83 protein-coding genes and 6 pseudogenes are annotated in these 97,660 nt (G+C 64.8%); 37 read left to right on the top strand and 52 right to left on the bottom strand.

Translation table 11 applies throughout. The features are described from left to right. The coding region (locus tag IP65_RS16910; RefSeq protein WP_156306674.1) for an IS3 family transposase at positions 1-204 on the top strand (204 nt) is incomplete at its 5' end. Between the two features lie 1,249 nt (positions 205-1,453). Here the strand turns inward: IP65_RS16910 and IP65_RS16905 are convergent. The 4 genes from IP65_RS16905 to IP65_RS16890 all read right to left on the bottom strand — a co-directional run bounded on the left by IP65_RS16905 (position 1,454) and on the right by IP65_RS16890 (position 4,527). Further along, complete coding sequence (locus tag IP65_RS16905) at positions 1,454-2,476, bottom strand: NAD-dependent epimerase (RefSeq protein ID WP_082350214.1); 1,023 nt, start codon at positions 2,474-2,476, stop codon at positions 1,454-1,456. 100 nt (positions 2,477-2,576) lie between these two features. Then, positions 2,577-3,179 (bottom strand): LptA/OstA family protein, encoded by a 603-nt coding sequence (locus tag IP65_RS16900; RefSeq protein WP_022677454.1) that lies wholly within the window; start codon positions 3,177-3,179, stop codon positions 2,577-2,579. A 46-nt stretch (positions 3,180-3,225) separates the two neighbouring features. Then, positions 3,226-3,879: an LPS export ABC transporter periplasmic protein LptC gene (gene lptC, locus IP65_RS16895; RefSeq protein WP_054132388.1), complete on the bottom strand. Its 654-nt coding sequence runs from the start codon at positions 3,877-3,879 to the stop codon at positions 3,226-3,228. Positions 3,880-3,906: 27 nt separating this feature from the next. Beyond that, on the bottom strand, positions 3,907-4,527 hold the full coding sequence (locus tag IP65_RS16890; protein ID WP_054132387.1) for a ribonuclease D: 621 nt from the start codon (positions 4,525-4,527) through the stop codon (positions 3,907-3,909). Positions 4,528-4,831: 304 nt separating this feature from the next. On the opposite strand from IP65_RS16890, the gene IP65_RS16885 reads away from it, so the two are divergent. From IP65_RS16885 to IP65_RS16870, 4 genes are read left to right on the top strand one after another with little or no spacing between them, the layout of a single operon-like run. Next, positions 4,832-5,866, top strand: coding sequence for a mannose-1-phosphate guanylyltransferase (locus tag IP65_RS16885; protein WP_054132386.1), 1,035 nt, complete (start codon positions 4,832-4,834; stop codon positions 5,864-5,866). Continuing rightward, a complete protein-coding gene (locus IP65_RS16880) occupies positions 5,863-6,669 on the top strand; it encodes a class I mannose-6-phosphate isomerase (protein ID WP_054132385.1) in 807 nt (268 codons plus the stop codon). Before IP65_RS16885 ends, IP65_RS16880 begins: the two co-directional genes overlap by 4 nt. Positions 6,670-6,712: 43 nt before the next feature. Beyond that, on the top strand, positions 6,713-7,402 hold the full coding sequence (gene ung, locus IP65_RS16875) for a uracil-DNA glycosylase (protein ID WP_022677459.1): 690 nt from the start codon (positions 6,713-6,715) through the stop codon (positions 7,400-7,402). Beyond that, entirely contained in the window at positions 7,399-8,061 is a 663-nt protein-coding gene (locus IP65_RS16870; protein WP_054132384.1) for a M24 family metallopeptidase, read from the top strand. The genes ung and IP65_RS16870 overlap by 4 nt, the downstream gene beginning before the upstream one ends. A gap of 5 nt (positions 8,062-8,066) precedes the next feature. Here IP65_RS16870 and IP65_RS16865 read toward each other — a convergent pair whose 3' ends face one another. Then, positions 8,067-8,624 (bottom strand): TetR family transcriptional regulator, encoded by a 558-nt coding sequence (locus IP65_RS16865; protein ID WP_022677461.1) that lies wholly within the window; start codon positions 8,622-8,624, stop codon positions 8,067-8,069. 71 nt (positions 8,625-8,695) lie between these two features. On the opposite strand from IP65_RS16865, the gene IP65_RS16860 reads away from it, so the two are divergent. After that, positions 8,696-9,736 (top strand): aromatic ring-hydroxylating dioxygenase subunit alpha, encoded by a 1,041-nt coding sequence (locus IP65_RS16860; RefSeq protein WP_022677462.1) that lies wholly within the window; start codon positions 8,696-8,698, stop codon positions 9,734-9,736. Between the two features lie 55 nt (positions 9,737-9,791). Here IP65_RS16860 and IP65_RS16855 read toward each other — a convergent pair whose 3' ends face one another. The 4 genes from IP65_RS16855 to IP65_RS16840 form a co-directional block, all read right to left on the bottom strand. Beyond that, the gene (locus tag IP65_RS16855) at positions 9,792-11,225 is read right to left on the bottom strand and encodes a glutamate synthase subunit beta (protein ID WP_022677463.1); all 1,434 of its coding nucleotides are present in this window, start codon (positions 11,223-11,225) and stop codon (positions 9,792-9,794) included. Between the two features lie 13 nt (positions 11,226-11,238). Next, positions 11,239-15,879, bottom strand: coding sequence for a glutamate synthase large subunit (gene gltB, locus IP65_RS16850; RefSeq protein ID WP_054132383.1), 4,641 nt, complete (start codon positions 15,877-15,879; stop codon positions 11,239-11,241). 203 nt (positions 15,880-16,082) lie between these two features. Next, positions 16,083-17,498 carry a hypothetical protein gene (locus tag IP65_RS16845; RefSeq protein ID WP_054132382.1) on the bottom strand — a complete coding sequence of 472 codons (1,416 nt, stop codon included), beginning with the start codon at positions 17,496-17,498 and terminating at the stop codon, positions 16,083-16,085. 94 nt (positions 17,499-17,592) lie between these two features. Continuing rightward, positions 17,593-18,861: a TIGR04063 family PEP-CTERM/XrtA system glycosyltransferase gene (locus IP65_RS16840; RefSeq protein ID WP_054132381.1), complete on the bottom strand. Its 1,269-nt coding sequence runs from the start codon at positions 18,859-18,861 to the stop codon at positions 17,593-17,595. 107 nt (positions 18,862-18,968) lie between these two features. Here IP65_RS16840 and IP65_RS16835 point away from each other — a divergent pair, with 107 nt between their 5' ends. After that, the gene (locus IP65_RS16835; protein ID WP_022675637.1) at positions 18,969-19,175 is read left to right on the top strand and encodes a hypothetical protein; all 207 of its coding nucleotides are present in this window, start codon (positions 18,969-18,971) and stop codon (positions 19,173-19,175) included. Further along, positions 19,168-20,526, top strand: coding sequence for a putative O-glycosylation ligase, exosortase A system-associated (locus tag IP65_RS16830; protein WP_022675638.1), 1,359 nt, complete (start codon positions 19,168-19,170; stop codon positions 20,524-20,526). The genes IP65_RS16835 and IP65_RS16830 overlap by 8 nt, the downstream gene beginning before the upstream one ends. A gap of 63 nt (positions 20,527-20,589) precedes the next feature. Here the strand turns inward: IP65_RS16830 and IP65_RS16825 are convergent, their stop codons facing one another. Continuing rightward, positions 20,590-21,870, bottom strand: coding sequence for a polyhydroxyalkanoate depolymerase (locus tag IP65_RS16825; RefSeq protein WP_028657689.1), 1,281 nt, complete (start codon positions 21,868-21,870; stop codon positions 20,590-20,592). Between the two features lie 388 nt (positions 21,871-22,258). On the opposite strand from IP65_RS16825, the gene IP65_RS16820 reads away from it, so the two are divergent. The 8 genes from IP65_RS16820 (at position 22,259) to ribA (ending at position 29,080) form a co-directional block, all read left to right on the top strand. Continuing rightward, positions 22,259-23,980: an ABC transporter transmembrane domain-containing protein gene (locus IP65_RS16820; RefSeq protein ID WP_051146280.1), complete on the top strand. Its 1,722-nt coding sequence runs from the start codon at positions 22,259-22,261 to the stop codon at positions 23,978-23,980. A 116-nt stretch (positions 23,981-24,096) separates the two neighbouring features. Further along, positions 24,097-24,912: an undecaprenyl-diphosphate phosphatase gene (locus tag IP65_RS16815; RefSeq protein WP_054132380.1), complete on the top strand. Its 816-nt coding sequence runs from the start codon at positions 24,097-24,099 to the stop codon at positions 24,910-24,912. A gap of 188 nt (positions 24,913-25,100) precedes the next feature. Then, a complete protein-coding gene (locus tag IP65_RS16810; RefSeq protein WP_022675642.1) occupies positions 25,101-25,367 on the top strand; it encodes a GlsB/YeaQ/YmgE family stress response membrane protein in 267 nt (88 codons plus the stop codon). 38 nt (positions 25,368-25,405) lie between these two features. Next, positions 25,406-25,684, top strand: coding sequence for a hypothetical protein (locus IP65_RS16805; protein ID WP_022675643.1), 279 nt, complete (start codon positions 25,406-25,408; stop codon positions 25,682-25,684). A gap of 183 nt (positions 25,685-25,867) precedes the next feature. Beyond that, on the top strand, positions 25,868-26,035 hold the full coding sequence (gene rpmG / locus IP65_RS16800; RefSeq protein ID WP_054132393.1) for a 50S ribosomal protein L33: 168 nt from the start codon (positions 25,868-25,870) through the stop codon (positions 26,033-26,035). A gap of 135 nt (positions 26,036-26,170) precedes the next feature. Beyond that, on the top strand, positions 26,171-26,833 hold the full coding sequence (locus tag IP65_RS16795) for an outer membrane lipoprotein carrier protein LolA (protein ID WP_054132379.1): 663 nt from the start codon (positions 26,171-26,173) through the stop codon (positions 26,831-26,833). Between the two features lie 382 nt (positions 26,834-27,215). Next, positions 27,216-28,007: an exodeoxyribonuclease III gene (locus IP65_RS16790; protein WP_054132378.1), complete on the top strand. Its 792-nt coding sequence runs from the start codon at positions 27,216-27,218 to the stop codon at positions 28,005-28,007. Continuing rightward, positions 28,004-29,080 (top strand): GTP cyclohydrolase II, encoded by a 1,077-nt coding sequence (gene ribA / locus IP65_RS16785; protein WP_054132377.1) that lies wholly within the window; start codon positions 28,004-28,006, stop codon positions 29,078-29,080. Before IP65_RS16790 ends, ribA begins: the two co-directional genes overlap by 4 nt. Positions 29,081-29,150: 70 nt before the next feature. Here ribA and IP65_RS16780 read toward each other — a convergent pair whose 3' ends face one another. The 6 genes from IP65_RS16780 to IP65_RS16755 form a co-directional block, all read right to left on the bottom strand. Then, on the bottom strand, positions 29,151-29,450 hold the full coding sequence (locus IP65_RS16780) for a hypothetical protein (protein WP_054132376.1): 300 nt from the start codon (positions 29,448-29,450) through the stop codon (positions 29,151-29,153). A 69-nt stretch (positions 29,451-29,519) separates the two neighbouring features. Then, positions 29,520-29,879, bottom strand: a complete 360-nt coding sequence (locus tag IP65_RS16775) for a hypothetical protein (RefSeq protein WP_156306672.1) — start codon at positions 29,877-29,879, stop codon at positions 29,520-29,522. A 37-nt stretch (positions 29,880-29,916) separates the two neighbouring features. Further along, positions 29,917-30,855, bottom strand: a complete 939-nt coding sequence (locus IP65_RS16770; protein WP_054132392.1) for a hypothetical protein — start codon at positions 30,853-30,855, stop codon at positions 29,917-29,919. Between the two features lie 181 nt (positions 30,856-31,036). After that, positions 31,037-32,839, bottom strand: coding sequence for a DNA helicase RecQ (gene recQ / locus IP65_RS16765; protein WP_054132374.1), 1,803 nt, complete (start codon positions 32,837-32,839; stop codon positions 31,037-31,039). Positions 32,840-32,911: 72 nt separating this feature from the next. After that, complete coding sequence (locus IP65_RS16760; protein WP_022675186.1) at positions 32,912-33,391, bottom strand: DUF3592 domain-containing protein; 480 nt, start codon at positions 33,389-33,391, stop codon at positions 32,912-32,914. A gap of 24 nt (positions 33,392-33,415) precedes the next feature. Continuing rightward, positions 33,416-34,618: a cation:proton antiporter gene (locus IP65_RS16755; RefSeq protein WP_022675185.1), complete on the bottom strand. Its 1,203-nt coding sequence runs from the start codon at positions 34,616-34,618 to the stop codon at positions 33,416-33,418. A 105-nt stretch (positions 34,619-34,723) separates the two neighbouring features. Between IP65_RS16755 and IP65_RS16750 the strand changes: the two genes are divergently transcribed. From IP65_RS16750 to fumC, 3 genes are all read left to right on the top strand, one after another. Further along, positions 34,724-35,029 carry a hypothetical protein gene (locus IP65_RS16750; RefSeq protein WP_022675184.1) on the top strand — a complete coding sequence of 102 codons (306 nt, stop codon included), beginning with the start codon at positions 34,724-34,726 and terminating at the stop codon, positions 35,027-35,029. A 92-nt stretch (positions 35,030-35,121) separates the two neighbouring features. Beyond that, positions 35,122-35,382, top strand: coding sequence for a hypothetical protein (locus IP65_RS16745; protein WP_022675183.1), 261 nt, complete (start codon positions 35,122-35,124; stop codon positions 35,380-35,382). Positions 35,383-35,428: 46 nt separating this feature from the next. Beyond that, the gene (fumC, locus tag IP65_RS16740) at positions 35,429-36,808 is read left to right on the top strand and encodes a class II fumarate hydratase (protein ID WP_022675182.1); all 1,380 of its coding nucleotides are present in this window, start codon (positions 35,429-35,431) and stop codon (positions 36,806-36,808) included. Between the two features lie 13 nt (positions 36,809-36,821). Here the strand turns inward: fumC and arfB are convergent, their stop codons facing one another. From arfB to pabB, 4 genes are read right to left on the bottom strand one after another with little or no spacing between them, the layout of a single operon-like run. Continuing rightward, on the bottom strand, positions 36,822-37,205 hold the full coding sequence (arfB, locus tag IP65_RS16735) for an alternative ribosome rescue aminoacyl-tRNA hydrolase ArfB (RefSeq protein ID WP_043607770.1): 384 nt from the start codon (positions 37,203-37,205) through the stop codon (positions 36,822-36,824). Positions 37,206-37,237: 32 nt separating this feature from the next. After that, positions 37,238-37,891, bottom strand: coding sequence for an RluA family pseudouridine synthase (locus tag IP65_RS16730; RefSeq protein WP_022675180.1), 654 nt, complete (start codon positions 37,889-37,891; stop codon positions 37,238-37,240). A 54-nt stretch (positions 37,892-37,945) separates the two neighbouring features. After that, on the bottom strand, positions 37,946-39,121 hold the full coding sequence (locus IP65_RS16725) for a pyridoxal phosphate-dependent aminotransferase (protein ID WP_022675179.1): 1,176 nt from the start codon (positions 39,119-39,121) through the stop codon (positions 37,946-37,948). A 6-nt stretch (positions 39,122-39,127) separates the two neighbouring features. Beyond that, positions 39,128-40,969 carry an aminodeoxychorismate synthase component I gene (gene pabB / locus IP65_RS16720; protein ID WP_054132373.1) on the bottom strand — a complete coding sequence of 614 codons (1,842 nt, stop codon included), beginning with the start codon at positions 40,967-40,969 and terminating at the stop codon, positions 39,128-39,130. Positions 40,970-41,075: 106 nt separating this feature from the next. Here pabB and IP65_RS16715 point away from each other — a divergent pair, with 106 nt between their 5' ends. Then, complete coding sequence (locus tag IP65_RS16715) at positions 41,076-42,650, top strand: helicase HerA-like domain-containing protein (RefSeq protein ID WP_022674744.1); 1,575 nt, start codon at positions 41,076-41,078, stop codon at positions 42,648-42,650. A 238-nt stretch (positions 42,651-42,888) separates the two neighbouring features. On the opposite strand, the gene IP65_RS16710 is transcribed toward IP65_RS16715, so the two are convergent. Continuing rightward, positions 42,889-43,470 carry a hypothetical protein gene (locus IP65_RS16710; RefSeq protein ID WP_022674743.1) on the bottom strand — a complete coding sequence of 194 codons (582 nt, stop codon included), beginning with the start codon at positions 43,468-43,470 and terminating at the stop codon, positions 42,889-42,891. A gap of 202 nt (positions 43,471-43,672) precedes the next feature. On the opposite strand from IP65_RS16710, the gene IP65_RS16705 reads away from it, so the two are divergent. Then, the gene (locus IP65_RS16705; RefSeq protein ID WP_022674742.1) at positions 43,673-46,360 is read left to right on the top strand and encodes a M1 family metallopeptidase; all 2,688 of its coding nucleotides are present in this window, start codon (positions 43,673-43,675) and stop codon (positions 46,358-46,360) included. Positions 46,361-46,467: 107 nt separating this feature from the next. Here the strand turns inward: IP65_RS16705 and IP65_RS16700 are convergent, their stop codons facing one another. The 4 genes from IP65_RS16700 to IP65_RS16690 all read right to left on the bottom strand — a co-directional run bounded on the left by IP65_RS16700 (position 46,468) and on the right by IP65_RS16690 (position 49,101). Further along, on the bottom strand, positions 46,468-47,292 hold the full coding sequence (locus IP65_RS16700) for a cytochrome c oxidase subunit 3 (protein ID WP_022674741.1): 825 nt from the start codon (positions 47,290-47,292) through the stop codon (positions 46,468-46,470). Between the two features lie 107 nt (positions 47,293-47,399). Beyond that, complete coding sequence (locus IP65_RS16695; RefSeq protein WP_022674740.1) at positions 47,400-47,954, bottom strand: cytochrome c oxidase assembly protein; 555 nt, start codon at positions 47,952-47,954, stop codon at positions 47,400-47,402. 39 nt (positions 47,955-47,993) lie between these two features. Beyond that, entirely contained in the window at positions 47,994-48,167 is a 174-nt protein-coding gene (locus IP65_RS21750; RefSeq protein WP_166643350.1) for a hypothetical protein, read from the bottom strand. 16 nt (positions 48,168-48,183) lie between these two features. Beyond that, positions 48,184-49,101 carry a heme o synthase gene (locus tag IP65_RS16690; RefSeq protein WP_028657435.1) on the bottom strand — a complete coding sequence of 306 codons (918 nt, stop codon included), beginning with the start codon at positions 49,099-49,101 and terminating at the stop codon, positions 48,184-48,186. Positions 49,102-49,290: 189 nt separating this feature from the next. On the opposite strand from IP65_RS16690, the gene IP65_RS16685 reads away from it, so the two are divergent. After that, complete coding sequence (locus IP65_RS16685; protein WP_022674737.1) at positions 49,291-49,860, top strand: bacterioferritin; 570 nt, start codon at positions 49,291-49,293, stop codon at positions 49,858-49,860. Between the two features lie 28 nt (positions 49,861-49,888). Here the strand turns inward: IP65_RS16685 and IP65_RS16680 are convergent, their stop codons facing one another. Further along, a complete protein-coding gene (locus tag IP65_RS16680; RefSeq protein WP_022674736.1) occupies positions 49,889-50,509 on the bottom strand; it encodes a TetR/AcrR family transcriptional regulator in 621 nt (206 codons plus the stop codon). A gap of 100 nt (positions 50,510-50,609) precedes the next feature. On the opposite strand from IP65_RS16680, the gene IP65_RS16675 reads away from it, so the two are divergent. Next, positions 50,610-52,304 (top strand): acyl-CoA dehydrogenase family protein, encoded by a 1,695-nt coding sequence (locus IP65_RS16675; RefSeq protein WP_022674735.1) that lies wholly within the window; start codon positions 50,610-50,612, stop codon positions 52,302-52,304. 189 nt (positions 52,305-52,493) lie between these two features. Here the strand turns inward: IP65_RS16675 and IP65_RS16670 are convergent, their stop codons facing one another. Then, positions 52,494-52,703, bottom strand: a complete 210-nt coding sequence (locus tag IP65_RS16670) for a helix-turn-helix transcriptional regulator (RefSeq protein ID WP_210427002.1) — start codon at positions 52,701-52,703, stop codon at positions 52,494-52,496. A 334-nt stretch (positions 52,704-53,037) separates the two neighbouring features. On the opposite strand from IP65_RS16670, the gene IP65_RS16665 reads away from it, so the two are divergent. From IP65_RS16665 to IP65_RS16655, 3 genes are all read left to right on the top strand, one after another. Beyond that, a complete protein-coding gene (locus IP65_RS16665; RefSeq protein ID WP_054132372.1) occupies positions 53,038-54,381 on the top strand; it encodes a gluconate:H+ symporter in 1,344 nt (447 codons plus the stop codon). 14 nt (positions 54,382-54,395) lie between these two features. Further along, positions 54,396-55,073: a FadR/GntR family transcriptional regulator gene (locus IP65_RS16660; RefSeq protein ID WP_022678158.1), complete on the top strand. Its 678-nt coding sequence runs from the start codon at positions 54,396-54,398 to the stop codon at positions 55,071-55,073. A 114-nt stretch (positions 55,074-55,187) separates the two neighbouring features. Continuing rightward, a complete protein-coding gene (locus tag IP65_RS16655) occupies positions 55,188-58,214 on the top strand; it encodes a glycosyl hydrolase family 28-related protein (RefSeq protein WP_043610951.1) in 3,027 nt (1,008 codons plus the stop codon). Positions 58,215-58,244: 30 nt separating this feature from the next. Here the strand turns inward: IP65_RS16655 and IP65_RS16650 are convergent, their stop codons facing one another. Next, positions 58,245-58,739, bottom strand: a complete 495-nt coding sequence (locus IP65_RS16650; protein WP_082209292.1) for a gluconokinase — start codon at positions 58,737-58,739, stop codon at positions 58,245-58,247. A 317-nt stretch (positions 58,740-59,056) separates the two neighbouring features. Between IP65_RS16650 and IP65_RS16645 the strand changes: the two genes are divergently transcribed. After that, positions 59,057-62,056, top strand: coding sequence for a TonB-dependent siderophore receptor (locus IP65_RS16645; protein WP_022678161.1), 3,000 nt, complete (start codon positions 59,057-59,059; stop codon positions 62,054-62,056). A 124-nt stretch (positions 62,057-62,180) separates the two neighbouring features. Here IP65_RS16645 and IP65_RS16640 read toward each other — a convergent pair. Beyond that, positions 62,181-63,421, bottom strand: a pseudogene (locus IP65_RS16640) (IS66 family transposase); the annotation flags it as partial. A 262-nt stretch (positions 63,422-63,683) separates the two neighbouring features. Between IP65_RS16640 and IP65_RS16635 the strand changes: the two are divergent. Then, a complete protein-coding gene (locus IP65_RS16635) occupies positions 63,684-64,262 on the top strand; it encodes an ANTAR domain-containing response regulator (protein ID WP_022678162.1) in 579 nt (192 codons plus the stop codon). A 13-nt stretch (positions 64,263-64,275) separates the two neighbouring features. Then, positions 64,276-65,484 carry an ABC transporter substrate-binding protein gene (locus IP65_RS16630; protein ID WP_054132371.1) on the top strand — a complete coding sequence of 403 codons (1,209 nt, stop codon included), beginning with the start codon at positions 64,276-64,278 and terminating at the stop codon, positions 65,482-65,484. Between the two features lie 235 nt (positions 65,485-65,719). Here the strand turns inward: IP65_RS16630 and IP65_RS16625 are convergent, their stop codons facing one another. Continuing rightward, positions 65,720-67,411 carry a bifunctional protein-serine/threonine kinase/phosphatase gene (locus tag IP65_RS16625; RefSeq protein WP_022678163.1) on the bottom strand — a complete coding sequence of 564 codons (1,692 nt, stop codon included), beginning with the start codon at positions 67,409-67,411 and terminating at the stop codon, positions 65,720-65,722. Positions 67,412-67,502: 91 nt separating this feature from the next. Between IP65_RS16625 and IP65_RS16620 the strand changes: the two genes are divergently transcribed. The 6 genes from IP65_RS16620 (at position 67,503) to cobA (ending at position 76,498) form a co-directional block, all read left to right on the top strand. Beyond that, the gene (locus IP65_RS16620) at positions 67,503-68,759 is read left to right on the top strand and encodes a NarK/NasA family nitrate transporter (RefSeq protein ID WP_022678164.1); all 1,257 of its coding nucleotides are present in this window, start codon (positions 67,503-67,505) and stop codon (positions 68,757-68,759) included. 69 nt (positions 68,760-68,828) lie between these two features. Continuing rightward, positions 68,829-70,079, top strand: a complete 1,251-nt coding sequence (locus IP65_RS16615; RefSeq protein WP_022678165.1) for an alginate export family protein — start codon at positions 68,829-68,831, stop codon at positions 70,077-70,079. 221 nt (positions 70,080-70,300) lie between these two features. Then, a complete protein-coding gene (nirB, locus tag IP65_RS16610) occupies positions 70,301-72,871 on the top strand; it encodes a nitrite reductase large subunit NirB (RefSeq protein ID WP_022678166.1) in 2,571 nt (856 codons plus the stop codon). Next, complete coding sequence (nirD, locus tag IP65_RS16605; RefSeq protein ID WP_028658358.1) at positions 72,871-73,212, top strand: nitrite reductase small subunit NirD; 342 nt, start codon at positions 72,871-72,873, stop codon at positions 73,210-73,212. The genes nirB and nirD overlap by 1 nt, the downstream gene beginning before the upstream one ends. Continuing rightward, positions 73,209-75,728, top strand: coding sequence for a nitrate reductase (locus IP65_RS16600; RefSeq protein ID WP_054132370.1), 2,520 nt, complete (start codon positions 73,209-73,211; stop codon positions 75,726-75,728). Before nirD ends, IP65_RS16600 begins: the two co-directional genes overlap by 4 nt. Then, entirely contained in the window at positions 75,725-76,498 is a 774-nt protein-coding gene (gene cobA / locus IP65_RS16595; protein ID WP_054132369.1) for a uroporphyrinogen-III C-methyltransferase, read from the top strand. The genes IP65_RS16600 and cobA overlap by 4 nt, the downstream gene beginning before the upstream one ends. Before the next feature lie 599 nt (positions 76,499-77,097). On the opposite strand, the gene IP65_RS16590 is transcribed toward cobA, so the two are convergent. Together IP65_RS16590 and IP65_RS16585 are read right to left on the bottom strand one after the other, a co-directional pair. Continuing rightward, positions 77,098-78,291, bottom strand: coding sequence for an IS91 family transposase (locus IP65_RS16590; RefSeq protein WP_022678171.1), 1,194 nt, complete (start codon positions 78,289-78,291; stop codon positions 77,098-77,100). A gap of 4 nt (positions 78,292-78,295) precedes the next feature. Then, complete coding sequence (locus IP65_RS16585) at positions 78,296-79,204, bottom strand: tyrosine-type recombinase/integrase (protein WP_054132368.1); 909 nt, start codon at positions 79,202-79,204, stop codon at positions 78,296-78,298. 181 nt (positions 79,205-79,385) lie between these two features. On the opposite strand from IP65_RS16585, the pseudogene IP65_RS16580 reads away from it, so the two are divergent. Continuing rightward, positions 79,386-80,219 (top strand): annotated as a pseudogene (locus tag IP65_RS16580) (IS66 family transposase); the annotation flags it as partial. A 576-nt stretch (positions 80,220-80,795) separates the two neighbouring features. On the opposite strand, the gene IP65_RS16575 reads toward IP65_RS16580, so the two are convergent. The 4 genes from IP65_RS16575 to IP65_RS16555 form a co-directional block, all read right to left on the bottom strand. Continuing rightward, a protein-coding gene (locus tag IP65_RS16575; protein ID WP_156306670.1) for an IS3 family transposase occupies positions 80,796-81,910 on the bottom strand; the annotation gives its coding sequence in 2 pieces (ribosomal slippage) (positions 80,796-81,691 and positions 81,691-81,910; 1,116 coding nt in all). A gap of 48 nt (positions 81,911-81,958) precedes the next feature. After that, positions 81,959-83,497, bottom strand: coding sequence for an IS66 family transposase (locus tag IP65_RS16565; protein WP_054132365.1), 1,539 nt, complete (start codon positions 83,495-83,497; stop codon positions 81,959-81,961). Between the two features lie 31 nt (positions 83,498-83,528). Next, entirely contained in the window at positions 83,529-83,885 is a 357-nt protein-coding gene (gene tnpB, locus IP65_RS16560) for an IS66 family insertion sequence element accessory protein TnpB (RefSeq protein WP_054132364.1), read from the bottom strand. Continuing rightward, positions 83,882-84,328 carry a transposase gene (locus IP65_RS16555; RefSeq protein WP_054132363.1) on the bottom strand — a complete coding sequence of 149 codons (447 nt, stop codon included), beginning with the start codon at positions 84,326-84,328 and terminating at the stop codon, positions 83,882-83,884. Before IP65_RS16555 ends, tnpB begins: the two co-directional genes overlap by 4 nt. Positions 84,329-84,464: 136 nt before the next feature. Between IP65_RS16555 and IP65_RS16550 the strand changes: the two are divergent. Beyond that, a pseudogene (locus IP65_RS16550) lies at positions 84,465-84,644 on the top strand (transposase); the annotation flags it as partial. Positions 84,645-84,657: 13 nt separating this feature from the next. Here IP65_RS16550 and IP65_RS16545 read toward each other — a convergent pair. The 16 genes and pseudogenes from IP65_RS16545 to IP65_RS21425 all read right to left on the bottom strand — a co-directional run. Then, complete coding sequence (locus IP65_RS16545; RefSeq protein ID WP_054132361.1) at positions 84,658-85,125, bottom strand: GNAT family N-acetyltransferase; 468 nt, start codon at positions 85,123-85,125, stop codon at positions 84,658-84,660. 120 nt (positions 85,126-85,245) lie between these two features. Continuing rightward, positions 85,246-85,836, bottom strand: coding sequence for a hypothetical protein (locus IP65_RS21435; protein WP_156306668.1), 591 nt, complete (start codon positions 85,834-85,836; stop codon positions 85,246-85,248). 92 nt (positions 85,837-85,928) lie between these two features. Next, complete coding sequence (locus IP65_RS20985; protein WP_082350213.1) at positions 85,929-86,300, bottom strand: TrbC/VirB2 family protein; 372 nt, start codon at positions 86,298-86,300, stop codon at positions 85,929-85,931. Then, on the bottom strand, positions 86,297-87,265 hold the full coding sequence (gene virB11, locus IP65_RS16540) for a P-type DNA transfer ATPase VirB11 (protein WP_054132360.1): 969 nt from the start codon (positions 87,263-87,265) through the stop codon (positions 86,297-86,299). The genes IP65_RS20985 and virB11 overlap by 4 nt, the downstream gene beginning before the upstream one ends. A 1-nt stretch (position 87,266) precedes the next feature. Next, on the bottom strand, positions 87,267-88,334 hold the full coding sequence (locus tag IP65_RS16535) for a TrbI/VirB10 family protein (protein WP_054132359.1): 1,068 nt from the start codon (positions 88,332-88,334) through the stop codon (positions 87,267-87,269). After that, positions 88,324-89,103, bottom strand: a complete 780-nt coding sequence (locus IP65_RS16530; RefSeq protein ID WP_054132358.1) for a TrbG/VirB9 family P-type conjugative transfer protein — start codon at positions 89,101-89,103, stop codon at positions 88,324-88,326. The genes IP65_RS16535 and IP65_RS16530 overlap by 11 nt, the downstream gene beginning before the upstream one ends. Continuing rightward, positions 89,100-89,927 (bottom strand): virB8 family protein, encoded by an 828-nt coding sequence (locus IP65_RS16525; RefSeq protein WP_082350212.1) that lies wholly within the window; start codon positions 89,925-89,927, stop codon positions 89,100-89,102. The genes IP65_RS16530 and IP65_RS16525 overlap by 4 nt, the downstream gene beginning before the upstream one ends. Further along, positions 89,924-91,087, bottom strand: a complete 1,164-nt coding sequence (locus tag IP65_RS16520; protein WP_197279270.1) for a type IV secretion system protein — start codon at positions 91,085-91,087, stop codon at positions 89,924-89,926. Before IP65_RS16520 ends, IP65_RS16525 begins: the two co-directional genes overlap by 4 nt. Before the next feature lie 48 nt (positions 91,088-91,135). Continuing rightward, a complete protein-coding gene (locus IP65_RS16515; protein WP_054132356.1) occupies positions 91,136-93,517 on the bottom strand; it encodes a VirB4 family type IV secretion/conjugal transfer ATPase in 2,382 nt (793 codons plus the stop codon). After that, positions 93,496-93,729: a type IV secretion system protein VirB3 gene (locus IP65_RS16510; RefSeq protein ID WP_054132391.1), complete on the bottom strand. Its 234-nt coding sequence runs from the start codon at positions 93,727-93,729 to the stop codon at positions 93,496-93,498. Before IP65_RS16510 ends, IP65_RS16515 begins: the two co-directional genes overlap by 22 nt. A gap of 60 nt (positions 93,730-93,789) precedes the next feature. Then, on the bottom strand, positions 93,790-94,113 hold the full coding sequence (locus tag IP65_RS16505; protein WP_054132390.1) for a TrbC/VirB2 family protein: 324 nt from the start codon (positions 94,111-94,113) through the stop codon (positions 93,790-93,792). A 408-nt stretch (positions 94,114-94,521) separates the two neighbouring features. After that, a pseudogene (locus IP65_RS20980) lies at positions 94,522-94,629 on the bottom strand (recombinase family protein); the annotation flags it as partial. 191 nt (positions 94,630-94,820) lie between these two features. Next, positions 94,821-96,184, bottom strand: a pseudogene (locus IP65_RS16500) (IS66 family transposase). Then, the gene (locus tag IP65_RS21430; protein ID WP_156306664.1) at positions 96,181-96,510 is read right to left on the bottom strand and encodes a hypothetical protein; all 330 of its coding nucleotides are present in this window, start codon (positions 96,508-96,510) and stop codon (positions 96,181-96,183) included. The pseudogene IP65_RS16500 and the gene IP65_RS21430 overlap by 4 nt, the downstream one beginning before the upstream one ends. Before the next feature lie 87 nt (positions 96,511-96,597). Further along, a complete protein-coding gene (locus IP65_RS16495; protein WP_054132355.1) occupies positions 96,598-96,954 on the bottom strand; it encodes a hypothetical protein in 357 nt (118 codons plus the stop codon). Between the two features lies 1 nt (position 96,955). After that, positions 96,956-97,660 (bottom strand): annotated as a pseudogene (locus IP65_RS21425) (hypothetical protein); the annotation flags it as partial.

Raw genomic sequence — 97,660 nt, 5'->3', positions numbered from 1 at the left:
AATGCCGTGGCGGAGAGCTTCTTCTCTTCGCTCAAGCGCGAGCGCATCCGCAGGCGGACCTACAAAACCCGCGAGGAAGCCCGGCAGGATGTATTCGATTACACCGAGATGTTCTACAACCCGGTCCGCAAGCATGTCAGGAACGGGATGCTATCGCCCATCGAGTTCGAACGGCAGCAGATTTTGAATGCCCAAGGCGTCTAGAAAACTAGGGGCTACCCAAACCACGCACGCCGCCGCTGCGCGACAGCTTTCTCAAACGGACTCTCGGCACCAAGCCATTGCGGTTGGAAAAGAGACAGCGCATGATTTCAGTACGTTGTGCTCAGCACCGCCATCACCCTTCCCTCTCGTGCGGATATTCAGCGGCCCGATCAGCCGAACAGCATCAAGCGCCTTGTTTTTGCGTGTTGCCTCAATGCAAGCGAGTCACGATCGAAAAGTTGCAGGATGGACTCAAGTGCGCCCCGGCTTAGCCTGCGGTTTACGCGCCATCATCCATCGATAGGTTATGCAGCAACTGGTTTACCGGGCCACAATGCTTCGCATCGGACCGGCAATCGGGGCATACACCTCATGCGCGAAGGCATAGCAGCGTCCCACGGGTTCGGACGAATACTAGCCGCAATCATGGAAGCTGGGTGGCAGCGAAGCGGGCGTTTTTCTGCCTTTTCCAAGCTTGCGCTCCGCACTCTCATTTTACATGCGCTTGCTATTGAAAATCTCCGCCGCCTTGCAAAAGCGGAGTAGCGGCTCAAGCTCTGCACGAGCCTCGCATTCCTGGTCTTAGCGCGATCGGCGGGATGGATGGTCAAAGGATCGAGCGTGACTCTGGCCGGGACTCACCGCGTCGACTCATTTCGGCTCCAACCGGCCAGGCAGTCAATGGCGCATCTAACAGCGGCGCGATCAGAAACGCGGTCACACTGATGACGCTGATCTCAGCCCACGGACATTCACCGGCAGTTGATTGCCAAGCCTGATCAGCACACACCGGTGTGTGTCCTGGGCTGATGCAGAATGGCATCCATTTTGAGCATGGGCATGACGAAGGCGGCGGTATCACGGTTCTTTTCTGACCCTAGCTTGATCTGATGCCACCCACATACGCTCCAGCGTAGTCCATCCGGGTCAGGCGTCTTTCGGCGGCTGGCATGGGTAAGCTCCAGCTCGCGTACCAGGGCCTAGTGGATTGCCATGACAACATGGACCGTTTGGCACGGTCTGCTCCCCAACAGTTGAACTGCTCAAGCGGCCGCGCGTGGAGGCGGCGGTCAAGGCATAAGGGGCATACCTGCGTTTCCCGTCGCGAAAAATCGTGCTCGGCTTGCCGCCGCCGAGCCCACTGTTACCTTCATCCCCGGGGACCGCCCTCATCTTTGAGCAGAAGCATTTCAAGCGGGCGGAAGGCCTAACCGGCCGATATCACTCCACTCATTTTATGAACGCGCCATCACACCCCATGGTATTGGCGATACCAGTCGACGAAACGCGCCACGCCTTCGCGCACCGAGGTCGCAGGCTTATATCCCAGCTCGCGTTCGAGATCGGATACATCAGCAAAAGTGTCGGGTACGTCACCAGCCTGCAACGGTAACAGATTGCGCTCTGCCTTGCGCCCCAGCGCCTCTTCCAGCGCTTCGATATAGGCCGTGAGCTTGACGGGAGAGTTGTTGCCGATGTTGTAGATTCGATAGGGTGCGTTGGAGGTAGCCGGGTCGGGTTTGATCGCATCCCATGCCGGATCGGGCCTGGCGGGGCGATCCAGCGCGCGGATCACCCCGGCGACTATATCGTCCACATAGGTGAAATCGCGCGTGTGGTTGCCGTGGTTGAACACGTTGATCGGCGTGCCATCAAGAATGGCCCGCGCGAACAGGAACAGCGCCATGTCTGGCCGGCCCCACGGGCCGTAGACCGTGAAGAAGCGCAGGCCAGTGGTCGGCAGTCGATAGAGATGGCTGTAGCTGTGCGCCATCAGCTCGTTGGCCTTCTTGGTGGCCGCGTAGAACTGCAGGGGATGGTCCACGCCGACGTGCTCGCTGAACGGCATCGCCTTGTTGGCGCCATAGACCGAACTCGTCGAGGCATAGACGAGATGCTCGATCCCACCATGGCGGCAGGCCTCGAGGATATTGGTAAAGCCCACGATGTTGCTTTCAATATAGGCGTGGGGATTTTCGATCGAATAGCGCACGCCCGCCTGTGCCGCGAGATTGACCACGCGGCGCACACAGCCCTGGGCAAAGGCCTGCTCTACCGCGAGGCGATCTGCTAGGTTGGCGCGGAAAAACCGATAGGGCGCCCCCGTACGCGCGGCAGTTTCTTCCAGAACCCTGAGGCGTGCCTCCTTGATGGCGGGATCGTAGTAATCGTTGACCACGTCCAGACCAACCACGGCATCGCCGCGTTCCATCAGCGCCTTGGCCGTGTGAAAACCGATGAAGCCGGCATTGCCGGTAACCAGGGTAGCCAAGCCGCATCTCCATATTCGGGCAACAACGCCGCAGTTTCGCTCCTGCCATACCTGGCAGAAGCGAACAAAGTGTAACCCATTAGTGCGCTTGGAAAAGTGGTCAGCTGGCCTTCTTGGCCACGTTGAACGTGCCGGTCACGCGGCCGCTTGATGTTGTCGTAGTGCCACCCGTGCCGCTCGGCGCACCGCCGCTACGGCCATCGACGCTCGACAGCCCGGTGTTGAGGTCAATCACGAGACGACCACCATTGAGCGTGTCCTTGCCCCGGCGCAGCGCGACATTGCCCACCATGGTGATAATCTTGCGCGGAATATCGTAAACTGCGGTGTTGCCGCTGGCGCGCTGGTCGCCCCGCGTCACCACCACGCCGCCGGCAGCGTCGATGCGCTGGACCTGCACGGTCTGCGCATCAGTATAGGCCAGCGTGGTGCGCGCCGCTTGCAGCCGCAGGTCTTCCTGGGTGATGTCGACATTACCGGTCAGCACCACGCGCTTCTGCTTGTCCTGCAACTCCATGCGGTCTGCACCGAAATTCACCGGCGCGTTGGAGTTGTGCTTGCCAAAGGTCTGTGCATCGAGATGCGCAGACCCCGCCACCACCGCCGCCGACAGGGCAAAGCCGCAAGCCAGGGAACGCAGCGCCAGAACACGCGTGGACACGCGGTCGGTTGCGCGCGGCGAAGAAGGAAGCGGGTCGATCATCTTCAGCGTTGTCCTCGTCGAATCGCGCGTTACGGCCAGGATGGCCTCAAGGCTTGGCTGGCAGCGGCAGCTTACCTTGATCCATCCGCATGTGGGCATGCCCTTCCAGCGTCACAACCCGATCGTCAAGATTGGCCACGATGCGGTCTGCTGAAAAAGTGCCGGTGGGCAGGCGGCCATTGACGTGCCCATCGCTGACCAGTTGCCGCTTTGTCAGGTCGATCGAGGCACCGTCGGTGATCATGCGATAGCCGTCAGAGCTTTCGAAATTGACCACGCCCGGCACCTTGATGAACTGCTTGCCGAAATCATAGGCACCCTGCTGCGTCGTCAGGATCGCCGGCCCGTTCTTGAGCATGACTCGGGCAGTCACGTCTTTCAGCTGGACCACATCCTGCGCCGCGGAATGCTGCACGGCATTGCCAGCGGTCACCGAAAAGGTCCGCCCCTTATTGTCCGCGCCCCGATACATCGCGCTCACCACTTTGAGACGATCTTGCACGACCGCCACCTTGGTGCGGTCTAGCAAAAAGCTGATCTCTCCGCGGGGCGCTAAGGGGCTCAGTACCATCACTGCGAGCAATGCGCCGATCAGCCCAGGCAGCAGCACGGCCAGCAAGCGTACGGTGCGATCATGCCGCCCGCCCGGCGCCGCCTTATGGCGGCGGCGGCTGCGTATCTGTTCTGCCTGGATGGTCATGGCGTGAAGATCATGGCAGGTGCAGGCTTACTCGTGGCTGAAGATATCGCGATCGGCCCAGCCAGCGATGTCGAGAAGAGCTCGTGTCGGCAGAAAGTCGAAACAGGCCTGGGCGATCTCGGAACGCTTTTCGCGTGCGAGGCGTTCCACAAGAATGGTATGGGCCCCGTGAAGATAGCGCACATCGGATGCGGCATATTCGAGTTGGGCATCACTCAGCACCTCCCCGCCCCAATCGCTGGACTGCTGCTGCTTGGAAAGCTCCTTGCCGAGCAGTTCGCGCACCAGATCTTTCAAGCCATGCCGGTCTGTGTAAGTCCGTACCAGCTTGGATGCGATCTTGGTGCAGAACACGGGGGTAGCCATCACACCCAAGTAATGATGGATCGCCGCCAGATCGAATCGGGCGAAATGATAGAGCTTGAGCCGGGTCGGATCGGAAAGGATCGCACAAAGATTCGGCGCGGCGTAATCGCTGCCCACCTTGAAACGCACCAAGTGTTCGTCACCTTGTCCGTCGGAAATCTGCACCACGCACAGCCGGTCGCGCGGCGTGATCAAACCCATCGTCTCGGTGTCGACAGCTACGATGCCCGGCGCCAGCAAATCAGCGGAAGGCAGGTCTTGTTCATGCAGGTAAACGGCCATGTCCGCGTGCTTAGGCCGGTTCAGCGCGACCGGCAAGCCCAAGGGCTGCCACATGCTGCGCCAAGCGCGCATTCGCACCCAGGGCGAAAAACGCGGCGCAGCGCACAATCGCGATTCCGTGCTGCAACGTATTGGCGGTTGCAGCTCTCAACACCGTCCTCTAGAAATAGGCAGCGGTGCCGTATCACCCTACCGGAGTGTGCGGTATATCCACCGCAGCATGTAGCTGCTCAGACCAAGGCAAGTTATCGTAAAGGGCCAGAAAATGGCACTTGGGACCACGCAATCAGGAACGTCTAAGACCATGATCACACCGGTTATTCTGTGCGGCGGCAGTGGCACCCGTTTGTGGCCCCGTTCGCGCAAGGCAAAGCCCAAGCCGTTCTTGCCGCTGGTCGGTGATACGACCCTTTTCGAAGCTTCAGTGCTGCGCTGCAGCATCAAAGCTGGCTTTTCGCCGCCGATCGTGGTTACCGGCGCGCAACATCTCGATCATGTGGTCGACCAGTTGCCTGATCCGGCCGCCAGCCAGATCATCGTGGAACCGGAAGGCAAGAACACCGCAGCGGCCATCGCGCTCGCGGCGCTGCGCCTGCCGGGCGATGCGATCATGCTGGTCTGCCCAAGCGATCACCATATCGGCGATTGCGATGCCTTTCAGGCTTCAGCCAAAGCTGCGGCCAAGCTGGCCGCCGACGACTGGCTGGTATCCTTCGGCATTGCCGCCACCACCCCGGAAACGGGTTTTGGCTATCTCAAGCAAGGCGATCCGATCGAAGGCACTGGCGGCCGCAAAGTGGAACGCTTTGTCGAAAAGCCGGATCTTGAACGCGCTCAAGCCTTCCTCGCGGATGGTGGTTATGCCTGGAACGGTGGCATCTTTGCCTTCCGCGCCGGCCATTTCCTCGACGAACTCGACAAGCACCGCCCCGATATTGCCGGTGCGGTGCGCGCGGCGGTGGACAAGGGCCGTGCCGACGGCAACGCCTTCCATCCTGATCCGGCCGAGTTTGCCAAGATCGCGGGCGAATCGGTGGACTATGCCGTGATGGAAAAGACCGATCGCGCCGCCATGGTGCCGGCAACGATGGCTTGGTCCGATATCGGCAACTGGCAAGCACTGCACGAAGCGCTCGACAAGGACGACGTGGGCAATGCCACCAAGGGCCGGGTCGAACTGAAAAACTGCAGCAACGTGCTGGTCCATACCGATGGTCCGCGCGTGTCGGTGGTAGGCGCCAGCAATCTCATCGTAGTCGTCGATGGCGATGAAATCCTGGTGTGCACGCCCGAAGGGGCGCAACTTGTCGGCAAACTGCAAGGGGCCGCCAACCAATGAGCAAGCTGCCGATCCGCGAAGTTGAAAAGCCCTGGGGCAAGGATGTTCTTCCCGCCCCGTTCTCCGCGCCAGAAGGCAAGCGCATCGGCGAGATCTGGTTCGAGCCGCCCGCCGATGTTCCCAGCCTGCTGGTGAAGTACATCTTCACCAGCGAGAAGCTTTCGGTCCAGGTTCACCCGAGCGATGAGCAAGCGGCGGCTGCGGGCGAAAAGGACCGGGGCAAGGAAGAATGCTGGCTGGTCATCGCTGCTGAACCCGGGGCCACACTGGGCGTCGGCTTCAAGGACCATGTCGACCATGACACCATGCGTGCGGCAGCGCTCGATGGCAGCATCGAGGACATGCTGGTGTGGCATCCGGTCAAGCCGGGCGATTTCTTTTATATCCCGGCCAACACGGTGCACGCGATTGGCGCCGGCGTGAGCGTGATCGAGATCCAGCAGAACAGCGACATTACCTATCGCCTCTATGACTATGGCCGCCCGCGCGAATTGCATCTCGATGCCGGCATCGCTGTGTCGCGTGGCGAACCGCTCGATCCCGCGCTGCACCGGCACATTCCCGATACCGGCACTGTGGAACTAGCGCATGGCGCCTATTTCACCGCGCACCGGCTGCAGGGCGTACCCGACGCAGCGCTGCGTGCCGAATATGCCGGCCCATTGCTGGTCATCCCGCGCAGCGGCAGCGTCACGCTGGGCGACGACGTGCTGAACCCAGGCGACTGCGCTTCGGCAGCAAGCATCGATGCACTGACGTTCGATCCCCAGGGCCAGGCCATCATCGTGCGTCCCGCCACCTGATTGAAGATAGCGCGCATCGCCTTGTCCGTGATAGGCCCGGGGCATGAGCGCTTCTTCGGTTCCTGAAAGCTGGGCTGCTGCCCTTGATCCTGTCCTGGCCAGCCGCCCCTTACGGGCCCTCGGCGGTTTCCTGAAAGCAGAGGAAGCCGCAGGCAAGACAATCTATCCGCCACGAGGCGAACGGCTGGCTGCCCTGGAGTTGACGCCGCTTCCGGCCGTGAAAGTGGTGATCCTGGGGCAGGATCCTTACCATGGCCCGGGCCAGGCGATGGGGCTGGCCTTCTCGGTGCAGCGCGGGCTGAAAGTGCCGCCCAGCCTGGTCAACATCTACAAGGAACTGGAAAGCGATCTGGGCCTGCCGCGGCCGGCCCATGGCAATCTCACTCACTGGGCCCGGCAGGGTGTTCTACTGCTCAACAACGCATTGACGGTGGAGGCAGGCCAAGCCGGATCGCACCAGGGCAAGGGGTGGGAAGAATTCACCGATGCGGCGGTTGCCGCCGTGGCAGCGCGGCCTGATCCCATCGTGTTCCTGCTGTGGGGCAGCCACGCCCAGAAAAAGGCCGCGCGCGTGCCCGGCCTCGCCTCTGGTGCGCATCTCGTGCTCAAGGCGCCGCATCCCAGCCCGCTGTCGGCCCATGCCGGATTCTTCGGCTGCCGCCATTTCAGCAAGACCAACGCCTTCCTGGAGAGCCACGGACAGGCGCCGATCGACTGGCGGGTCGATCCATGAATGCCCCGACCGGCGCCGATTCGGTTGGGCCCAACTGGTCGCTGCCGGCAATGCGGCAGGCCCAGGCCCTGGCCTGGACCGCCGTGGAGCAGATTGCCGCAGCCATGCACCCCGGCCTGCGCGAAAGCGAGGCAAGAGCGATCGGCCAAGCCGTTCTTGGCGAACTGGGCATGGGCGAGGCCTGGCACCCGATGATGGTGCGTTTTGGTGCCAACACCTTGCGCGTCTTCAGCGACCGTGGCGGCGAAGACCTCGCACTTGGCCAGGACGACATCTTTTTCATCGACATCGGCCCCGTTCTCCTGGGCCATGAGGCCGATGTCGGCGCCAGCTATGCGGTGGGCGAAGACCCGGACATGCACGCCTGCGCCGCGGCCGCGCGCGACCTGTGGCACCGCGTGGCCGCCATCTGGAATCACGGCGCGATCCGCGGCACCGCGCTCTATGCACGGGCAGCGGAAGAAGCGGCGGCCATGGGGTGGCAGCTCAACCTCGATGTGCGCGGCCATCGCGCGGCCGATTACCCCCACCCCTCCCGCCAGGCGGGTAAGCTCGGCGATCTTGACAGCCTGCCCACCGCTGGCCTGTGGATCCTGGAAATCCAGATCCGCCACTCCACCCGGGCGTTCGGGGCGTTCTACGAAGACCTGTTGATCTAAAGGGCTCAACCCAGGCCGCGCACCAGGGCATCGAGCCCGGTCGTGAACGCAGCGGGAAAATCCATCATCGCGTGCAGATGATCGCGCATCGGACCATTGGCTTCGAAGGTCGCCCAGCCCAGCGTGAACGAAATCACCGCAGCCTGATAGGCCAGGGCCTGCTCCTGCGTGAGGCCCAGCGCCACCACTGGGGCGGCGATGCGGCGGGCCTGCTCCTCAACAGATCCATGCGCTACCGGATGCGCCCCGGCGCACAGGTGCACGCCATCGCGATGCGCCGCCAGGCTGCCGCGCAGTGCAGCCCCGAAAGCGCCTAGCCAGGCGCGCCAGTCTCCCTGCACATCGCCGACGCCGGCATAGGCGGCGGCATAGATCGCGCCCGCCATCAGCCCGAGCAGTTCGCCCTTGTCTCGCACATGCCAATAGAGCGCGGGCGCCTGAACGCCCAGTCGCGCCGCCAATCGCCGCATGCTCAGCCGATCCAGCCCCTCGTCCTCCAGGAGGACAAACGCCGTCGCCACGAGGTGGGCACGATCGAGGCTGCCTTGTGCTGGGGTCTTCATGCTTGCCGGGTTGACTCCTTAACACTGTTAAGTCAACCAAGATCAGACAGCAGAATCAAGGGGAGAGAGCCATGCCTTATGTGCGCAACGCCTGGTATGTCGCAGCGTGGAGCCAGGATATCGGCGTGCAGGTTCCGCAGGCCCTGACCATTCTGGACGAGCGGATCGTGCTGTGGCGCGATGCGACGGGGCAGCTCTTCGCCTTGGAGGACCGCTGCGTGCACCGTATGGCGCCGCTATCCCTCGGGCGCTGCGAAGGCGCCAATCTGCGCTGCATGTATCACGGCCTGCTGTTCAACGGCGCAGGGCAGGTCATCGCCATACCGGGCCAGGACGCGATACCGGCCCAGGCGCGGGTCAAGGCCTATCCCGTTGTCGAGCGCCATAGCTGGGTGTGGATCTGGCCAGGTGACCCGGTCCAGGCAGATCACACCTTGATTCCGCCGGCGGTCGGCCTCGATCATCCCGACTATGTGCTGGGCCATGGACAGTTGGACTATGCCGCGCCGGCCCGGCTCATCAACGACAATCTGCTCGATTTCAGCCACTTGTCGTTCGTGCATACGCAAAGTTTCGGCTCCGGACCCGAATTTGCCAACTCGCCTGCGCGCATTACCCCGATATCGCGCGGCGTACGCTACGAGCGCTGGATCGAAAACTCGTTGGGATCATCGGCGCGCAGTTCGGCAACGCCGATCGACAGCTACATGACCTATGATTTTCTGCTGCCGGGGGTGCTGCTGATGACCGGCGGAACCTTCCCACTGGGTACGGCAAAGGCCTGCGGCTACGGCCAACCCGACGATGCCCTGGCAACCGGCGGCATCACGTTCACCAGCCAGGCCGTGACACCGATGACCGAGACCACCGCCCGCTATTTCTTTTCCTGGGGTCCCCATCGCCGCTTTGGCGATGAAGCCTTGCGCGATCGGCTGATGGAAATGGCTGGCCAAGCCTTTGCCGAAGACAAGACCATGATCGAGGCGCAGCACCGGGTCATCGCGCAAACCGCGCATCCCCGGGTCATGCCCACCGTGCATGATCGCGGCATCACCTTGTTCAACCGCCTGGTCGAAAAGATGGCTGCCGCCGAACAAGCGGCTATCGCATAAGCAAAGGGCGCCCGTTGCGGGCGCCCTTCCTTTGGTTCGATGCTGCTGCGGCCGTTCAGCGCGGCAGCTCGGTCACGCCCATCAGCGCTTCGTCCACGGCGCGGGCGCACTGGCGACCTTCGCGGATCGCCCAGACCACCAGGCTCTGGCCACGGCGCATGTCGCCGCAAGCGAAGATGCCGTCCACGCTGGTCTTGTAATCGACCGTGTTGCCCTTGACGTTGCCGCGCGGATCAAGTTCCACGCCAGCCTGTTCGAGGAGGCCCTGCTTGCGCGGGCCGACAAAGCCCATGGCGAGCAGGATGAGATCGGCCTTGATCACGAATTCGCTGCCCGGCACTTCCTGCATCTTGCCGTCGACCCATTCGACGCGCACGCATTCCAGGCCGGTCACGTCATTCTGGCCCACCACGCGCTTGGTCAGCACGGCGAATTCGCGGGTCACGCCTTCTTCGTGGCTGGACGAGGTGCGCAGCTTGAGCGGCCAGTTCGGCCAGGTCAGCGCCTTGTCTTCCTTTTCGGGCGGACGCGGCATGATTTCGAGCTGGGTCACCGAGAGGGCGCCCTGGCGGTTCGACGTGCCAACGCAGTCAGAGCCGGTGTCACCGCCGCCGATCACCACAACGTGCTTGCCCGTGGCAGTGAGCGAACCACGCGGCGCGGCGCGGATTTCATCGTCACCGGCCACGCGCTTGTTCTGCTGCGTCAGGAATTCCATGGCAAAGCGCACGCCCGGCAGTTCGAAGCCGGGGATGCCGATCGGCCGGGGATCTTCGGCGCCACCAGACAGCACCACGGCATCGAAGTTTTCCTTGAGCGAGTCGACCGACACGGTCACGCCCACTTCCACCGAGGTGCGGAAATCCACGCCTTCGGCCATCATCTGTACGAGACGACGGTTGATCAGGTGCTTTTCCATCTTGAAGTCGGGAATGCCGTAGCGAAGCAGGCCGCCAACGCGATCCGACTTTTCGAACACGGTCACCGAATGGCCAGCGCGCGCCAACTGCTGCGCGGCGGCCATGCCGGCCGGGCCCGAGCCGACCACTGCCACCGACTTGCCGGTCTTCTTCGCCGGCACCTGCGGCTCGATCCAGCCTTCCTTCCAGCCCTTGTCGACGATGGCGCATTCGATCGACTTGATGGTGACCGGCTGGTCGACAATGTTGAGCGTGCAGGCGGCCTCGCACGGGGCGGGGCAGACGCGGCCGGTAAATTCGGGGAAATTGTTGGTCGAGTGCAGGTTGTCCAGCGCCTCGCGCCAGTCGCTTTCGTAGACCAGGTGGTTCCAGTCCGGGATCTGGTTGTTCACCGGACAGCCGTTGTGACAATAGGGAATGCCGCAGTTCATGCAGCGCGAGGCCTGGCCCTTGAGCGAGGCTTCGTCATGGGGAACGATGAACTCGCGATAGTGCTTGAGGCGCTCGGCCGGGGCGTCATAGCCCCGGTCCTTGCGATCGAGTTCGAGAAAGCCGGTTGCCTTACCCATTGTATTCTATTCCTTATTCCGCAGCGACCGACGCGGCTTCAAGGCGTTCAGCCTCAAGCTGGCGGAGCGCACGCGCATAGTCGCGCGGCATGACCTTGACGAAACGCACCACTTCCTGATCCCAGTTGTCGAGGATCGCGCGGGCCCGCTTGGACCCGGTATGAAGCAGGTGGCGCTCGATCAGCACGCGCAGACGATCGGCATCATGGCGCAGCATGTCACCCATGCCGAAGTCGTTGACGTCCACTCCACGCTGTTGCGGGCGGCCGGCACCGTCGTCTTCGTCGCGGTCAGCCGAAACCGGCAGCACGTCGACCATGGCACCGTTGACGAGCGAGGCAAAGTTACCGTCCATGTCATAGACATAGGCCACGCCGCCAGACATCCCGGCGGCAAAGTTGCGGCCGGTCTTGCCCAGCACGACGACGACGCCCCCGGTCATGTATTCGCAGCCATGGTCGCCTGTGCCTTCGACCACCGCGAGGGCGCCCGAATTGCGCACGGCAAAGCGTTCGCCGCCCACGCCGTTGAAGAACGCTTCCCCGGCAATCGCACCATAGAGCACGGTGTTGCCGACGATGATGTTCTCGGCTGCCTCGCGGTCGACATGCGCCGGCTGGCGCACGATCACCCGGCCACCCGACAGGCCCTTGCCGACATAGTCGTTGGCATCACCGACCAGATCGAGCGTGACACCATGGGCGAGGAATGCGGCGAACGACTGGCCCGCCACGCCCTTGAACGCGATGTTGATCGTGTTGTCGGGCAGGCCGGCGTGGCCATAGCGCCGCGCCACTTCGCCCGAGAGCATCGCGCCCACGGTGCGGTTGACGTTAATCACCGGGCGTTCGATGCGCACCGCCTCGCCCGCTTCCAGCGCCGGTGCGGCCGCCGCGATCAGATCGTTGTCGAGCGCGGCATCAAGGCCGTGATCCTGATGACCGGTCCAGTTGAGGCTGGTCCCTGCCACCGGCTCCACCTTGTGCAGCAGGCGCGTGAGATCGACGCCCTGGGCCTTCCAGTTGGCGACGACCTTGCGGGTATCGAGCCGGTCAACCCGGCCGACCATCTCGGCAATGGTGCGGAAGCCCATCTCGGCCATGATCGCGCGCAGCTCTTCGGCAACGAAGAAGAAGTAGTTGATCACGTGCTCGGGCTGGCCGGTGAAGCGCGCGCGCAGCACCGGGTCCTGCGTGGCCACGCCCACCGGGCAGGTGTTGAGGTGGCACTTGCGCATCATGATGCACCCGGCCGCGATCAGCGGCGCGGTGGCAAAGCCGAACTCGTCGGCGCCGAGCAACGCGGCGATCGCCACGTCGCGGCCCGTGCGCAGGCCGCCATCGGCCTGCACGCAGATGCGGCTGCGCAGGTTGTTGAGCAGCAGGGTCTGCTGGGTTTCCGCCAGGCCGATTTCCCACGGGCTGCCGGCATGCGTCAGCGAGGTCAGCGGCGAAGCGCCGGTCCCGCCTTCATAGCCCGAGATCGTGACATGGTCGGCACGCGCCTTGGACACGCCCGCAGCCACGGTGCCCACGCCCACTTCCGACACCAGCTTTACCGAGACGCGCGCCTTGGTGTTCACGTTCTTGAGATCGTGAATCAGCTGGGCAAGGTCTTCGATCGAATAGATGTCGTGGTGCGGCGGCGGCGAGATCAGGCCAACACCCGGCGTCGAGTGGCGGGTCTTGCCGATCACCTTGTCGACCTTGTCACCCGGCAGCTGGCCACCTTCACCGGGCTTGGCGCCCTGGGCCATCTTGATCTGGATGTCGTCGGCATTGACGAGGTATTCTGCGGTGACGCCAAAGCGGCCCGAAGCGACCTGCTTGATCGCCGAGCGCATCGAATCGCCGTTGGCCAGTGGCTTGAAGCGATCGGGTTCTTCCCCGCCCTCACCCGTGTTTGACTTGCCGCCGATGCGGTTCATCGCGATCGCCAGCGTGGTATGCGCCTCGCGGCTGATCGAGCCGAAGCTCATCGCGCCAGTGGCAAAGCGCTTGACGATCTCGCTGGCCGGCTCGACCTCATCGAGGCTGAGCGGCTTGTCGGCCGGCTTGAGCTCCATTAGGCCACGGATGGTGAGCATCCGTTCCGACTGGTCGTTGATCGTCTGGGCAAATTCCTTGTACTTTTCAGGAATGTTGCCGCGCACGGCGTGCTGCAGGCTGGCGATGTTGCCGGCCGTCCAGGCATGCTCTTCGCCGCGCAGGCGCAGCTGGTACATGCCGCCCACGTCGAGCATCTTCTTGTAGATCGGGTTGTCGCCATAGGCCGTGGCATGGCGGCGCACGGTTTCCTCGGCCACTTCCTTGAGACCGACGCCCTCGATCGAGGTGGCGGTGCCAGTGAAGTACTGGTCGATGAAGCCCGACGATAGGCCGACGGCGTCGAAGATCTGCGCGCCGCAATAGGACTGGTAGGTCGAGATGCCCATCTTGGACATGACCTTGAGGATGCCCTTGCCGATCGCCTTGATGTAGTTCTTCTGAACATCATAGGGCGTGAGCGGCAGGCCCTTGTCGACGCGGATCGCCTCGAGCGTTTCGAACGCCAGATAAGGGTTCACCGCCTCGGCGCCATAGCCGGCGAGCACGCAGAAGTGATGCACTTCGCGCGCTTCGCCGGTTTCCACGACCAGCCCGGTCTGCATGCGCAGGCCCTGGCGCACCAGGTGATGGTGCACGGCGGCGGTCGCAAGCAGGGCCGGCATGGCGATGCGATCAGCGCTTTGCGCGCGGTCCGACAGGATCAGGATGTTCTTGTCGGCCAGCACCGCTTCGGTCGCCGCCCAGCACATTTCCTTGATCGCCATGGCCAGGCCATCGGCGCCCGAGGCCGCGTCCCAGGTGGTGTCGATCGTGGCGGTGCGGAACGCGCCATCGAGCGCGGCTTCGACCGAGCGGATCTTGGCCACGTCCTCGTTGGTGAGGATCGGCTGATCCACTTCCAGGCGCTTGTGGCTGCCGGCATCGTGGCCGAGCAGATTGGGGCGCGGGCCGATCATCGAGACGAGGCTCATCACCAGCTCCTCGCGGATCGGGTCGATCGGCGGGTTGGTGACCTGGGCGAAGTTCTGCTTGAAATAGTCGTAAAGCAGGCGCGAGCGCTTGGACAGCACGGCAATCGGCGTGTCGGTGCCCATCGAACCGATCGGGTCTTCGCCCACGGCCGCCATAGGCTCCAGGAACTTGGTGACGTCTTCCTGGGTGTAGCCAAAGGCCTGCTGGCGATCGAGCAGGCTGTCGGTCGACGCGGGCAGCGCCACCACTTCCGGCTCGACCACTTCGAGTTCCTTGAGCTTGTACTGGGCCGCGCCCAGCCATTCCTCGTAGGGCTCGGCGGCAGACAGCTCGGCCTTGAGCTCGTCGTCCTCGACGATGCGGCCCTGCTCCAGATCGATCAGCAGCATGCGGCCGGGCTGGAGGCGCCACTTGCGCACGATATCTTCCTCGCGGAACGGCAGCACGCCGCTTTCCGAGGCCATGCAGACGAGATCGTCACGCGTGATCGAGAAGCGCGCGGGACGCAGGCCATTGCGATCGAGCGTGGCACCGATCTGGCGACCGTCGGTGAAAGCCACCGCCGCCGGGCCGTCCCACGGCTCCATCAGCGCAGCGTGGTATTCATAGAACGCGCGGCGCTTGGCATCCATCAGCGCATTGCCGGCCCAGGCTTCGGGCATCAGCATCATCATCGCATGGGCTATGCCATAGCCACCCGCGACCAGCAGCTCGAGCGCGTTGTCGAGGCTGGCGGTGTCGGACTGGCCATGCGGGATCAGCGGCCACATCTTGTCGAGATCCGGGCCGAGCAGCTCGGATTCCATGGTGCGGCGGCGGGCGTTCATCCAGTTGACGTTGCCGCGCACGGTGTTGATTTCACCGTTGTGCGCCACGAAGCGGAACGGATGCGCCAGCTTCCAGCTGGGGAAGGTGTTGGTGGAAAAGCGCTGGTGCACCAGGCCGAGTGCCGAAACGCAGTCCGGGTTGCGCAGATCGTCATAGAACGAGCCGACCTGGCCAGCGAGCAGCAGCCCCTTGTACACGATCGTACGCGAGGAGAAGCTGGGCATGTACAGCTCGGTCACGCCGGGCAGGCCATGCTTTTCGGCCATGGCCGCCAGCGGGTTCTGCGTCTGCTTGCGGATCGCCAGCAGCTTGCGTTCGAACGCGTCCTGGTCAGCGCAGTTTTCGCCGCGCTTGATGAAGCACTGGCGGATCACCGGCATCGAGGCGATCACGGTCTTGCCCAGGCCATCGAGCGTGGTCGGCACATCGCGCCAGCCGATCAGTTCCTGGCCTTCCTTGGCGATGAACTTCTCGAACTTTTCGATCACGAACGTGCGCGCGGCTTCATCCTGCGGCAGGAAGCACATCGCCACGGCATAGTCGCCCGGCTGCGGCAGTTCCTTGCCTTCGCCAGCCGCCCACTTGCGGAACAGCTGGTCGGGCAGCTGGATCAGCAGGCCGGCGCCATCGCCCAGCAGCGGATCGGCGCCCACGGCACCGCGGTGGTCGAGATTGCGGAGAATCTCCAGGGCTTGGCCAATAATCGCGTGGCTTTTGACGCCTTTGATGTGGGCAATAAAGCCCATGCCACATGCGTCATGCTCGTTACGCGGATCATACAGGCCCTGAACCGGCGGAAATCCCATCGCGTTGATCGTCCCTACACCCAAAAAAGACAGCTCGCACGAATCACGACGCCGGAATGCGTCAAAAATTGCGCGAGAGTCCCCCATGACTGTTGGAAAGTTATTTTGCAACCGGTCAGGACCACCCAAACGGGAAACCGTGCCGGGAAATACGGATGCGATGCCGAAATGTCGCAGCGCAGCAGGGCGATGCGATCACAGCATCAGCGTTGGGCAGTCATCCGTTGCAGCGTGGCGAGGGCATCGCGCAGGGCCTGTTCGGTGCTGGCGGCATCGCGCGGGGCATCCTCGGCCTCGTCCTCAACCGCTTGAAAACGGGTGGGAACGGCAGCCAGATAGGGCCGCTCGAACGGCGCCGGAGCAGCGCTCGCCACCTCATCACCGTCCGGACGCTGGGCGCGGCCCTGGCCGGGGAAGATCACAACCGGCTGCGGCGATGCAGCACCGCGGCCAGAGAGGAAATGGCGCGCCGGATCGCTCCGCCGCACGGCCGCGGCCATGTCGAGCAGCGAGGAATAGCGTTCTTCGCGCACCGCGCCTTCGGGCTGGCCCCGGTCGGTGCTGTCAGCATCTGCCGCACCGAGGCGCGACGGGCGCGGCATGGCGCGCACGTCGCGGCCGTCCAGCCCGGCCAGATCGTCGGCGACGCTGTCGAGCGCGCGGCGGTGGTCGGCAATCGCCAGCGCCAGCCGCTCGACCAGTTGCACCAGCCCCAGACCATCGAGATCGGCCTGGGCGACCGGCGAAGGCCCATTTTCCCCCATCGCGTCACGCGCCTTGGCAAAGAGCGACGGCGTCAGCGCGGGCGATGCCATCGCCACCGGGGCGGGATCGTGCGCTGCAACGTCCGCTTCTTTCACGACGTCCGGTTCGGCCTGCACTTCGGCTTCGGCTTCAGCTGCGGCTGCCGTTTCGACTTCAGGTTGTGCCGCCGGCACGGCGTCCGCCTCTGCCTCAGCGACGATCGGCATTTCAGTCGGCGCTTCCACGGCTTCTTCGCGGGGTGCTGCTTGCTCGCGGGCTACCGTCAGGAACGAGGGCGGCACGAACAGGTCGGCCGGTTCTTCCTCGTTCTCGTAGATCGCAAAGGGATCGAAGGCCGCCGGGGCCAGGTCGGCCGACAGCGCATCATCGGCCACCAGGGGGCGCAGGCGCGGCAGCGTGCTGGCGGGCTCATCGATCAGGATCGCGGTTTCGGATTCATCGATCATGTCCGCGCTAACCACCAGGGGGTGGCGCGGCGGGGCGTCGGGATGGGCATCGCGCGCGCGCACCCGGGGCGCAACCGGCGCTTCATCCTGCACTTCGGCCCAGGTGGCGGGATCGATCGCTGCGCGGTGGCGGGCGCCCAGGCGCAGGCCCAGCGCCAGGCCGATGACGCCGCCCAGCCCGGTCAGCAGCAGGGCAACCAGGGCGCGCGCGGTAAAGCCGAGCGGCGGCGCGGCAGCCGCCACAAGATGGGGCAGCCCGCTGGCAACGACCACGCGCTGCAGCAGTTCGACCGGAACGGCAAAGCTGGCCAAGCCGAACAGCGCGGCAAACCACAGCGCGGCAAGGGCAGGAAACAGGCGATGGGCGGTGATCGGCTTGGCCTTGGCCTTGCGCTTGGTCTTGGTCACCTGTGCTTACCCCCGTTTGTACAACCACCTGCGCATCGAACCGGCGCGAATCGGTCTTTGCCCAAGCCTGCGCCAAAGCCAATATCCTGACAATTCAGGCAGCCAGGCCAGGCGTGTCCAGCCCTTGGGCTATCAGGCCTTGGTAAACGGGAAGATAACGCGCCGCGTTGGCGGCCCAATCGTGCGCGGTTTCCACAAAGCGGCGGGCCACGGCGCGCTGCGCGTCCCATTGCGCGCGGCGGGCGAACAGCGCCACCATGGCCTGGGCCAGCGCGGCCGGATCGTCGGGCGCAAACAGCGTGCCGGTCTGCCCGTCAGCGATCAGTTCGCGATGCCCACCCACGTTGCTCGCCGCCACCAGCTTGCCCTGGGCCATCGCCTCCAGCGGCTTCAATGGCGTAACCAGGTCGGTCAGGCGCATGGCCTTGCGCGGATAGCACACCACGTCGGCCAGCGCGTAATAGCGGTCCACCTCGTGATGCGGCACGCGACCGACGAAATGGATGGCATGGGCAGCCGGGCTGGCCGCAGCCTGGGCGCGCAGGGCATCTGCCGCTGGCCCGCCGCCCACCAGCAACAGCCGCGCGCCGGGCACTGCGGCCACGATCGCCGGCATGGCGGCGATCATGTCGTCGAGACCCTCATAGGGGTAGAAGCTGCCAAGGAAGCCGATCACCGGCCCTTCCCCCAGCCCGAGCTGCGCGCGCAAGGCGGCATCGGGCGCGGGCGGGGTGCCGAACAGAGCAAGGTCGACGCCGTTTGGCATGATCGTGATCTTGGCCGGGGCCACGCCGCGTGCCACCAGATCATCCTTCAGGCCCTGGCAGATGGTGACGACGGCATCGGCGCCCGCCACGACGCGGTTTTCCAGTTGCCGGGTGAGCCAATAGCGCGCCGATCCCTCGCGGCCAGTGCCGTTGCCCACGGCAGCGTCTTCCCAGAACGCGCGGATTTCATAGACCACCGGCAGCCCCAGGCGGCAGCCGGCGCGCACCGCGGCCAGCCCGCACAGCGCCGGGCTGTGGGCATGCAACACGTCGGGCCGCCACTGGCGCGCCAGGTCGACGATGCGATCCGCCAGCGCCCCGGCCTCGCGCCATTCGCGCACCCCCGGCGGGCCAGAGGCCACGCCGGGGGTGCGGTGAAAGCGCAGGCCGTCATGGATTTCCAGGTCATCGCCCGGTGCGCTGCCCGGCGCAGGTTCGGGCCGGGGTTCAGTCGGGGAGACACCGTGGCGCAGGCCAGTCAGCCCGCGCACTTCCAGCCCATGGCCTTCCTGCGCCTTGAGGATCGCGCGCGTGCGAAAGGTATAGCCGCTGTGTAGCGGCAGGGAGTGATCGAGGACGTGGAGAATCCGGGCCATCCCCGATGCTTGGCACAGCAAGCCTTAACGCGCTGCAAATTCTTCGCTTAACGCGGCGTCAACCCTGCGGCACTATTCCCGGCGGCTATGGCAGGCGGCGCGCAACGATGATCGACAAGATTACCATCTTCGTGCCGCATATCCTGATGGCGCTGATGATCTGGAAGCTCGTCCACCGCGCCGATCTGGACGATGACCCCGCCCTGCCCAATCGCCGCCAGCCGCTGATGGGGCGGCGCCCCAGCCCACGCCCCGATAGCGACGGTGCCCAGGCCAACGCGAACAACCCCGACAGGACCGGGCGCGATGCTTGACCTGTTCTTCACGGCGTTCTGCCTGGCGTTCCTGGGCGCCGGGCTCAAGCGGCCGTTCCTGTTCGTGATGGCCTATGCCTATATCGATATCGTCGCGCCGCAGAAGGTCAGCTGGGGTTTCCTTACGCACATCCCGATCTCGCTGATCGCGTTTTCCTGCGCCCTGCTGGGCTGGATCGTGGCCGAAGACAAGAACGGCATACGCATCTCGCCACGCCAGTTCGTGCTGCTCCTGCTGCTAGTCTATTGCGGCCTCACCACCCGCACCGCCGATTTCCCGGTAGAGGCGGCGGCGAAGTGGGACTGGGTGTGGAAAGCGCTGATCTTCGCGCTGTTCCTGCCGCTGACCCTGCGCACCCGCCTGCGCATCGAGGCGCTGACGCTGACCATGGTGCTCTCGGTGGGGGTGATCGTCATCGGCGGGGGGATCAAGACGCTCAGCTCGGGCGGCGGCTATGGCGAACTGCGCCTGCTGGTGAACGACAATACCGGCCTCTATGAAGGCTCGATCATTTCCACCGTGGCGATGTGCGTCATTCCCCTGGCGCTATGGCTGGCCAATCACGGCACCATCTTCAAGCCGGACTGGAAGGCCAAGCTGTTTGCCGCCGGCATCTGCTTTTCCTGCCTGCTCATGCCGGTGGGCACCCAGGCGCGCACCGGGCTGATCTGCGCGGCAGTGCTGGCGGTGATGATGCTGCGCTCCACCCGGCGGCGCATGCTCTATATCAGCATCGTCTGTGCCGGGGCGCTGATCGCGGTGCCGCTGCTGCCGTCGAGCTTTACCGAGCGCATGGGCACGATCAAGAATCACCAGGCCGACCAATCTGCTTCCACCCGCGTGGCGGTGTGGAAATGGACCATCGAATTTGCCAAGACTCACCCGTTCGGCGGCGGCTTCGACGCCTTTCGCCAGAACAGCGTGAGCTATGACACGGTCAAGGCTGACTATGCCGGCGCCAACAACGCCGCGATCGAGACCGACCATATCGAGGAAAAGGGCCGCGCCTATCACTCGGCCTATTTCGAGATGCTGGGCGAGCAGGGCTACCCCGGCCTTGCCCTGTGGCTGCTGCTGCACCTGATGGGCGTGTTCCAGATGGAACTGATCCGGCGGCGCTATCGCAAGGACCCGCCCGAAGGATTTGCCTGGGTTTCGCCGCTGGCCGATGCGCTGCAACAGGCGCAGATCTGCTACCTCGTCGGCTCGACCTTCGTCGGCATCGCGTTCCAGCCGTTCTGCTACATGCTGGTGGGGCTGCAATGCGGGCTTTCGGCCTATATCGGCCGGGTGCGACGGGCCGCGCCGGTGCCGTTCGTACAGCGCCGGGCGATCCCTGCCCAGGCCTGAGGCCCAGCCCCACGAAAACACCGCCGACGCGACAGAAGCGCCGGCGGTGCAGAACGGCTCAGTTCAATTTACGGCGGCCAGCTTGCGCCCACGGCGCGGCTTGCCGTCGGCGGCATCGTCGCGCGTGGCAAAGCGGGCCATCCATGCCTCGATCACCGGGGCAATGCTCTTACGCCAGCGCGAGCCGTTGAAAATGCCATAGTGGCCCACTTCGGGCGCCAGCAGGTACTGCTTCATGTCGGCCGGCAGGTTGGGCGTGACGTTGAGCGCGGCGCGGGTCTGGCCGATGCCGGAAATATCGTCGCGCTCCCCCTCGATGCACAGGATCGCGGTATCGGTGATCGCGCCCAGGTCAACCGGCTGGCCGCGATGGATGAATTCGCCCTGCGGCAGCGCGTGGCGCTGAAACACCACGTCCACCGTCTGGAGATAGAATTCGGCCGGCAGATCGCAGACCGAGCGATATTCATCGTAGAACGTCTTGGTCGCCTCGGCGCTTTCTTCCGCGCCCTGCACCATGTGCTGGAACAGCTTGTAATGGCTCATCATGTGGCTGCCCAGGTTCATCGACATGAAGCTGGTGAGCTGGACGAAGCCGGGATAGACCTGCCGTCCGGCGCCGGGATAGTTTTCCGGCACGGTGGTGATGACGTTGTGCTTGAACCAGACGTAAGGCTTGGTCACGGCATGATCGTTGACCGCCGTGGGGCTCTCGCGCGTGTCGATCGGGCCGCCCATCATCGTCAGCGTCAGTGGGCGGCAGGGATGCTTCTGCGCGGCCAGCACCGCCGTGGCGGCAAAGGCCGGCACCGAAGGCTGGCACACTGCCATCATGTGCGTGCCCGGGCCGATATGCTCGAGAAAGCCGATAAGATAGTCGATGTAGTCGTCGAGATTGAAGTGTCCTTCGGCCAGCGGCACATATTTTGCGTCGGCCCAGTCGGTAATGTAGACCTCGGCCCGTTCCAGCAGGCGTTCCACCGTCCCGCGCAGCAGCGTGGCATAGTGCCCGCTCATCGGCGCCACCAGCAGCAAGCGCGGCGCATCGGCGCCGAGGCCATCATGGGTAAAGCGCTTGAGATCGCCGAACGGGCGATGCACCACGGTGGTTTCGTGCACCGCGTGCACCTGGCCATCGACCTGGATGGTGCGGATCCCGAACGCCGGCTTGCCCCGCGGCGCGGTGGCGTGAGCAAACACGTCGAGCGCGGAAGCCATGGTCTGGTTGGGGCCATAGGCGGAAAAGGGCAGCCGCGGATCATTGAGCAGGTCGGCCATCATCGAGGCCCAGGCACTGCTCGCATTCATCAGCGACCGCTGGATTTCATAAGCCTTGTACAGCACGTGGATACTTGCCTTTCTATCCGCTGCCCGCCGCGCGCGGCCCGCCGGCATGGCGTGGCGCAGCGCGGCAATCATGCGTCCCTTGCCGCGATAGTGCCTGCGAATCGCGCTGGCTGCAATGCAGCATCATGGACAGGGCGCGCGGTAATCAGTCCACAACAGATGGGAACATGGCCTGGTGCACGCAAGGCCCCTTCCGGTCTGGCGCGCCATCGGCTAGGTCCGCCCCATGGAAGAGGTTCCCCAGGAACGGCCCGCGCCGGACATGCCCGCCCCCGGCTCCAACCCTGCCGTTGGGCAGGCGCCCGCACCGGCCCTAGGCGCGCCGGCGGACGCGGATGAAACCCTCACCGTGCCGCCCGCGCCGCGCCGCCTCACCCCGCTGCGCATGATCTGGCGCGAGGCGATCAAATATCCTGGCCAGGTCGCCGCCGCGCTGATCGCGCTGGTCACCACCTCGACCGCGACCATTGCCATTCCCGCCCGCTTCAAGGGCATCGTCGACCAAGCCTTTGGCCCCCACGCCCAACCCGGCGTGATCGACCAGGCGTTCCACACCCTGCTGCTGATCGTGGTGGTGCTCGGTTTTGCCACCGCCATCCGCTTTTACTACGTATCGTGGCTGGGCGAGCGGGTCGTGGCCGATATCCGCGCCCGTGTGCAATCCAATCTGCTGCGCCTGCCGCCGGCCTTTTTCGAGACGAACAGCCCCAAGGAAATCTCTTCACGGATGACGTCGGACACGGCGATCATCGAGCAGGTTGTGGGCACTACCGTTTCAATCGCGCTGCGCAACACCATCACCGCGCTGGGCGGGCTGATCTACCTGTTCTTCCTGGCGCCCAAGCTGACCGCCGGGCTGGTCATCGGCATTCCGGTGGTGATCTTTCCGATCGCTTGGTTCGGCAGCCGCCTGCGCAAGGTTTCGCGATCGAGCCAGGATCGCGTCGCCGATATCGGCGCGATGACCGCCGAAGTGCTGGGCGCGATCCGCATCGTGCAATCGTTCGGCCAGGAAGGCCGCGAACGCGCGCGCTTTGCCGGCGCGGTGGAGCGCACGTTCGATACCGCGCGCCGCCGCATCCTGATCCGCGCAGTGATGACCGCGGTGGTGATTTTCCTGGTCATGGGAGGAATCACCGCCCTGATGTGGCAGGGCGCGCTGGGCGTATCCAACGGATCGCTGACCGGCGGCACGATCGCCGCCTTCGTGCTGACCGGCGGCATCGTCGCCGGATCGTGTGGCGCCCTGACCGAGGTCTATGGCGATCTGCTGCGCGGCGCGGGTGCGGCTGGCCGGCTCAACGAACTGCTGCTCGAACAGCCCGATATCGCCCCGCCGGCGCGACCGATCACGCTGCCGAGCCCGCCGCGCGGCGCGCTGGCGTTCCAGAACGTGGCCTTCCGCTATCCCAGCCGGCCCGAGATTTCCGCCTTGGCCGATTTCTCGCTGACGGTGGAGCCGGGTGAAACGGTGGCGATCGTCGGCCCCTCGGGCGCTGGCAAATCCACGCTGTTCCTGCTGGCGCAGCGGTTTTACGATCCGCAGGGCGGCGTGGTGCGCATCGATGGCGTGCCGCTGCCCCAGGCCGATCCTTCGGAAATCCGCGCACGTATGGCCCTGGTGCCGCAGGAAGCAGTGCTGTTTGCCGCCAGCGCGCGCGACAACCTGCGCTATGGCGCGTGGGACGCCACCGACGAGGCGATCTGGGCGGCGGCCCGCGCCGCCAATGCCGAGGAATTTCTGAAAGCCCTGCCCGAGGGGCTCGACACGTTCCTGGGCGAAAGCGGTGCGCGCCTGTCAGGCGGGCAGCGCCAGCGGATGGCCATTGCCCGCGCGCTGCTGCGCGATGCGCCGATCCTGCTGCTCGACGAAGCGACCAGCGCGCTTGACGCCGAAAGCGAACGCCTGGTGCAGGATGCGCTCGATCACCTGATGCAGGGGCGCACCACGCTGGTCATCGCCCACCGCCTTGCCACCGTGCGCGCGGCCGATCGCATCGTCGTGATGGATGGCGGCAGGATCGTGGAACAAGGCAACCACGCCAGCCTGATGGCCGCCGACGGGCTCTATGCCCGGCTTGCCCGCATGCAGTTCGAAGGGGCCTGAGCGCCAGCGCCACGGCTCTTTCGTACCGCTGCCGGCGCCAAGGTTACCGATTTGCCATGTGGGCAATGCATGGAACGGCTTGAAAGCAGTGCTGCACTGCGGCAAGTCGGGTGCCCATGGACAGCCACACCATTACTGCCGTCATTCTCGGCATCGTCGAAGGCCTCACCGAGTTCCTTCCCGTTTCCTCCACCGGGCACCTGATCCTCGCCACCGAACTCCTCGGCTTCAACGCCAAGGAATGGGAAGTGTTCAACGTGGTGATCCAGCTGCCGGCGATCCTGGCGGTGGTGGTGCTCTATTGGCGCACTTTCGTCGATGTCGCCAAGGGGGCGCTGCGGGCCGATCCCGATTCGCTGCACTTCGTGCGCAACGTGCTGGTGGCGTTCATTCCCTCGGCGATCCTGGGCGTTTTGCTCAAGAAAAAGATCGACATGCTGATGGAAACCCCGGCGGTGGTGGCCGCCGCGCTGGTCGTGGGTGGCGTGCTGATCCTGGTGATCGAGCGGCTCGCGCGGCAGGGCGAATACCAGCCGGTCAGCAAGCTGCCGCTACCCAAGGCGCTGGCCGTGGGGGTGATGCAGTGCCTGGCCATGATCCCGGGCATGTCGCGTTCGGCCTCCACCATCATGGGTGCCCTGTCCATGGGCATCAACCGCAAGACGGCGGCAGAATTCAGCTTCTTCCTGGCCGTTCCGACGATGTTCGGTGCCACGGCCAAGCAGCTGTGGGACAATCGCCACGAACTGACCAGCGGCGCGGCCAGCGTGGGCTGGGGCGATATCGCCGTGGGCGGCGTGGTCTCGTTCCTCGTCTCGCTGGTGGTGATCAAGTTCTTCGTCACCTATATCGGCCGCCACGGCTTTGCGCCCTTTGCCTGGTACCGCATCGTGATCGGTGCGGGCGCATTGGTGTGGTTGCTCGGCGTCTAAAAAAACGCGCATTTCTGCCCCTGCCGATGACATTGCCGATGCCCCCGCAGCCCACCCGGGCGGCGGGGTTTTTCACGGCCTGCAAGAGGGGCATGCAACGTTCTGTCGCAAATGCGGAACCAACCCCCCCGTGGCGAATTATCCCACCCAGACAGCCACTCGTGGCAACAACAAAGGGGTAAACCGTCATGGGCCTTATCGTTCTCTTGATCGTTGGCGGCGTTCTGGGCTGGCTTGCCAGCATCGTCATGCGCACTGACGCCCAGCAGGGTGTCTTCCTGAACATCGTCGTCGGCATCGTCGGCGCCATGCTCGGCGGCTTCCTGCTTGGCCCGCTGCTCGGCGGCGGCAGCATCACCAACGGCATCTCGGCCGGCAGCCTGGTGGTCTCGTTCCTCGGCGCGCTGATTCTTCTGGCCATTGTCAATCTCGTGCGCCGCGGTTCGGTGCGCTGAGCCGGCCATTCCGGCCAAACTAACAGGGAGAGCCCGTTATGAAGTTCGCCAAGTACGCCCTCGTTCTGCCCGTCGCCGCGCTCGGCCTCAGCCTCGCTGCGTGCGAAAGCAAGCAGGAAAAGGCTGCCGACAAGACGGCTGACGCCGTTGCTGCCCAGTCGGACGCTGCTGCCGACGCCATCGATTCGCAGGCCGCCGACGCTACCGGCGCTGCCGCTGACAAGATGAACAGCAAGGCCGATGCCGTCCGCGCCGAAGGCAAGGACGAAGCTTCGGCGATCAAGGAAAACGCGGAAAAGGCCGAAAAGGCCCACTGATCTCCCGCGGACAAAGGATTTCGGGGCGCCAGGCATCAGCCTTGGCGCCCTGTTTCCTTTCTACAAGGCTTGACTTTCACGGCCGCCTACCGCAATGGCGGCCACCTGTCAGGGCGGCGCGCGCCGCCCGTTTTGTTTGAGCAAGCGGCGCGCCGACGCCTAGAAGGAATTCAGGACAAGCCCATGGCAAAGCCAACTACCGTCAAGATTCGTCTGGTTTCGACCGCAGACACCGGCTTCTTCTATGTCACCAAGAAGAATCCGCGCAACACCACCGAAAAGATGTCGTTCCGCAAGTACGACCCGGTGGTGCGCAAGCACGTGGAATTCAAGGAAGCCAAGATCAAGTGATCTGAAGGCTTTCCTGCCAGAACATGCAAAAGGCCGGGGCTTGTCTCCGGCCTTTTGTGTTTTCGGCTGCCGCCGGGGCGATTCGGAACCGAAAGGTTCACGGGCAGTTCAATGCGACTGCCTCAAGGAGTGCCGATGAACAGCTTGACCAAGATCCTGCGCGCCGGGCCGATTGCCGGCCTGGCTGCCGCACTTTTCGTTTCGCCGGGCGTGCCCACCGCGCTGGCCGCCCCCGCTGCGCCGGCAGCAGCCCCTGCCAACGATGTCGACCGCGCTGTTGCCGCACTGCGCGCGATTTCGACGATGCGCGCCGATTTCGTGCAGACCGATCGCAACGGCCAGCGTTTAACCGGCACGGTCACGCTGCAACGCCCCGGCAAGATCCGCTTTCAGTACCAGCCGGGCGTGCCGCTGCTGATCGTATCCGATGGCGCGGCGCTGACCGTGATCGACTATGAAGTGCGGCAGGTGTCGCGCTGGCCGATTCGCAACAGCCCGCTGGGCGCGCTGCTCAACCCGGACAAGGACGTGGCGCGCTATGCCCGCCTGCTGCCCACCACCAGCCCCGACGTTGTCAGCCTGGAAATCAAGGATCCGCGCCATCCCGAATATGGCACGATGACCATGATCATGGTCCGCAAGCCCGGCGCGCCGGGCGGGCTGCAGCTCGATAGCTGGGTGGCGCTCGATTCGCAGAACCAGCGCACCACGATTCGCCTGTCGAACCAGCAATATGGCGTACCGGTCCCGGCCAACACCTTCCGCTTCAACGACCCGCGCCCGCAAATCCGCCATTGACGCACCCGCTGGCCGCAGCGGGCGAACGGTTCATCATCGTTACCAGACCCTCTGCGACACTTTGCGAACAACCAGACCCTTCCGTTCATCGGGCAGCAAGCGGCCCGCCCCTAGAACGGTTTCAGACGAGACGGACAAGACGGGTTTCCCCCCTGTTGCCCGGTCTGACTTCAACCTCTCGTCAACCGCGTGACGAACGCACATGGAACCCTCGGACCATTGCCCCCGGTCCGAGGGTTTTCTGTTTTGGCGTGTTGCCGGGCGTCGCACGGGCTGTGAACGGCGCCGGCCCGGCCAGCTCCGCAACGCCACAAGAAGCCCCTTGGACCAGGGGATGTTTATCCGCCTTGCCGGGGTGGGCGGGCGATCGTAAAGCGCTGCCATGGTTTCGATCGCCACCTGGAATATCAATTCCGTCCGCCTGCGCGCCGATCAGGTCGTGCGTTTTCTGGAAGCGGAACAGCCTGATGTGCTGTGCCTGCAAGAGATCAAGGTGGCAGAGCACCTGTTCCCGCACGAGGTGTTCGAAAGCCTGGGCTATACCCATCGCGCGATCCACGGACAGAAGGGCTATCACGGCGTGGCCACGGTCAGCCGCCTGCCGCTGCGCGAGTTCAGCCGGCACGATTGGCAGGACAATGGCGAGGCGCGCCATGTCGGCGTGGAACTGCTCGGCGCCGGCCAGGGCCTGATTCTGGAAAACGTCTATATCCCGGCCGGTGGCGATATCGCCGACCGCGCGCTCAATCCCAAGTTCGGCCAGAAGCTCGATTTCCTGGAGCGGATGACGCGCTGGGCCGACAAGATCGATCGCCCCACGCTGATCGTCGGTGATTTCAACATCGCCCCGCTGCCGCAGGATGTCTACGACCACAAGGCGCTGCTCAAGGTGGTGAGCCACACGCCGATCGAGGTGGAAACGCTGCAGCGCTTTGCCGATGCCCATGGCTGGGTAGACCTGGGCCGCAAGCATATTCCCGCGCCGGAACGCAACTATTCGTGGTGGTCCTATCGCTCCTATTGGCGGCAAAAGGACCAGGGCCGCCGGCTCGACCACATGTGGGCCTCGCCAGACCTGGCGCCGCAATCGCTCTCGCATCGCTTTGTCGAGGAAACCCGGCGCTGGGAGCAGCCTTCCGACCACGTGCCGCTGATCACCGAGTTTGCTCTTTGACCACGCCGGCGGCTGCGACGCGCCGGGTGGCACGGGCGCTTGATGCCCTGCGCCACGGCTGGGCGATCCGCGTAACGGATGCGGCCGGCGCGCTGGATCTGCTGCCGGCCGAAACCGGCTTTGCCCAGCCCGGGCTCTATGCCGCGCAGATGCTGATTTCGGCCGCACGCGCCGCCACGCTCAAGCTGGCGAACCAGCGCCACGCCGCCGTGCCCCATGCGCCGGTACTAATTCACGCAGCCGAACCGTTCACACTGGCGAAAGCACGCGATCTGGCCGATCCGGCACACGATCTCGCCAGCCCGTTGCGCGGGCCATTTCGCGCCAGCCCGATCGCGTCGCTGGCCGGCGCCGAAGCCGCGATGGAACTGGCGCGGCTCGCCGGCATCCTACCCGCATTCCTGGTCGGCAGCGGGATCGACGTGGCCGAAACCGTGGCCGCGGCCGATCTGGCGCAATTCAAGGACCCGCTCAATCTCACGATCCAGGCGCGCGCGCGCCTGCCGGTCGATGCTTGCGAAGAGGCAGAGATCATCGCCTTTCGCGCCCGTGACGATCTGCGCGAGCATGTCGCCTTGATCGTGGGGCAACAGGACAATGCCGTGCCGCCGCTGGTGCGGCTGCACAGCGAATGCCTGACCGGTGATATCCTTGGCAGTCTGAAATGCGATTGCGGCCCGCAGTTGCAGGCCGCCCTGGCACGGATGGCCGCCGAAACGACGCAGGGTGGCTGGGGCGTGCTGCTCTATCTGCGCCAGGAAGGCCGCGGCATCGGCCTGATCAACAAGCTGCGCGCCTATCAGTTGCAGGACCAGGGCTTTGACACGGTCGATGCCAACGAACGCCTGGGCCTGCCTTCTGAAGCACGCGATTTTCCGGTGGCGGCGCGGATGCTGGACCTGATCGGGGCACGGCAGATCCGCCTGATGACCAACAACCCGGCCAAGGTCGCGGCGCTTGAAGCGCTGGGCGTAACCGTGCTGGAACGGGTCGCCCACCAGTTGCCGGCCAACCCGCACAACGCGCGCTATCTCGAAACCAAGCGCGATCGCACCGGGCACTTGCTGAAGTAACGGCTCGGTGGGCTGGGTTTCCACCACCCCCAACCCCCTCCTCTAAAGAAGAGGGGGCTTTTCGTGTTGATCAGAACGCGCGGAACATCACCAGCCCAACGCACAACACAAACACCGCGGTACCGGCAATGCCCTTGGCCAGATCGGCCAGCGTAAAGCGATCGAGGTGATCGGCGCGAAAGCGGGCATAGCCGCGCCCGATCGTGTCGTTACTGGCGATCATCCCCACATCGAGGGCATTGGCCTCGCGCTTGAAGTAGTGGACGAGCATGCCGTGTTCCTCGGGCGTGACATCGGGATAGGCGGCAAGCAGGGCTTCGACATGCGCACGGCGGGCGAGCGCCGTGGCGCTCTGGGTCTGAATGGTCATTTCTCTGGTATCCTGGCAAAAACGGTACAGGCCCGCGCCACCGAGAGCGCAGGGCGATCATGGTTTTTGTCAGGCGTGCGGGGGGGCCCGCGGGGTTCCAGGCGCGCGCAGCGGCGCAGTGGGCAATGGCGGCCCGGTGGCAGGTGGCGTCGCCTGGGCTTGGCGGGCCAGAATCGGCACCACCAGCAGCGGCAGCACCACGGCGATCGCCAGCAGGAGCGGCACGGGTGGCAACGCCACCATGCGTGCCACGGCCACCTGCGGCCGGGCCGGGGCCACGGCCACTTCCACGGTATCGACCGAAAAGGCCGAACCACTGCGCAGCGCAACCGGCGCTGCCCCGGGCGCCAAGGCGCTCAGGGCAATCGTCAGGACCAGCAGTGCCGCCCACAGGCGGCCGGCCAGATGCAAGGGCAACCGGTTCAACACGCGGGCAACCTAGGGAACGTGACGCCGCAGGGCAAGGTCAGCGCCGCTCGAACCGGGCGATGCCGGGGTCAAGCGCATTGTTGCCCACGGTGATCCGGTCACCAGACCAGTCTGCCACAAACACTGTCGGGCGCGACAGGCCGGGCACCAACCGCGCGGTGTTGCCGGTGATAGTCAGGCCATCGGCGCTGTGCTCATGCCCTTCTGCGGCGTTGGCAATGAACGTGCTGTAGTTTTCCTTGTCGCGTCCCTGGACGAACCAGTTGCCTGAAATCAGGCCCGTGGCGCCGATCGACAGGTCGATCATGTAGTTGGTGGTGTGCCCGCGGCTATCGTCAAAGCTCGAATCGGTCACTTCGATGCGGCCGGCATGGCTTTTCACGTAATGGCCGCCGGTGCCCTGCTCGAAGCGGCTGCGGCGGATCACGACGCTGGCCTCGTCACCGAAATAGAGCGAATGCGCGCAGGACAGCCCACGATCGCAGCGGCCTAGCCGGGTAAAGGTCGATTGTTCGATCACCACGTGGCCAGCGGGGAAGTTGGCGGAAAGAATGCCTTGCTCGCTATCGCGGAACCAGGCCTCGCGCACGGTCAGGTCACCGCGTTCGAGCCGGATACCCGCGCCATTGGCATCAAACGCACGCATGTTCTGGAACACCAGTCCTTCCACGCGCATCGATTGCCCGCGCATGACGAGCGCGGCCTTTTCCTCGCACACCTTGCCATCGAAGATCGCCTGGCCGGGGACGGCCGCGACATACGTCACATTGCCATGGGGCTGCACGCCGCAATCGTGCCAGGTGCCGGGCGCGATGCGGATGGTGCCGTCGCCCTCGCCCAGCGAATTGATCGCATCCTGCAGATGGTCATACCCCTTGCCGGTTTCGACCACAGTGAATGGAGCGCCACCGGGCGCTGACTGCGCCAGCAGGGCACCAGCAGGGATCGCGGCGAGAACGGCCACGGACAGGAGCATCAGACGCTGCCGCAACGTGCGGTGCCGGCTCAGGCGGGTTTGTATTTCGGTCAGCATGGCGTTCACTCGGCTCCCCACCTATTGCAGGCAGCCTAGCGAAAAATGGTTGACCGTCCATTTAGGTTCCAGCGCCGGCTGTGCCACGCCGGGGCACACCCTGCCATCAGGCCGATGGTCGCAACTAGAGGTGCGCGCGGATCACGGCGAGGAAGCGATCACCATAGGCATCACGCTTGCGCGTGCCGACGCCGCCGATCGCCGCCATCTCAGCCAGCGACGTGGGCCGTGCCGCCGCCATCTCACGCAGCACTGCATCGTGAAACACCACATAGGGCGGCACATTGGCTTCCTGCGCGATTTCCCGGCGGAGTGCGCGCAGTGCATCGAACAGCGGATCACCCACGGGATTGAGCGCGGCACCACTGCCGGCCTTGCCCCGGCGCCGGCTGCCGCCACGTTCGCGCAGCGGCGGCAGGACGACGTCGACCCGCGCCTGCCCTTTGAGGATTTCACGCGCATCGCCGCCCAGCGCCAGGCCGCCATGTTCGGTCGGCAACAGGCTGCCGCGCGCCTGGAGTGCACGCGCCAGCGCCTTGAGCAAGGGCGCCTGATCGGCCGGAACGATGCCGAACACCGAAAGCTGATCGTGGCCGCGCGCGGTCACGCGTTCATCGGCCACGCCGGTAAGCACCTTTTCGAGGTGGCCCAGGCCATAGCTTTGCCCGGTGCGATAGACTGCCGACAGCAGCTTCTGCGCCAGTTCGGTGGCATCGGTCAGCCCTGGCGGATCGAGGCAATTGTCGCAATTGCCGCACGAGGCCGGCGGGTCTTCGCCAAAGTGACGCAACAGCACGGCGCGGCGGCAGGCCGGGGTTTCGACCAGGCCAGCCAGCGCATCCAGGCGGGTGCGCTCGCCCTGGCGGCGGGTCTCGTCCACTTCAGCCAGACGCTGGCGCGCGCGCGCGAAATCGTCCGCCCCCCACAGCAGCAGCGCCACCGAGGGATCGCCATCGCGCCCGGCACGGCCGGTTTCCTGGTAATAGCCCTCGATCGACTTGGGCAGGCCGGCATGGGCGACAAAGCGCACGTCGGGCTTGTCGATGCCCATGCCGAAGGCCACCGTTGCCACGATCACCATGTCTTCGCTGGTGACGAAAGCTTCCTGGTTGGCCGCGCGCGTTTCAGCCGGCAGCCCGGCGTGATAGGGCAGCACGCTGCGGCCGGTTTCGCCCAGTTGCTCGGCCAGCTTTTCCACCTGTGCGCGGGTGGGGGCATAGACCACACCGGGGCCGGGATTTTCGGCAATGAAGCGGGTCAACTGGCGTAGCGGATTGTCGCGCGGGGCGATGCGATACTGGATGTTGGGGCGATCGAACCCGGCCACGATCAGGCCATCGTGGGGAATGCCGAGTTGTTCGAGGATATCGGCGCGGGTGTGGCGATCGGCCGTGGCCGTCAGCGCCAGCCGCGGCACATCGGGAAACGCGTCCATCATCGGGCGCAGCAGGCGGTAATCGGGGCGAAAATCGTGGCCCCATTCCGAAACGCAGTGCGCCTCGTCTATCGCGAACAGCGCCAGCGGCGCCTTGCCCAGCAGCTCGCGGAAATGGGACTGGCTGGCGCGTTCCGGCGCGACATAGAGCAGGTCGAGCTCGCCATTGCGGAACCGCTCGATCGTCCATTCGCGGTCGGTGTCCACGCTGGTCAGCGCGGCGGCGCGGATGCCGTTGGCGGTGGCCGAGCGCAACTGGTCGTGCATCAGTGCGATCAGCGGCGAAACCACCACGCAGGTGCCCGGCAGCATCACCGCTGGCAATTGATAGGTAAGCGACTTGCCCGCCCCGGTGGGCATGACCGCCAGGGTGGATCGCCCGCCGAGCACGCGGCCCACCACCTGGTCCTGCACCCCGCGAAAGCCGGAAAAGCCGAAAACCTGCGCCAGGCGCTGGCGCGCGGCATCAAGATCGGGCGAAAGATCGGGCATAACGGCAGTCACGCCGCCGCCTATGGCAGATAGGGGCGCACCCGGCTAGCCCAAGCGCCTAACGCAGAAGGGCTAGCCCAACAGGCCCGCCAGCATCGGCGGCAGGCCGATCGTCCTGATCATCTGCACCACCACGAACAGCAGCACCAGCGAAAGCAGGCCCCAGGCGCCCCATGTGAACGGGCCGAGCACAGTGGCGCGCGTGGGATCGGCCGGATCATACCACACGGTATAGGCGCCCGCTGGCTTCCACCCGCGGTGGACCCAGCGATGCACCAGGGCGCGCCGCTCGATCCCGTCCTGGTCGCGAAAGCGGATTTCGTCCTCGATATAGCGGGTATCGTCGCCATCGCGCCAGTTCCATCCGCGCGAGGTGAACATCGTCATCCCCAAAGACCAGAAATCCTCGGACTGCTGGCCCTCGCTATAGTCGCTGCGCCAGACCATTGCCGGCGCAGGACACCAGGTGCCGAACAGGCACAGCGCCCGCCACACGCAGAATACGAAGAACAGCCAGCACGCCAGTGCCGCCAGGACAAGGAAATCGGCCATGGCCCCTGTCCTAGCGGCAATCCGTCAAGAATTTGCTGCCGCCAGCCCTTTGAGTTTGGGCCGGACGATCGGCATGGTCAGCATCGTGCTCAACACCGCCATCAGCAGCAGCGCCGTAAACGCTTCGGGCGTGATGATCTTCTTGTCGAGCAGGACGTTGACGAAGATGATCATGATCAGCGCCTTGGTCTGGAGCATCCAGCCGATCACGCTGGCCTCGCCCTTTTTCCAGCCCAGGATGCGGCCAGCGAGGTGCACGCCGATCAGCTTGCCGGCCACCGAAGCCACGAGCAGCAACACCGCCGCGCCCAGCACCGCGGCCAGGCCCAGCCCGCCGACCTGGCCCCATTGCGTGCGCAGGCCGGTGGACAGGAAGAACACCGGCATCACCGCCAGCAGCAGGAAATGGCGGAACGCGTCGCGCCGCCCCTGCTCGAACCAGCGCGCGTCAAGCACCGCACCGGCCAGGAACGCGCCCACCATGAAATGCAGCCCCGACCAATCGGCGGCAAAACCCACCGCCGCCAGCCAGACCAGTGCGATATGCCAGCGATCATCCTCACGCACACGGTCCATCAGCCGGCGCACGCCCCAGGCCGCCACGGCAAACACCACCAGGAACAGGCCCTGGCGCCCGATGCGCTGCCAATCCAGCAGGATCAGCGCCAGCACGCCCCAGATCGCCACATCGTCCATGCTGGCATAGCGCAGCAGGCGCTGGCCCAGCGCCGTGCGGAAGATGCCGAGCTTTTCCATCAGCAGCACCAGGATCGGCAGCGCAGTAACGGCACAGGCCATGCCGATGCCGGCAACACCCTGCCCCCAGGTGCCCTTGGGGCCAAGCCAGCCCGGCACGGTGAGCAGCGCGGCCGCCGCCACCGCGCCCAGCAGCAGCGGGGTAAGCAGCGCGCAACTGGCGGTGATCAGGGTTTCGCGGGCATTGCCCCAGGCATCGGCCAGATCGAGTTCCACCCCGGCGATGAACACGAACAGGCTGACCGCCCACCAGGCCACGCCGTTGAGAGCGCCGATCACCTGCGGATTGAACACGAACGCGTAATAGCCGGGATAAAGCGCGCCGAGCACGCCCGGCCCGAGCAGGATGCCGCCCACGATCTGCACCACCACCAGCGGCGCATGATCATCACGGTTGAACACGCGCCAGACCAGCCATGGCACCGCCAGGATGATCGTCAACGCGATCAGGAAGATTTCACTGGTGCCCATGGCTATGCCCCGCTCCTACCCCCAAAATGCCCCGGCACACTTGCCGTGGGTCAAGGCGGGCTCCATCTGGCACAGTATCGTGTGGGTGCAAGAGGAGCGACCGCCATGGCGTTTGATCTGCGAAACGCACTGCAGCGCAAGGAGGAATACGAATCCGCACGCCTCACCGCGTTCGAATTTGCCGAAACGGTGCGCGCGCTCAAGGCGATGGCGGCCGACCGCGCGCTGCATCCGCGCCCCTTGCTTGACGCCATGGTCGAGCAGGGTCTTGCCAGCGCACTAACCATGATCGCGCGGCAGGCGGGGCAGAGCGCCGACGCGGTGGAGGGCGCATTCCTGCGGGCCAGGGCCAGGGCACGCGCAGACCTGATCGCGCTCCATGGCGATCCCTCGCCCGTGCGGCTGGGTTAAGCCCCTCCGCATTATGCCTATGCCCTCCCTTAAAGCCCTGCCCGTCCGGCAACTGCTAGCCTCTGTCCGGCAACAACGGCAGGAGCAACGGCATGGATATGCACCACAGCTTTTCCCCTTCGGCGGAATGGCGCGCGGCACGCGAGAGCGAACTGGAATTCATCGAGATGGCACGCGCGATCCGCGATCTGGCGCGCGAGTTGGGCATTGCGCCCGACCAGGCGGTGGATCGCCTGGCCGAGCGCGGCCTGCATGCCGCGCTGTCCCTTCTGGCCGAACAGGCCGGCCCCACGGTCGAAGCCCGCTTTCTCCAGCGCCGCGCCCAGGCCGCCACAACCCACCGCCCACTTTGACACCACCGGGGTCCACGCCGCCCCGGCGCCGCGAAAGGACCCCGGCATGACCACCCGCATCGAAAGCGACAGCATCGGCACGATCCCGGTGCCCAATACCGCCTATTGGGGCGCGCAGACCCAGCGCTCGATCGAGAATTTCCCGTTCGGCGCGGGCGAGCGCATGCCGATCGGCATCGTCCACGCCCTGGCCCTGGTCAAGCAGGCTGCCGCCCGCGTCAACCGCGCCCATGGGCTCGATGCCCGGCTTGCCGATGCCATCGAAAAGGCCGCCGCCGAAGTGGTGGTCGGCCATCACGATGACCAGTTCCCGCTGGTGATCTGGCAGACCGGCAGTGGCACGCAGAGCAACATGAACGTCAACGAGGTGATTGCCGGCCGCGCCAACGAGGAACTGGCCGGCACGCGCGGCGGCAAGAGCCCGGTGCACCCCAACGACCATGTGAACCGCGGGCAATCGTCGAACGACAGCTTTCCCACCGCGCTACACGTGGCAGCGGTGGTTGCGCTCAACCGCGAACTGCTCCCGGCCCTCGACCTGCTGACCGGATCGCTCGACACGGCAGCGCGCGAATGGGCCGGGATCGTCAAGATCGGGCGCACCCATCTGCAGGATGCCACGCCGCTGACGCTGGGGCAGGAATTTTCCGGCTATGTCCAGCAATTGCGCGATGCCCATCAGCGCTTGCGCCATGCCGAGGAGCACCTGCTGCGCCTCGCCCAGGGCGGCACGGCGGTGGGCACCGGACTCAATGCGCCAGAGGGCTTTGCCGAGGCGATGGCCGCTCAGTTGGCCGACCTTACCGGCCATGCCTTTGTCCCGGCGCCAAACCGGTTCGAAGCGCTAGCCAGCAACGATGCCCTGGTGCAGTTTTCCGCCACCCTGGCGACGCTCGCCGTGGCGCTGACCAAGATTGCCAACGATATCCGGCTCTTGGGGTCAGGCCCGCGGTCTGGCCTGGGCGAGCTTGACCTGCCGGCCAACGAACCGGGCAGTTCGATCATGCCCGGCAAGGTCAATCCCACGCAGTGCGAGATGCTGACCATGGTGGCCGCGCAAGTGATCGGCAACCATCAGGCGGTGACGCTGGGCGGCCTGCAGGGGCATCTGGAACTTAACGTGTTCAAGCCGATGATCGGCGCGGCGGTGCTGCGCTCGGTTCACTTGCTTGCCGTGGGCATGGAAAGCTTTGCCGTGCGCTGTGTCGACGGGATCGAGCCCAACACGCGCCGCATTGCCGAACTGGTCGATCGCTCGCTGATGCTGGTAACGGCGCTGGCCCCCGAAATCGGCTATGACAATGCCGCCAAGATCGCCAAGCACGCCCATGCGGCGGGACTGACCTTGCGCGAGGCCGGGCTGGCGCTGGGCCTGGTGGACGCAGCCATGTTCGACCGCCTGGTACGGCCGCAGGACATGGTGTGAAGGATCGGTCCGCCTAATCCAGGCGGACTTTGCCGCGGCCGGCCTTGACCGCGCCGCGGATCTTCTTGCCTTGCAGGCGCTGCACCTTGCCTACGCGATTGAGGCGCGACTTGGCGCGCTTTTCCGGCAGCTTGCACGCGTCGCGCAGCAGGTCGGCCAGCCGGACGCGGGCATCTTCGCGGTTGGCTTCCTGCGTGCGAAAGCGGCGCGCGGTCAGCACGATCTCGCCGCCAGCGGTAAACTTGCTGCCGGCCAGTTCCTTGAGCCGGTGAAACACCGGCGGGGCCAGGCGCAAGGCGAACACGTTAATGCGCAGTTGCACCGCCGTGGCCACCTTGTTGACATTCTGTCCGCCCGGCCCGGCAGCCGCGATGAAGCTTTCCTCCACAAGGCCCATGGCACGGGCCACGATCGCCTCGGGAGTGTCGGTCACAGCGTGAAGCCCAAGCCCGCAATATCGGCCGGGATCGGCGCTTCGGCCACGATGGCCTCCTTGCCTTCACGCGGCATCACCAGCCGCGTGGCGTGGAGCAGAGTGCGGGCCGCGCCCTTGCCATCGCCATAGACCGGATCGCCCAGCAGCGGGGCACCCAGGCCAGTCAGCGCATGGACGCGGACCTGGTGGGTGCGGCCGGTTTCAAGGCGAAACTCCACCAGGGTGCGGCCCGGCAGCCGGGCCAGCACGCGCCAGTGGGTGACGGCGGGCTTGCCCTTCTTGGCCGCGATCATGCGCCAGCCGGCCGCCGCGCTGGAAATCTTGGACAGATTGAGCGCGATGGTGCCAGCCGTTCCTTCGACATCGCCAGCCACCACGCCCCAATAGACCTTTTCCACCTGGCGCGCTTCGAACGCGGCGGAAAAGCGCTTGAGCGCCTTGGGATTGCGCGCGAGCAACAGGCAGCCCGAGGTGTCGCGGTCGAGCCGGTGGACCGGCGCGGGCAGGCGCTGGAAGCCGAGCTTCAATTCATCGAGACGGTCTTCCAGCGAGATGCCGCCGGCACGCGGCCGGTCGAGCGGCAGGCCGGCCGGCTTGTCGATGACCAGCGCTTCGCCGTCTTCGAACAGGATGGGGATTTCGATCATGCCCACCCCTTGCGCGCGAAATCGCCGGCGGGCAAGCGCGGCGGGCGTAAATCCTCAGGCCAGCGCCGCCGCAATGCGCCGCAGCGCTTCATCCAGCACGGCATCATCGGCGGCAAACGAGATGCGGAAGCCCTGCGCACCGCCAAACGCCGAGGCCGCCACCACCGCCACGCCATGTTCCAGCAGATGCAGGGCCAGCGCCTCGTCATCACCAAAGCGCTCCATCAAGGGCGCGGCATCGATCATGCAGTAGAACGCGCCATCGGGCACTGGCGTCGACAGGCCGGGGATGGCGTTGATCGCGGCGACGACCTTGTCGCGCCGGGCGCGGAAACGCTCGCGCCAATCGGCCAGAAATTCTTGCGGGCCGGCCAATGCCGCCGTGGCGGCGGCCTGGGCGATCGAACAGGGATTGCCCGAATTGTGCGATTGCAGCTTGGCCATGGCCTTGATCAGCCATTCCGGCCCGGCCGAAACCCCGATGCGAAAGCCGGTCATCGCATGGCTTTTCGAAACGCCCGACACCGTCAACACGCGGTCGGCCAGATCGGGGCATTCCACTGCCAGCGTGGCATGCGCCCCGCCGCCATAGCGCAGCGGGGCATAGATATCGTCAGACAGCACCAGCACGCGCGGGAAACGGCGCAGCACGTCGCCCAGCGCGCGCAGTTCCGCCGCCGGATAGGTGGCCCCGGTGGGATTGCCCGGGCTGTTGAGCAGCAGCCAGCGTGTGGCGGGCGTGATCGCGCTGGCGAGTTGGTCGGGCGTGATGCGAAACCCGCTGCTGGCCTGCGTCGGCAGATCGACCACGCTGGCCCCGGCAAAGCGCACGATTTCGGGATAGCTGACCCACCAAGGCGAGGGAATCAGCACCTCATCACCCGGATTGAGCGTGGCAAGCAGCGCCTCGAAGATCGCCTGCTTGCCACCTGCCGTCACGATCACCTGGCTTGGTGGCACGGCAAGGCCAAGGTCGCGTTGGAAATGCAGAGCGGCTGCTTCACGCAAGGCCAGGGTGCCAGGCACGGCGGTATAGCGGGTCTGCCCGGTATCGAGCGCCGCCTTGGCCGCCGCGATCACATGGGGCGGCGTGGGGAAATCGGGTTCCCCCACCGACAGCGAGATGATGTCACGCCCGGCGGCGCGCAGTTCGATCGCGCGGTCGGTCATCGCATTGGTGCGCGAAGGCGCGATGCGGCCCAGCGCGGCGCTGGTGGCGTGGCTGTCCATGATGGCTCAGCCCTGGCCCAGGAGGCGCGCTGGCATCAGGCCGCGCAACGCATTGCCCAGGAAAAAGCCCTGCGCCAGGTCTTCCAGGCGAACCTCGCCCTCCACCGCGCGGCCTTCTTCCAGCAATTGCGCGCGCAGCACACCGGGCAGCAGGCCCAGATCGGCCGGCGGGGTGACGAGCACGCCGTCGCGCTCCACGAACACGGAGGTAAAGCAGCCTTCGGTGATCAGCCCATCGTCGCGGCGCAACAGGGCTTCCTTCGCGCCAACACCACGCGCCGCCTTGAGGCCGGCCTCGTAAAAGCCGCGATCGGTGGTCTTGTGGCGCAGGCGCCAGTCGCCGGTGCTGACCGGCAGGGGCAGCACGGCGCAGGTAACCGGCCCAGCAAAGGCAGGCGGCAGCGGCGCTGCCTCCAGCGCATGGGCGCCGCTGCGCGCCACCACCAGGCGCACCTTGGCCGGGGCATCGAGATCGAAACACAGCGCATGGATGGCGTTGCGCAAGGCATGGCGATCGAACGCAAAGCCCAATGCCTGCGCACTTTGCTTCATCCGCTCGAGATGCCGCTCCAGCAGCGGGATCCCCGCCGTCGGATCAAAGGCCATGGTCTCGATCAGATCGGCACTGCCGGCGTTCAGGCGCAAGAAATTCCCCTTTACCACGCATTCGCGCCATTCGCCCATCATGACGGAATCCGCGACCACGGCCGAGCCGACCCCCATGGTCGCCCGCCCGCCGGCCGCGCCGGGATGGTCTGGCACCAGGCGCACGGTGCGGATTGCCACATTGAACGCCGCGCTGCCAGCCCCCGGCGCATCACCGCGATCAGGCGCCGCAGTGTCGGGCACATCGACAAAGCCGATCGACCCGCAATAGAGTCCCCGCGCATCGCGTTCGGCTATGTCGATCCACTCCATCGCGCGAATCTTGGGCGCGCCGGTGATCGATCCGCAGGGAAAGATGGCGCGCAACACATCGGCCACGGCCACGCCGGGCTGCATCTGCGCGGTCACTGTGGTGACCATCTGGTGCACGGTGGGATAGCTTTCCACGGCAAAGGCATCGCGCACCTTGACCGTGCCGGGCACGGCCACGCGCGACAGATCGTTGCGCATCAGGTCAACGATCATCAGGTTTTCAGCGCGATCCTTGGGATTGGCAGCGAGCGCGGCCTTGAGCGCGGCATCTTCCTGCGGAGTGGCGCCGCGCGGCGCCGTGCCTTTCATCGGGCGCACGGTCACACGATCGCCGCGCCATTCGAAAAACAGCTCGGGCGAGACCGAGAGATGCCAGTGCGATCCATCCCACAAGACGGCGCCATGCCCGGCCAGCGCATCACCACGCAGCGCGGCATAGATCGCCAGCGGATCACCCTGCCAGGAACCGGCCAGCTGGAACGTCAGGTTGGCCTGATAGATATCGCCGCTGCGGATCGCTTCCTGCACCTGGGCAAAGGCGCGGGCATAGCCGCCGGTTGAATGCGTCGGGCCTAGCGGACCCAGCCGGCCGCCGCTGCCCTGCCCGGCGCTTTCGCGCGCCAGCCAGGCTGCCACGTCTGCGCTGGCCATCGGCGTCATCTGCGCAAAGCGGGCAAACCACACCAGCGGCCCGGCACTGCCGCTGCGCGCCGCCGCGCGCGGCAGCAGCCGCTCTTCCAGTGCCAGCCCGGCTTCATAGGCCAGCGCGCCGGCCCACCATCCCGGCGTTGCGCCGATCCGCGCCAGGGCCGCGTCCACCTCTTCGGGCCGGCGCGCCACCACGATCTCCAGCGGCGCTTCATAGAGGCGGGCCGAGCCGTGATCGCCTTGGCGGGCATCATCGAGCAAAAGAAAGGGGGCGCGTGTCATGACCCCACGCGCATAGCGACAAGCCGATGCGGATGCAAAAAGCCCTCGCGGGCAATCGCGGCTCATCCTACACAGCAAGGCAACAAATCGAGAGAGAGTGCGGCGGATGGACGAGATTTTCCTGGGCCTGGGCGCGAAGGGCGAACGCGAAGTGCTGTTGCTGGGCCGGGCCAACCGCCATGGCCTGGTCGCCGGGGCCACCGGCACCGGCAAAACTGTGACCTTGCAAGGCATGGCCGAACAATTCAGCCGCGCCGGGGTGCCGGTGTTCCTGGCCGACGTGAAAGGCGATCTTTCCGGCATCGCCATGCCTGGCAGCCCCACGTTCAAGCACGCCGCCTCGCTGGAACAGCGCGCCAAGGACCTGGGCATTGCCGACTATGCCTATGCCGACAATCCGGCGGTGTTCTGGGATCTGTATGGCGAGCAGGGCCACCCCATCCGCACCACGATTTCCGAAATGGGGCCGCTGCTGCTCGCACGATTGATGGGCCTTAATGAAACCCAGGAAGGCGTGCTGACCATCGCTTTCCGCTATGCCGACGACAACGGCCTGCTGCTGGTGGACCTGGCCGACCTGCAGGCCGTGCTGGCCGCCTGCGCCGAAAACGCTGGCGCGCTGGCCACCAAGTATGGCAACGTGACCAAGGCCAGCGTCGGGGCGATCCAGCGCCAGCTGCTCGGCCTGGAAAGCCAGGGTGCCGATCGCTTCTTTGGCGAGCCGGCCTTTGAGATCCACGATTTCCTGCAGGTGGACGAACAGGGCCGCGGCATGGTCAACGTGCTCGCCGCCGACAAGCTGATGCAGAGCCCCAAGCTCTATGCCACGTTCCTGCTGTGGCTACTGTCGGAACTGTTCGAGGCGCTGCCCGAAGTGGGCGACCCGGAAAAGCCGTGCCTGGTGTTCTTCTTCGATGAAGCCCACCTGTTGTTCGACGATGCACCCGATGCGCTGATGGACAAGGTGGAGCAGGTCGTCCGCCTCGTCCGCTCCAAGGGCGTGGGGGTCTATTTCGTCACGCAGAACCCGATCGATATTCCCGAAAAGGTGGCGGGCCAGTTGGGCAACCGCGTGCAGCATGCGCTGCGCGCGTTCACCCCGCGCGATCAGAAGGCGATCCGCGCCGCGGCTGAAACCTTTCGCATCAACCCCGATCTTGACGTGGGCCAGGCGATTACCGAGCTCAAAGTGGGTGAAGCGCTGGTCTCGATGCTCGACGCCGATGGCGCGCCGGGCATGGTCGCACGCACCCTGATCGCCCCGCCGCGCTCGCGCCTGGGGCCGGTCAGCCCGGCCGAGCGTGCTGCCATCCAGTCCGCCAGCCCGTTCGGCGGCAAGTACGATACCGCCGTCAACCGCGAGAGCGCGGCCGAAGTGCTGGCACAAAAAGCAGCAGACGCCGCCGCCGCGGCACAAACCGTGCAGGAACAGGGCGCAGACGCCCAGCGTGCCCAGCCGCGCCAGTCCCCCACACTGTGGGGCCGTGCGGGCAAGGCCGCGATGGGCGCTGTCGCCTCATCGGCCGGTGCGATGGTCGCCGCCCAGATCGCCGGCAAGAAATCCCGCGCCGCGCCGGTGGCCAGCGGGGTTACTGCAATGGTTGGCTCGATCGCGACGAGCCTGGGCGGCGAAGCCTTGGGCCGCTTCGCGCGCGGGCTTCTGGGTGGGTTGTTGCGGTAAGATGCCAGCAGCGGCTGGATCGCCACGGGTCTGAGCCAACATGCCAGCCGCTGCACTTGCCTGTCAGTAAACGTCATCCCAATAGACGTTCACCGCACGCAATCACCAATCTGCGCCTGTCTCGGCAATAGCATCGAGCAAGGCTTGCTTTGACGGCGTGCGCCGGTTGCCAGCGTTGCGCGGCACAGCGACATCACCGACAACACTCCGCCGTGCGGCTATACGTTCGCCCAGTGCGTCAAGACTGATCGTCCCGCGCGTCGGCTTTAAGGTCTTGAACGCCATATGTGTCGATCGTCTCTTCGCGAATTCGGCGCTCCATATAATCCGTGTCGAGCCCTTCAGAAAGGGTGAACAGCGCCTGAGCCTGACCAATCATATCGTGCGCAGCGCCGGAAGCATATTGGCCCATGCGATCGGCGATCAGGTCTTCAATGGAAATTACCGCAACAGTCCCGTGGGCTCCCACTTCGATTAACTGCAGCAGGCTGGTGTCGGCATGTCCGTCGAGCAAACGGCTTCCCACCACTTCAAATCCCAGTTTGAGAGAAGGATGGATCCACCCCCGCGTCAACCGACCGGCGCCTCGGGGCCGCACAAACCCATGTTCGACCATAACACTTTCAAGCGCGGATTGCTGGGAGGTGACGAGATCGAAATCACCAGTGTTGATGGCACCTTGAGTATAAAGCTCCACCGCACCGCCGCCCACAAGGATTGGCGGATTTAGTCCAAGCTCATCCATGGCCGAACTGATTTCTGCCAGCTTTTCAAGTGCTGCTTGGAACTGGGGCCGCCACTGCGTCATGTCTGCCGACATTCCGGATTTGAACCGGCCTGTCGATGGAAATCTCGCGGTGTAGATGGAATGGCTTTCAGCCAACGCAATGGAAAGCGTGCCATTGACTCAGACACCACCAAGCCGTTGGCAGATCATTCCCGGCGGTTCGTCGAAACCGGTTGCACGTGCAACGAGCCGGGCGCAAGCAGGCGCCCAGCCTCTTTTCGCGTGAAAGGATCCCATGCGCGCTCTGCTTCTTGCCGCCACGATGCTGGCCGGCACCCTTGCCGCCGCCCCGGCACTTGCCGCCCCCGCTGCTTCCGCCGATGCCAAGGCCGTGGCCATTCCCGCCGCCGCTGGCGTGATGCCCGTGGGCAAGCTCGGCAATGCCGTGGTGCCCCGCGCCTATCGCCTCGATTTCACGCTCGATCCGGCCCAGCCGCGCTTTACCGGCCATACCGAGATCGACGTGACCGTGAACCAGGGCGGCCGCTATGTGTGGATGCACGGGCTCGATCTCAAGGTGAAGCAGGTTGTCGCCAAGGTGGGTGGCAAGACGATTGCCGGCACGTTCCAGCAGGCCGATCCCACCGGCGTGGCGCTGGTCACCTTTGCCCAGCCGCTGCCCAAGGGCGCCGCGACGCTGGCGTTCGATTATGAAGCCGGCTTCAACGATGGCCCCACCGGGCTGTTCCGCGTGCACGTGGACAACCAGTGGTACAGCTGGAGCCAGTTCGAATCGATCGATGCGCGCGGCGCGTTCCCTTCGTTCGACCAGCCCGGCTTCAAGACGCCCTATACCGTCACCATCACCACGCCGGCGGGCCAGCGCGCGGTAAGCAACGCGCCCGAAGTGGCGACCGAAACGCACGGCACCCAGACCGTGCACCGCTTTGCCCCGACCCTGCCGCTGCCCAGCTACCTCGTGGCGGTGATGGCCGGTCCGTTCGTGAGCGTGGATGGCGCCGTGCCGGCCACGCCGCAGCGCGTCACCCCGCTGCCGCTGCGCGTGATTTCGACCAAGCCCAATGCCGACAAGCTGGCCTTTGCCCTCGATGGCACCAAGGGCATCGTCAGCCACCTGGAGAACTATTTCGGCCAGGCCTTCCCCTTCCCCAAGCTGGACCAGATCACCGCGCCGATCATGCCGGGCGCCATGGAAAATGCCGGGGCCGATCTTTACGAGGATTCGCTCCTCGTGCTCGATGACAAGGCCTCGACCGCGCAAAAGCGCAACTTCGGCATGGTCGTGGCGCACGAGCTGGCGCATCAGTGGTTTGGCGATATGGTCAGCCCGGCCTGGTGGGACGATATCTGGCTCAACGAAAGCTTTGCCAACTGGATGGGCTTCCGCATCGGCAACGAATGGCGCCCCGATCTCAACATCGGCGCCGGCGCGCTGGAAGAAGGCTTTGCCGCGATGAACACCGACGCGCTGATCGTCGGCCGGCCCATCCACCAGAAGATCGAGCGCAACAGCCAGATCGACGCAGCCTTTGACACCATCACCTATGGCAAGGGTGGCCACGTGGTATCGATGATCGCCGCGTTCATGGGCGATACCAAGTTCCGCGACGGCGTCCGCGGCTACATGGCCAAGCACAAGTACGGCAACGCCAGCACCGCCGATTTCTTTGGCGCCATGGCCGATGCCGCCGGTGATCCGCGCATTCTGCCGGCCATGCAAAGCTTTACCGACCAACAGGGCGTGCCGCTGGTGACGTTTGCCCCAGCCGGGCAAGGCAAATGGAACGTGACGCAAAGCCGCTATGTCAGGCTCGGCACCCAGGCCCCGGCGCAAGCCCTGGCCCAGACCTGGGGCGTGCCACTGTGCCTGCGCCAGGGCGATGCCCGCGTCTGCCAGCTGTTGGTGGACAAGAGCGGCACGGTTGCCATCGCCGGCAACGGCGCGCTGATGCCCAACGCGGGCGGCACCGGCTATTACCGTTTCGAGCTGCCCGCGGCGCAGTGGGACAGCCTAATCGCGCAGGGTTCCGCCCTGCCCGGCGGCGAAGCCCTGGCCGCGATCGACAGCCTGGAAGCCAGCTTCCTGGCGGGGCGTGCCACGCCAGCGCAACTGGTGGCGGCCGCGCGCAGCTTTGCCGCCAATCCCGACAGCTACGCCAGCGATGGTGCGACCGGCCAGCTTGAAGCATTCGACGATCGCGGCATGTTGTCCCCGGCTGCCCACGACGGCCTGCGCCGCCTGGTGGCCGAAGTGCGTGGTCCGCAGCTCGCCAAGCTGGGCTTCGATCCGCGCGCCGGCGCGCATGCGGGTGACGATCCCGATCAGCAGCAGCGCCGCGTTGCCCTGGTGGCGGAAATGTCGGGAGTGGCCGAGGATGCCGCGCTCAATGCCAAGCTGGCCAAGGCGGTCGACAGCCTGCTGGCCGGCGATGCCAGGGCGCTCGATCCCGCCTTCTACAACAGCGCGTTTAAGGCCTGGCTCAAGCCGCGCGGCCTGGAAGGCGCCAAGGTGCTGATGGAAAAGGCACTGTCGACGGAAGATCCTCTGCTGCGCCCGGCCGCCCTGCGCGCCGTGGGCCGCAGCAACGATCCGGCCGTGGCCAAGTGGCTGATCGAAGAGTTTTCCGACAAGCGCCTGCGCCTTTCGGAAAAGCTGACCGGCATTTCGCTGGCCATCGCCTCGCCCAAGACAGCTGACTATGCGTTTGCCTGGGCCAATGCCCACGTCGACACTCTGCTCTCCAGCGGCGGCGGCATCTTCCTGGCGCGCAGCCTGCCCCAGGCGGTGAGCGGATTCTGCTCGGTGGACAAGGCCAAGACCATTGCCGCCTGGCGCCCGCACTTTGCCAACAACTCCGGCGCGCTCGAACTCGACCGAGCGATCGAGCGGGTGCAGGATTGCGCCGTGCTCAAGGAGCAGCGCTCGGCCGCGCTCTCGGCCGAACTGGCCGCAGTGAAGTAACGCCGAGCCGCCACCCTGGGCTATCCCGGGGTGGCACCCACAAAAAAGGGGCGCCTTCCAGACCCGGAAGGCGCCCCTTTTTGTGGGCTATAGGCAGGCGTGGGCGGTTATTCGACCACCGCGCCCCAGTTGCCCCAGACGTAGATGGCCACGAACAGGAACAGCCAGACCACGTCGACGAAGTGCCAGTACCAGGCCGCCGCCTCCAGGCCGAAATGCTGGCGCGGCGTGAACTCGCCCCGCTCGGCGCGGATCCAGCACACGATCAGGAAGATCGTGCCGATGATCACGTGGAAGCCGTGGAAACCCGTCGCCATGAAGAAGGCAGAACCATAGGTGTTCTTGCCAAAGGCGAACGGGGCATGGACGTATTCATAGGCCTGGATCGAGGTGAACAGCAGGCCGAGCAGGATCGTGGCCGTCAGGCCCAGCTTGAGGCCCTTGCGATCGCCATGGATCAGCGCGTGATGGGCCCAGGTCAGCGTGGTGCCCGAGCACAGCAGGATCAGCGTGTTGAGCAGCGGCAGGTCGAACGCGTTGATGACCGCCTCGATCGCCTTGGGCGGCCACACGCCGCCGATCACGTCGGTGTTGAGCTTGCTGGGGAACAGCGAGAAATCGAAGAACGCCCAGAACCAGCCGACGAAGAACATCACTTCCGAAGCGATGAACAGGATCATGCCATAGCGCTGGTGCAACTGCACCACCGGGGTATGATCGCCGGCGTGGGCTTCCTTGATTACCTTGCCCCACCACGAAAACATGGTGAGCAAGACGCCCAGCAGGCCCAGCAGCATGATCTGCGTGCCGCCAGCCATCTTGTGCATGTAGAAAACGCCGCCGCTGGTCATCACCAGGGCTGACATAGCGCCCATGAACGGCCAGATATCGGGCGGCAGGATGTGATAATCGTGGTTCTTGGCGCCGGCCATGATCGTCTACTTCCCCCAAGGCTTAACCAGCATCCTCGTGCGCACAGCGACGGGAGCCATTTTTGTGGTGGCTGCAATGTCTATCGGGCACATCTGGCCCGGTCCAGTCAATTTGCGGCCTTGTTGAACGTATAGCTCAGCGTGATTTCCGGGATATCGCGCGTGTTGGCGTCATCCAACATAGCCGGATCCACATAGTAGACCACCGGCATGCGCACTTCCTGACCCGGCATAAGCTTTTGATAATTGAAGCAAAAGCACTGGATTTTGTGAAAGTAGGAGCCGGTCTGCTCGGGTGTCACGTTGAACACCGCGCGGCCCACGATGGGCTGGTCGGAATTGTTACGGGCGGTGAAGAAAGCGATCTTGCGTTCGCCGATTCGCCCATCCTGGGTCACCTGCTCGGGCTTGAACGTCCACGGCAGGCCGGGCGCGACATTGGCATCGAAACGTATCGTGATCGGGCGCAGCGTGGGCTTGACCTTGGCCGCCTGGGCCGCAGTGGCCCGCTGGGTCGTGCCGGCAAAGCCCGTGGCCTGGCAGAACATGCGATAGAGCGGCACGGCGGCATAGCCCATGCCCAGCATGCCCAAGGCCGCCGCGCCGGCGATGATCGCCACCTTGCGGTTGGCCCGGGTGGTTTTGTCGATTGCCGCTGCCACGCTATCTCTCCCTTATCCGCCCGCCCGGCATTGTCCGGGTCAGGCGTGCTGTGCGCTTTCGTTGCGGTGTGCGGCCTGCACACCCAGTTTCACGACGGTGATGGCAAAGAACAGCACCACCAAAGCCCCCAGCACCAGTCCCAAAGCGCGGTTGCGTGCTTTCTGTCGCGCACGAAAGGCTTTCAGGTCAATATTTTCCGGCTTGTCGCCCACGTTGTTTCCTCTCCGCTCAGGCCCACCCCTGGAGCCCGGCAAACCGATCCAGCACCAGCGCGGCGAACAATGCAAACAGATAGAGCACCGAATAGCCGAACAGCCGCTTTTCCGGCTTCATCTTGTCATTGGCCACGCTGTCGCGCAGGCCCACCCGCATGGCCAGCACCAGGAAACCCAGGCCGAGCAGCGCCGCCGCCACGCCATAGACCAGCCCGGCGCCACCCAGCGCCCATGGCACCAGGCTCACGGGCACGAGCACCAGGGTATAGAACAGGATCTGCCGGCGCGTCGCCTTTTCACCCGCCACCACCGGCAGCATCGGAATGCCGACCTTGGCGTAATCGGTCTGCACGAACAGGGCGAGTGCCCAGAAGTGCGGCGGCGTCCACAGGAAGATGATCAGGAACAGCACCACCGGCATCCAGGTGATGTGCCCGGTAACGGCCACCCACCCGATCAACGGCGGAAAGGCACCGGCCCCACCGCCGATCACGATGTTCTGCGGGGTGCGCGGCTTGAGCCACACGGTATAGACCCAGGCATAATAGAAGATCGAGATCGCCAGGATCGCGGCCGCCAGCCAACCGATCGCCAAGCCCATGACCACCACCGATCCGCCCGACAGCGCAAAGCCGAAATCGCGTGCCGATTCGCGGTCCATCCGCCCGGCCGGCACGGGCCGCCGCGCGGTGCGCTTCATGCCCGCGTCGAGGTCCGCCTCCCACCACTGGTTGAGCGCGGCAGCGCCCCCGGCACCCACGGCAATGCACAGAATCGCCGCAAACCCCAGCACCGGATGAATCTCTCCCGGCGCGGCGAGCAGGCCGCACAGCCCGGTAAAGATCACCAGCGTCATCACGCGCGGCTTGGTCAGCGCAAAGAAATCACGCCAATCGGCGGGCATGCGCAAGGGAGTCGTCACTAGGTCCATCGTGACGCGGCTATAGCAGCCCCGGCCATGAGGGAAAGTGTTCAAGGACAGCGAGCGGCACGCGCGATCATCCCCGGCGATCACACCCGCCCTGTCGGGCAATGGAACCGGAGGGCGGCCCGATCATTTGCCCGGTGTCACGGCATGGCCACCTCGATCCATGCCATCCCTTTTGCAGGAGCATGTTCCATGGCCACTGCCACCGCCGCCAAGCCGGCCAAGTCTGACGCCAGCTTTACCGACACCGCCACCCTGCGTGCCCAGGCCCGCAAGCATATCGACCAGGGCCCGGTCACCCAGTCCTTCCCCAAGGACCGCGAGGTGATCATCGCCCAGCTGAACAAGTCGCTGGCCACCGAATGGGTCTGCGTGCTGCGCTATATGCGGCACTATTACACTGCCGATGGCCTGGTTTCGGAACCGATCAAGGCGCATTTTCTCGAGCACGCCAACGAAGAGCGCGCCCATGCCGACAAGCTGGCCGAACGCATCGTCCAGCTGGGTGGCGAACCCGATCTCGATCCTGCCACGCTGACCCAGCGCAGCCATGCCGAATACCAGGTGGGCAAGACGCTCAAGGACATGGTCAAGGAAGACCTCATCGCCGAACGCATCGCGGTGGAAGCCTATCGCGAACTGATCGCCTATGTCGGCGATCGCGATCCCACCACGCGGATCATGCTGGAAGGTATTCTGGCGCAGGAAGAAAACCACGCCGACGAATTCCGCGATCTGCTCGAAGGCTGGCAGGGCGAATAACCCAGCCGCCTTGTCCTGAATGTGTCGATCAATGCCCGGCGGCGCAGTCCTGCGTCAGCCGGGCATGCAGTTTGGCAATCATCTGCTGCCGATCGGCAAGCGCAAGATCGGTGCGCTGCGCGACATAGCGCAAGAGGGCGTAGGCCTGGTGCGCGCGCCAGGCCGCATTGTCGGACGCGCACCCCAGTTCCACGAACTGTTCCGCCAAGTAGGCCGTACGCGCCGCATCCACCGCGCTAACTGCGGCCCGTGCCGCTTCCGATCGGCGCGCCCAGCCCATGATTGCCAGTTCCAGATCGGCCGCCAGCGCCGCCGCACCGGAATGAAACGGCAATTCCATCAATCGCTTGATCCGCAGCGCGACGTCGGGCTCGTCACGCATCAGCCGCTCTTGCACCATCAGCGTCGATCGTGCCTGCCATTCCTCCAGAACGGCGTCGAGCAAGGCATTGCGATCCTTGAAATGCCAGTAAAAGCTGCCCTTCGAAGCCTTGAGGTCGATCGCCAGCTTTTCCACGCGCACCTGCTCGACGCTGCTGTCGGCCATCACCCGGATCGCCGCCGCGATCCAGTCGGCGCGGCCCAGGCGCTTGCCGTTCGCTGGATAGGCCGGCGCTTCTTGGATGGGATCGGACGGGGACGGCGTCATGCCATGCGGCTTAGGCGCCTTGCCATGCCCCGTCCAGAACCGGCCTTGACCCAGGTCCGTCCTCAAACCATACGGTAGCGTATAGAGAGAGGAACCCAAGATGTCCTACGCCGATGCCGCCGGCACGATCGTCGCCCAAATCCTGGCCCTGCCCGAATTCGTGCGGGTGCAGGCGCTATTTCCCGATGCCGGGTTGGACGAAGCGATGCTGCTCGACATCATCGGCGCGGCCGGTGACCTTGCCGAAGGCGTGATCGAGCCGTTCAACGCCCAGGCCGATCAGGTTGGCTGCCGCCTGGAACAGGGCCGCGTGCGCTTGGCACCAGGCCATCATGACGCCTGGCAGGCCTTTGTTGCCGGTGGCTGGACCACGATAGAAGGCGCGCCACAGTGGGGCGGCGCGGGTCTGCCGATGCTTGTGCACAGTGCGTGCGAGGAACTGCTCAACCGCGCCTCACCCGCCTTCGGCATGCTGCCCACGCCGATGCGCTGCGCGACAAAGGTGATCGAACGCTATGCCGACCCGGCGCTGTGCGCCGAATGGGCGCCGCGCCTGATCGATGGCAGTTGGGCCGCGACGATCTGCATTTCCGAGCCCGATGCCGGGTCGGACGTGCCGCGACTGCGCACTGCCGCAGTGCCCCATGCCGATGGCACCTGGCGGATTACGGGTGAAAAGATCTGGATCAGCTTTGGCGATCACGACCTTACCCCGCGCATCGCCCACATGGTGCTGGCGCGCACGCCAGAGGGGGCGCATGGTCCGGCAGGCCTCAGCCTGTTTCTGGTGCCATCCGATATCGCGGGCCAACGCAATGCCGTGGTCGTGCGGCGCATCGAGGAAAAGCTTGGCCTGCACGGCTCGCCCACCTGCGCCCTGGGGTTCGAGGCGGCGACGGGCCACCTGATCGGCACGCCAGGGCGCGGTCTGGCGCAGCTTTTCACGATGATCATCGGCATGCGCCTCTCGGTGGGCAGCCAGGGTGCGGGCCTTGCCGGCGCAGCGGCCAGCCTCGCCTGGCGCTATGCCGCAGAGCGGCGCCAGGGCGGCAGGGCCGATGCCCCGCCTGTCACGATCGACCGGCACGGCGATGTGCAGCGCATGCTGCTGGGCCTTGCCGCGCGCGCCGAAGTCACCCGCGGATTGGTGCTGACCGCCGCGGCGCTGTCAGACCTCCAGGCGCGGGAAGAGGACGAGGCGGCCCGCACCGAAGCGGGACTGGTGCTGGCCTGGCTGCTGCCGATCACCAAGAATTTCGCGGCCGAGGCAGCGAGCCTGTGCGCCAACGACGCCATCCAGGTTCTCGGCGGCGCCGGCTATACCCGCGAATGGCCAGCCGAGCGCTATCTGCGCGATGCCCGCGTTCTGGCGATCTACGAAGGCACCAGCGGCATGCAGGCGCTCGACCTCGCCCTGCGCCGCGTGCTCGGCGATGAAGGCCGCGCCTATCGCGCCTTCCTGGCAAAGGCGCGCGGTGATGCGGACCGGCTCGGCAATGCCACCCTGGGGGCGCTGCTCGACATGCTCGAGCAGGCCGCATCGGGCCTCGACAAGCCGACGGCAACGGTCGTCGCTTATCCGTTCCTGCAACTGGCATCCCTGGCCACGACAGGATGGATCGCCGCCCGGCTGGCGGCACTGTCGGGCAGCCGGGTGCACGATCACCTCGCCGCGCTGGGCCGCCATTGGCTGCTGCTGGCGCGGGCGCAGGCATTGGCCGAAGCGGCGCTCACATCTCACGGGCAAGCCTTGGTGGCGGCGTTCGGTGAAGTCGATCGCGGCTATCTGGGCTGAACGTGAAAAAGCCCCACGCCGTTGTTCGGCTGGGGCTGTTGTGTCGTGATGTTGAGCGATGGTTGAGGGCAGGATTTGCCTGAGCGGCATCGACATACATCAGATGCGCTGCCGGCGATTTCGCCTTTTCCCGCTCCCTTGCTGCCGCACGCCCCGAAACCTGCTGCGGAAAACGTGTTGGGCGAAAACCTACTGGGCGAGGATCGACTGGGCGGCGATCGCCACCTGGGTGCGGTTGCGCACGTTGAGCTTGCGCATCAGCGCGGTCATATGGGCCTTCACGGTCTTTTCCGCGATGCCCAGGTCATAGGCGATCTGTTTGTTGAGCTGGCCCGAGCGCACGCCCTGCATCACTTTGAACTGGGTAGGGGTCAGGCGGACGGCGGGTGCCTCTGACAGGCGCTGCGCCGGCTGGTTCGGAACACTGGCAGGGGCAAAGTCGGTCACCGTTGTCTCTCCCTATCGCCTACCGTTGCGGCATCTACCGTGCGTCCATGCTCGGATCGGCATGGCGAAATCCAATATCAGTTAGACAGCTTTCTGATATTATGCCGGAGTTATCCCGTCAATACACGATTTATTGCTGAAATCGGCGCGCACCTGTTATACAACTTTTCGCAGAACAAGCGCAGGCAGGCAGCGCCATGGCGCGAGAGGAGAGCAGGATGGGCCATCACGGATCTGGGCAAGGCAGGTCGGGGCGAATCACCACCACCCGGACGGCGGCAGCGCGATGAGCGACGATCTGCGCCTGGTCCTGGCCGCACTGCTCGGCATTGGCCTCGCCATCGCCCTGATCGTGCGCGGGCGGTTCCATCCCTTTCTCGCCCTGCTCTGCGGCGCCTTTGCCGTGGGCATCGCGGTCGGCATGCCCGTCGCCGAAACCGCCAAGGCGGTGCAGAAAGGCGCCGGCGACGTGCTGGGCGGCACCGGCCTCGTCGTGGCGCTGGGCCTCTCGCTCGGTGCCATGCTACAACTGTCGGACGGGGCGGGCGTGCTGGCCCGCATGGCGCTGCACCATGGCCGGCCGGCAGCGGCCCCTTGGCTGAGCATGGCGGTCGCGCTGCTGATCGGCCTACCGCTGTTCTTCGAAACCGGCGTGGTGCTGCTGCTACCGATCGCGGCGGCGGCAGCCGCGGCGATGACCGGGCCGACTGATGCGGGCACCACACGCCTGCGCCTGCTCCTCCCGGCCTTGGCAGGCCTCTCCACCCTGCATGCCCTGGTGCCGCCCCATCCCGGCCCGCTGCTGGCCGTGGACGCACTGCACGCCAGCCTGCCGCGCACGATGCTCTATGGCCTGCTGATCGGCGTGCCCACGGCGATCGTGGCTGGCCCGCTGTTCGCGCTGTGGATCGCGCGCCGGGTTCGGCCCGATGCCCCGGTGATGACGCCGGCCGCGCCAATCGTCACCGCGCCCGGCGTGGGTCGCGCCCTCCTGTGCGTGCTGCTGCCAGTGGTGCTGATCGCCGCCGGGCAGATCGCCGCTGTGGCGCCGCCAGCCCTGGCCCCGCATCTTGCCTGGCTCGGCCTAGCGAGCAATCCGGTGCTCGCGCTGGTGCTCGCCAATCTCGTTGCGCTGCCGCTGTTGTTCGGCCGCGACTTCAGCGCCCCGGCGATCCAGAGCCCGATCTGGAAGGAAGCGATGGCCCCGGCCGGAGCGATCATCCTGGCGATCGGCGCGGGCGGCGCGCTCAAGCAGGTACTGGTCTCGGCCGGCCTGGCCGATTTCCTGGCCCACCTCGCCGCCCACGGCGGCATTCCCGCGCTGCCGATGGCCTGGGCAGTGGCGGTGTGCATCCGCCTGGCCACCGGATCGGCCACGGTCGCCACGATCACTGCCGCCGGCATCATGCCCGGCGTGGTCGCCGCCACCGGCGCCTCGCCGGAATTGACCGTGCTTGCCATCGGCGCTGGCTCGGTGTTCTTCTCCCACGTCAACGATCCGGGGTTCTGGCTGGTGCGCAGCTATCTCGGCACCAGCACGCCCGACACGTTCCGCACCTGGTCGGTGCTGGAAACGCTGATTTCGGTGGTAGGCCTGGTGCTGGTGCTGGCCGCCGGATGGCTCGTCTGAAGAAGGGGAGGACCATGCACGAGGAACGCCTGGCCGATCGCGCCTATGCCGGGATCGTCGAACTGATCAACACCGACGATCTCCAGATCGGCGACCGCCTGCCCTCCGAAACGCGCCTGGCGGAAATGTTCGGCATGTCGCGCACCGTGGTGCGCGAGGCGCTGGTCCGCCTCGCCTCCGACGGATTTACCGAAGCGCGGCGCGGCGCCGGCTCGTTCGTCAAGCGGCGTCCGTCCGAACGGCTGGGCAGCCATCTGCCGATGCAGAACCTTGCCGCCACCATGGGCAGCTATGAAGTGCGCCTGGTGCTCGAGGCAGAAGCGGCACGCCTGGCCGCGCAGCGCCGCTCGGCCGAACAGATGCTGGTGATCGAGCGCGCGATGGACGCGCTGCGCGCCGCCCTGCAAGCGAGTGGCCCGGCCCATGTGGAAGACATGGACCTGCACCGCGCCATTTTCGAAGCGACCGCCAACCCGATCTTCGTCTCCAGCTTCGATCACATGCATGACGAGATCGACCGCATCCTGCGCGCCGGGGTCGATATCTCGCGCTCCCGCCCCCCCGCCGCGATCAACGCCATGATTGAGGAACACGAACTGGTCGTCGACGCGATCCGCGCCCAGGATGGCGATGCCGCTGCGCTCGCGATGCGCTGGCACCTGTGGCAGGGGCGCAAGCGGCTGATGCCCTGAGCGCCTGAAATTCCACACAGTTAAGACTATGGTCGCGCCTGCCCCGGCGCGCGCCAGCCGCTATCCCGGCCGGATCGGGTGAGGAGAGGAAACGTGGTGCCACGGCAGGCCTGGATGATCGGATCAAGCATTCTGGCGGCCATCGCGCTCGCCCCAACCCTGGCACAGGCCAAGACGCCATCGGTGTTCGACCAGGTGCCCGGCGACACCCAGGCGATCACCGTGCGCGCGGTGGGCGATGGCAAGGCCGACGACAGCGCCGCGATCCAGCAGGCGCTGGACCAGGCCGGGGCGCGCGGCGAAGGCGTGGTGTTCCTGCCCAGCGGGCGCTATCGCATCACCCGCTCGCTGTTCCTCTGGCCAGGCCTGCGCCTGATCGGCACGGGCAAGACCCGGCCGGTGCTGATGCTCGGCGATGCCACACCGGGCTTCCAGCAGGGTGTGGCCACCATGGTGATCTTCACCGGGCGCGGTCCCAAGGGCAGCCCCACTGCCGGCGAGGGCAAAGTGCCGTTCCCCCCGCCCGACGCGGTGCCGTTTAATCCCGCGATCGCCGACGCCAATTCCGATGCGTTCTATTCGGCCATGGCCAATATCGACATTGCCATCGGCGCGGGCAATCCGGCGGCAGTGGGCGTGCGTTTCCACGCCGCGCAGCACGCCTATCTGCGGCATATGGACTTTCAGGTCGGTTCAGGCCTCGCCGGCGCCTATCAGGTGGGCAACATGGCGCAGGACGTGCATTTCCACGGCGGCCGCTATGGCATCCTCAGCGAAAAGACCTCCCCCGCCTGGCCGTTCACGCTGCTCGACGCCACATTCGACGGCCAGCGCGAGGCCGCCATTCGCGAGCACGAGGCCGGGCTCACCCTGGTCAACGTCGCGCTGCGCAACGTGCCGGTGGGGATCGCCATAGACGAAGGCTATGGCGACTGGCTGTGGGGCAAGGACGTGCGCTTTGAAAACGTCAGCCAGGCTGGCGTGGTCATCGCCAACGCCAACAACGCCTATACGCAGATCGGCTTCGACAACGCCGTGGCCAGCCGCACCCCGGTCTTCGCCCGCTTTCGCGAAAGCGGCAAGACCGTGGCCGGCGCCGCGCCGGTTTATCGGGTAAAGAGCTTCACCCACGGCATCACCATGCCCGGCCTGGGTGTGCCCGGCGCGGTTGAAACGCGCATGGACCAGGCCGCGCTCGCCGCCCTGCCCCGGCCGCGTGCCCCGGCGATCCGCGCGCTGCCCAGCCCGGCGCAATGGGCCAACGTGCGCGCACTGGGCGCCAACGGCGATGGCCGGACCGACGATACCGCCGCCCTGCAACGCGCGATCGCCACGCACCGCGTGCTCTATTTCCCGATCGGCCGCTATGTCGTCACCGATACGCTGACGCTACGGCCCGACAGCGTGCTGATCGGGCTCCACCCCGATCTCACCCAGATCGTGCTGCCCGATGGCACGCCCGCGTTCCAGGGCGTCGGCGCGCCGCGCGCGCTGGTCCTGGCTCCTGCCGGGGGAGAGGCCATTGTCACCGGGCTGGGCCTGTTCACCGGCGGCATCAACCCGCGCGCCACCGCGCTGTCGTGGCAATCGGGCGCCGGCTCGCTGGTCGAAGACGTGAAATTCCAGGGCGGCCACGGCACGCTGGCGGCCGATGGCACCCGTTTCGATCCCTACAACGACACCCATACCGCCGACAAAGATCCGCGCCGGCGCTGGGGTGGCCAATATCCCAGCCTGTGGGTGAACGCGGGCGGCGGCGGCACCTTTGCCAATATCTGGACGCCCAATACCTATGCCCAAGCCGGCATGGTCGTGTCCGACACGCAGACGCCCGGCCATGTCTACCAGATTTCAGCCGAGCACCATGTCCGCACTGAATTCGGCCTCACCCGCGTCGCCAACTGGGAATTCCTCGCGCCACAGACCGAGGAGGAAGCCGGCGAAAGCCCCGATGCCGTCTCGTTCGACATCCGCGAATCCCGCAATATCCTGATCGCCAATCTCCACGCCTATCGCGTCACCCGCTCGCGCCAGCCGGCCCGTGCCGCCGTGCGGATCGAGCGTTCGGCCGACATCCGCCTGCGCAACGTGCACGTGAACGCCGAAAGCGGCTTTGCCACCTGCGACGAAAACGGCTGCGCCACGTTCCTGCGCGCCAGCAAGTTTCCGTTCGAAAACGCGCTGCTCGACGTGACGCATGGCCTGGAAGTGCGCGAACGCGAATTTGCCGTGCTCGACGTGCCCGCCAATCCGGTTGCGCCGGCAGCGACCAGGGTGCCCGTGACCAAGCTCGCCGACGGATTTTTCTCCGCCAGCGGCGGCGTGGTCGACGCGCAGGGCAAGCTCTATTTCATCGATCATTTCCAGCAGCGCATTCACGGCTGGAGCGAGACCGAAGGGCTGACCACCGAACGCGACTCCCCGCTCGATCCGGTCAATCTGACCATGGACCGGGCGGGCAATCTGATCGTGCTCTCCGCGCTCGGCCGCAACGGCACGGTCTATGCGTTCAAACCCGGCACGTCGGCGCAGGCGCTGACGGTGATCCCGCCCACCGCCGCCGCCACGACACCGGCCCCCGACCGGCTCACCGTCCTGCCCGGCAACCTCTGGGTCAACGGTGAGTTTCGCAGCCAGCTCGATCCGGCAACCTACCGCTTCACCACCCTGGCAGAGATGTTCGCCCGCGATGTGGCGCTGCCCAAGGCGCAGGAATATGTCTCGCCCGATGGCAGCCTTGCCATCCCCGCCTATCGCGTGTTCCAGCAAGGCCCGGCCGACCATCTCGGCTGGCGCTTTTCCGATTCGCTCGATGCCTATGGCCTAGTCACCGCCAGACCCGACGCGCGGGTGTTCCTGAGCAACGAGTCAGAAGACCGGACCTATTCCGCCCGCCTGGGCGCCGGCGGCGCAGTGACAGACCTGCAACCCTTTGCCGATCGCGGCGGGGAAAGTGTGGCATCAGGGCCAGACGGACGCGTCTACATCGCCAATGGCCAAGTCTTCGTCTACGACGCAGCAGGCCGCCCGATCGACCGGATCGACGTGCCCGAACGTCCCCTGCAATTGCTGTTTGGCGGCAAGGACGGGCGCACGCTCTACATCCTCACCCACCACGCCCTCTTTGCCGCACGGCCCTGAGGGAACGGAACCTGCAAGCGCGCTGGAACGCTAAGCTGCGAGGCGCTGGGCGATCCAGGCCAGGATCGCATCGGCCAGCCGATCCTGGCCCTGCGTGGAATCGAGAGTAAGCGCCGGCTCATCCGCGCCCGGTCGCTCCAGCGTGTCCAACTGGCTATCGAGCAGGCTCGGTGGCATGTAGTGCCCTGGCCGGTTGCCCATGCGCCGGGCCAGTTCGGCCAAGGGCGCATCGAGCAGGGCAAAGGCGATCGGCTCGGCTGTCGCGGTAGCCAGCCGCTCGCGATAGGCACGCTTCAGCGCGGAACAGGCCGCGACCACGACGCCGCCTTGCCGCACCGCCTGGCCCATCGCCGCGCCCAGGTGATCGAGCCAGGGCCAGCGGTCTGCATCGGTCAGGGCGATGCCCTCGCGCATTTTGGCGACGTTCGCCGCCGAATGGAATCCATCGCCTTCCAGGAATGGGCAGTCCAGCCGCGCCGCCAGCGCCGCGCCCAGTGTCGATTTGCCGCTGCCGCTCACGCCCATCACCACGATGGCCAGCGGCGCCACGCTGTGGCCTGCAATCTTGCCCGACACGCTTCTGTCCTTCCTGCTTTGCCGTCCCCGCATGGCGTGCGCCGCGCGGGTTGCCTGACAGCCATGTCAACAGCGTCCTTAGCCGCGTCGCCGGCGCCCGCCCAATTAGGACCATGGTCGCGGCTGCGCCAGGCGCCCCGCGGTCCTATGCCCTCACCACGGAAACCGGGCTGCCAACGCCAGGACCACGCGCAAGATTGTTAGCGATACCAAGCCAGGCCGGGGCAGCGCCACCGGCCGAGGGACCAGCCATGGGGGAGATTTCGATGACCACCACGCCAACCGCCACGTCGAGCAGCAGGCCGCTGCGCACCGCCCTGGCCAAGGGCACCGCACTCGTGGCGCTGGCCTGGGCCTGCCCAGTGCTTGCGCAAGAGGCCGCACCGGCCGCCTTGCCCGAAACCCCTGCCCCAGCAGCGGCGCCCGCCCCCAGCACCGGGGAAATCGTCGTCACCGGTTCGCGCATCACCTCCAGCGGCTTCAGCGCGCCCACCCCCACGCAAGTGCTCAGCGCGGCGGTGATCGCCAAGAGCGCGCAGCCCAACATCTTCACCACCATCGCCCAGTTGCCTTCGCTTCAGGGCAGCACCGGCGCCACCTATGGCACCAACAGCACGTCCAGCGGCACCCAGGGGCTCAGCTCGTTCAGCCTGCGCGGCCTTGGGCCGATCCGCACGCTTACCCTGCTCGACGGCCAGCGCGTGGTCGGCGCCAATGTCACCGGCGTGCCTGATATCAGCCTGTTCCCGCAATTGCTGGTCGATCGGGTGGACGTGGTCACTGGCGGCGCATCGGCATCCTATGGATCGGACGCAGTAGGCGGCGTGGTGAACTTCGTCACCAACACGCACTTCGAAGGTTTCAAGGCCAACGCGCAGAACGGCATCACCACCTATGGTGATGATTACAACTACACGTTCCAGGCCGCAGCCGGGAAATCCTTCATGGATGGCCGCCTGCATGTGGTGGTCAGCGGCGAATACAGCCATGAAAACGGCGTTCCCGCCTATGGTTTCGGCGAAGGCCCCGGCCCCAATGGGCGCGACTGGTACGAGACCGAAACCTTGATCAACACCGGCCTGCACACCGATGGCAGGCCGCAATACCGCAACAGCAAGCATGCCCAGGCCTATCAATACACCAAGTATGGCCTGATCACGGCCGGCCCGCTCCAGGGCATCGCCTTCAACCAGAGCGGCAAGCCGTTCAATTTCGTCTATGGCTCCAATGGCGTGCCCGACAAGAACGCCGCCGGCACCGTGACCGGTTGCAACAACGGCTTCTGCGTGGGCGGCGATCTTTCCGGCAACGTCGGCAACGGCACCAGCCTGCAATCGGAAATCACCCGCACCAACGGCTATGGCCGCATCGGCTTCGATATTGATAATGACAACGAGGTCTATGCCACGGTCAATGTGGCGCGCGTCACCTCCAACAACACACCCAATCCGGGCGCGGCCAAGGCCAATTCGCTCACCCTGCAATGCTCCAACCCGTTCGTGCCCACCTCGATCCAGGATCTGTGCGCGGCCAACGGCATCACCAGCTTCAAGTATGGCGTCAGCAACGCGGTGCTGCCGAAGTTCATCAACGTCAATCCGGTGCGCGAGCAATATCGCTTCGTCGCCGGAGCCAAGGGCAAGATCCCGTTCCTGGGCAGCGACTTGCACTATGACGCCTATGTCGAGCATGGCGAGAACATCACCGACATCACGGTGAGCAACATCACGCTCAACGCCCGATACAACGCCGCGATCCAGGCGGTGCGCCTGAACGACGGCACCATCGCCTGCGCCGATCCGGCCGCACGCGCCAGTGGCTGCGTACCGCTCAACATCATTGGCGGCGCCACCCCCAGCGCGGCGACGCTTGCCTATATCACCCCTGCCCATGGCCCGCACCAGCACACCCGCCAGACCCAGGACGTGGCCAGCATCGCGTTCAACAACCAGCCGTTTTCCACCTGGGCCGGCCCGGTTTCGCTGGCATTCGGCGGCGAATGGCGCCACGAATACTACCGCGTGAAAGGCGATCCCTATGGCAACGGGGTCACCGCCAGCAATCCCAACACCGCCGATTACCCAGCCGATCCGCTGCTCAACACCGCTGGCAACAACTGGTACGCGGGCAACTATCACGACGGCAGCGGCAAGTATTCGGTCTATGAAGGCTTCCTCGAAGCGAACCTGCCGCTGGTCGACACGCCCAGCGCCGGCAAGGCCAATCTCAACCTGGCGGGTCGCGCCACGCACTACAGCACCTCGGGCACGGTCTACACGTGGAAGATCGGCGGCACCTGGCAAACGCCGGTGGACGGCATCCGCCTGCGCGCGGTGACCTCGCGCGATGTGCGCGCGCCCAACCTGAGCGAGCTCTATGCCGCGCCGATCACGGTTACCGTGCCGGGGCTGACCAATCCGTTCAACAACAACCAGCCTGTCACCGTGCAGCAGAACACGATCGGCAACACCGCACTCAAGCCGGAAATCGCGCGCAATACCGAGGCCGGGGTCGTGCTGTCGCGCCCAGGCTGGGCGCCAGGCCTCAACCTCTCGGTCGATTACTATCGCATCAAGGTGAAAGGCGTGGTGTCCTCACTCAGCGCGCAGCAGGAAGTGAACTACTGCTATGGCGGGGTGACGCAACTGTGCAGCGCCTTCGATCTCAATGCCGCCACGCCCTATGTCAACGTGCAGGCGTTCAACCTCGCCTCGATCTTCACCGACGGCTTCGATATCGAGGCAAGCTACCAGTTCCGGCTCGACAGCCTCAAGGTGCCTGGCAACCTGACCCTGCGCGCACTAGCCACCAACGTGCGCAACTATATCACCGATATCGGCCTGCCCAACACGATCCCCACGCAAGGCGCCGGGGTCAACGCCGGGGCCACGCCGAAGTGGAAAGTGCTCGCCACTGAAAGCTGGGATACCGACAACTTCAGCCTGACCTTCACCCAGCGCTGGTTCAGCGCGGGCAAGATCAGCAACGAATATATCGAATGCCAGACCAACTGTCCGGTGCAGACCGCACAGCAGGCCACGCTGCACCCCACGATCGACAACAATCGCATGCCCGGCGCGTTTTATTTCGACGTGGGCGCCACGTACAACGTGACCAAGGCGATCACGGCCTATGCCAAGGTGGACAATCTGTTCAACCACGATCCAGCCGCGTCGCCACAGACCAACACCGGGATCGACGTGAACCCGCTGCTCTACGACGTCATCGGCCGGATGTATCGTATCGGCGTGCGCGCCAGTTTCTGACCAGACCCTCCCTCGCCGCCGGTCCCGCTCCCAGGGACCGGCGGTTCTTTTTGTCCGGTGCTCCTACAGACCTAGGCAATCAGGAACGCGATAGCCGCGTCGTCGAGAGCGGTAAGCGACGTTCTCAGGCCACGGCGATCCAGGGCATGAGTTCGCCGACGGCGTTGGCTGGATGACTGCTGGCGAGCTTGGCGAGGGTCTGAGCCAACCAAGTGTGTGGGTTCACGCCCGAGATTTTGCAGTTCTCGATAAGCGTAGCAATCACCGCCCAATTGTCGCCGCCCTCATCCGAACCGGCGAAGAGCGCGTCCTTGCGATTCAGGGCCAAGGGCCGGATTGATCGCTCGACGGAGTTGGAATCCAGCTCGACGCGGCTATCGTCGAGGAACAGCGACAGCCCGGTCCAGCGGGTCAAGGCGTAGCGGATAGCGTCGGCGAGCTTGCTCTTGGCGCTGACCTGGAGGAGCCTTGCCTCGAGATAGAGGTGCAGGTCATCGACAATGACGCGGGCCTCTTCGGCGCGCATAGCGCGGCGATGTTCTGCCCAGGTGCCCCGGACCTGGTCTTCGATGGCATAGAGCATGGCGATGCGGCGCAGCACCTCTGCCGCGACCGGGGAGTTCCCTGCCAGTTCGTAGAATTTGCGCCGAACGTGCGACCAGCAGAACGCCAGGCTGAGCTGCTGGCCACGCTTGGCCAGCGCGGGATAACCGCTGTAGCCATCGGCCTGCAGGATACCGCAATAGTTCCCCAGGTGCGCTTGGGCGCTCTCACTCTTGCGACCGGGCGCGTAGACGTAGGCCACCAGTGGTGGATCATCGCCGCCCCATGGCCGATCGTCGCGGGCATAGGCCCAGAGCTGCCCTGTCTTCGTCCACCCGCGTCCGGGATCGAGTACGGGGGCGGTGGTCTCATCCGCAAACAGACGTTGGGATCGTCGCAGCTCTTCGATAATGCGATCTCGGAAGGGTCGCAGATACCGTGCCGCCCGGCCAACCCAGTCAGCCAAGGTCGAGCGATCGAGTTGGACGCCTTGCCGCGCGTAGATCTGGGCCTGTCGGTAAAGCGGGGCATGATCGGCGTACTTGGTGACCGCACATGCGCGATCAGCGCTTCGGTGGGAATGCCGCCCTCCACGATCCGCGCTGGTGCCGGTGCTTGCACGACTGCGCCTTCGCAGGAGCGGCAACCATAACGCGGGCGGCGCGTGACTAGCACGCGGAAGCTGGTCGGCACGACATCGAGACGCTCAGCCACGTCCTCGCCAATTTGGTGGAGCGCGCCACCACAGCAAGGACAAGCCGTCGCTTCAACATCGACAACCTGTTCGATCCGCTCGAGATGTGCGGGTAACAGCATCCGATTACGTGCCAACATACCCCGATTTACTGCTTGCATCCGAAGGGGCGCCCACAAATGCCATTGCAACATTGCAAAGCATTTTGTGGGGCAACCGCTTAAAATAGCTCAGCTAGATCCTCACGTGCCTCGCCTCGCGACTTCCTCATATTTGCTGAGGGCCTTTTTTGGTCACCTTCTGGGCCTCAGTCGCCAAGTCACTGCCTGGATCCACAAACGCGTTGTGTGAGAGATTGCCAACCACTCGTGATGCAGTGCAATAGGGGCCATGCGGATCGCCATCGTCGATGAAAGCGCCTCTCGCGCCGCCGTCATCGGCGAGGGCCTTGCCGCGCTCGACGATTGCGAGCTGTTCGTTGTTACCGAACGGCGTGGCCTGGTGGCCCGCATTGCGCATATCGATCCCGACATTGTGCTGATGGACTTGGGCAATCCCTCGCGCGACGTGCTCGAGGAATACTTTGCGGTGAGCCGCGCGCTGGCCCGCCCCATCGCAATGTTCGTGGACGAAAGCGACGACGAGGCGATCGCCGCCTCGATCGACGCAGGCGTTTCGTCCTACGTAGTCGACGGCCTTGCCCCGCATCGCATCCGTCCGATTCTTGACCTGGCGGTCCGCCGCTTCAACGCTTTTTCGCGGTTGCAGGCGGACCTTGCCGAAGCCAAGGGCCAGTTGGCCGAGCGCGCGGCGATCGACACGGCCAAGCGCATTCTGATGGACAGCCGCGGCCTGACCGAACCGCAGGCTTATGCCGAACTGCGCAAGACCGCGATGAACCAGGGCCGGCGGATCGCGGAGATCGCCGAAGCGGTGGTCACCGCGCACAAGCTGATGGGAGGCACATGATGGAAAGCCAGCAATGTCCAGCGAACTGACCGTCGGGTTCCTGCCGCTGGTCGATGCGTGCCTGCCGATCCTTGCCCGCGAGCATGGCTTTGCCGAAGCGGAAGGGCTGTCGCTGCGGCTGGTGCGGGACATGAGCTGGGCGACCGTTCTCGACCGCCTGCTCTATGGCCATAGCGATGCCGCGCACATGGTCGCCCCGCTGGCCATCGCCACGACGCTCGGCCGGGGGCGCCCCGCCCAGCCGCTGGCGGTGCCGTTCGTGCTCGGCCTTAACGGCAACGCGCTGACCATGCGGCCTGACCTTGCCCGCCGCCTGACAGCGCCCGGCCAGCTCGCCGATCCGGTTAGAGCTGGCGCCGCGCTCCGACTGGTGGCGCAAGAGCGCATCGCGGCGGGTGACCGCTTGCGCTTCGGCGTCGTGCACCGCCATTCGACACACAACCACATGCTGCGCTACTGGCTGGCAGCCAGCGGCATCCGCCCTGACCACGATGTCGAGATAACCACTGTGGCACCGCCCTTCTGTGCTGATGCGCTGGATGCCGGCGAAGTCGATGCGATCTGCGTGGGCGAACCCTGGAACAGCGTGGCTGTCGAACGCGGCGCGGGCGAGATCGTCATGGTCACCGCGCAGATCTGGCGGCGCGGGGTCGAGAAAGTCCTGACGATGAAGGAGCGGCTGGTCGACCAACGCCGCGACGATGTCGAGGCGCTGGTCCGCGCGCTGATCCGTGCCGCGCGCCATTTCGTCGATCCGGCCAACTGGGACGCCAACGCCGCGATTCTGGCCCGGCCGGAATACCTCGACGGCAGCGCCGCACTGATCCACCGCGCGATTTCGGACCAGCTGATGCTGGCAAAGGGAGGCGCGATCGTGCCCTTCCCCGATTTCATGTTCCAGTATCGCGAGGCGGCAAACTTTCCGTGGGTCAGCCAGGCCGAGTGGCTCTACACCCAGATGGTACGCTGGGAACACGGCGCGATCGTGCCCGAAGAAGCGCGCAAGGCGGCCCGCGTGTTCCGCCCCGATGTCTACCGTAGCGCGCTGGTCGGCAGCGCCGAACCGCTGCCGGGGGCAAGTTCGAAGGTCGAAGGAAGCCTTGCCGGGACCACCGTCGTCGGCACGCAGCAGGGGCGGATGACACTGGAAAGCAACCGTTTCTTCGATGGCGGGGTGTTCGATCCGGCCGATCTTGCAGGCTACCTTGCCACCCTGCCGTAAGATCGATTTCATGCTGCGTCGCAAAAAGCGCTTTACCTCGCAGGGGCGAATCGCTTAGCCTTGGGCTGCACGATGGCCGTGTCCCGACGAGGGGGCGCACCGCAGGCCAGCCGTGCACAGCATCAACAACGCGTGGCAACGTCGCCGCCCGATCTGGCCCTTCCGGCCAAGTCGAGGCGGCTTTTTTGTGTTGCGCGTCGGCAGGAGCCAACCCGGCGTGGGCAGCAAGGAGCGATCAGCGCAGCAGCAGCGAGGCGACCAGCGCGGCCGCCAGCAGCGCGCTGGTGCCCTTCCAGAACATCGCCGGATCGCGTTCGATCAGCGGCCGGCGACGGGCGGCGGCAAGGCCCAGCGCGCCGCCGCTTTCGAGCGCGCGGAGCAGTTCCACCACATCGCCAAAGCGGTCCTCGCGCCGGGGCGCGATGGCGGTCAGGATCGCGGCATCGAGCCAGCTCGGGATTTCCGGGCGATGGCGCGAAGGCGCCGGCGCGATGCCAAAGCGTGGGCGCTGGAACGCCTCCTGCTCGCCATAGGGCCACTTGCCGGTGAACCAGCGGTAGAGCGTGACGCCCAGCGCGAACTGGTCGGTCAGCGCATCGCCCGCGTTGCCGTCGAACTGTTCGGGCGCCATGAAACCCGGCGTTCCCGGAATCTCGTCGGGATGGAAATCCTCGACACGCGGCAGCCGCGCGACGCCAAGGTCGATCAGCTTCACGCCGCCGTCACCGGTCAGCATGACGTTGTCGGGCTTCACGTCGCGGTGGACGACTTCGAGCTTGTGCAGCGCGGCAAGCCCGCGCACCAGCCCGATCGCCGCCTGCCGCGCCTCTTCGAGCGGCGGATTTCCGCGCTCCAGCCGCGCATCCATGCTCTCGCCTGCCAGCAGCGGCAGCACGGAATAGAGCCCGCTCTGCCGTTCGGGCCGCACCGGGCGCGCCGCCAGCACGAAGGGGCTAGCCACCCGGCGCGAAAGCAGCAATTCGCGAGCGAAGGCCAGCCGCAGCGCATGGTCGGACAGGATCTCGCGGCGGGGGAACTTGAGCACCACCCGCTCGCCGTCCTCCTCGTCCGTGGCGACAAGCAGCACGGCGTGGCGGCCTTCGCTCAAGGCCCGCTCGATGCGGAATCCGTCGATGGTCTCGCCAACGCCCGCCGGGGGGACGAAAGGCAGCCCGGAGACTTCGGCGAGGATGCCGTCGTGATCGGGCGCGGGCAGGCGCACCACGTCGAGTACCAGCGCGGTTGCATTGTCGCGGCCACCGGCGGCGAGCGCCGCTTCGACCAGCCGCTGCGCCGTTGCCTCGGCACTCGCATCCTCACCGATAATCGCGGCGAGGCGGGCTGCCGAAAGCACCGCGTGCACGCCGTCGGTGGTGAGCAGCAGCCGGTCGCGTTCGGCAAGTTCCAGCGTGCAGTGATCGAGCCGCAGATCGGCCTCGAGCCCCAGCGCGCGGATCAGCACGTGATTGAGGTCGGGCTCGGGGCGGACGTGATCGGTGGTGAGGCAGGTCAGCCGGCCCCCGGCAAAGCGCCAGGCGCGGCTGTCACCGACATGCGCCACATGCACCTGGCGCCCGCGCAGGGTCATGGCGGTGAACGTGGTGCCGCTGTTGGCCATGCTCTCGCCCCGGCCCTGCACGTTGAGCCAGCGGTTATAGGCGCCCATTGCCTGCCCGATGGCGCGGGCCGGCCCCAGCGTTTCGGGCAGCGCGTAGAAGCCTTCGACCAGCGCGCGCACCGCAAGTTCTGCTGCGGCGCGGCCCTGCTTCCCGCCACTTACCCCATCGGCCACCGCGGCAACGATGCCGTGGCGGGCACGCTCGGTCGCGGTGCCAAGATGCACGCCGCCGAAGTCCTGGTTGTCGTCACGCGGCCCGGTCGCACTGAAAAATCCAGCCGCAACAACCAGTTCTCCACCGCTCCGCATGTTCGCTTCAGCCCCTTGCGCCCGGGCACGTCGCCCGCCCGCGTGAGGATCGTTCCAATCCACCACCCGTCAAGTGCAGAGAGGACCATCTATGGCCACGGTTGCCATGCCATCCGCTAAGCCCGCGCCGCAGGGCGCCACGACCAGCTTCTGGAAATCCGGCCACAGCCCCACGCTGCTCGCCGCGTTCCTTTATTTCGACATGGCCTTCATGGTCTGGGTCCTGCTCGGCCCGCTGGCGCCGATCATCTCGAAGGAGCTGGGACTGGACCCGGCCCAGAAGGGCATGATGGTCGCCATCCCGACGCTTGCGGGCGCGGTCATTCGCCTGATCAACGGTGTGCTGGTCGATCGTATCGGTCCCAAGCTGACCGGGACGATCAGCCAGATCGTGGTCATCGCCGGACTGTTCGTGGCCTGGCACTTCGGCATTTCCAGCTATCAGGCAACGCTTGCGCTTGGCGTGATCCTGGGCTTTGCGGGGGCGAGCTTTGCCGTGTCGCTGCCGCTCGCCAGCCGGTGGTATCCGCCCGAACATCAAGGCAAGGCCATGGGCATTGCCGGCATGGGCAATTCGGGCACCGTGTTCGCCTCACTGTTCGCTGCGCTGCTGGCCAAGGCCTATGGCTGGACCAATGTCTTCGGCTTTGCGCTGATCCCGCTGATCGCGGTTTTCGCCTTTTACCTGATCGCCGCCAAGGACAGCCCCGACCAGCCCGCGCCCAAGCCGCTTTCGGCTTACGCCTCGGTGCTCAGGGAGGCGGACGCCTGGTGGTTCATGCTGTTCTACTTCGTGACGTTCGGCGGCTTCGTCGGTCTGTCGAGCTCGCTGCCCACGTTCTATGCCGACAGCTTCGGCGTCACCCCGGTGATCGCCGGCTACTGCACCGCCGCCGCCGTCTTCATGGGCTCGCTGCTGCGCCCCATGGGCGGCGCGCTGGCCGACCGCTTCGGCGGTATCCGCACGCTCACCGCGGTCTACGTGGCCGCCGCCGTGCTGCTCGGCGTGATTGCCGTGGTCGCGACCAGCGGCCTTGCGATCGCGGTCGTGCTGTTCGTCGCTGTGATGGGCACGCTGGGCGTGGGCAACGGCGCCGTGTTCCAGCTGGTGCCGCAGCGCTTCCGCAAGGAGATCGGCGTGATGACTGGTCTGGTTGGCTTCGGCGGCGGCCTTGGCGGGTTCTACCTCGCAAGCTCGCTGGGCGCGATCAAGAAGGCCACCGGCAGCGCTTCGCTCGGCTTCATGATCTTCGCTGCACTGGCGATCGTCGCGCTGGCAGGGCTTACCGCGGTCAAGAGCCGCTGGCGGACCACTTGGGGTGCCGCCCTTTCGGGCGCCCGCATCTGACCTGAGCTGCCGGGTGACCGGGGCGGCACGCTACCGCCCTGGCCCCACAACATGAGGGAATTTCCAACCATGAAGACCATGCTTCTCGGCGCCGCTGCACTGGCAGCGCCGCTTGCCCTCGCGCAGCCCGCGCTTGCCGCGCCCAAGGCTTTCGGAGATCCGGTGCCGGTTACCGACACGCTGACCTTCGATCCCATGCTGGATGCACGCCTGCGCTGGGAAAACGTCGACACACCGACCAAGGACGCCGATGCCGTCACATTGCGCCTGCGCAGCGGCTTCGAACTGAAGCACGCGCCCTCGCATCTTTCCGTGCTGGCCGAAGCGGAAAGCACGCTGGAAATCGACAACCACTTCAACGGCCTGGCGTTCGTTCCCGACAAGGCGCGTCCGGACTACGCTATCGTGCCCGATGCGGCCAACGTCGAACTCAACCGCTTGCAGATCCAGTACCGTACCAGGCAGCTGGGGCTGACGGTGGGCCGCCAGCGCATCAACCTTGACGATCAGCGCTGGGTTGGCGGTGTGGCCTGGCGCCAGAACGAGCAGACCTTCGACGCCGTGCGCGGCGAAGCCACGATCGGCCCGGTCATGGCCGACGTGACCTATGCCAACAGCCAGCGCACGATTTACGGCCTCGATGCTGGCCCGCGCACGGCCTATGACGGGAACTTCTGGTTCCTTCAGGCGGGCGTGAAGCAGGGCTCGGTGACGCTCAAGGCTTTCTCATACCTGCTCGATTACGATACCAAGGAGCAGGTCGGGCCACTGGCCATTACGCTGGCCGACACCCAGACTTATGGCGTGCGCGCCACCGCCGCACTGCCGCTGGGCAAGAAAGCCAAGCTGAACCTGATCGGCAGTTATGCTCACCAGCAGGGCTGGAAGGATAACCCGGCCAAGTACGGCGCCGATTACGTGAACGCCGAAGCCGGGCTTGCCGCCTATGACTTCACCGCCACGGGTGGCTATGAAAAGCTCGGTTCCGACAAAGGGATCGCGCTGCAAACGCCGATGGCCACGCTGCACAAGTTCAACGGCTGGGCCGACCTGTTCCTGACGACCCCGAAGTCCGGCCTCGAAGATGTTTACGTCGGGCTCGCCAAGGCGTTTCCGAAGCTGCACGGGCTGAATGCCAACGTTACTTGGCACGATTTCCATTCGGACGTCGGCCACGTAAAGTTCGGCGAGGAATGGGACGCCAGCGTGGGCTTCAAGGTGCGCAAGGTGGCGCTGCTTGCCAAGTATGCCGATTACAAGGCCAAGGGCTTTGGTGTCGATACCACCAAGTTCTGGCTTGAGGCGGACTACGCTTTCTAAGCGCGGTTTCTGCGCGTTGCATGGGGCGGAACGCGGTTCGTCCAGGGGCCGCTTTCCGCTTTCCATTGCTGCAGCGCAAAAATGTTGCTTGCGCTCAACGCCCCGAATCGGTTAGCCTTTGCTTCGAAGGTACCAGCGCCACCCAATGAAGGGTGATAGAGCGCCACCTGAACCATCACCATTGCGTGGCATCGTCGCCGCCCAGACCTCCCTTCACCGGGATGCGTTCGGGCGGCTTTTTCGTGTTCACGCATCTGCCAGAGGGAAATCCCGTGAACACCCCGACGACAGTGCTAGACAAGCAAGCCCCCGCAACCGTCCCGGTTCGCGAACGGCTTGCGGTGATCGGCAACGGCATGGCCGGATGCCGCGCCGTGGAGGAAATCCTCGCCCGCGATCCAGACCGCTTCGATGTGACCATCTTCGGCGCCGAACCGCGGGTGAACTACAACCGCATCATGCTTTCGCCCGTACTGGCGGGCGAAAAGGCGTTCGAAGACATCGTCATCAACGGTCCCGAATGGTACGCCGACAACGCCATCACGCTGGTTTCGGGCGATCTGGTGGTTTCGATCGACCGCGACACCCGCACCCTGGCCACCCGTTCAGGGCGGATCGAGCCTTACGACCGCCTGCTCATCGCCACCGGTTCCGACCCGTTCATCATCCCGGTGCCCGGCCATGATCTGGATGGGGTGGTCACCTTCCGCGATCTGGACGATGTGGACCGGATGCTGGCCGCAGCGGACAAGGGCGGTTCGGCCGTGGTGATCGGCGGCGGGCTGCTCGGGCTTGAAGCCGCGCACGGGCTTGCCTTGCGCGGCATGAAGGTCACCGTCGTCCACATCATGCCCACGCTGATGGAGCGCCAGCTCGACGAAGCGGCGGGCTTCCTGCTAAAAAGCGAACTGGAACGGCGCGGCCAGACCATCGTCACCGGCGGCGACACTGCCGAGATCACCGGCGCCAACGGCCAAGTCACCGGCGTGAAGCTGAAGGACGGGCGCGAATTCCCGGCCGATATCGTCGTGATGGCGGTGGGCATCCGCCCCGCGACCGGGCTTGCCAGGTCGGCGGGCCTTGCCGTCGAGCGCGGCATCGTTGTCGACGATCACATGGTGACGAGCGACCCTGCCATCATGGCGGTGGGCGAATGCGTCCAGCACCGGGGCCAGTGCTACGGCCTGGTCGCCCCGCTGTGGGACATGTGCCGCGCCTTGGCCGATAATGCTTGCAGGGATGAGGGGGCTTGCGAGCAGCCCACCGGCTACACCGGCTCGGTCACGTCCACCAAGCTAAAGGTATCGGGCATCGACCTGTTCAGCGCCGGCGACTTTTCCGGCGCAGACGGTGCCGAGGACATCGTCATGCGCGATGCCGCGCGCGGGATCTACAAGCGCGTGGTGGTGCGCGACAACCGCCTGGTGGGCGCGGTGCTCTATGGCGATACCGCCGACGGATCGTGGTACTTCGACCTGCTGAAGAAGGGCGAGGACATCTCCCCCATCCGCGAAGCGCTGATCTTCGGACAGGCCTTTGCCAGCGGAGGGCCATCGCTGGACCCTAATGCCGCCGTTGCCGCCCTTTCGGACGATGCCGAAATCTGTGGTTGCAACGGCGTTTCCAAGGGCCAGGTCGTCGCCTCGATCAAGGCCGGGGCGTGCAGCCTCGATGCGGTGCGCTCCACCTGCAAGGCTTCGGCGAGCTGCGGTTCGTGCACCGGTCTCGTCCAAAGCCTGCTCGCGCTGACCCTGGGCGACGAAGTCCAGTCGGGGCCGAAGACGCTGTGCAAATGCACCAGCTTCGGCCACGATGACGTGCGGCGCCTGATCTTGGAAAAGAACCTTAAGGCGATCCCGCAGGTGATGCAGGAACTGCACTGGAGGACGCCCGATGGCTGCGCTTCGTGCCGTCCGGCGCTCAACTACTACCTGCTCTGCGCCTGGCCGGGTGTCTACGAAGATGATCAGAAGAGCCGCTTCGTGAACGAGAGGATGCACGCCAACATCCAGAAGGATGGCACCTATTCGGTGGTCCCGCGCATGTGGGGCGGCCTGACCAACCCCAAGGAACTACGCGCCATCGCCGATGTGGTCGAGAAGTACAACGCGCCGATGGTCAAGGTGACTGGCGGCCAGCGGCTCGACATCTTCGGCATCAAGAAGGAAGACCTGCCCGCAGTCTGGGCCGATCTCAACGCCGCCGGGATGGTTTCGGGCCACGCCTATGGCAAATCCTTGCGCACCGTGAAGACATGCGTCGGGTCGGAATGGTGCCGCTTCGGAACGCAGGATTCGACTGGGCTGGGCGTCAAGCTGGAACGCATGACCTGGGGTTCGTGGATGCCCCACAAGTTCAAGATCGCGGTCAGCGGCTGCCCGCGCAACTGCGCCGAAGCGACGATCAAGGACTTCGGCGTGGTCTGCGTCGATTCAGGCTACGAACTGCATGTCGGCGGCAATGGCGGGATCAAGGTGCGGGCCACCGACCTGCTGTGCAAGGTCGCGACGGAGGCCGAGGCGATGGACGTGTGCGCCGCCTTCATCCAGCTTTACCGCGAACAGGCGCATTACCTTGAACGCACCGCGCCGTGGATCGAGCGGGTCGGGCTGGATCACGTCAAGGCCGGCCTGTTCGACGATCCCGACCGCTTGACCCGGCTCGCCGCGCGGTTCCGCCATTCGCAGCTGTTCTGCCAGGATGATCCCTGGGCCGAACGCGCCGCGGGCGCCCATTCCGAACTTCACCAGCACCTTGCCGAGGTGCGCCCCCTTCAGATGGAGCAAGCATGATGTTCGGCGATTGGCTCGATATCGGCCCGGTGGACCAGATCGCCCCGGGCACCGCGCGCACCCTGCCGGTGGTCGGCGGCGAAGAGATCGCGGTATTCCGCACCCAGAACGGCGAATTTCACGCGCTGATCAACAAGTGCCCGCACAAGCAGGGGCCGCTGTCGCAGGGCATCGTCCACGGCGGCATGGTCACCTGCCCGCTGCACAACTGGAACATCTCGCTGAAAACCGGCGAGGCGCAGGGTGAGGATAAGGGGTGCGTCCCCGTCATACCGCTCAAGGTCGATGCCGAGCGCATCTACCTGCTGCGTGCCGCCGTACTGGGCCAGCGCGCAGCGTGAGCGAAATCCGCACCACCTGCGCCTATTGCGGCGTCGGCTGCGGCATCCGGGCCGAAGTCACGGGGCCCCGGACGGTGACGATCCGGGGCGACGAGGCGCACCCCGCCAACGTCGGCCGGCTCTGTTCCAAGGGCACCCACCTCGGCGAGACGGTTGGCCTCGAAGGCCGCCTGCTCTCGCCGATGATCGGCAACCAGCGCACGGACTGGGACAGCGCACTGAATCTCGTCGCCGAACGGATGCGCGCGACCATTGCCGCGCACGGGCCAGACAGCGTGGCCTTCTATGTCTCGGGCCAGTTGCTGACAGAGGACTATTACGCCGCAAACAAGCTCATCAAGGGCTTCGTCGGCACCGCCAACATCGACACCAACAGCCGCCTGTGCATGGCGAGCGCGGTCGCCGCGCATAACCGCAGCTTCGGCGAAGACCTTGTTCCGTGCTCGTACACCGATCTTGAAGAGGCCGACCTCGTCCTGCTCGTCGGCTCGAACACCGCCTGGTGCCATCCGGTGATCTGGCAGCGGATCGAAGCAGCGCGCGAGGCGCGGGGCACGAAGATCGTCGTGATCGACCCGCGCCGCACCGAAACCGCCGAGCAGGCCGACATGCACGTAGCCATTGCACCCGATGGCGATACCACTCTGTTCAACGCCCTGCTCCACGCGCTTTGCGAACGCGGGCTGGCCAAGGTGGAAGCGTGGGACGGCCTTGCCTGCGATCCGGGCATTCCCGCCCGGCAATTCGCCGCGCTGGTCGACCTCGTCGCCGCAAGCCCGCGCATGGTCACGCTGTTCAGCATGGGGGCGAACCAGTCGACCGGCGGCACCGACAAGGGCAACGCGATCATCAACCTGCACCTTGCCACCGGGCGCATCGGCCAGGCCGGCGCGGGGCCGTTCAGCATGACCGGCCAGCCCAACGCGATGGGCGGGCGCGAAGTTGGCGGGCTTGCCAACACGCTTGCCTGCCACCTCGGCTTTTCCGAGGCAGAGCGTGCCGATGTCGCCGCCTTCTGGAACACGGACCGGCTCTGCCCCGGTCCCGGCCTGAAAGCGGTGGACCTGTTCCGCGCGATTGACCAAGGCGGCGTCCGATTCCTGTGGGTGATGGCGACCAACCCTGCCGTATCGATGCCTGATGCGGCTTTCGTGCGGGCCGCGCTGGCCAAGTGCGAAACGCTCGTCGTGTCCGACGTGATCGCCGATACCGACACCGCCCGCCTGGCCCACGTCCGCCTGCCCGCGCTTGGCTGGGGCGAAAAGGATGGCACCGTCACCAACTCCGAACGCCGCATCAGCCGCCAGCGCGCCCTGTTCGCACCGCCGGGCATGGCGCGGGCCGACTGGGCGATCATCGCCGACGTGGCCCGCAGGCTTGGCCACGGCGGGGCCTTCGCCTGGAACAGCAGCGCCGATGTGTTCCGCGAATATGCGGCGATGACCGCGCTGGCCGCCCGACACGGCAAGGTGCTCGACCTGACGGCGCACGCCGCGCTGTCGGACGAGGCCTACGACGCGCTTGCGCCGTTCCAGTGGGGTGGCCGGCAGGCGCTGGCGCCCGAACAGAAGATCGTTCCGGTCCGCCCGGCGCAGATGCACTTCGATCCGGCCTTCCCGCTGCGGCTCAACACCGGGCGCTATCGCGACCAGTGGCACACGATGACCCGCACCGGGCTGAGTCCCAAGCTGTCGCAGCATCGCCGCGAGCCGCTGCTGGAAGTCCACCCCAAAGACGCAGCCGCAGCTGGCCTGGCCGAAGGCGCTCTGGCGCGCGTGCGCACCCCGCAAGGCAGCGCAGTGTTCCGCGTCGCGTTCGATCCGGGCCAGCGCCATGGCGAAATCTTCGTGCCGATGCACTGGAGCGATGCGATGGCGGGCGATGGGCGCAGCAACTGGCTCGTGGCACCGAACGTCGATCCGGTGTCGGGCCAGCCCGGCTTCAAGAACGGCCCGGCGCGGATCGAACCGGTCGTGGCCGATTGGCGCGCCTTTCTGGTTTCGGTCGAAGCGGTGCGCCCTCAGGGCATTCCCTACTGGGTGGCTTCGCGCCTGCCGCAAGGCTGGCTGATGGAACTGGCCGGCGAGGGCAGCGTAAATGTCGACGCGCTGCTTGGCGAAGGCGAGCGGATCGAAGTGGTCGACACCGCGCGCGGGATGCGCCGCATCGTCGTACTGGCAGGGGACGGCACCGTTGCCGCTGCGCTCTATGTCACCCGCAGCGGCACGCTGCCGGCGCGCGACTGGATCGCCGCACAAGTCGGCCTTGGGCAAGCGGCCCCGGCCGAACTCCTCGCCGCTCGCCCCGCCTCGCCCGCGCCCGATCCCGGCCCGATCGTCTGCGTCTGCCACGGAATTGGTGCGCGCAATATCGAGACGGCAGCGCGCGGTGGCGCGTGCACGGTCGCTGCCATCGGCGCGGCAACGGCAGCGGGCACCAATTGCGGTTCATGCCGCCCGGCGATCGCCCGGCTGCTCGAAACGATCACCCCATCATCCGAGGAGAAGGCGGCATGAACGACGATTTCCCGCAAGGCAGCGTATGGCTGGTCGGCGCAGGACCGGGCGATCCCGAACTGCTCACCCGCAAGGCTGAGCGCCTGATCGCCCGCGCCGATACGATCTTCCACGATGCGCTGGTCGGCGAAGGTGTGCTCGGGCTCGCCCCGCCCACCGCACGGCTGATCTATGTCGGCAAGCGCTCCGGCCGCCACTCGAAGGACCAGACCACCATCGACCGCCTGATCGCCGAAGCGGCGCTGCGCGGCGAGCGTGTCGTCCGGCTGAAAGGCGGCGACCCGGCAATCTTCGGCCGGGCGACTGAGGAACTAGACGCGTGCCGCGCGGCGGGCATTGCCGTCTCCATCTGCCCAGGCATTACCGCCGCGAGCGCCGCGGCAGCCTCGCTCGGCGCATCGCTCACCTTGCGCGGATTGGCCCGGAAACTGACTTTCGTCACGGCCCACGCTCGCGCCGGAGAAACGCTCAATCTCGATTGGAGCTCGCTGGCAGACCCGCAGGCGACTGTGGCGATCTACATGGGCAAGGCAGCTGCGAGCGCGGTCTCGCACGGGCTGATCGGCGCTGGCCTGCCGGGCGATACGCCGGTCGCCCTCGTGGAAAACGCCAGCCTGCCGAACGAGCAACGTTTCCATACCCGGCTCGACCTTCTGCCACTGGCCGCGCGGACGGCGCTACGTGACGGACCAGCGCTGCTGCTCATCGGGCAAGCGCTCAAGCGAACATCGTGGGGCGCTGGGGCGGCACGAAGGACACTCGAAGCATGAAAAGAGTACTCGGGTGGTTAATTCAGCATCTCGATGCTGACACGTGCCCCCGATGTGGTGCGCCCATCGCGAGAAAATGCGGGAAGGTTTGTCCGGGCTGTTCTTGGAGACTTTCGGAAAATCCTCGAAGGTGAGCTTTGTAACTTGGCACCTGATTTTTCACGCTGCCTCGGCCCAGGCCATTAAAGAACGCCGGTGTCTGTAATCTTGGGAGTAGGAGAAAGGCGTTTCGGAACGCATCGGATGACCGGTTTCGGTTTATCCGGACGTTCGAAGTCTCGCTGCCACAAGGCCGCTTTGTCGAAGGGTTTCGGACGCCGGCAGGCGTACGAAAGTCTTACAAGTACGACCCGCGGTGAGGCTCGCACAGGTCTATGGGTAAAAGGGCTTTGGTGTGGATTGGGGTGGCTGAAGCAAGCCTGCCGGCCAGCCTGTGATGGGCGGAATAACTTGGAAGTCAGATGGCCATTTCTCTCGAAGCGCCGCTGATCCTGCTGGCCATGAGCCCAAGTTTGACTGTGCTGGCGGCGTCGACACGCCTATCCCCATTGGCCGGGGCGCAGTGTTCACGGCCATTATGCAGGGTAAGCCATGCCGGATCATGGCGTGTTCTCCCGGGTCGGCGGTGCTGGCTGCGGCGGTGCACGCGGTTGGCACCAGCGGACGAAGGTCTCGATGATGGTCATGTGCCCGCCGCAACATGGGCATGGCGGGCGATGGTCGGGCGGTTCGTCGGGTTCGGGCCCGTGGATTGGCGCGGCGACGCCAAGCAAGCTGCGGGCCAGCGCCATGGCTTCTTTGTGCGTTGAACTGGCAAGCAGGCCGTAATGCCGGATGCGGTGGAAGCCGCGCGGCAGGAAGTGGATCAGAAAGCGGCGGATGAACTCGTCGGTGGCCAGCGTCGTGACCTGCTGGCGCTGCTCCCCGTCGCGGCGATAATCCTTGTACCGGAACGTCACGCCAGTCTCGTCGAAGGCAATGAGGCGCCGGTTCGAGATGGCAACGCGGTGCGTGTAGCGCGAGAGATAGGCCAGCACGGCCTGTGGTCCGGCAAAGGGCCGCTTGGCATAGACCACCCAGCGCTTCTTCCCGATTGGCGATAGATGCCGCAGGAAGGCCTTGCGTGTGGTGAGGCCCGCCAAGGTGCTGAAGAAGGACAGCTTGCCGGCATCGAACAGCGCCAAGAGACGCGTGAGGAACAGGCGGCGGAACAAGGCGCCCAGCACGCGCACCGGCAGCAGGAACGTGGGGCGCGACGAGATCCAGCGCGTACCATCCGGGGCGATGCCGCCGCCAGGCACGATCATGTGAACATGCGGATGGTGGGCCAGTGCCGATCCCCACGTGTGCAGCACGGCGGTGATCCCGATCCGCGCGCCCAGATGTTTGGGATCGGCTGCGATGGTCAGCATGGTGTCCGCAGCCGCGCGAAACAACAGATCATAGACCACCGCCTTGTTCTGCCAGGCGATGTCGGCAATCTCGGCAGGCACCGTGAACACCACGTGAAAGTAGCCGACCGGCAACAGATCGGCCTCGCGCGCGGCCAGCCATGTGCGCGCGGCAGCGCCCTGGCACTTGGGACAGTGCCGGTTGCGGCACGAGTTGTAGGCGATCCGCCAGTGCCCGCAATCATCGCAGGCTTCGACGTGACCGCCCAGTGCACCGGTGCGGCAGTTCTCGATGGCCGTCATGACCTTGAGCTGACCGAGGCTGAGATGCCCGGCATGGGCTGTGCGATAGGCGGGCCAAGCGCTTCGGAAGATATCAGCGACCTCGAGCGAGGTGCGCACCGGCTCAGCCGGGAGGTGCCGCCTGCGCCTCGAGCAGCGTCGTCAACTTGTCCAGCGGACTGATGACCGCGCGCACCGTCCGAGTTGCGACCGTGGTGTAGAAAGCGGTTGTCTCGAGGTTCGCGTGCCCGAGCAGCGCCTGGATGATCCGAATATCGACACCGTCTTCAAGCAGATGCGTGGCGAAGCTGTGCCGCAGAGTGTGTGGGCCGACACGCTTTTTGATACCCGCAGCCTCGGCAGCATCAACAACGATCCGATGGAGCTGCCTGGTACTAAGCGGCTTGAGATAGTGCATGCCCGGGAACAGCCAGCCATCGGCGTGCATGACGCCTTGCTTGCGGCCCACCGTCCACCACTCGCGCAAAAGGGCAAGAAGGTCAGCGGGCAGGAGCGCATTGCGATAGCGCCCGCCTTTACCGCGCTCCACGCGCAGGAGCATGCGCTTGCTGTCGACATCGCGGACCTTCAGCATCGTCACTTCGGCGGCGCGCAAGCCAGCGCCATAGGCAACGGACAGTGCAGCCTTGTGCTTCAGGCAGTTGGTTGCGCCGAGGAGAAGCACGACCTCGTCGCGGCTGAGGACAACAGGCAATGCGCGAGGGTTCTTGACCGTATAAAGCTTGCGGGACAGATCGGGACGATCAATCGTGTGCGTAAAAAAGAAACGCAGCGCAGAAACGATGCTGTTCATGGTCGGGATCCCTATGCCCGCCTCGCGCTGTTCGACCTGGAATTGCCGCAGCTCTTCTACCGTCGCAGTATCGGGGGGACGCCCAAGATATGTGGCGAACCTCGCGACATGCCGCACGTAATCGAACTGGGTCTTCCGCGTGAACCGGCGCATGTTCATGTCTTCAATCATGCGCTGACGCAGGGAACTGGCTGGGGCATCAGACAGAACATTGGTCATGGTACGACTCCTTGGTTGAAAGGAGCCGGAATCGTCTGCCTACTCGGGCCAGACCTCAACTTAGACCCAGACAGCCGATCACTGGCCAGGCCTCAAAACATGCGCCACTCCCGCGCCAGCGGGTTCGTACCTGTCCCAGAACCAGGCATTTCTACCCGCAGCGATAACGGTGAACCAACGGCAGGTTATCGAAGAGCTGCGACGATCCCAACGTCTGTTTGCGGATGAGACCACCGCCCCCGTACTCGATCCCGGACGCGGGTGGACGAAGACAGGGCAGCTCTGGGCCTATGCCCGCGACGACCGGCCATGGGGCGGCGATGATCCACCACTGGTGGCCTACGTCTACGCGCCCGATCGCAAGAGTGAGCGCGCCCAGTCGCACCTGGGGAACTATTGCGGTATCCTGCAGGCCGATGGCTACAGCGGTTATCCCGCGCTGGCCAAGCGTGGCCAGCAGCTCAGCCTGGCGTTCTGCTGGTCGCACGTTCGGCGCAAATTCTACGAACTGGCCGAGAACTCCCCGGTCGCGGCAGAGGTGCTGCGCCGCATCGCCATGCTCTATGCCATCGCAGACCAGGTCCGGGGCACCTGGGCAGAACATCGCCGCGCTATGCGCGCTGAACAGGCCCGCGTCATTGTCGATGACCTGCACCTCTATCTCGAGGCAAGGCTCCGCCAGGTCAGCGCCAAGAGCAAGCTCGCCGACGCTATCCGCCACGCCTTGACCCGTTGGACCGGGCTGTCGCTGTTCCTCGACGATAGCCGCGTCGAGCTGGATTCCAACACCGTCGAGCGATCAATCCGGCCCTTGGCCCTGAATCGCAAGGACGTGCTCTTCGCCGGTTCGGATGAGGGCGGCGACAATTGGGCGGTGATCGCTACGCTTATCGAGAACTGCAAAATCTCGGGCGTGAACCCACACACTTGGTTGGCCCAGACCCTCCCCAAGCTCGCCAGCGGTCATCCAGTCAACGCCGTCGGCGAACTCATGCCCTGGATCGCCGTGGCCTGAGAACGTCGCTTACCTTGAGACTTCGCGACTCGGAGATAAGCTACGGAAAAACGGCACAAAAAATCCGCCTCGGGCTGACCTGAGGCGGTTCGGCATGATTGAGAGATGGTTGCGGGGGCAGGATTTAGCCAGTCACACAAAAATCTACATGTTATTGATTTTCCAAAACAATGTTGTCTATTTTCCGGGCGATACCCCAAATTGTACCCCCACTACCGACTGGATCGATGAGGCGCCCGAGATGCACGACGAACTGCTGGCGGATAAGCATTGCCGCAGGACAGCCTCTGTTCCGCAACATCTACGCTTATGCGTTCGCCAGTGGCATTGCCCAAGTCGATCCGTGGGAGGAGGCGGCATCGTGGGCGCGCGTGAGGCCGCTACGCCCGCGGGCGCGCTGGCGCAAGCCACCCCGGCCGATCCCATCCTGTCCGGCCGACCCCGCCCAGCTCGCCCGCATGGAAGCCGCGCTCGTCGCCATACCTGAACTCACCCGCGAGATCTTCATGATGTGCCGTTTCGACAACCTGCCCTGCCACCGCATCGCCCGTGACCTGCCCCCCGCTGGTCCCGCGGTCATAACGAGAGTCTGCCGGTTTGATATTCGTGCTGCTCCACCGGCACAAGCGCGTCGGGTGTGACGCTTCCATCATGCAGGAACGCCCGACGCGCTTGTGCCGGTGTCCGGTTCCCCAAGGATGAGTGCGGCCGGACGTTGTTGTAGTCGTAGCGCCAGACGGCCAGCTTGCGCCGAGCGTCAGCCAGGCTGTCGAACAGTTCCTCGTTCAGGAACTCGTCGCGCAGCGACCCATTGAACGATTCAATGAACGCATTCTGCTGCGGCTTGCCGGGATCGATGTAGTGCCACTCGACCCGGTTTTCGCTGGCCCACTTCGGGATCGCCCGGCTGGTGAACTCGGTCCCGTTATCGCTGACGATGCAAGCGGGTTTGCCATAGAGCCGCACCAGTGTGTCGAGTTCGCGTGCCACCCTGACGCCCGAGATGCTGGTGTCGCCCACCAGGCAAAGGTTCTCGCGGCAGGCGTCATCGTTGATCGCCAGGATGCGCAGCCGACGGGAAGCGCCGAACGTGTCGGCCACGAAGTCCATCGACCAGCGGTCGTTCGGCCGCAGCGGCACGGGCATCGGCGTCCGGCTGCCACGAGCACGCTTGCGCCCGCGCCGACGGCGCACCGACAGACCCTCCTCTCGATACAGCCGGTAGAGCTTCTTGTGGTTCATGATGTGCCCCTTGCGCTCCAGCATGACGCCGACACGGCGATAGCCGAACCGCCGACGCAGGCCGGCGATCTCGCGCATCGCCTCGCGGATCACAGCATGATCAGGCGGACGTTCTCGCCGGACCGTTTTCGGATCGACGCCGATCAGCACGCAGGCTCGGCGCTGCGAGACCTGGTAATCCCGCATCACGCCGAGTGCTGCGTCCCGTCGCTGGCCTGGCGTCGTCAGCCTTTTCCCAAAAGGTCTTTCAGGATCGCGTTGTCCAGCACGCTCTCGGCCAGAAGCCGCTTGAGCTTGCCGTTCTCGTCCTCAAGCTGCCGCAGACGCCGGGCATCGGACACTTCCAGCCCGCCGTACTTCGCCTTCAGCTTGTAGAACGTTGCCGGGCTGAGGCCGTGCTTGCGGCAAACCTCAACCGTTGGCAGGCCCGCCTCCTGCTCCTTGATCATCCCGATTATCTGTTCCTCGGTGAAACGGCTCTTCCGTAAGCGATGTGCTCAGGCCACGGCGGTCCAGGGCATGAGCTCTCCGACGGCGTTGGCTGGATGTCCGTTGGCGAGTTTGGCGAGGGTCTCTGCCAACCAAGTGTGGGGGTTCACGCCCGAGATCTTGCAATTCTCTATGAGCGTGGCGATCACCGCCCAGTTGTCGCCGCCCTCATCCGAGCCAGCGAAGAGCGCGTTTTTGCGATTGAGGGCTAAGGGCCGGATTGATCGCTCTACGGTGTTGGAATCCAGCTCGACGCGGCCATCGTCGAGGAATAGCGACAGCCCAGTCCAACGGGTCAAGGCGTAGCGGATAGCGTCGGCGAGCTTGCTCTTGGCGCTAATCTGGCGGAGCCTCGCCTCGAGATAGAGGTGCAGGTCATCGACGATGGCGCGGGCCTGTTCGGCGCGCATGGCGCGGCGCTGTTCTGCCGACGTGCCGCGAACCTGGTCTTCGATGGCATAGAGCATGGCGATGCGGCGCAGCACCTCTGCCGCGACCGGGGAGTTCTCGGCCAGTTCGTAGAATTTGCGCCGAACGTGCGACCAGCAGAACGCCAGGCTGAGCTGCTGGCCACGCTTGGCCAGCGCGGGATAACCGCTGTAGCCATCGACCTGCAGGATGCCGGAATAGCTCCCCAGGTGCGACTGGGCGCGCTCGCTCTTGCGGTCAGGCGCGTAGACGTAAGCCACCAGTGGTGGATCATCGCCGCCCCATGGCCGGTCGTCGCGGGCATAGGCCCAGAGCTGCCCTGTCTTCGTTCGTCCGCGTCCGGGATCAAGTACGGGGGCGGTGGTCTCGTCGGCAAACAGACGCTGGGATCGTCGCAGCTCTTCGAGAATGCGATCTCGCAAGGGTCGCAGATACCACGCCGCCCGGCCAACCCAATCAGCCAAGGTCGAGCGGTCGAGCTGGACGCCTTGCCGCGCGTAGATCTGGGCCTGCCGGTAAAGCGGGACATGATCGGCATACTTGGTGACCAGCACATGCGCGATCAGCGCTTCGGTGGGAATGCCACCCTCAACGATCCGCGCTGGCGCCGGTGCTTGCACGGCTGCGCCCTCGCAGGAGCGGCAACCATAGCGCGGGCGCCGTGTGACCAGTACGCGGAAGCTGGCCGGCACGACATCGAGACGCTCGGCCACGTCCTCGCCGATCTGGTGGAGCGCACCACCACAGCAAGGACAGGCCTTCGCTTCAACATCGACAACCTGTTCGATCCGCTCGAGATGTGCGGGTAACGCACCGCGGTTGGCCTTGCGCGGCCGCGCGCCTCCAGCCTTGACGATAGCCGCCTCGCGCGCGGCGCGCGCCTGGCCGAGTGCGGTCTCGACATCTTCGAGGCCGAACTCGAGTTGGTCGGGATCGAGCTGCTCAGACTTGCGCCCGAACCGGTGGCGCATGAACGCGTCGATGATCGACTGGAGCCGCTCGATCTCCGCATCGGCCTCGACCTTGGCGACCATCACGTCGGTCAGCTTGCGGGACTGCTCGAGCGCGAACGCGCGGAGTGCTTCGATGTCTTCGGGCAGATCTGCTTCCACCAACATGCAGGCAGTGAATCAGCGGAAGAACCCTGCGTCAACCGGCAATCTGCGGGGCGATGGGCTTGCGTCCACCGTGCACCCGGCGCCAATCCAGACCTTCGAGCAAAGCCCCCAATTGTGCGGAAGTCAGCCGCATCACGCCGTCCTGGATCGCCGGCCACTTGAAGCCGCCGGACTCCAGCTTCTTGGCCATCAGGCACAGCCCGGTGCCGTCCCACCAGACCAGTTTGACCCGGTCTGACCGCTTGGCCCGGAACACGTAGATCACACCAGAAAAAGGATCGCCGCCATATTCAGCGCCCACCAGCGCGGCCAAAGCGTCGGGTCCCTTGCGGAAGTCTACCGGACGCGTTGCCACCATCACGCGCGCGCCAGGCCCAATCCCGATCATGGGCGGTCTTCAGCCTTGGCACCCCGCAGCGCATGTATGACAGCCACGGCCAGATCAGTTCGCACGGCCTGCCCGATCCGGACGAGGGCGCCGGCAATCTCGATCTCTACCATCCCATCGGCTGACGTGTACGCTGGTGCCGGCGCCTTTTCCAGAACCGGTACGAACATGGGATCCGGGTGCGGCGGCAACTGGCGGGCCTCAACCGCATAACGCAATTCGCGCCGCCATGTGTAGAGGAGCGACGTGCTGACATCGCGCTCCCGCGAAAACGCGGCAATGTTGCCACTGCGCTCCATCTCCGCAACCAGCGCCAGCTTCTCTTCCAGCGTCCAGGTCCGGCGCCGGCCGGTCATCCCCTTCAAAACTTCAAGACGCCGGACCGGCTTCAGAGCCGCTCCAGCATCCGTGTCCAGTGTGCTCGTTGGCGTTGCGTCATCCATCCATACCCAACTGCAACACCCAAAAATCTGCGCAAGGTGGGGTCTAAACGGCGCTTACGCTCTTCCTCATTCGTCTGCTCCTTCGTTGGGGCAGACTCTACATCAGATCGAGGGAGCCAGCGGGGGGCAGGTCAGGCGGCGCAACCGCAAGCGTCCGATCCAATACGACGAACGCCGCTACAAAGACCGCTTGCGCATCGAGGCCATGTTTTGCCGCCTTAAGGACTTCCGCCGCATCGCTACCCGCTACGACAAGCTCGCCCGCAACTTTTTGTCAGCCGTATGCTTGGCCGCCGCCGTGGCCTTCTGGCTTTAAATGCGCGCAAACCCTATGCGATCGACTTGGACATACGGTAGTTGTGGATCGCCACGCCGTTGATCGTGAAATCGTTCCGCGCATCCAACTTGAAGCCACGCCGTTCGAAGAGTCGTCGTGCTGCTTCGCTCGCCTCAGTAAACAGACAGGATATGCCCGCTTTGCGCGCGGTCTCCTCCATGGCCGTGAAGATCGCTGACCCCACGCCGGTGCCAACCACATCCGGTCGGCAATAGAGATGATCGATATGGCCGCTTGGTTCCAAGATGCCATATCCGGCAATCACACCGTGATCATCAACCGCGACCAAGATTGTCATGCCTTCAGCCTGCCTCAGATATCGGTCAACGGCTGGCTTCGAAGGACTCCAAGCCGCCACTTGCTCGGAGGAATAGTCTCGAATGCCGACCTGATGCACGGTCGCGTGAAACAAGGTCGCAAGCGCATCGGCGTCATTAGGTTCAAATTTGCGGATCAGCATGAACCGACACTTTAGCTCCCTTGAGCAGTTCGAAAGCTCGGCCCAATCTGCTCAACTTCGTCGAATGAGTCTGAACCCTAGCCATAATAAAATTAGCAATAAAATATATTCAGAACATTCTTACTGGGGAACGTAACCTAAAATTCCTTCGTACACGTAACCCGCATTTACACCCTCATCATATGTTTCGGTAGTCAGAAAATCTGTGGCACTAGAATTGTGAAATCGATATAGCGGAACCAATCCTGAAGAGGAGTTGTCAGCCGCATACCCAAAAGCCCCCTCATTACTCAAACCTTCACAGTTCTGCTGAACGGAAATTAAGCGAACCTGATTTGATGCGTTGTAGCAACGGTATAGTGGATGCATTCCAGATGCAGATAACTTATAAACAAGGAAACCATATCCTTCAAATTTGAACCCAACATTGGCACCCTCTGGATAATAATTTGTATAGAAATGCGAAGGACCTTGATAAAATCTATAAACTAGTAAGCTTGCGCCACTCGTATCAACTACAGTTATGACATTTCTATTTTCAGCTTGATCGTAACTATAAGCCTTTTGATTTCCACCAGAATTACCTTGATTTTCTGAATATATCAAACTACCTTTCGAGTCATAGACATACGACATATTTTGTGCCGCACTTGCATTATCAATGATATAACAATTAATTAAAACTACCAAAGCAGTAGTAAATTTCTTCATTCTTAACTCCTTTTATTTTGAAAAATTGCAGATTGTCAGGAAAGAAAAAATTTTAATTGAACTTTTTTCTCAATTTAACCTATATGCCAAAATTATTTCATTGGCACAGATGCGCCAGCGTAGGGATCGAATCCATTAGGAGACAATGCAGGTCTGTTTTGAGAAATCGCAGGCGGAGGTACGAACGTTGTATCTGTGCTGGCAGGCAACGCCGGATGCAGATTTCCGATGATGCCAGCGCTGATCATCGGTGCGCCCAGCAACAGGAATATTCCCACAACAACCAAAGCTGCGCGCTGCAAGCGCAACCGTCCCTGAAACAGAGACAGTCCGACCAAACTTATCGCTACAACACCCAGCGCCGTTGCCAAGCTGCCAGATAACCCTGCCCGCAGCCAATCCGCCATGGCGCCAATAGCTTGAGTGTGGGACGGTTCAAACAGTGACGTTGTTCCAGCGTTCATGGCCGATTGCTCCAAATGGCGGAGATTTGCCGCTTCCCCGCCACGCGCTCGAGTTGCACGATCACGTCGACGGTCGATTGCACGTAATGGACGATGTTCTCCCAGCTCAATCGCGCTCCTGTTTGTAGAATTAGGAGCGCGAGTTGCTTGATGGCCCCTTCCGGGCTGTCAGCATGGATTGTGCTCATCGAACCGGGATGGCCGGTGTTGACGGTGCGCAGGAATGTGTAGGCCTCGCTGCCGCGCAGTTCGCCAACGATGATGCGATCGGGACGCATCCGCAAAGCGGCGTTGAGCAGATCGTTCGTGCTCACGGCAGCTTCGCGCAATTCGTTGCGGGCTGCTAGCAAACCCAGGCTGTTGGGCTGGTCCAGGCCGATCTCCGGGGTGTCTTCGATGGCGATCAAGCGCTCCTTGTTATCGATTTCCCGCATCAGTGCATTGAGAAATGTCGTCTTGCCCGTCGACGTACCGCCTGAGATGAGAATGTTTCTCCGCGCTCTCACGGCTTGGCGCAATTGCGCTGCGTGGTCACGGCAAACTTCGTGCGCTTTGTCGCACGCGGCCGCTTGTTCTGAATGACGTGGCGTAGGGCCATCGATCATGGGATAATCGTCCAGCGACAGGTTTTGAATGACGTGGCGACGGATGGCTAAAGCCACGCCAGTTCGCGTTGCCGGCGGCATCACGACCTGAATACGCGAACCATCAGGCAGGCTCGCGGCCAGCAATGGATGCTCACGGCTGATGCCTTGATTAGACCAGGCCGCTACCTGCCGTGCCATACGCAGCAACGCCGCCTCGTCGAGATCCGCCACTTGGTGCCGTTCGATCCTGGCGCCCAGACTTTCGGTCCAGACTTCGCCGGCACGATTGACATAGATGTCGGTCACGTCGCTCTGATTGAGGAACGGTCCCAGAGGTGCCAGCGACGCGGTAAGATAGTGCCCAACGCGCGCATGCATGTCACGGCCTCTCGTCAATCGACGAAAAATCCAGATCGCGGGCGACGAAGACGGAAACGCTCGCCCCCTGCTTGACTGTCACAGTGCTCCGCACGTTCGACCCGCCGGTCGAGCCTGTGGTTGGCGTGGTTACGCCTGGCCAGCCGACGATATAAGTACCGTCCGCCAACTTGCTGGTGGCGACGTTCATGCCCACGTTGAGCGCCGACTGAAGGATCGCCCCACCGTAGCGTTCCAGGAAGTGGCTGTTGACCTTGCCTTTGACCCCGGCGCGACCGAGGGTGTCGGCCGAGGGAGATTGCAGCGCGATCGTGACGCCATCGGGTCGGATCAGCCGTGTCCACCGGATCAAGGCGCGGCTTTGTCCGCTGGCGACATCGGACTGATATTCGCCGATGAGGCGGCTGCCACGCGGCACCAGCACTTGAGAACCATCGAAGCCCCGCACGTCGCGCGAGACGATGGCGCGGGCAAGGCCCGGCTTGGTCGTGTCCAAGGCCGTTTCGAGCACGCATTGGATCACCGAGCCTTGCGTGACGGTAGTGGCCGGGTTGAGCAGGCGAGTGGCCTTGACGCGCTCGGGACCACTGGTCGGGCTTGCGCCTTCCGCCGGTGCGGATGGAGCCGGGGGTGCGCTGGACGGCGGCGGGGCATCGAACACAGTGGTCGGGCCCGTGACTGATGAACCGCCGGAGCCAGATGCAATCGGCGGGGTTAGCGGCGCGTTATCCCATCGCGGGCGTGAAGGCGCTGCCGCCACGACCGATGGCGAGGTGGGAAGCGTTGTTGGTTGCGCTGTCCCGATGGGCACCGCCGTCGCTGGAGGCATCGCCACGAGCGGCACAGACTGTGGCTCGGCATAGGGCACCTGAAGATCGGGAACCGCAGTTCCGGGCACTGCCATGTCCTGCGGGGAAGCGCGGGTTGCTGGCGCGTTCAGTGCCTGGCGATGCGCGTCGAGCGTCATGAACAGCATGGCGCCACCAATCAGCGCCGCTCCGCCGAATGCCCAGATGCCGAGATTGCCGGTCCGCACCGCGACCTGCGGCCTGATGTCATCAGTGGCCATTGGCATTCTCCCCAGCCTTGGGCTTGGGTGTAGCCAGCCGCACGGCCACCGACTTATGCCGGTCTATCCGAAAGACCAACTCTGGCCAGACCCGATCGATGGTGTAGGCACCATCGCGCATAAACCCGTCGATGGTCATTTCGCGACCGGTTTCATCTACGGCGAAGACGGCAGGCAAGGCCTTGTCTTCCGACCAGCGAATGTAGGTACGCTGACCATCGTCCGAGATGGAATCGGGCTGAAGCGCCCTATCACCCGTCACGCGATAGCGCTGTGCGGCCACTTGGGCGCTCGCTGCCCGCAATTGTGGAAGGAACTGGGCTTGCGGGGCGAATTGTCCCTGCGATTGAACAGGCGGCGGTGATGCGTTCGCAACGACGGAAAAGCGCAGAATGATCGCTGCAAACGCTTCATTGGGCTCCAACTCGAGCAGATAGGTCCTGCGATCGGTCCGCACGATCATGCTGGTCATGACCGCGTTTGGCAGAAACCGCACGGTGAGGCTGCCGGCATCGCGCGCAACTGTTACCGCCCAAGGCCGGGCATCAGCCATGGTTACATTGGTGATATGCTCGTCTTGCCCGAATTGCATGGTCAGTGGCGTGGCCGAGCCCACTCGCACATGGACCATCTCGTCGCGATGCCAGATAGCCGTCTGTATCCGGGAATCGCCCGCACTCGGCACAGGCCAGGCGCGGGCTTGCGCATAGGCGTCCATGGGCGCTGCCAGCGCCAGGGTCAGCAGGCATAGTGCGCCGCGCACGCTCATAGTTTTTTCGCCGAAGCGCCGGCCTTTGCCATCGGAATGACAGGCGGCGGCGCTGAGGTCGCCACGCCGGGTGTGGGCAGGGCAGCGGGCACATTCGGAACTACCGTTGGTGCAGGCACCCTGAGCGAGGCAGGCTCCGTATCGGGAATGTTCTCGGCATCGCGCCGATAGCGCGTGACCTGGAAGCCGAGCGGATTGATCAGGCGATCCTGCACCGTCATCGGATCACCCGAATAGCGATAGCTGATCACCGCCGCCCAGTCCTGATCTGCCGCCGCAGAAGCCGCAAGATCGGCACGATGCGTGCGGAAGCGCACCAGCGATGTAGCCGGCCCGAGCGAAGACACGCTCTTCACCTGCACTTCGATCTGTGCGGTGCGCGGCAGCGACGCCAAAGGACTGGTTGGATTGGTCGCCTGCGTGGCGACGATATAAGCGGCGCGCGCCTCGGGCGCAGACCACAGCGCAGTCTTGCGGTAGTTCACCTTGATACTGCCCAGATCGAAGCTTTCGCGGGCGATCACATATTGCACCAGGAAAGATCGTGTCAGTGCGGCATCGGGAGCGATCGATTGGCGCTCCAGCGGCTTGAGAGCTTCGACATAGCCAGTCTGGCGATCGACCAGTAGCGTGTACGGCTCGACAGTCTTGAGCGGCGCCAGGGCGACCAGGGCAAAGGCCTCTGCAATGGCGACGAATGAGGCTCCACCTGCCACCCACCACGCGATACGCCGCGAACGCTGGTCGCGTGCATCGCGATCTTCGGCCCAAGTCGCTGCCTCGCGATAGTAGGCGTCGAGGTCCTTCTTGCGTTCCGGCTTCATCGTTTCCCATCTCGCCGCTGGCCTGCGGCCGTGACGCGGCGCGTAGCGCGCCGGTACGTTTCTCCAAGTGCGGGTTCACCAGCACGCACGGACTGCGGCTCTCCAGTGCCAGAACCTGTGGCAGTACGTTCCCGCTCGACCAGGATCGGCACGCGCGCCGGCGGCGCAGCGCCGCCGCTGCTGCCCACGTTGCCGCGTTCTGCCATCAAGGGACCAGGACTATCGTTCCCACTAGTGCGTCCTGACAAGCGGTCTCGTTGCCCGAAAATAGACGAGCCCAAAACATGCGATCGTGTTTCGCCCGCCACGGCCGGTTGCACATCGGCCCATCCCCGCTGAAACGCCACGCGTCCTAGGATGCTGACCAGTATCAGCGCCGCGATGGCGAACGACAGGGTGATGACCAGCAGTTCCGTCGGCGCTGCGGGCGTCGCATAGCCAGCATCGCGCAATTGCAGCGCGCCGGCCAGCCAAGGCTCGAGCACGGCAAGTTCTGCTGCATAAACCACGGTCAGCCCCAGTGACCCGATCAGGCATAGGACCAGACCGCGCGCCCAGCCCGCGAAGAGACCGCGCGTCGCGCCAAGCAGCAGGGCCCCAGCCATCACCGGGGCCAGCGCGAGGAGCAGACCGGCGACCAGACGAATGGCCACCAGCGGCCCCAGGGTGCCGACCAGAAAGGCCACTCTCGCCCACCCCAGGGCGGGATGGTCGTCCAAGGCAACGGCCTTGAACGTCGTGCCACCGTCCGCGACCGGGGCATAGACTTCCCGCCCCGTGCCTTGCGTAGTCAGCGCCATGATCCCATCGTCGACCGCCTGGAGCCGCATGGCCATGCCCTGCCCCATGCCCGGCAACTGGTTGTCCACATGCAGACCGGCGGCCAGCTCGGCCGGGCCATGCAGCACCAGATCGTAGATCACGATGCGGAAAGCCGGCCAACTGGCCGCCAGCGTAAGGGCAATGCCAACCTTAAGCGACGTGCCGATCAGATCGCCGGCGGACACGCCACGCCCCGCCAGCAAGCGGATCGCAAAAATCGCGATCAGCAAAGTGAGCAAAGTCGTGACGACCGTTTGCCCCAGGCCACCCGGTTGGGCCAGAGACTGGAACCCGATCGACCCCAATGTCGTGGCCTGACAATCCACATGCGCCAGCATCGAGGAGAGGAACTGCTGGCCGGTGTTGACGGAAGGGCAAGCCATCGCTCAGGCCGCCCCTTCCAGCAAAGGCGCCAGCCAATCCTTCGGATTGTCGCCCAGATCGCTGCGCAAGGCGTCCAGCAGCCGCACATTGGCTTCCCGCCCTGACAGGATCGTGAGGATATCCTTCTGCCCTGAGAGATCGAGCCGCGCCACCACACTGTCGTTACCGTGCTTGATCAGGAAACAGCGCTGGCTGTCGGGCATGGCGCGGATCAGATCGAACTCGTGCTGGGTCAGGCCAAAGCCGCCGATGTAGTCTTCGGCCCGCGCCTTGGGATTGACCATGAAGATCTGCGTCGCCGCCTGCTCGATGATCGCACTGGCGATGCGGCTTTCCAGGGCGTCCTGCGCGCTTTGCGTGGCAAAGCCGACGATGCCGTTGCGCTTGCGGATGGTCTTTTCCCAATCCTTGATGCGGCGCACGAAGACTTCATCGTCGAGCGCTTTCCAGCCCTCGTCGACCACGATGATTGCCGGCGATCCGTCAAGCCGCTCTTCCACGCGGTGGAAGAAGTAGAGCAAGGCCGGCGTGCGCAGCACCGGATCGTCGAGGATCGCGGTCATGTCGAAACCGACTGTTTCCGCCGCCAGATCGGTGCGGTCGTCGGGATTGTCGAACAGCCAGGCGCGCTCGCCATCGCCCCACCAGGGCCGCAAACGGGACCACAGATCGCGAGCGTGCGGCCGGGCATAGCCGCGGAACAGCTCGACGAGATATTGCAGGCGCCGGAACTCGGCGGGCTGGGCAAAGTTGGCGTCGATCGCCGCGCGCACCGCTTCGGCTTCCTCGGCATCGATCCCACCAGCGAGCAGGGCGATCCATTCGGTGAGGAACGCCCGGTTAACCGGCGTATCGGGTAATTGCAGCGGATTGAGCCCTGAGGGCAACCCTGCGCGCAACTGATCATACTGCCCACCGATCGCGCGAATGAACAGCTCGGCCCCGCGATCCTTGTCGAAGAAGATGATGCGCGGGGCAAACTTGCGCGCCTGGGCAAGCAGGAAATTGAGCACCACCGTCTTGCCCGAACCCGAGGGACCGATGATCGTGAAATTGCCCAGGTCGTTCTGGTGGAAATTGAAGAAGTAGGGCCCGGCGGCCGTCGTTTCGAACAGCGTGACGGCATCGCCCCAATGGTTGCCCTTGGCCTGGCCGACGGGGAAATTGTGCAGGCTGGCAAGGCCTGCATAGTTGCGCGCCGAGACCAGCGCGCGCCGGCCGATATAGCGGAAATTGCCGGGGAACTGTGCCCAGAACGTGGGCTCGAGCGCGATATCCTCGCGCACGCCGACGATGCCAAGATCGCCCAGCACCGCGAGCACTTCGGCCACTTGCTTGTCGAGTGTGGCCAGGTTCTCGGCGTAGAGAACGATCGTCGCATGATGCTCGCCGAAGGTTGCCCGGCCGGCCGCGACCTCGTCCTTGGCCACGCGCAATTCCTCGCGCAGGCTGACCGCCTCATCCTCGGTCGAGCGCATGCGCCGCAGGGCCAGGTTCATCCGCCCGAGGGTTTCCTGCCGATCGACAAAGGCGAAGGACTGGCTTACGGTCATGTCGAAAGGCAGGCGATAAAGTTCATCGAACATGCCGGGCATGCTTTGCCCCGGGTAGTCCTTGATCGAGACCACTGCTCCGAACAGCCTCGCCTGGCCCCCGGCCTGCCCCAGTTCGAATGCATCCTGGCCAAAGCTCACGCGCCGATAAGGCAAGTAATGGCCGATATCGCCTTGCGGCAGACCGACGGGCCGCAGATCGCCGTTGTACAGACAGGAGAGGAACTCCAGTGGCTCGGAACGGAACCCATCGGGGGTATCGTAGACCCGGAGCAATTTGGGGCTGTAGCTGGACAGCGCCGCCATCAGAGCCTCGCGCGCCGCATCGAGTTGGCGTATTTCGCCAGCGATCAGCGCGCTTGCGCCACCTGCCTGCGTCTGCCGCCGCAACATGCCACCCAGGCGTTCGAACATGCCTAGGCGCCCCCGCACCGGGCGCCGGACAATCGTCAGGAACAGTTCGTTGACGTAAAGCTCGCGAGTTTCGAGCAGATTGCTCCAGCGCGCATGGAGGTCCTGGGAAAACGCGTCGCCGAACTGGGCATCCAGATCGGGCTGCACCTTGCGGCGAATGACATGGTGATAAACGGCAAAGCGCGATGACCCGATCGCGCCCAGCATCGCGTCGCGCATCTCAGCGCGATAGTTGATGTCCTGCGTATCAGCCGTCTCGAACAGCAAGCCGCCCAGGCGGATCGTCTGCATCAGCAGACCATCACGCGCCTCAATCGTAACATCATCGACATGCCGCCCATAGGGCAGATGCACGCCCACCGATGTTTCGCGCGCAATGACTTTGGGATCGACCGTCAGGGGCGGTAGGAGTTGCATTGCCACAGCTTATGATTGCGCACGCGCGGACAACGGCTGACACGCAGGATCCACAGGTCGAGGAAGCGCGGCTCGTGCCGGCACAGCACCATGCCTGCAAAATGGACGGCGGCACAAGCCAGCAATGCCAGAACGGACCGAAAAATCAGGAAAAGCTCGGCACACAGAATGCCGTTTATGACGAAGAAGCTATAAGTCACCCCGGCAAACATCTGCGGCCGCGTGAGCGCGACAAACACCGTGTCACGGCGGAGGTTGCCTGACACGACGGATCAATACTGCCCTGCGGTCGCTGCAGCCCGAATACCCCCAACGATGCTAGCAGCGCCGAACAGAATGAAGCAGCCGAGCACCACGACAGCGCCGCGACGCCAATTAATGCGCCCGGTCAGCATGCCGAAACCCACTGCTGCAATAGCGATCACGGCAACGACTGTGGCTACCGTGCCCATCAAAGTGCCTTGCAACCAACTCACCGCCGATATGAGCACGCCCGAACCCTGTGGATCTCCCGGCACGGCGGCCAGAGCCTGCTGCCCGAGCAGCATCAAGAAAACAGACAGCGCAAAGCAAAGGTATTCGATCTGACGTTTCATTTTTGACCCCATTTTCCCCATTGATGACAGCCTCTTGAAGAAAAGCAACATCTGCCCAGCAAAAGGAGTCTCCCGGGGCAAGATTTTGGCCACACAGAGCGCTCGGCCTTGCCAAAAATTCTTGCTTCCACTTTGTGGCCCGCAGGCCCTCCACCAGCGCGCGAGCAACCTCCGGGGCCACATCCTCGCCCTGGCCCGCCGTGCCAACTGGGTGCATGTCCTCCAGCGCATTCGTCGCCGCCGCGACCAGTTCGGCCACGCTCCTGCGGCGCGCGCTTCCGCCAGCAACCAGTAGACCGACGCCCGGCTGATCCCCACCTGGGCCACGATGGCCGATGCGTCCAGCCCTGGCGCACTGAGCGCCAGCACGTGCCCGGCCTTGCGCCGCGCGCTCGGGGCGCGGCCCTTTTATTTACTCTCTGCCCGCGCTCTTGCCACGCCCACCCGCTGGCGCTCCAGCATGATCGCCCGCTCGAACTCGGCCACCGCCGCGAACATCGTCAGCAGCATCCGGCCCCGTGGGGCTGCGCGCCTCCACCTCGCTCCCGCCGAAGTCCAGAATCCGCGAGGCGATCAAGCCACGTCACCACCAGCGTAACGCCCTCGCGCACCCAGTCCAGCGCCGCGTCGTACTGATCGCGCCGCGCCACCGGCGACACCTGCTCCACGAACGTCACTGCTCACCGTGTTGGCTTATGGCGGCGTGGTCACGCGACGGCGAATTTGCCTTCGACGAGATCGCGGATGGCGCTGAGGGCTGATTGACCCGACGGCCGGGCAGTGCCGGTGACAGAACGATAGCCGGCATGGATCTGTGCGCCCCAGTCTGATCGGAAGCCGTTGGTGACCTTTCGGAACACAACCGAGGGACGGATCTCTCGCTCGGATATGTTGTTGGTTGCCGGAACCTGGCGGTTGGTGAGGAAGACGAAGAATTTGCCCCGCCAGGCCTTGATCAGCTTGAGCAGAACCTTTCCTGCCGGATGGGTAATGGGAACGCGCATCAAGCGGGTCAGCACATTGTCGGCCTTGGCCGCGTAACTCGCCAGCGTCGTGTCCTTCAGGCTTTCTCGTCGCTTGCCGATCCGGATGGCCCAGCGCAGATGATTGCGGACCTTGGCGGCAAAAGTCTTGTCGCCAAAGTCGATGGCATATTGGACGTCACGCAGTGCATGGACGAGGCAGACTTGGTGTTCGCGGCCCAGTTCCTGCTGCCCGGCGTAGCGGCCAGACGCCCAGTCATCGGGCTGATGGCCGCCCAGCACGTCCTCGGCAACCTAGCGCGCCCGGTGTTTGAAAATCTTGTGTAGGACGGCCTTGTCCGAGAGGAAGACCCATTGCCAATGCGTGATGCCATTGGTGCGCATGGTCGTCTCGTCGGATGCGATCACCTGCGCCGTCAGCAGTTTATCGGTGATCGCCTTGGTCGCCGCCGCCATACCGGCGCCCATGCGACGAAAGGCGTTGGCAATGGTCCCTTCGGAAAAGACGAGGCCGAACAGTTCTTGGGCAATCCGCGACAGGCGTTTGAAGCCGACATGGTGGCTGTGGTGCAGATAGGCCAGCAGCGAGCGGATGCCTGGCCCAAATGGCGTAGCTGGAGCCATCCCGCCGGCGCATCGGCGCGATACCGCTTGCCGCATCTCCGGCAGCGACCGCCGTATAGCTCGACACGGGTTACGATCGGCCAGATCGGTGGCAGGCCGATATAGTCATAGCGATGGCGGCAACGCTGAGCCTGGCTGGAGACATCGATTCCGCAATGACAGCAGGTGGCCGGCATCACGCGTTCAGTCTAGTCCGGCGCCTCGGCCAGCAGTCGGTGCTTGCCTTCGCGCGAGGGACGCTTGCCACCCTTGGATTTACCGCTTCTGCCGCCACAAGAACCGCCTGTGCCGAAATCGTCCTTCGAGGGCGGGATATGCGAATTCTTCGAGGTCTTGCGCGGTTTGCCCGCCAGCGCTTCCAGTTCCGAAATCCGCGCAGCCATCCGCTCGATCATCTCACACTGCGCAAGCAGCAGATTGTTCTTCTCGGCCTCGGTGAGGACATGAAGCGCAGGTGGTGCTATGGGCAGTTTGAATCATCGACCGCCGCCACGCGCAAGCCCTTTTTGCCGCCCCCGGAGCAGTCACACACGAACAGCTTCTTGCAACCCGTTGCAGCGTGCGACGCCTCCTGCGCCGCCATGCCCGCCACCTGTTCCACCGTCCATGTCCGCACATAGCCGACAAGAATCTGTATTGCATCAATTTTGTGCAAAAGACCATGCCAGCGCATCACCCTTAAACCACCGTTTTTTCGACTTTCGTCGTCAATAATAACATGGCTGGCACGCCTCCGCGCTGCCCGCCGGCTCGCATCAGCATACACCCTGCGGGCCATTGTTTCACTCACCACATACCCGCTTCCTGAGGCGCGGATCACCACCCGCGCCACAAGATCACATCAGCAACCCTCCGTGAGACGGGAGGAAGGCGCGCGCTATGGCTCTGATCGACTGCCAGGCCGAGGGAAGCGGCGCTCGATCCAGTTGATGAGGCCCCACATGATGAAGCCGTCCACGAGTGCGAACGGGAGCGACACGAGGCCCGCCCGCACCTCAGGGAACCTGATGACCGAGATCGCTACAATGTGAATGACTGCGAAGATCGCAATCACTGCCCAGAAGCGCCAATCATTTCGGCTTTCCCACTTGGCCTGTATAATCGCCATGAAGACCCCGAAGGTGACACTCGCAGCCAGAGCCTTCTCCAGATCACTGATAACAGCCACGGCTATGAACACGATGGCGACGAGAAGTATGCCCAGCCTAGTGGCTTTTCGATCATCCGCCGCCATGTCACTTGCCACCCTGGCCAGTCAAGCAGCCGTGAAAAACAACCATGGTCTTCGCGGCATCATACATGGTTGACGCTGTGAGAGCGTAAATACCTATCCGGCCCGCAGCCGCCGAACCAGCCCCGCGCATGAACGAGTTGGCAATAGCCGCCTGCTTACCAGCATAAGCAAGGCCACCGGACACCATAGCATCGCCAGGGCCGTTGTTATCAACGACCGCGCCAGCAATGCCAACCACGCCCAGCGTCGAGCCAACAACAGCGGATGCGACCGTGGCTTCCGGTACAACCGCGTTCGCGATCCAGCCAGCGCCATCCAACAAAATACCTGTCTTGTTGGTCCATATTGCCCGACCAGCGCAGCCGCCTATCTTTTTGGCCTGATCCCACCACGACTTAACAGCATCAAAATCAGCTAAAAGGCTAAGGCTTGATATCGAAATCAATCCACCAGAAACCGCGATCTTCCCCCTAATTGCAGTGACAACGATAGGCTTATAAAAGCTTGAAGAATTTGCCTTATCGATATCATTTGCTGGAATAGAACCACCCCCCCCACCTGTTGAACCGCCTGTTGAACCGCCACTCCCGCTATCTTGGATTCCATTCACGACGATGTCCACCAACCCGCTGGGATCTTTTCCATTAATGGGGTCGGAACCGACGTAGTTATACCAGTTAGGGCCATCGTTGTATCCGATTGGATC

Origin of the sequence: Novosphingobium sp. AAP1, assembly GCF_001295765.1 — a bacterium.
GTDB classification, from domain to species: domain Bacteria; phylum Pseudomonadota; class Alphaproteobacteria; order Sphingomonadales; family Sphingomonadaceae; genus Novosphingobium; species Novosphingobium capsulatum.
This window is presented reverse-complemented; position numbering and strand designations above follow the sequence as displayed.

What these genes read in the sequence shown, in the direction of transcription:
- IP65_RS16900 (WP_022677454.1), bottom strand. Translation starts at nt 3,179, where the DNA reads ATGATCGACCCGCTTCCTTCTTCGCCGCGCGCAACCGACCGCGTGTCC.
- lptC (WP_054132388.1), bottom strand. Translation starts at nt 3,879, where the DNA reads ATGACCATCCAGGCAGAACAGATACGCAGCCGCCGCCGCCATAAGGCG.
- IP65_RS16890 (WP_054132387.1), bottom strand. Translation starts at nt 4,527, where the DNA reads ATGGCCGTTTACCTGCATGAACAAGACCTGCCTTCCGCTGATTTGCTG.
- IP65_RS16885 (WP_054132386.1), top strand. Translation starts at nt 4,832, where the DNA reads ATGATCACACCGGTTATTCTGTGCGGCGGCAGTGGCACCCGTTTGTGG.
- IP65_RS16880 (WP_054132385.1), top strand. Translation starts at nt 5,863, where the DNA reads ATGAGCAAGCTGCCGATCCGCGAAGTTGAAAAGCCCTGGGGCAAGGAT.
- ung (WP_022677459.1), top strand. Translation starts at nt 6,713, where the DNA reads ATGAGCGCTTCTTCGGTTCCTGAAAGCTGGGCTGCTGCCCTTGATCCT.
- IP65_RS16870 (WP_054132384.1), top strand. Translation starts at nt 7,399, where the DNA reads ATGAATGCCCCGACCGGCGCCGATTCGGTTGGGCCCAACTGGTCGCTG.
- IP65_RS16865 (WP_022677461.1), bottom strand. Translation starts at nt 8,624, where the DNA reads ATGAAGACCCCAGCACAAGGCAGCCTCGATCGTGCCCACCTCGTGGCG.
- IP65_RS16860 (WP_022677462.1), top strand. Translation starts at nt 8,696, where the DNA reads ATGCCTTATGTGCGCAACGCCTGGTATGTCGCAGCGTGGAGCCAGGAT.
- IP65_RS16855 (WP_022677463.1), bottom strand. Translation starts at nt 11,225, where the DNA reads ATGGGTAAGGCAACCGGCTTTCTCGAACTCGATCGCAAGGACCGGGGC.
- gltB (WP_054132383.1), bottom strand. Translation starts at nt 15,879, where the DNA reads ATGGGATTTCCGCCGGTTCAGGGCCTGTATGATCCGCGTAACGAGCAT.
- IP65_RS16840 (WP_054132381.1), bottom strand. Translation starts at nt 18,861, where the DNA reads ATGGCCCGGATTCTCCACGTCCTCGATCACTCCCTGCCGCTACACAGC.
- IP65_RS16835 (WP_022675637.1), top strand. Translation starts at nt 18,969, where the DNA reads ATGATCGACAAGATTACCATCTTCGTGCCGCATATCCTGATGGCGCTG.
- IP65_RS16830 (WP_022675638.1), top strand. Translation starts at nt 19,168, where the DNA reads ATGCTTGACCTGTTCTTCACGGCGTTCTGCCTGGCGTTCCTGGGCGCC.
- IP65_RS16820 (WP_051146280.1), top strand. Translation starts at nt 22,259, where the DNA reads ATGATCTGGCGCGAGGCGATCAAATATCCTGGCCAGGTCGCCGCCGCG.
- IP65_RS16815 (WP_054132380.1), top strand. Translation starts at nt 24,097, where the DNA reads ATGGACAGCCACACCATTACTGCCGTCATTCTCGGCATCGTCGAAGGC.
- IP65_RS16810 (WP_022675642.1), top strand. Translation starts at nt 25,101, where the DNA reads ATGGGCCTTATCGTTCTCTTGATCGTTGGCGGCGTTCTGGGCTGGCTT.
- IP65_RS16805 (WP_022675643.1), top strand. Translation starts at nt 25,406, where the DNA reads ATGAAGTTCGCCAAGTACGCCCTCGTTCTGCCCGTCGCCGCGCTCGGC.
- rpmG (WP_054132393.1), top strand. Translation starts at nt 25,868, where the DNA reads ATGGCAAAGCCAACTACCGTCAAGATTCGTCTGGTTTCGACCGCAGAC.
- IP65_RS16795 (WP_054132379.1), top strand. Translation starts at nt 26,171, where the DNA reads ATGAACAGCTTGACCAAGATCCTGCGCGCCGGGCCGATTGCCGGCCTG.
- IP65_RS16790 (WP_054132378.1), top strand. Translation starts at nt 27,216, where the DNA reads ATGGTTTCGATCGCCACCTGGAATATCAATTCCGTCCGCCTGCGCGCC.
- IP65_RS16780 (WP_054132376.1), bottom strand. Translation starts at nt 29,450, where the DNA reads ATGACCATTCAGACCCAGAGCGCCACGGCGCTCGCCCGCCGTGCGCAT.
- IP65_RS16770 (WP_054132392.1), bottom strand. Translation starts at nt 30,855, where the DNA reads ATGCTCCTGTCCGTGGCCGTTCTCGCCGCGATCCCTGCTGGTGCCCTG.
- recQ (WP_054132374.1), bottom strand. Translation starts at nt 32,839, where the DNA reads ATGCCCGATCTTTCGCCCGATCTTGATGCCGCGCGCCAGCGCCTGGCG.
- IP65_RS16760 (WP_022675186.1), bottom strand. Translation starts at nt 33,391, where the DNA reads ATGGCCGATTTCCTTGTCCTGGCGGCACTGGCGTGCTGGCTGTTCTTC.
- IP65_RS16755 (WP_022675185.1), bottom strand. Translation starts at nt 34,618, where the DNA reads ATGGGCACCAGTGAAATCTTCCTGATCGCGTTGACGATCATCCTGGCG.
- IP65_RS16750 (WP_022675184.1), top strand. Translation starts at nt 34,724, where the DNA reads ATGGCGTTTGATCTGCGAAACGCACTGCAGCGCAAGGAGGAATACGAA.
- IP65_RS16745 (WP_022675183.1), top strand. Translation starts at nt 35,122, where the DNA reads ATGGATATGCACCACAGCTTTTCCCCTTCGGCGGAATGGCGCGCGGCA.
- fumC (WP_022675182.1), top strand. Translation starts at nt 35,429, where the DNA reads ATGACCACCCGCATCGAAAGCGACAGCATCGGCACGATCCCGGTGCCC.
- arfB (WP_043607770.1), bottom strand. Translation starts at nt 37,205, where the DNA reads ATGGGCCTTGTGGAGGAAAGCTTCATCGCGGCTGCCGGGCCGGGCGGA.
- IP65_RS16730 (WP_022675180.1), bottom strand. Translation starts at nt 37,891, where the DNA reads ATGATCGAAATCCCCATCCTGTTCGAAGACGGCGAAGCGCTGGTCATC.
- IP65_RS16725 (WP_022675179.1), bottom strand. Translation starts at nt 39,121, where the DNA reads ATGGACAGCCACGCCACCAGCGCCGCGCTGGGCCGCATCGCGCCTTCG.
- pabB (WP_054132373.1), bottom strand. Translation starts at nt 40,969, where the DNA reads ATGACACGCGCCCCCTTTCTTTTGCTCGATGATGCCCGCCAAGGCGAT.
- IP65_RS16715 (WP_022674744.1), top strand. Translation starts at nt 41,076, where the DNA reads ATGGACGAGATTTTCCTGGGCCTGGGCGCGAAGGGCGAACGCGAAGTG.
- IP65_RS16710 (WP_022674743.1), bottom strand. Translation starts at nt 43,470, where the DNA reads ATGTCGGCAGACATGACGCAGTGGCGGCCCCAGTTCCAAGCAGCACTT.
- IP65_RS16705 (WP_022674742.1), top strand. Translation starts at nt 43,673, where the DNA reads ATGCGCGCTCTGCTTCTTGCCGCCACGATGCTGGCCGGCACCCTTGCC.
- IP65_RS16700 (WP_022674741.1), bottom strand. Translation starts at nt 47,292, where the DNA reads ATGGCCGGCGCCAAGAACCACGATTATCACATCCTGCCGCCCGATATC.
- IP65_RS16690 (WP_028657435.1), bottom strand. Translation starts at nt 49,101, where the DNA reads ATGGACCTAGTGACGACTCCCTTGCGCATGCCCGCCGATTGGCGTGAT.
- IP65_RS16685 (WP_022674737.1), top strand. Translation starts at nt 49,291, where the DNA reads ATGGCCACTGCCACCGCCGCCAAGCCGGCCAAGTCTGACGCCAGCTTT.
- IP65_RS16680 (WP_022674736.1), bottom strand. Translation starts at nt 50,509, where the DNA reads ATGACGCCGTCCCCGTCCGATCCCATCCAAGAAGCGCCGGCCTATCCA.
- IP65_RS16675 (WP_022674735.1), top strand. Translation starts at nt 50,610, where the DNA reads ATGTCCTACGCCGATGCCGCCGGCACGATCGTCGCCCAAATCCTGGCC.
- IP65_RS16665 (WP_054132372.1), top strand. Translation starts at nt 53,038, where the DNA reads ATGAGCGACGATCTGCGCCTGGTCCTGGCCGCACTGCTCGGCATTGGC.
- IP65_RS16660 (WP_022678158.1), top strand. Translation starts at nt 54,396, where the DNA reads ATGCACGAGGAACGCCTGGCCGATCGCGCCTATGCCGGGATCGTCGAA.
- IP65_RS16655 (WP_043610951.1), top strand. Translation starts at nt 55,188, where the DNA reads ATGATCGGATCAAGCATTCTGGCGGCCATCGCGCTCGCCCCAACCCTG.
- IP65_RS16650 (WP_082209292.1), bottom strand. Translation starts at nt 58,739, where the DNA reads ATGGGCGTGAGCGGCAGCGGCAAATCGACACTGGGCGCGGCGCTGGCG.
- IP65_RS16645 (WP_022678161.1), top strand. Translation starts at nt 59,057, where the DNA reads ATGACCACCACGCCAACCGCCACGTCGAGCAGCAGGCCGCTGCGCACC.
- IP65_RS16635 (WP_022678162.1), top strand. Translation starts at nt 63,684, where the DNA reads ATGCGGATCGCCATCGTCGATGAAAGCGCCTCTCGCGCCGCCGTCATC.
- IP65_RS16630 (WP_054132371.1), top strand. Translation starts at nt 64,276, where the DNA reads ATGTCCAGCGAACTGACCGTCGGGTTCCTGCCGCTGGTCGATGCGTGC.
- IP65_RS16625 (WP_022678163.1), bottom strand. Translation starts at nt 67,411, where the DNA reads ATGCGGAGCGGTGGAGAACTGGTTGTTGCGGCTGGATTTTTCAGTGCG.
- IP65_RS16620 (WP_022678164.1), top strand. Translation starts at nt 67,503, where the DNA reads ATGGCCACGGTTGCCATGCCATCCGCTAAGCCCGCGCCGCAGGGCGCC.
- IP65_RS16615 (WP_022678165.1), top strand. Translation starts at nt 68,829, where the DNA reads ATGAAGACCATGCTTCTCGGCGCCGCTGCACTGGCAGCGCCGCTTGCC.
- nirB (WP_022678166.1), top strand. Translation starts at nt 70,301, where the DNA reads ATGCGTTCGGGCGGCTTTTTCGTGTTCACGCATCTGCCAGAGGGAAAT.
- nirD (WP_028658358.1), top strand. Translation starts at nt 72,871, where the DNA reads ATGTTCGGCGATTGGCTCGATATCGGCCCGGTGGACCAGATCGCCCCG.
- cobA (WP_054132369.1), top strand. Translation starts at nt 75,725, where the DNA reads ATGAACGACGATTTCCCGCAAGGCAGCGTATGGCTGGTCGGCGCAGGA.
- IP65_RS16585 (WP_054132368.1), bottom strand. Translation starts at nt 79,204, where the DNA reads ATGACCAATGTTCTGTCTGATGCCCCAGCCAGTTCCCTGCGTCAGCGC.
- IP65_RS16565 (WP_054132365.1), bottom strand. Translation starts at nt 83,497, where the DNA reads ATGTTGGTGGAAGCAGATCTGCCCGAAGACATCGAAGCACTCCGCGCG.
- tnpB (WP_054132364.1), bottom strand. Translation starts at nt 83,885, where the DNA reads ATGATCGGGATTGGGCCTGGCGCGCGCGTGATGGTGGCAACGCGTCCG.
- IP65_RS16555 (WP_054132363.1), bottom strand. Translation starts at nt 84,328, where the DNA reads ATGGATGACGCAACGCCAACGAGCACACTGGACACGGATGCTGGAGCG.
- IP65_RS16545 (WP_054132361.1), bottom strand. Translation starts at nt 85,125, where the DNA reads ATGCTGATCCGCAAATTTGAACCTAATGACGCCGATGCGCTTGCGACC.
- IP65_RS21435 (WP_156306668.1), bottom strand. Translation starts at nt 85,836, where the DNA reads ATGAAGAAATTTACTACTGCTTTGGTAGTTTTAATTAATTGTTATATC.
- IP65_RS20985 (WP_082350213.1), bottom strand. Translation starts at nt 86,300, where the DNA reads ATGAACGCTGGAACAACGTCACTGTTTGAACCGTCCCACACTCAAGCT.
- virB11 (WP_054132360.1), bottom strand. Translation starts at nt 87,265, where the DNA reads ATGCATGCGCGCGTTGGGCACTATCTTACCGCGTCGCTGGCACCTCTG.
- IP65_RS16535 (WP_054132359.1), bottom strand. Translation starts at nt 88,334, where the DNA reads ATGGCCACTGATGACATCAGGCCGCAGGTCGCGGTGCGGACCGGCAAT.
- IP65_RS16530 (WP_054132358.1), bottom strand. Translation starts at nt 89,103, where the DNA reads ATGAGCGTGCGCGGCGCACTATGCCTGCTGACCCTGGCGCTGGCAGCG.
- IP65_RS16525 (WP_082350212.1), bottom strand. Translation starts at nt 89,927, where the DNA reads ATGAAGCCGGAACGCAAGAAGGACCTCGACGCCTACTATCGCGAGGCA.
- IP65_RS16520 (WP_197279270.1), bottom strand. Translation starts at nt 91,087, where the DNA reads ATGCTGGCGCATGTGGATTGTCAGGCCACGACATTGGGGTCGATCGGG.
- IP65_RS16515 (WP_054132356.1), bottom strand. Translation starts at nt 93,517, where the DNA reads ATGCAACTCCTACCGCCCCTGACGGTCGATCCCAAAGTCATTGCGCGC.
- IP65_RS16510 (WP_054132391.1), bottom strand. Translation starts at nt 93,729, where the DNA reads ATGTTTGCCGGGGTGACTTATAGCTTCTTCGTCATAAACGGCATTCTG.
- IP65_RS16505 (WP_054132390.1), bottom strand. Translation starts at nt 94,113, where the DNA reads ATGAAACGTCAGATCGAATACCTTTGCTTTGCGCTGTCTGTTTTCTTG.
- IP65_RS16495 (WP_054132355.1), bottom strand. Translation starts at nt 96,954, where the DNA reads ATGGCGGCGGATGATCGAAAAGCCACTAGGCTGGGCATACTTCTCGTC.